Annotated in this window: 110 protein-coding genes, 2 pseudogenes and 1 riboswitch (2 of these 113 running past the window's edge); of the genes and pseudogenes, 46 read left to right on the top strand and 66 right to left on the bottom strand. The window is 63.7% G+C overall.

The genetic code is table 11. From position 1 onward, the window contains the following. From ACZI8R_RS14810 to ACZI8R_RS14795, 4 genes are all read left to right on the top strand, one after another. On the top strand, positions 1-1,291 hold the 3' portion of the coding sequence (locus ACZI8R_RS14810) for a dihydroxyacetone kinase family protein (RefSeq protein WP_463380394.1). It extends 431 nt beyond the left edge of the window; 1,291 of the gene's 1,722 nt are visible here — the last part of the coding sequence; its start codon lies off the left edge, out of view; its stop codon occupies positions 1,289-1,291. Positions 1,292-1,410: 119 nt separating this feature from the next. Then, positions 1,411-2,196: a hypothetical protein gene (locus ACZI8R_RS14805; RefSeq protein ID WP_463380455.1), complete on the top strand. Its 786-nt coding sequence runs from the start codon at positions 1,411-1,413 to the stop codon at positions 2,194-2,196. Positions 2,197-2,221: 25 nt separating this feature from the next. Continuing rightward, positions 2,222-3,340, top strand: a complete 1,119-nt coding sequence (locus ACZI8R_RS14800) for a GIY-YIG nuclease family protein (RefSeq protein ID WP_463380393.1) — start codon at positions 2,222-2,224, stop codon at positions 3,338-3,340. 83 nt (positions 3,341-3,423) lie between these two features. Continuing rightward, positions 3,424-3,783: a hypothetical protein gene (locus ACZI8R_RS14795; protein WP_463380392.1), complete on the top strand. Its 360-nt coding sequence runs from the start codon at positions 3,424-3,426 to the stop codon at positions 3,781-3,783. 3 nt (positions 3,784-3,786) lie between these two features. Here ACZI8R_RS14795 and ACZI8R_RS14790 read toward each other — a convergent pair whose 3' ends face one another. From ACZI8R_RS14790 to ACZI8R_RS14780, 3 genes are all read right to left on the bottom strand, one after another. After that, complete coding sequence (locus ACZI8R_RS14790; protein WP_463380391.1) at positions 3,787-4,629, bottom strand: esterase/lipase family protein; 843 nt, start codon at positions 4,627-4,629, stop codon at positions 3,787-3,789. A gap of 189 nt (positions 4,630-4,818) precedes the next feature. Next, positions 4,819-6,570 (bottom strand): patatin-like phospholipase family protein, encoded by a 1,752-nt coding sequence (locus ACZI8R_RS14785; protein ID WP_463380390.1) that lies wholly within the window; start codon positions 6,568-6,570, stop codon positions 4,819-4,821. Between the two features lie 52 nt (positions 6,571-6,622). Next, positions 6,623-7,294: an NUDIX hydrolase gene (locus ACZI8R_RS14780; protein ID WP_463380389.1), complete on the bottom strand. Its 672-nt coding sequence runs from the start codon at positions 7,292-7,294 to the stop codon at positions 6,623-6,625. 61 nt (positions 7,295-7,355) lie between these two features. Here ACZI8R_RS14780 and ACZI8R_RS14775 point away from each other — a divergent pair. The 5 genes and pseudogenes from ACZI8R_RS14775 to ACZI8R_RS14755 all read left to right on the top strand — a co-directional run. Beyond that, positions 7,356-8,291 (top strand): annotated as a pseudogene (locus ACZI8R_RS14775) (ADP-ribosylglycohydrolase family protein); the annotation flags it as partial. 467 nt (positions 8,292-8,758) lie between these two features. After that, complete coding sequence (locus ACZI8R_RS14770; RefSeq protein WP_463380388.1) at positions 8,759-9,265, top strand: O-acetyl-ADP-ribose deacetylase; 507 nt, start codon at positions 8,759-8,761, stop codon at positions 9,263-9,265. Positions 9,266-9,311: 46 nt separating this feature from the next. Then, the gene (locus tag ACZI8R_RS14765; protein ID WP_463380387.1) at positions 9,312-10,010 is read left to right on the top strand and encodes an alpha/beta hydrolase; all 699 of its coding nucleotides are present in this window, start codon (positions 9,312-9,314) and stop codon (positions 10,008-10,010) included. A gap of 8 nt (positions 10,011-10,018) precedes the next feature. Next, on the top strand, positions 10,019-11,863 hold the full coding sequence (nhaA, locus tag ACZI8R_RS14760; protein WP_463380386.1) for a Na+/H+ antiporter NhaA: 1,845 nt from the start codon (positions 10,019-10,021) through the stop codon (positions 11,861-11,863). Positions 11,864-12,047: 184 nt separating this feature from the next. Then, positions 12,048-12,176 carry a hypothetical protein gene (locus ACZI8R_RS14755; RefSeq protein WP_463380385.1) on the top strand — a complete coding sequence of 43 codons (129 nt, stop codon included), beginning with the start codon at positions 12,048-12,050 and terminating at the stop codon, positions 12,174-12,176. Between the two features lie 77 nt (positions 12,177-12,253). On the opposite strand, the gene ACZI8R_RS14750 is transcribed toward ACZI8R_RS14755, so the two are convergent. The 5 genes from ACZI8R_RS14750 to ACZI8R_RS14730 form a co-directional block, all read right to left on the bottom strand. Continuing rightward, positions 12,254-12,784 carry a pentapeptide repeat-containing protein gene (locus tag ACZI8R_RS14750; protein ID WP_463380384.1) on the bottom strand — a complete coding sequence of 177 codons (531 nt, stop codon included), beginning with the start codon at positions 12,782-12,784 and terminating at the stop codon, positions 12,254-12,256. Between the two features lie 51 nt (positions 12,785-12,835). Next, positions 12,836-13,837 carry an MBL fold metallo-hydrolase gene (locus tag ACZI8R_RS14745; protein WP_463380454.1) on the bottom strand — a complete coding sequence of 334 codons (1,002 nt, stop codon included), beginning with the start codon at positions 13,835-13,837 and terminating at the stop codon, positions 12,836-12,838. 96 nt (positions 13,838-13,933) lie between these two features. Beyond that, a complete protein-coding gene (locus ACZI8R_RS14740) occupies positions 13,934-14,371 on the bottom strand; it encodes a CoA-binding protein (protein ID WP_463380383.1) in 438 nt (145 codons plus the stop codon). Positions 14,372-14,380: 9 nt separating this feature from the next. Further along, a complete protein-coding gene (locus ACZI8R_RS14735) occupies positions 14,381-15,499 on the bottom strand; it encodes an FAD-dependent oxidoreductase (protein WP_463380382.1) in 1,119 nt (372 codons plus the stop codon). Continuing rightward, entirely contained in the window at positions 15,496-16,374 is an 879-nt protein-coding gene (locus ACZI8R_RS14730; RefSeq protein WP_463380381.1) for a DUF1295 domain-containing protein, read from the bottom strand. The genes ACZI8R_RS14735 and ACZI8R_RS14730 overlap by 4 nt, the downstream gene beginning before the upstream one ends. A 149-nt stretch (positions 16,375-16,523) precedes the next feature. On the opposite strand from ACZI8R_RS14730, the gene ACZI8R_RS14725 reads away from it, so the two are divergent. Both ACZI8R_RS14725 and ACZI8R_RS14720 read left to right on the top strand, forming a co-directional pair. Next, positions 16,524-17,180 carry a hypothetical protein gene (locus ACZI8R_RS14725; protein ID WP_463380380.1) on the top strand — a complete coding sequence of 219 codons (657 nt, stop codon included), beginning with the start codon at positions 16,524-16,526 and terminating at the stop codon, positions 17,178-17,180. Then, on the top strand, positions 17,180-17,410 hold the full coding sequence (locus tag ACZI8R_RS14720; RefSeq protein WP_463380379.1) for a helix-turn-helix domain-containing protein: 231 nt from the start codon (positions 17,180-17,182) through the stop codon (positions 17,408-17,410). The genes ACZI8R_RS14725 and ACZI8R_RS14720 overlap by 1 nt, the downstream gene beginning before the upstream one ends. Here the strand turns inward: ACZI8R_RS14720 and ACZI8R_RS14715 are convergent. Next, positions 17,401-18,678 carry an amidohydrolase gene (locus tag ACZI8R_RS14715; protein ID WP_463380378.1) on the bottom strand — a complete coding sequence of 426 codons (1,278 nt, stop codon included), beginning with the start codon at positions 18,676-18,678 and terminating at the stop codon, positions 17,401-17,403. The two genes, ACZI8R_RS14720 and ACZI8R_RS14715, sit on opposite strands and share 10 nt — an antisense overlap. Before the next feature lie 237 nt (positions 18,679-18,915). Between ACZI8R_RS14715 and ACZI8R_RS14710 the strand changes: the two genes are divergently transcribed. Beyond that, positions 18,916-20,274 carry an LLM class flavin-dependent oxidoreductase gene (locus ACZI8R_RS14710; protein WP_463380377.1) on the top strand — a complete coding sequence of 453 codons (1,359 nt, stop codon included), beginning with the start codon at positions 18,916-18,918 and terminating at the stop codon, positions 20,272-20,274. 82 nt (positions 20,275-20,356) lie between these two features. Here ACZI8R_RS14710 and ACZI8R_RS14705 read toward each other — a convergent pair whose 3' ends face one another. From ACZI8R_RS14705 to ACZI8R_RS14685, 5 genes are all read right to left on the bottom strand, one after another. Continuing rightward, positions 20,357-21,919, bottom strand: coding sequence for a GMC family oxidoreductase (locus ACZI8R_RS14705; RefSeq protein WP_463380376.1), 1,563 nt, complete (start codon positions 21,917-21,919; stop codon positions 20,357-20,359). Then, the gene (locus ACZI8R_RS14700) at positions 21,916-23,424 is read right to left on the bottom strand and encodes an aldehyde dehydrogenase family protein (protein ID WP_463380375.1); all 1,509 of its coding nucleotides are present in this window, start codon (positions 23,422-23,424) and stop codon (positions 21,916-21,918) included. The genes ACZI8R_RS14705 and ACZI8R_RS14700 overlap by 4 nt, the downstream gene beginning before the upstream one ends. Beyond that, positions 23,421-25,580, bottom strand: coding sequence for a choline BCCT transporter BetT (gene betT / locus ACZI8R_RS14695; RefSeq protein WP_463380374.1), 2,160 nt, complete (start codon positions 25,578-25,580; stop codon positions 23,421-23,423). The genes ACZI8R_RS14700 and betT overlap by 4 nt, the downstream gene beginning before the upstream one ends. A 621-nt stretch (positions 25,581-26,201) precedes the next feature. Beyond that, entirely contained in the window at positions 26,202-27,266 is a 1,065-nt protein-coding gene (locus tag ACZI8R_RS14690; protein ID WP_463380373.1) for a TY-Chap domain-containing protein, read from the bottom strand. Between the two features lie 94 nt (positions 27,267-27,360). Then, entirely contained in the window at positions 27,361-28,983 is a 1,623-nt protein-coding gene (locus ACZI8R_RS14685; RefSeq protein ID WP_463380372.1) for an alkaline phosphatase D family protein, read from the bottom strand. A 161-nt stretch (positions 28,984-29,144) separates the two neighbouring features. Here ACZI8R_RS14685 and ACZI8R_RS14680 point away from each other — a divergent pair, with 161 nt between their 5' ends. The 4 genes from ACZI8R_RS14680 to ACZI8R_RS14665 are packed head-to-tail and all read left to right on the top strand — an operon-like array spanning position 29,145 to position 31,716. Continuing rightward, positions 29,145-29,600, top strand: coding sequence for a YbaB/EbfC family nucleoid-associated protein (locus tag ACZI8R_RS14680; protein ID WP_463380371.1), 456 nt, complete (start codon positions 29,145-29,147; stop codon positions 29,598-29,600). Further along, on the top strand, positions 29,597-29,950 hold the full coding sequence (locus ACZI8R_RS14675; protein WP_463380370.1) for a type VII secretion target: 354 nt from the start codon (positions 29,597-29,599) through the stop codon (positions 29,948-29,950). The genes ACZI8R_RS14680 and ACZI8R_RS14675 overlap by 4 nt, the downstream gene beginning before the upstream one ends. Further along, on the top strand, positions 29,950-30,792 hold the full coding sequence (locus tag ACZI8R_RS14670; protein WP_463380369.1) for a hypothetical protein: 843 nt from the start codon (positions 29,950-29,952) through the stop codon (positions 30,790-30,792). The genes ACZI8R_RS14675 and ACZI8R_RS14670 overlap by 1 nt, the downstream gene beginning before the upstream one ends. A 12-nt stretch (positions 30,793-30,804) precedes the next feature. After that, positions 30,805-31,716: a hypothetical protein gene (locus ACZI8R_RS14665; protein ID WP_463380368.1), complete on the top strand. Its 912-nt coding sequence runs from the start codon at positions 30,805-30,807 to the stop codon at positions 31,714-31,716. Between the two features lie 50 nt (positions 31,717-31,766). Here the strand turns inward: ACZI8R_RS14665 and ACZI8R_RS14660 are convergent, their stop codons facing one another. Together ACZI8R_RS14660 and ACZI8R_RS14655 are read right to left on the bottom strand one after the other, a co-directional pair. Further along, a complete protein-coding gene (locus ACZI8R_RS14660) occupies positions 31,767-32,297 on the bottom strand; it encodes an MmpS family transport accessory protein (RefSeq protein ID WP_463380367.1) in 531 nt (176 codons plus the stop codon). A 235-nt stretch (positions 32,298-32,532) separates the two neighbouring features. Continuing rightward, positions 32,533-32,886, bottom strand: a complete 354-nt coding sequence (locus ACZI8R_RS14655; RefSeq protein WP_463380366.1) for a TraR/DksA family transcriptional regulator — start codon at positions 32,884-32,886, stop codon at positions 32,533-32,535. A gap of 83 nt (positions 32,887-32,969) precedes the next feature. On the opposite strand from ACZI8R_RS14655, the gene ACZI8R_RS14650 reads away from it, so the two are divergent. From ACZI8R_RS14650 to ACZI8R_RS14630, 5 genes are all read left to right on the top strand, one after another. Continuing rightward, positions 32,970-34,619, top strand: coding sequence for an NERD domain-containing protein (locus ACZI8R_RS14650; RefSeq protein ID WP_463380365.1), 1,650 nt, complete (start codon positions 32,970-32,972; stop codon positions 34,617-34,619). A gap of 529 nt (positions 34,620-35,148) precedes the next feature. After that, positions 35,149-37,728 (top strand): Z1 domain-containing protein, encoded by a 2,580-nt coding sequence (locus ACZI8R_RS14645; protein WP_463380364.1) that lies wholly within the window; start codon positions 35,149-35,151, stop codon positions 37,726-37,728. After that, entirely contained in the window at positions 37,725-38,738 is a 1,014-nt protein-coding gene (locus tag ACZI8R_RS14640) for a PD-(D/E)XK motif protein (RefSeq protein ID WP_463380363.1), read from the top strand. Before ACZI8R_RS14645 ends, ACZI8R_RS14640 begins: the two co-directional genes overlap by 4 nt. 2,167 nt (positions 38,739-40,905) lie before the next feature. Further along, positions 40,906-41,508, top strand: coding sequence for a hypothetical protein (locus ACZI8R_RS14635; RefSeq protein ID WP_463380362.1), 603 nt, complete (start codon positions 40,906-40,908; stop codon positions 41,506-41,508). Then, positions 41,505-42,263, top strand: coding sequence for a DUF6339 family protein (locus ACZI8R_RS14630; protein ID WP_463380361.1), 759 nt, complete (start codon positions 41,505-41,507; stop codon positions 42,261-42,263). Before ACZI8R_RS14635 ends, ACZI8R_RS14630 begins: the two co-directional genes overlap by 4 nt. A 141-nt stretch (positions 42,264-42,404) precedes the next feature. Here the strand turns inward: ACZI8R_RS14630 and ACZI8R_RS14625 are convergent, their stop codons facing one another. Further along, complete coding sequence (locus tag ACZI8R_RS14625) at positions 42,405-43,466, bottom strand: DNA cytosine methyltransferase (RefSeq protein ID WP_463380360.1); 1,062 nt, start codon at positions 43,464-43,466, stop codon at positions 42,405-42,407. A gap of 1,184 nt (positions 43,467-44,650) precedes the next feature. After that, positions 44,651-45,271 carry a hypothetical protein gene (locus ACZI8R_RS14620; protein ID WP_463380359.1) on the bottom strand — a complete coding sequence of 207 codons (621 nt, stop codon included), beginning with the start codon at positions 45,269-45,271 and terminating at the stop codon, positions 44,651-44,653. Positions 45,272-45,387: 116 nt separating this feature from the next. Between ACZI8R_RS14620 and ACZI8R_RS14615 the strand changes: the two genes are divergently transcribed. From ACZI8R_RS14615 to ACZI8R_RS14600, 4 genes are all read left to right on the top strand, one after another. Beyond that, the gene (locus tag ACZI8R_RS14615) at positions 45,388-45,702 is read left to right on the top strand and encodes a type VII secretion target (RefSeq protein WP_463380358.1); all 315 of its coding nucleotides are present in this window, start codon (positions 45,388-45,390) and stop codon (positions 45,700-45,702) included. After that, positions 45,699-46,430 (top strand): hypothetical protein, encoded by a 732-nt coding sequence (locus tag ACZI8R_RS14610; protein WP_463380357.1) that lies wholly within the window; start codon positions 45,699-45,701, stop codon positions 46,428-46,430. The genes ACZI8R_RS14615 and ACZI8R_RS14610 overlap by 4 nt, the downstream gene beginning before the upstream one ends. Position 46,431: 1 nt before the next feature. Next, entirely contained in the window at positions 46,432-46,827 is a 396-nt protein-coding gene (locus ACZI8R_RS14605) for a hypothetical protein (protein ID WP_463380356.1), read from the top strand. A 240-nt stretch (positions 46,828-47,067) separates the two neighbouring features. Beyond that, complete coding sequence (locus ACZI8R_RS14600) at positions 47,068-47,652, top strand: DUF8017 domain-containing protein (RefSeq protein ID WP_463380355.1); 585 nt, start codon at positions 47,068-47,070, stop codon at positions 47,650-47,652. A gap of 92 nt (positions 47,653-47,744) precedes the next feature. Here ACZI8R_RS14600 and ACZI8R_RS14595 read toward each other — a convergent pair whose 3' ends face one another. Both ACZI8R_RS14595 and ACZI8R_RS14590 read right to left on the bottom strand, forming a co-directional pair. Further along, the gene (locus tag ACZI8R_RS14595) at positions 47,745-48,551 is read right to left on the bottom strand and encodes a HugZ family pyridoxamine 5'-phosphate oxidase (protein ID WP_463380354.1); all 807 of its coding nucleotides are present in this window, start codon (positions 48,549-48,551) and stop codon (positions 47,745-47,747) included. A gap of 61 nt (positions 48,552-48,612) precedes the next feature. Continuing rightward, positions 48,613-49,383: a sulfite exporter TauE/SafE family protein gene (locus ACZI8R_RS14590; protein WP_463380353.1), complete on the bottom strand. Its 771-nt coding sequence runs from the start codon at positions 49,381-49,383 to the stop codon at positions 48,613-48,615. A 194-nt stretch (positions 49,384-49,577) separates the two neighbouring features. Here ACZI8R_RS14590 and ACZI8R_RS14585 point away from each other — a divergent pair, with 194 nt between their 5' ends. Next, positions 49,578-50,510 (top strand): phosphodiesterase, encoded by a 933-nt coding sequence (locus tag ACZI8R_RS14585; protein ID WP_463380352.1) that lies wholly within the window; start codon positions 49,578-49,580, stop codon positions 50,508-50,510. 55 nt (positions 50,511-50,565) lie between these two features. Next, positions 50,566-50,850 carry a type II toxin-antitoxin system Phd/YefM family antitoxin gene (locus tag ACZI8R_RS14580; RefSeq protein ID WP_463380351.1) on the top strand — a complete coding sequence of 95 codons (285 nt, stop codon included), beginning with the start codon at positions 50,566-50,568 and terminating at the stop codon, positions 50,848-50,850. 274 nt (positions 50,851-51,124) lie between these two features. On the opposite strand, the gene ACZI8R_RS14575 is transcribed toward ACZI8R_RS14580, so the two are convergent. From ACZI8R_RS14575 to ACZI8R_RS14565, 3 genes are all read right to left on the bottom strand, one after another. Beyond that, on the bottom strand, positions 51,125-51,502 hold the full coding sequence (locus tag ACZI8R_RS14575) for a helix-turn-helix domain-containing protein (protein WP_463380350.1): 378 nt from the start codon (positions 51,500-51,502) through the stop codon (positions 51,125-51,127). Beyond that, positions 51,499-52,950, bottom strand: coding sequence for a stealth family protein (locus ACZI8R_RS14570; protein WP_463380453.1), 1,452 nt, complete (start codon positions 52,948-52,950; stop codon positions 51,499-51,501). Before ACZI8R_RS14570 ends, ACZI8R_RS14575 begins: the two co-directional genes overlap by 4 nt. A gap of 212 nt (positions 52,951-53,162) precedes the next feature. Beyond that, entirely contained in the window at positions 53,163-54,005 is an 843-nt protein-coding gene (locus ACZI8R_RS14565) for a siderophore-interacting protein (RefSeq protein WP_463380349.1), read from the bottom strand. A 157-nt stretch (positions 54,006-54,162) separates the two neighbouring features. On the opposite strand from ACZI8R_RS14565, the gene ACZI8R_RS14560 reads away from it, so the two are divergent. Continuing rightward, positions 54,163-55,191, top strand: coding sequence for a Dyp-type peroxidase (locus ACZI8R_RS14560; protein WP_463380348.1), 1,029 nt, complete (start codon positions 54,163-54,165; stop codon positions 55,189-55,191). Then, a complete protein-coding gene (locus ACZI8R_RS14555; protein ID WP_463380347.1) occupies positions 55,188-56,000 on the top strand; it encodes a family 1 encapsulin nanocompartment shell protein in 813 nt (270 codons plus the stop codon). The genes ACZI8R_RS14560 and ACZI8R_RS14555 overlap by 4 nt, the downstream gene beginning before the upstream one ends. A gap of 1 nt (position 56,001) precedes the next feature. Here the strand turns inward: ACZI8R_RS14555 and ACZI8R_RS14550 are convergent, their stop codons facing one another. From ACZI8R_RS14550 to ACZI8R_RS14540, 3 genes are read right to left on the bottom strand one after another with little or no spacing between them, the layout of a single operon-like run. Next, entirely contained in the window at positions 56,002-57,663 is a 1,662-nt protein-coding gene (locus tag ACZI8R_RS14550; RefSeq protein ID WP_463380346.1) for an alkaline phosphatase D family protein, read from the bottom strand. Positions 57,664-57,666: 3 nt separating this feature from the next. Then, positions 57,667-58,836 carry a low temperature requirement protein A gene (locus ACZI8R_RS14545; RefSeq protein WP_463380345.1) on the bottom strand — a complete coding sequence of 390 codons (1,170 nt, stop codon included), beginning with the start codon at positions 58,834-58,836 and terminating at the stop codon, positions 57,667-57,669. A 21-nt stretch (positions 58,837-58,857) separates the two neighbouring features. After that, positions 58,858-59,610: an SDR family oxidoreductase gene (locus tag ACZI8R_RS14540; RefSeq protein ID WP_463380344.1), complete on the bottom strand. Its 753-nt coding sequence runs from the start codon at positions 59,608-59,610 to the stop codon at positions 58,858-58,860. Between the two features lie 120 nt (positions 59,611-59,730). Here ACZI8R_RS14540 and ACZI8R_RS14535 point away from each other — a divergent pair, with 120 nt between their 5' ends. Next, positions 59,731-60,609, top strand: a complete 879-nt coding sequence (locus tag ACZI8R_RS14535) for a LysR family transcriptional regulator (protein WP_463380343.1) — start codon at positions 59,731-59,733, stop codon at positions 60,607-60,609. A 70-nt stretch (positions 60,610-60,679) separates the two neighbouring features. Here ACZI8R_RS14535 and ACZI8R_RS14530 read toward each other — a convergent pair whose 3' ends face one another. The 5 genes and pseudogenes from ACZI8R_RS14530 to ACZI8R_RS14510 form a co-directional block, all read right to left on the bottom strand. Then, positions 60,680-61,126 (bottom strand): flavodoxin domain-containing protein, encoded by a 447-nt coding sequence (locus ACZI8R_RS14530; RefSeq protein WP_463380342.1) that lies wholly within the window; start codon positions 61,124-61,126, stop codon positions 60,680-60,682. A gap of 53 nt (positions 61,127-61,179) precedes the next feature. After that, a pseudogene (locus ACZI8R_RS14525) lies at positions 61,180-62,454 on the bottom strand (sulfite reductase subunit alpha); the annotation flags it as partial. A gap of 13 nt (positions 62,455-62,467) precedes the next feature. After that, positions 62,468-63,181, bottom strand: coding sequence for a GTP pyrophosphokinase (locus ACZI8R_RS14520; protein WP_463380452.1), 714 nt, complete (start codon positions 63,179-63,181; stop codon positions 62,468-62,470). 137 nt (positions 63,182-63,318) lie between these two features. After that, positions 63,319-64,287 (bottom strand): isopenicillin N synthase family dioxygenase, encoded by a 969-nt coding sequence (locus ACZI8R_RS14515; protein WP_463380341.1) that lies wholly within the window; start codon positions 64,285-64,287, stop codon positions 63,319-63,321. A 38-nt stretch (positions 64,288-64,325) separates the two neighbouring features. Beyond that, entirely contained in the window at positions 64,326-64,676 is a 351-nt protein-coding gene (locus tag ACZI8R_RS14510; protein WP_463380340.1) for a hypothetical protein, read from the bottom strand. Between the two features lie 99 nt (positions 64,677-64,775). Here ACZI8R_RS14510 and ACZI8R_RS14505 point away from each other — a divergent pair, with 99 nt between their 5' ends. Together ACZI8R_RS14505 and ACZI8R_RS14500 are read left to right on the top strand one after the other, a co-directional pair. Then, positions 64,776-65,282: an SRPBCC family protein gene (locus ACZI8R_RS14505; RefSeq protein WP_463380339.1), complete on the top strand. Its 507-nt coding sequence runs from the start codon at positions 64,776-64,778 to the stop codon at positions 65,280-65,282. A gap of 26 nt (positions 65,283-65,308) precedes the next feature. Then, positions 65,309-65,740: a pyridoxamine 5'-phosphate oxidase family protein gene (locus ACZI8R_RS14500; protein ID WP_463380338.1), complete on the top strand. Its 432-nt coding sequence runs from the start codon at positions 65,309-65,311 to the stop codon at positions 65,738-65,740. A 9-nt stretch (positions 65,741-65,749) separates the two neighbouring features. Here ACZI8R_RS14500 and ACZI8R_RS14495 read toward each other — a convergent pair whose 3' ends face one another. Then, positions 65,750-66,130, bottom strand: a complete 381-nt coding sequence (locus ACZI8R_RS14495; RefSeq protein ID WP_463380337.1) for a MerR family transcriptional regulator — start codon at positions 66,128-66,130, stop codon at positions 65,750-65,752. Then, entirely contained in the window at positions 66,127-67,632 is a 1,506-nt protein-coding gene (locus ACZI8R_RS14490) for a SulP family inorganic anion transporter (RefSeq protein ID WP_463380336.1), read from the bottom strand. Before ACZI8R_RS14490 ends, ACZI8R_RS14495 begins: the two co-directional genes overlap by 4 nt. Before the next feature lie 143 nt (positions 67,633-67,775). Here ACZI8R_RS14490 and ACZI8R_RS14485 point away from each other — a divergent pair, with 143 nt between their 5' ends. After that, positions 67,776-68,411 (top strand): restriction endonuclease, encoded by a 636-nt coding sequence (locus ACZI8R_RS14485; protein WP_463380335.1) that lies wholly within the window; start codon positions 67,776-67,778, stop codon positions 68,409-68,411. Position 68,412: 1 nt separating this feature from the next. Here ACZI8R_RS14485 and ACZI8R_RS14480 read toward each other — a convergent pair whose 3' ends face one another. Beyond that, on the bottom strand, positions 68,413-68,874 hold the full coding sequence (locus ACZI8R_RS14480) for a 6,7-dimethyl-8-ribityllumazine synthase (protein WP_463380334.1): 462 nt from the start codon (positions 68,872-68,874) through the stop codon (positions 68,413-68,415). A gap of 23 nt (positions 68,875-68,897) precedes the next feature. Beyond that, a complete protein-coding gene (locus ACZI8R_RS14475; RefSeq protein ID WP_463380333.1) occupies positions 68,898-69,410 on the bottom strand; it encodes an Lrp/AsnC family transcriptional regulator in 513 nt (170 codons plus the stop codon). A gap of 138 nt (positions 69,411-69,548) precedes the next feature. Between ACZI8R_RS14475 and ACZI8R_RS14470 the strand changes: the two genes are divergently transcribed. From ACZI8R_RS14470 to ACZI8R_RS14455, 4 genes are all read left to right on the top strand, one after another. After that, positions 69,549-73,040 carry an indolepyruvate ferredoxin oxidoreductase family protein gene (locus tag ACZI8R_RS14470; RefSeq protein ID WP_463380332.1) on the top strand — a complete coding sequence of 1,164 codons (3,492 nt, stop codon included), beginning with the start codon at positions 69,549-69,551 and terminating at the stop codon, positions 73,038-73,040. 19 nt (positions 73,041-73,059) lie between these two features. Next, positions 73,060-74,133 (top strand): Glu/Leu/Phe/Val family dehydrogenase, encoded by a 1,074-nt coding sequence (locus tag ACZI8R_RS14465; protein WP_463380330.1) that lies wholly within the window; start codon positions 73,060-73,062, stop codon positions 74,131-74,133. Positions 74,134-74,188: 55 nt separating this feature from the next. Further along, positions 74,189-75,307: a 50S ribosomal protein L11 methyltransferase gene (locus ACZI8R_RS14460; RefSeq protein ID WP_463380329.1), complete on the top strand. Its 1,119-nt coding sequence runs from the start codon at positions 74,189-74,191 to the stop codon at positions 75,305-75,307. An 84-nt stretch (positions 75,308-75,391) separates the two neighbouring features. Further along, complete coding sequence (locus ACZI8R_RS14455) at positions 75,392-75,859, top strand: MarR family winged helix-turn-helix transcriptional regulator (RefSeq protein WP_463380328.1); 468 nt, start codon at positions 75,392-75,394, stop codon at positions 75,857-75,859. Here the strand turns inward: ACZI8R_RS14455 and ACZI8R_RS14450 are convergent. The 12 genes from ACZI8R_RS14450 to ACZI8R_RS14395 all read right to left on the bottom strand — a co-directional run bounded on the left by ACZI8R_RS14450 (position 75,856) and on the right by ACZI8R_RS14395 (position 86,811). Beyond that, positions 75,856-76,587, bottom strand: coding sequence for an ESX secretion-associated protein EspG (locus ACZI8R_RS14450; RefSeq protein WP_463380327.1), 732 nt, complete (start codon positions 76,585-76,587; stop codon positions 75,856-75,858). The genes ACZI8R_RS14455 and ACZI8R_RS14450 overlap by 4 nt on opposite strands. Continuing rightward, positions 76,587-77,885, bottom strand: a complete 1,299-nt coding sequence (locus ACZI8R_RS14445) for a hypothetical protein (RefSeq protein WP_463380326.1) — start codon at positions 77,883-77,885, stop codon at positions 76,587-76,589. The genes ACZI8R_RS14450 and ACZI8R_RS14445 overlap by 1 nt, the downstream gene beginning before the upstream one ends. Next, positions 77,882-78,214, bottom strand: a complete 333-nt coding sequence (locus ACZI8R_RS14440) for a hypothetical protein (RefSeq protein WP_463380451.1) — start codon at positions 78,212-78,214, stop codon at positions 77,882-77,884. Before ACZI8R_RS14440 ends, ACZI8R_RS14445 begins: the two co-directional genes overlap by 4 nt. Before the next feature lie 150 nt (positions 78,215-78,364). Further along, positions 78,365-79,711, bottom strand: coding sequence for a T3SS (YopN, CesT) and YbjN peptide-binding chaperone 1 (locus ACZI8R_RS14435; RefSeq protein WP_463380325.1), 1,347 nt, complete (start codon positions 79,709-79,711; stop codon positions 78,365-78,367). Between the two features lie 68 nt (positions 79,712-79,779). Further along, positions 79,780-80,511 carry an ESX secretion-associated protein EspG gene (locus ACZI8R_RS14430; RefSeq protein ID WP_463380324.1) on the bottom strand — a complete coding sequence of 244 codons (732 nt, stop codon included), beginning with the start codon at positions 80,509-80,511 and terminating at the stop codon, positions 79,780-79,782. Between the two features lie 18 nt (positions 80,512-80,529). Beyond that, positions 80,530-81,444: a PPE domain-containing protein gene (locus ACZI8R_RS14425; RefSeq protein ID WP_463380323.1), complete on the bottom strand. Its 915-nt coding sequence runs from the start codon at positions 81,442-81,444 to the stop codon at positions 80,530-80,532. 93 nt (positions 81,445-81,537) lie between these two features. Then, positions 81,538-82,065, bottom strand: coding sequence for a hypothetical protein (locus ACZI8R_RS14420; RefSeq protein WP_463380322.1), 528 nt, complete (start codon positions 82,063-82,065; stop codon positions 81,538-81,540). A gap of 187 nt (positions 82,066-82,252) precedes the next feature. Then, a complete protein-coding gene (locus tag ACZI8R_RS14415) occupies positions 82,253-83,248 on the bottom strand; it encodes an alpha/beta hydrolase (protein ID WP_463380321.1) in 996 nt (331 codons plus the stop codon). A 209-nt stretch (positions 83,249-83,457) separates the two neighbouring features. After that, positions 83,458-84,255: an ABC transporter ATP-binding protein gene (locus ACZI8R_RS14410; RefSeq protein WP_463380320.1), complete on the bottom strand. Its 798-nt coding sequence runs from the start codon at positions 84,253-84,255 to the stop codon at positions 83,458-83,460. After that, on the bottom strand, positions 84,252-85,043 hold the full coding sequence (locus ACZI8R_RS14405) for an ABC transporter permease (RefSeq protein WP_463380450.1): 792 nt from the start codon (positions 85,041-85,043) through the stop codon (positions 84,252-84,254). The genes ACZI8R_RS14410 and ACZI8R_RS14405 overlap by 4 nt, the downstream gene beginning before the upstream one ends. A gap of 29 nt (positions 85,044-85,072) precedes the next feature. Further along, complete coding sequence (locus ACZI8R_RS14400; protein WP_463380449.1) at positions 85,073-86,038, bottom strand: ABC transporter substrate-binding protein; 966 nt, start codon at positions 86,036-86,038, stop codon at positions 85,073-85,075. A 56-nt stretch (positions 86,039-86,094) separates the two neighbouring features. Continuing rightward, on the bottom strand, positions 86,095-86,811 hold the full coding sequence (locus ACZI8R_RS14395; protein ID WP_463380319.1) for a TenA family protein: 717 nt from the start codon (positions 86,809-86,811) through the stop codon (positions 86,095-86,097). Next, a riboswitch (TPP riboswitch) is annotated at positions 86,805-86,900 on the bottom strand. Its footprint overlaps the gene before it by 7 nt. Before the next feature lie 102 nt (positions 86,901-87,002). Between ACZI8R_RS14395 and ACZI8R_RS14390 the strand changes: the two genes are divergently transcribed. Further along, complete coding sequence (locus tag ACZI8R_RS14390; protein WP_463380318.1) at positions 87,003-88,568, top strand: carboxylesterase/lipase family protein; 1,566 nt, start codon at positions 87,003-87,005, stop codon at positions 88,566-88,568. Here ACZI8R_RS14390 and ACZI8R_RS14385 read toward each other — a convergent pair. The 3 genes from ACZI8R_RS14385 to ACZI8R_RS14375 all read right to left on the bottom strand — a co-directional run bounded on the left by ACZI8R_RS14385 (position 88,561) and on the right by ACZI8R_RS14375 (position 92,611). Further along, positions 88,561-89,841 carry an MFS transporter gene (locus tag ACZI8R_RS14385; RefSeq protein WP_463380448.1) on the bottom strand — a complete coding sequence of 427 codons (1,281 nt, stop codon included), beginning with the start codon at positions 89,839-89,841 and terminating at the stop codon, positions 88,561-88,563. The genes ACZI8R_RS14390 and ACZI8R_RS14385 overlap by 8 nt on opposite strands. A gap of 80 nt (positions 89,842-89,921) precedes the next feature. Further along, entirely contained in the window at positions 89,922-91,118 is a 1,197-nt protein-coding gene (locus ACZI8R_RS14380) for a glycoside hydrolase family 183 protein (RefSeq protein ID WP_463380317.1), read from the bottom strand. A gap of 119 nt (positions 91,119-91,237) precedes the next feature. After that, positions 91,238-92,611: an FAD-binding oxidoreductase gene (locus tag ACZI8R_RS14375; RefSeq protein WP_463380316.1), complete on the bottom strand. Its 1,374-nt coding sequence runs from the start codon at positions 92,609-92,611 to the stop codon at positions 91,238-91,240. Positions 92,612-93,117: 506 nt separating this feature from the next. Here ACZI8R_RS14375 and ACZI8R_RS14370 point away from each other — a divergent pair. Beyond that, on the top strand, positions 93,118-93,447 hold the full coding sequence (locus ACZI8R_RS14370; RefSeq protein ID WP_463380315.1) for a hypothetical protein: 330 nt from the start codon (positions 93,118-93,120) through the stop codon (positions 93,445-93,447). 10 nt (positions 93,448-93,457) lie between these two features. On the opposite strand, the gene ACZI8R_RS14365 is transcribed toward ACZI8R_RS14370, so the two are convergent. From ACZI8R_RS14365 to ACZI8R_RS14350, 4 genes are read right to left on the bottom strand one after another with little or no spacing between them, the layout of a single operon-like run. Next, the gene (locus ACZI8R_RS14365; protein ID WP_463380314.1) at positions 93,458-94,129 is read right to left on the bottom strand and encodes a Type 1 glutamine amidotransferase-like domain-containing protein; all 672 of its coding nucleotides are present in this window, start codon (positions 94,127-94,129) and stop codon (positions 93,458-93,460) included. 4 nt (positions 94,130-94,133) lie between these two features. Next, on the bottom strand, positions 94,134-94,943 hold the full coding sequence (locus ACZI8R_RS14360) for a maleylpyruvate isomerase family mycothiol-dependent enzyme (RefSeq protein ID WP_463380313.1): 810 nt from the start codon (positions 94,941-94,943) through the stop codon (positions 94,134-94,136). Continuing rightward, entirely contained in the window at positions 94,940-95,095 is a 156-nt protein-coding gene (locus tag ACZI8R_RS14355) for a hypothetical protein (protein ID WP_463380312.1), read from the bottom strand. The genes ACZI8R_RS14360 and ACZI8R_RS14355 overlap by 4 nt, the downstream gene beginning before the upstream one ends. Beyond that, the gene (locus tag ACZI8R_RS14350) at positions 95,092-95,457 is read right to left on the bottom strand and encodes a DUF488 domain-containing protein (RefSeq protein ID WP_463380311.1); all 366 of its coding nucleotides are present in this window, start codon (positions 95,455-95,457) and stop codon (positions 95,092-95,094) included. Before ACZI8R_RS14350 ends, ACZI8R_RS14355 begins: the two co-directional genes overlap by 4 nt. Positions 95,458-95,720: 263 nt before the next feature. On the opposite strand from ACZI8R_RS14350, the gene ACZI8R_RS14345 reads away from it, so the two are divergent. Genes ACZI8R_RS14345 through ACZI8R_RS14335 form a run of 3 tightly spaced genes read left to right on the top strand, consistent with a single transcriptional unit; the run spans position 95,721 to position 98,610 of the window. Next, positions 95,721-96,839, top strand: a complete 1,119-nt coding sequence (locus ACZI8R_RS14345; protein WP_463380310.1) for a Re/Si-specific NAD(P)(+) transhydrogenase subunit alpha — start codon at positions 95,721-95,723, stop codon at positions 96,837-96,839. Next, a complete protein-coding gene (locus ACZI8R_RS14340) occupies positions 96,839-97,180 on the top strand; it encodes an NAD(P) transhydrogenase subunit alpha part 2 (RefSeq protein WP_463380309.1) in 342 nt (113 codons plus the stop codon). Before ACZI8R_RS14345 ends, ACZI8R_RS14340 begins: the two co-directional genes overlap by 1 nt. After that, a complete protein-coding gene (locus tag ACZI8R_RS14335; protein ID WP_463380308.1) occupies positions 97,180-98,610 on the top strand; it encodes an NAD(P)(+) transhydrogenase (Re/Si-specific) subunit beta in 1,431 nt (476 codons plus the stop codon). Before ACZI8R_RS14340 ends, ACZI8R_RS14335 begins: the two co-directional genes overlap by 1 nt. A gap of 60 nt (positions 98,611-98,670) precedes the next feature. On the opposite strand, the gene ACZI8R_RS14330 is transcribed toward ACZI8R_RS14335, so the two are convergent. The 5 genes from ACZI8R_RS14330 to pdhA are packed head-to-tail and all read right to left on the bottom strand — an operon-like array spanning position 98,671 to position 103,862. Continuing rightward, positions 98,671-99,309, bottom strand: a complete 639-nt coding sequence (locus ACZI8R_RS14330; protein ID WP_463380307.1) for a hypothetical protein — start codon at positions 99,307-99,309, stop codon at positions 98,671-98,673. Positions 99,310-99,341: 32 nt separating this feature from the next. Then, positions 99,342-100,547, bottom strand: a complete 1,206-nt coding sequence (locus ACZI8R_RS14325; protein ID WP_463380306.1) for an MFS transporter — start codon at positions 100,545-100,547, stop codon at positions 99,342-99,344. A gap of 4 nt (positions 100,548-100,551) precedes the next feature. Further along, positions 100,552-101,754 carry a dihydrolipoamide acetyltransferase family protein gene (locus ACZI8R_RS14320; protein ID WP_463380305.1) on the bottom strand — a complete coding sequence of 401 codons (1,203 nt, stop codon included), beginning with the start codon at positions 101,752-101,754 and terminating at the stop codon, positions 100,552-100,554. A 36-nt stretch (positions 101,755-101,790) separates the two neighbouring features. Next, positions 101,791-102,768, bottom strand: a complete 978-nt coding sequence (locus tag ACZI8R_RS14315) for an alpha-ketoacid dehydrogenase subunit beta (protein ID WP_463380304.1) — start codon at positions 102,766-102,768, stop codon at positions 101,791-101,793. Beyond that, a complete protein-coding gene (gene pdhA, locus ACZI8R_RS14310) occupies positions 102,765-103,862 on the bottom strand; it encodes a pyruvate dehydrogenase (acetyl-transferring) E1 component subunit alpha (protein WP_463380303.1) in 1,098 nt (365 codons plus the stop codon). Before pdhA ends, ACZI8R_RS14315 begins: the two co-directional genes overlap by 4 nt. A 163-nt stretch (positions 103,863-104,025) precedes the next feature. Between pdhA and ACZI8R_RS14305 the strand changes: the two genes are divergently transcribed. Further along, positions 104,026-104,583, top strand: a complete 558-nt coding sequence (locus ACZI8R_RS14305; RefSeq protein WP_463380302.1) for an Lrp/AsnC family transcriptional regulator — start codon at positions 104,026-104,028, stop codon at positions 104,581-104,583. On the opposite strand, the gene ACZI8R_RS14300 is transcribed toward ACZI8R_RS14305, so the two are convergent. Next, on the bottom strand, positions 104,518-104,886 hold the full coding sequence (locus tag ACZI8R_RS14300) for a DoxX family protein (protein ID WP_463380301.1): 369 nt from the start codon (positions 104,884-104,886) through the stop codon (positions 104,518-104,520). The genes ACZI8R_RS14305 and ACZI8R_RS14300 overlap by 66 nt on opposite strands. A gap of 119 nt (positions 104,887-105,005) precedes the next feature. Here ACZI8R_RS14300 and ACZI8R_RS14295 point away from each other — a divergent pair, with 119 nt between their 5' ends. Beyond that, positions 105,006-106,037: a phosphotransferase family protein gene (locus tag ACZI8R_RS14295; RefSeq protein ID WP_463380300.1), complete on the top strand. Its 1,032-nt coding sequence runs from the start codon at positions 105,006-105,008 to the stop codon at positions 106,035-106,037. Here ACZI8R_RS14295 and ACZI8R_RS14290 read toward each other — a convergent pair. Continuing rightward, on the bottom strand, positions 106,034-106,501 hold the full coding sequence (locus ACZI8R_RS14290; RefSeq protein WP_463380299.1) for an acyl-CoA thioesterase: 468 nt from the start codon (positions 106,499-106,501) through the stop codon (positions 106,034-106,036). The two genes, ACZI8R_RS14295 and ACZI8R_RS14290, sit on opposite strands and share 4 nt — an antisense overlap. Before the next feature lie 94 nt (positions 106,502-106,595). Between ACZI8R_RS14290 and ACZI8R_RS14285 the strand changes: the two genes are divergently transcribed. Beyond that, positions 106,596-107,423, top strand: coding sequence for a sulfurtransferase (locus ACZI8R_RS14285; RefSeq protein ID WP_463380298.1), 828 nt, complete (start codon positions 106,596-106,598; stop codon positions 107,421-107,423). A gap of 9 nt (positions 107,424-107,432) precedes the next feature. Here the strand turns inward: ACZI8R_RS14285 and ACZI8R_RS14280 are convergent, their stop codons facing one another. The 5 genes from ACZI8R_RS14280 to ACZI8R_RS14260 all read right to left on the bottom strand — a co-directional run bounded on the left by ACZI8R_RS14280 (position 107,433) and on the right by ACZI8R_RS14260 (position 110,910). Beyond that, entirely contained in the window at positions 107,433-108,245 is an 813-nt protein-coding gene (locus ACZI8R_RS14280; RefSeq protein WP_463380297.1) for a shikimate 5-dehydrogenase, read from the bottom strand. Positions 108,246-108,281: 36 nt separating this feature from the next. Further along, positions 108,282-108,662, bottom strand: coding sequence for a DUF5313 family protein (locus ACZI8R_RS14275; RefSeq protein WP_463380296.1), 381 nt, complete (start codon positions 108,660-108,662; stop codon positions 108,282-108,284). Next, the gene (locus ACZI8R_RS14270) at positions 108,659-109,135 is read right to left on the bottom strand and encodes a MarR family winged helix-turn-helix transcriptional regulator (RefSeq protein WP_463380295.1); all 477 of its coding nucleotides are present in this window, start codon (positions 109,133-109,135) and stop codon (positions 108,659-108,661) included. Before ACZI8R_RS14270 ends, ACZI8R_RS14275 begins: the two co-directional genes overlap by 4 nt. A gap of 60 nt (positions 109,136-109,195) precedes the next feature. Further along, the gene (locus tag ACZI8R_RS14265) at positions 109,196-109,915 is read right to left on the bottom strand and encodes an HNH endonuclease family protein (protein WP_463380294.1); all 720 of its coding nucleotides are present in this window, start codon (positions 109,913-109,915) and stop codon (positions 109,196-109,198) included. A gap of 77 nt (positions 109,916-109,992) precedes the next feature. Continuing rightward, the gene (locus ACZI8R_RS14260; protein ID WP_463380293.1) at positions 109,993-110,910 is read right to left on the bottom strand and encodes an NADP-dependent oxidoreductase; all 918 of its coding nucleotides are present in this window, start codon (positions 110,908-110,910) and stop codon (positions 109,993-109,995) included. Between the two features lie 71 nt (positions 110,911-110,981). Between ACZI8R_RS14260 and ACZI8R_RS14255 the strand changes: the two genes are divergently transcribed. Next, positions 110,982-112,762, top strand: partial view of a DEAD/DEAH box helicase gene (locus ACZI8R_RS14255; protein ID WP_463380292.1) — the 5' portion only. 1,045 nt of this gene lie beyond the right edge of the window; 1,781 of the gene's 2,826 nt are visible here — the first part of the coding sequence; it begins with the start codon at positions 110,982-110,984; its stop codon lies off the right edge, out of view.

The raw sequence follows: 112,762 nt of genomic DNA, 5'->3' as shown, positions 1-112,762 counted from the left end.
TGGTCCCGGCCGTCGTGGCACTGCGGCGACCGTCGCCGTCGAGAAGATCTGCGGGGCTGCTGCCGAGAGAGGCGACGATCTGGCTACCGTCGCCGAACTCGGACGGCGAACCGCCCGCAACGCACGCAGCATGGCGGTGGCGCTCCGGGCGTGCACGTTGCCCGGTGCGGACGAACCTTCCTTCGACCTTCCCGACGGGGAGATCGAACTCGGTATCGGTATCCATGGTGAGCGTGGCACCGAGCGGGTCCCGGCGATGCCCGCGTCGGAGTTGGTTCGCCGGTTGATCGATCCTGTGGCGGAGTCACTGGGTATCGAGACCGGTGACCAGTTGATCGTGATCGTCAACGGCCTGGGCGCCACACACCCGTTGTCGCTGAATCTGTTGTTCGCCGAGGCGGCGCAGTATCTGACCGACAAGGGGATTCGCGTCGAACGCAGTCTTGTCGGGAGCTTCGTGACGGCACTCGACATGGACGGAGCCTCCATCACTCTGGTGCGAACCGACGCGGACATGCTGGAACTGTGGGACGCCCCGACCGCCGCGCCGGGGTGGCCCAATGCGCCTGCCCAGGCGTTCGAAAGTGTGCCCGAGAGGATCGAGTTCTCCGCTCCGATCGCGGCGGAAGAGAGTTCCGAGTCCGCACCCGACACCGAAGATGCCCTGGGGCGAGCGGGAGTGGGCCGGTGGCTCGGCGCCTGGGTGGAGAAGGTGCTGTCCGAGGAGCCGCACCTCACCGATCTGGATCGTCGTGCCGGTGACGGCGACTTCGGTACCAACATGGCTGCGGCCCTCGAGCACGTCGACGTCCGCAAGGTCCGCGAGGGGTTCGCGTTTCCCACGGTCTTCGAGACGGTGTCCGATGCGTATCTGGGGCATGCGGGCGGCACTTCGGGTGCCCTGTTCGGTATCTGGTTCCGGCAGTTCTATCTGTCGGCGACCGAGAATCCGGACGGACTGGGGCTGTCTGCCCTGTCCAGCGCGGCTCGCGCCGGTATGGACGCGATCACCGAGGTGGGCGGCGCACGGCCGGGTGACAAGACGATGATCGACGCGATCGCGCCGGCGGTCGACGTGTTGGAAGCCGCCGACCGGCCGCTCGCGGAGGTCCTGCAACAGGCTGCAGAGGCCGCCGCCGCGGGAGCCGAGTCCACCGGCGAGATCATCGCCCGACGTGGTCGCGCCAGCTACGTGGGCGAAGCGTCTCGGGGTGTCGTGGATCCGGGAGCGCTCGTGCTGTCGTGGTTCTTCGCCGAAGCGGCCCAGGCTGCATCGCACGGCCGACCATGAGGTGACCGAATCCTGAGCATTCGACCCCGTATGGTGGGACGACAGGTCGAGTTGTGCCGCTGAACCCGTCGCCACTGCTCCACATCAGCGCTCGGGGCGCCACGACACGAACGGAAACGATGGAAGACACGGCGAGCAGAGGCATCCACGCGTTCATCGCAGACGTCGTTCAGCGAGGTGGAAAGGCCAAACGCCTCACTCATTCGCGTCGAAATCCGGTCCAGGTATGGAACGAAGCCGGCGACAGTTGCGTGGTACGGGTGCGTTCCAAACTGGCCGGCGATTGGCAGGCGCGCAAGCAGGACGAATCGCTCGAAGACGACGACACGGGCTCGCACTACTGGGTGTTCGTCGACCTTGCGGCGTCGCCGGAGGAGTTCTTCGTCATTCCATCCGCAGACGTGGCCGACGACATCCGCGCGGAGGTCGATCTGTGGATGATGGACACCCCCGGTCGCACGCGTACCGGTCACCACGCGATCGGGCTGGCCCGCGTTGCGCATGGGCGTGACCGGTGGGATCTGCTCGGCCTCACCGGTGCGAAAGACCCGAGCCGCTACGCGAATGTGGATGCCGACCGCGCTGCGGCGCACCACGACGACAAACGGTCGGGGGCCGGGCGGAAGGTGTCGAAGCCGGCGCCGGTCGTGGACGAGGTCGTCGACCCAAGGCTGCAGGTGGTTGCCGACTGCGAGGGTTACCGCCTGGTTGCCATGTTCGATCCAAGGTCGTACGGACTCGAGATCATGCGGGGCCCAATGGAGGGCCGCCGATTCCCCGATCCCACTACCGCCGCCAGCGCGGTGGCCAGTCACATCAGCGGTGACGCGGAAGACCGCGACGGATGGGTGTTCTGGGAAATCGACACGCCAGCACGCCTTCCGCTGGGCAAACATGTGGCGTGACGACCTGACCACATAGGGTTCGGTCATGGCTACCGTCTGGACAGTTCCGCTCGACATTCTTCCCCGCTGGCTCGACTCTGCCGAGGTTCAGGCTTTTCTCGCGTCCGACGACCAGCAGGATGCGTCGGCGGATCCGAAGGTACGCCACGCGCAGTTCGCGGCTGTCACGAAGTCGTTGCAGCGCCACGTCGGAGAGACGTACATCTCGGTGCAGGCGGCGTCCACTGCGCTGTTCGACGGAATCGGTGACGGTCTCGGGGTGCCGGTCGGTCTGAAGCTTGCAGCGCTGCGGCTGGTGGTGACTCCGGTCCATCAGACGCGTCCTTCGCCTCAGCCGTTGCCCGACACCGTGACTGCGGAATTGGGCCGGTACGTGTACGCGCTCCTCGATCCGCGGAGCAGGCGCCCGTTCCACGTCGGGGCGGGAACCGGCAACCGAGTGTTCGGTCATGTGTGGGCTGCGCTGGAGGAGAACGAGAAGCGGCAGTTTCTCGACGATCCGGAAGCCGACTCCGCAGAGGTGCGTGAGGCGGTGATCGCCCGCATTCGCGATATCTACGACTCCGGCCACGAGGTGGAGCATTACATTCTCGCTCACAACGTGGAGAACTCCGCAGACGCGGCGGAGTCTGCCACCGGTCGGGTCGACGCGCTGATCGCGGGCCTCGGCCTGTTCGAGAGTGGTGATCATCCGGTCTTGACCAACCTCGTGGGCGCCGACGACAAGAAGGCGGCCCGGATCGAGGATCTGGCACTGCAGTACTCGGCGGAGCGCGTTCCGACCCTCCCGACCCCGTGTCTGCTGCTCGAAGTGAAGCAGGCGGGTGTCCGCGGTGTCGGCCCCGAGGAGATCTACGCTGCGGCGCGCGGAGCTTGGCCGGCCGGCGCAGCGGTGCGCGGCACCGAGAACCTTCCCGTGATCGTGTTCGCGGACAACATCGTTCGCGCCGTATATCGGACTCGTTCGTGGGAGATCGCTTCTCGCACGGCCGACGCGTCACTGTGGAGGTTCGCCGGCGACGTCGATTCCGAGCTCGAGGCGCAGTTCGTGAACAAGCGTGTCACTCCGGACCGAGTGGGCCTGAAACGCTGGCCGTCCCACGGGTGGGCGCCGCACGTCACCCACGCCCGCCCGGGTCGCTGACGGGTTTGTTGCGTTGATTGTTTTACCGCGCTGATTGTGGGTACAGCCGAACGGCGGGGTATCCACATGAAGGCGAGACAGTAATGAAGGTCAACGCAAAACTGGCCGCCGTCGGCGTGATCGCGGCGGCGTTCGGAATGGCTCTACCCGGCGTCGCGTCGGCCGACGCGCTGGACGATCTGACGGTTTCGGTACGCGCTCCCGACAATGTCGCACCGATGCCGCCGGGGTTTCCTCCGTACGGGCCGTCGGGCTGTGACGATTGGGCCGAACCGTACGAGCCGAATGTTCCGGGCTGGGGCGTGGACCCGTACAACCAGTACGACAACTGGTGTGACGGTCCTGAAGACGGCTATCCCCAGCCCGCGATCTACAGCGGCGACGAAGGCGGCGAAGATTCGCCCAACAGCGACTCGGGTGACAACTCGGGCAACGAGCCCTGACGGTCAGTCGAGTTCGGCCGGTACCGGGAAGCACGGTACCGGCCGTGGATGGCTGGGATCGAGCGCATTGAGTACGTGGACCCCGGCGATCGGGTCGTCCACGATATCTTCGTGTTCGACGAGGTCCTCTGGGCAGTGGTCCTGTAAGACAATGTTTTTCGCGTTCGGTGCTTCCAGGATGCCACTCGTGTACGGAACCACCACGGCGTCGTAGATGGTCACGATGTTGGTGTACTCCACATCGTCGGCATACGGACCGTCCGCCGCCAATGCCTCGTACCACGACGAACCGGCGATGAGCTCGGGGCACGACCCACACCCGACCGCGCGCACCACCTGCTCGAAGGTGTCTCGCTGTCCGATGCGATCGGCGGCCTGGACGATCTGTTCGTACGGTGGACGGTGGCTGCCACCCCACATCGGGGCCATCGATATGTACTTGTCCACCTTGGCGTCTCCGCCGAGGGAGCTGACGTACCTGGCGGGCATGAGCGTTCCCTGGGAGTGGCCCACCAGGTCGATTTGTGATGCGCCGGTGGAGGCCAGAACCTCGTCGACGAAGGTCGCGAGCTGGGTCGCGCTCTGCTCCATCGACCCGAGTCCGCCGACAGCGTTCATCGGCCAGGGCAGTCCGGGAAAGTTTCCGTAGGTCAGGGCGAACACGCAATATCCCTCGGCCTTCAGCACAGGCGCGAGTGTCGACCAGTCGTTCTGTCGATTCTGGGCCGTTCCGTGGACCATCACGACGGGGTTGGGGTGCTCGGGAGAGGGCGTGCAGGTCCAGTCGTTGGAGCCGGCCGCGTTCCCGTCCGGGGTGCCGACGAGCGTGACAATGGCTGGTGGCAACGGAACATCGGCAGTGGCCGTGGACCCGACAAGAAAAGCAAAGGCTATGGTAGCGCCGATAATTCCGGCTCGTGACCCGTACGTGCGAAGCGAGGAAAGACGCATCGGCTACCTTTCGGCAATTGTTGTACTTGCCGAGACGGTACCGCCGGAAGATTTACTACCGGGAAGTAACGGGTGTCGATGCGGTTACGTTGTCGTCACAGGGGGTCGAACGGATTCCTTGCGGAGTTTCCTGCGATGGCTGCGCATCGTCGCGATACGTACGCGGTCGCGAGCGCGCCGCAGCACGAGACGCATCGAACGGGCCGGGGGAGTGGGATCACGTTCTTCCACCGGGATGTCGAACTTCTCTGCGCGCGGCGGCCCCGAGCCTTCCCACCAGATCGGTTCGACGAGATGCTCGATCATCGGCAGTGATTCCTCGACGGAATTCTGACCCCAGTGCACGGCACGATCCAGCGCTCGCGGCGAAGGCGCGAGGTTGAGGGCGGAGAGTGTGGGGCGGAAGCGCACGATCCGATCGGCGAACGGCGCATTGCGCACCATCTGGATTCGAACGGCTTGTGTGAAGGGTTGTAGCAGAAGGTGTTTCGGGCCCCACTGCGGGTGGAAACAGTCCCAGGCGTAATAGCAGGCGTTACGGGTTCCGAGTCGTCCGTCCTGAACTCGCCGCCACGCCATCTCGACGGGGACGTTGCCTGCTGCGAAGCCGTCGAACAGTGCCGCGACGTCCTTCTGCTCGAACAGTTCGTCGAGGATGGGCGTCATGTTCGGGTCGCGCGTCTCGTGGTGCAGGACGCCGGGTATGGACGCCGAGAAGCTCGCCGCATCCACGACGTTGAGGCGCGAGGTGAGCTCGTCGGATCCCAGGATGATGGGCTTGACCAGCTGGCGATCGATGAACGCCGACGCCTGCCAAACTCCCAGGCCGACCTGACGGCTGAGTCCGGCTCCAGTCTTGGGTAGAGCGCGCATCCGATTGGCTGCGGTCTCCTGGCTGCGAAGTCGTGCGGGCAGACGGTCGAACGACTGACGGCGAACGCCGGCGACAACGGTCTCGAACGGAATCGACAGATCGCCCAAGGCCATGGGGGAGCCGTCCTCGTTGCGGAAGAGATCGTCGGCGAAGTCGTCGAAGGTGAGCGAGAAGACGCCGCCGAGCCCGTGCTGCCGGTTGCCGAGGCGAGCGGGCCCCAGAATGCCGCCGTAACTGACCGTCTTGGCCCAATCGATGTACTCGTCGACGGGGACGGGAAGGGTGCGCGCGGTGACACTGCCGACGATCGCGCCGATCGAGGTGGTGAGAATGTAGGCGGGCGTGAGGCCCTGATCGATGATCCGCTTCATGCCGCCCAGGTACACGTAGCCGGCGCCACCGCCACCGCCGAGCGAGCAGACCAATGCCTTGTAGCAGACCTCGGAATCGAGTTCGACCAGCGAGAACTCCGATGCGTGGCGGTCGGCCATCCCGCGTCGCTCTTCCTCGAGCGGTTCGACGAGGCCCGGAAGGATGTTCTTCGCGGCGACGAGTCGCTTCTCCAGATTCCGCTCGCCGCGCAGCGGGTCGTGAAGAGCGTCGACCACGCGCCCACGGAACGCCGCGATCTCCGGGCCGACGTCGACGTCCGGTCGTCCACGGGAGCCGTCGGGCCCGGCTGCGCCAGGCTCGAACACCGTGAGCCGCGCGAATCCGATGATGTATCGCAGGCGGCGGTATTCCTCGCGGGTGAGCACGTCGGGATGTGCAAGATCGGCTCTGACCAGTGCGGATTCCATGCGCTGCAGAGCGAGGACGGAGTCCTGATCGGGGAGTTCCGTGACATCCACTTGATCGGGATTGTCGAGTTCTTGTTCGAACTCGGCATCCAGATCCGTGGCTCCGAGGTCGAGATCGTCCTCGAGGAGGTCCTGGGTGTCGTCGTACGGGCGTGCCTTCACGATGCCAGTCTGCCGCACAGGATCACCTGCAATGCGGTGCACGTGACGCCTGTCACCCTGTGAACAAGGCCGCTGCGCTCTTCGGGAATTCGGCCGCGTCACGTCTGCGATACGTTTCCGCAGGTCGTCCGCCTCCGGTGGTCGACATTTCGCCTGTGCTGGCAAGGCCCTCGATCACATGCCTGCGAAACGAGTCCTTCGGTAGTGCACGTGAATAGAGGGTCTCGTAGAGGCGTCGCAGCTCGAGAATGGTGAATGCACTTCCCAGGAGATGATCGGGATCAGGGCTGCGTGCGTAGCGATCCCGCAGGTCGGCGACGGCGAGACGCACCATGTGCCGGTGGTCGAAGGCCAGGTCGGCGACTGCGGGGTCGTTGCAGGGGAGCAGAGTCGCCTTCGCGGGGAGTTCGGTGGCCGGGATCGTTGCACCGTGGGCCATCGACAACACCCAACCGCGGTCGTCCCGGTCGGGATCGTCGAACATGCGTAGCTGGTGAAGTCGGGCTCCGGCGATATCGGCCTTGTCCCGCAATGCTCGGTGGGCGGCATCGGTGAGGGTTTCGCGTGGGTGCAGAAAGGTCCCGGGTAGGGCTCGCGTGTCCCTGTGGGCGACGGTCAAGACTTTCACGGTGCCGTCGTGCACCGTCAGGACCGCGACGTCCACGGCAACCGAGGGTCGCGGGTACTCGGTCAAGTTCTTTCCGTTCGAATCCGTCCATGCCACGCTTGCATATTAGCGCAATCCTGATCTATCGTTTAGCTCATAATTGAGCGAAGGGGAGATCATGAGACTTACGGAGCAGCAGACGGCACGCGCGGCAGGGGTTCTGCTCGGCACGGCTGCGGGGGACGCGCTCGGTGCGGGATACGAGTTCACTCATCCTGCGGCCGACGCGAAGATCGACATGATCGGGGGCGGGCCGTTCGGATTCTCGCCCGGCGAGTGGACGGACGACACGTCGATGGCGGTCGCGATCGCCGAGGTGGCGGCGCAGGGCATCGATCTGCGTTCGGAGAACGGGTTGGACGAGGTGGCCGCCCAGTTTCTGCGCTGGTACGACGGGAACCCCAAGGACATCGGGAATCAGACGCGGGCGGTCTTGTCGGCGCGCAGTACGTCCGGAGCATGGATGCAGGAGCGTGCCCGCAGTATCACCGGACGCAAAGGCGGCAACGGCTCGCTGATGCGGGCCGCGCCGGTGGCGCTCGCGTACCTCGGCGACGAGGCGGGATGCATCGACGCGGCCGTGCAGGTGGGCGCGCTCACTCACGACGACCTGCGGGCAACCCAGGCCTGTGCGATGTGGACGTACGCGATCCGGCATGCCGTACTGCACGGCAACTTCGGGGGAGTGCGCCGCTATCTCGAGGTTGCTCGCGACGATGCCGCCGAGTTCTGGGGTCCCCTGCTCGATCAGGCGGAAACGGGCACACCTGCGGACTTTCCGAACAACGGTTGGGTGGTGCACGCATTGCAGACCGCGTGGTGGGCCATCACCGGTACCGACGACTCCGGCCCGCAACATCTGCAGGACGCCCTCGAAAGAGCAGTGCGGGCCGGCCACGACACAGACACGACGGCGGCGATCGCAGGCGGTCTTCTCGGTGCGCGCTGGGGAGCGTCGGCCGTACCCGCGCGGTGGCGACGCAAACTCCACGGGTGGCCGGGACTGGATGCCTCGGACCTGGTGCGCCTTGCGGTACGGGCCGCGTGGGGCGGACGCGACGACTCGATGGGCTGGCCCTCTGCCGCAGAACTCGACTACTCGCGCTACGACATCGCGCAGTTCGCGCATCACCCGCACGTCTCGGACGTGTTTCTCACCGGAGCGGGCGGACTGCGTCTCGAAGGTGTGGCGTCTGTCGTGAGTCTCTGCCGGGTCGGGCAAAAAGTGCCCAGACCGAACCACGTTCGATTCTGGCTGGCGGACGGTGGTCCGGATCGTAACCAGAACCTGGATTTCGTACTGGAGGACGCTGCGCGGACGATTCTCGAACTCCGCGAGCGGTACGGAAACGTCCTTGTTCACTGCGTGGAGGGGCGCAGTCGCACGCCGGCTGTCGCAGCGCGAATGTCAATCATCCTGGGCGAGAACCCGAACGATGTGCTCGATGCCCTTCCATGGGCAGACCCGGATCCGGCACTGTGGGAAGTGGCCGTCCACCCATGCCGAAGGGAGGCGTCGAAATGATCATCGACGTCGTAGAGGGCGACATCACCCGCATGCGTGTGGACGCCGTCGTGAATGCTGCGAACTCCGCTCTGCTCGGTGGCGGTGGTGTGGACGGTGCGATTCACCGTGCGGGCGGGCCGGACATTCTGGTGGAGTGCAAGACGTTGCGTGCCACGTCGCTGCCGAACGGCCTTGCTGAAGGTGCTGCCGTCGCCACGACGGCCGGACGTCTCCCGGCGCGTTGGGTGATCCATACCGTCGGGCCCAGGTACTCGGCGAGGGAGAATCGTTCGTCGATCCTGCGCTCCGCGTACACCACCAGCTTGACCGTCGCGGATTCGCTCGGCGGGAAGACGGTGGCATTTCCGCTCGTTTCCGGCGGCGCATTCGGGTGGCCGGTCGATATGGCCGTACGTCAGGCCGTCGTCGCGCTGAAGGGCGCGCACACGAGTGTGGACGTCGCGACCCTGGTGGCCTTCGATCGCCATGTCGCTGAACTGATGCGCCGAGAGATCGGCTAGCGACCCCGGGCCCGCGCTACGGTGAACCGGACCGAAGGAGACTCGAGTGGCTACTTTCGTTCTGCTTCCCGGCGCGGGCTCGGATTCGTTCTACTGGCATCGGGTGACTCCGATGCTGTCGAACAACGGGCATGCCGCGGTCACGGTCGATCTGCCGTACGGCGACGAGGACGCCGGCCAGTACGAGTTCGCCGACGTCGTCGTCGAAGCTGCGGCGTGTACGACCCGCCCACTGGTGCTGGTGGCACAGTCGATGTCCGCGTTCACAGCCGCGATCGTGTGCGAGAAGATCTCCGTCGATCTGCTCGTTCTCGTGGCTCCCATGTTGCCCGCGCCCGGCGAGTCGGCCGGGCAGTGGTGGGAGAACACCGGCCAGGAGGCGGCGCAGCGCAACGCAGACCTGGCGGACGGCCGAGATCCCGATGCGCCGATGGATGTGCAGCGGTTGTTCTTCCACGACGTGCCTGCCGACGTCACCGAAGAAGTCTTCGGGCGTCCGGAAGTACCGATGTCCGATAGGTCTTTCGAGACGGTGTGGGATGCGAGCGCGTGGCCTTCGGTGCCCGTCCGTGTTGTTCTCGGACGGTACGACAGGCTCTTTCCGTTCGAATTTCTACGAGAGCTCACGCGGACACGGCTCGCTGTCGAACCGGATGTGGTGGACGCGGGTCACTTGATCGCATTGTCGCGGCCCGAGCAGTTGGCCGCGCTGTTGGAGGAATACGTCACGGATTTGCCGGGTTGATCGAACCGATGACGAACACGGACACCCGCCTGAGTCGAATCGGTCTGCGGATAGCGAATTTTCGAGAAGACTCCGACGACGCGAAGTTGTCGGCAGGCTTTCTGCTCGCGGCGACGGTGGTCGCGCTGGTCTGGGCGAACGTGGGTGATTCGTACGAGTCGTTCTGGCACACCCCGCTCACCGTGACGTTGGGCGAACACTCCATCGCGCTCGACCTGAAGCACTGGGTGAACGACGCGTTGATGACGCTGTTCTTCTTCGTCGTCGGTCTCGAGGTGAAACGTGAACTCACCATCGGTGAACTCACCGACCGGACGCGTGCCGCGGTTCCACTCGTAGCAGCCGTGGCCGGTCTGGCATTGCCCGCACTGATCTTCCTGGCGCTCAACCCGAGTGGCGAGGAAGCGAGTGCGTGGGGAGTGGTGGTGTCCACGGACACCGCGTTCGTTCTCGGCGCGCTGGCGCTCGTGGGGCCTAGGTGTTCGGCACGGCTACGCGTTTTCATCCTCACCCTTGCCGTCGCCGACGACATCGGTGCGCTCGCGATCATCGCCTTCTTCTACACGGACAACCTGCGCATGGGTCCGCTGCTCCTCGGCGGAGTCGGCCTACTGGTGATCCTGCAGTTGCGCAGGCTCGAGGTGTGGCGCGGCGTCGCATACTTCGTCGTGGCTGCGGGGACGTGGCTGGCGTTCTACGAATCCGGGGTTCACCCGACGTTGGCCGGCGTGCTGATCGCGCTCATCCTGCCGGTCTACCCACCCCGCCGTAGTGAGGTGGAACGAGCCGGTGAGCTGACCAGGGCGTTCCGGCAGTCACCCAATTCGGACTATGCGCGGGCCGCGCAGCTGGGGGTGCTGCGCGCGGTGTCGGTGAACGAGCGCCTGTTGCGGCTCTATCAGCCGTACACCGCGTTTCTCGTCGTCCCGATCTTCGCTCTCGCCAACGCCGGGGTGGTGATCAGCGCGGACACTCTCGCCGACGCGGCTACCTCGACCTTGGCGTGGGGCATCGTGCTGGGCCTGGTGGTGGGCAAGCTCGTCGGCATCACCGGAGCGACGGCGCTGTTCGCGAGGGCGCGGCCGGGCAGTCTGCCGCCGGGACTCACTGTTTCGCAGGTTGCCGGCGGTGGGGCGCTTGCCGGTATCGGGTTCACGATTTCCTTGTTCATCGTGGACCTTGCGGTTCCTTCGCCGGATCTCGCCAACGAAGCGCGAGTAGGAGTTATCGTCGCCGCCGTGATCGCGACCGGACTCGGATGGGCCCTGTTTCGCGTGTCCGACCGAATCCACCCTCCCGCCGAGCAGACGGGGACGAGGCTGCTCCGGCCCGTCGACCCGAAACGCGACCACATCCGGGGTCGCGAGGACGCACCGCTGACCCTCGTCGAGTACGGAGACTTCGAGTGCCCGTTCTGCAGTCGGTCCACGGGAAGCATCAGGGACGTGCGAAACCGTTTCGGAGACGACATCCGATACGTGTTCCGCCACCTGCCACTCGACGATGTTCATCCGCATGCCCGTTTCGCCGCCCAGGCGAGTGAGGCGGCGAGCGAACAGGACAGGTTCTGGGAGATGCACGACCATCTGTTCGCGAACAGCGATGCCTTGTCCGAGGACGAAATCTATGGCTACGCTGCGGAGCTGGGTCTGGACATGGATCGATTCGAGGAGACGATGCGCACGGGTTCTCGCAATCACCGAGTGGACGATGACGAACTCGACGCGTTGTCGAGCGACTTCCGTGGAACGCCCACGTTCTATCTCGGCTCGAGTTCATCCGATCTGATTCGGCACGTCGGTCCGTTCGATGCCGCCACCCTGATCGGCCGGCTGGAAGACGCACGCGACTAGGCGTTCGTACTCCCGGATCGAACCGCGACCGAGCTCTTGGTACGGCCGCGACCAACTTTCTGGGAGCCCAGCTACCTGCGCTAACTGTCGGGTACTTCAAGTCGATGAACGTTCAGGCAGCTTTCCCGGCCCGACCGACGGATTGCAGCCATCGATATCGGCAATCGGAGGTACGGACATGGACATGGCACAGCTACTGAATGTCGTCGTTCAGTTGATACAGGTACTCGGACCGCTCCTGGACGGAATGGGCGGCGGAGGCGGCGGAGGCGGCGGCGATATGGGCTCGCTGGGGTCGATGTTCGGCTCCTGACCCCACCCCACCGTGTACGAACGCGACGCCCGTCCAGTCAGACTGGACGGGCGTTCCGTTCGTACACGGTGAGGTGGTTACCGGCTGGGCAGGTGGGCCGGCGCGGGCGTTCCGAGAGGAGCCGGCGGCGGCGGAGACTGTGGGACGGGTGTCTGCATTTCCTGCATCTGCTCGAGCAGTTCCGGTGCGATCTCCTGATGATCGCCGGTGGTGATGTCGAAGTCTCCGACGAGCACGCCGCCCACGTCGAAGCTCGTGCGGTAGAGCACGACGAGGGTGCCGTCGGTGTCGGTGAAGTTGGCGTCGGTGGCGATCGTGTCGCTCATGTCGGAGCTGCGAAGGTTCGCACCGGTGAAATCGGCTGTGGCGACGTTGGTGCCGCGGAAGTCGGCACCTTCGAGGTTCGCGTGCCGGAGGTTTGCGCCTCGGAGGTCGTGATGGCTCAGGTCGGCCCCCGGGCACGTGGTGTGCTCGGTGGGAGTGGGATCGGCGACGATGGTGCAGTCGTTGATTTGCACAGCCGGGTCAGCTGCTGCGACACCGGCGCCGGTCATGCCGAGCGCCGCAATGGACGCTGCCACGAGAACACCCTTGGGCCCCTTCTTCATGCCCACATCATGACCGAAATGCCGCAGTGTCGGAGCCGTTTGGGCAGATAGCTACTCGACGCGCACGAACACCGCAGGGTCCCGATCCGGCACCTGGACGGCCATGTTCCGAGCGACGAGATGTCGCAGGTGGGCGGCCGCCTCGGCCAAGGCCATGTGCTTGCCCAACGGAGAAATGTCGGCCCAGGGCTTGTACCACTTCATACGTTCTGCGACCTGCCAGACGGTGAGTTCGTCCTCGCCGAAGGCCTCGTACAGGTGGTCGAGACGTTCTTCGTGGTGGGCGATGAGTTCGCCCGAGCGCGCGGCGACGTCGTCGATCGGGATCCCGTGCGCGCCGAAGCCTCTCGTGACGTTCATCGACTTCATCAGTCTCTGCGATTCGAGGAATTCTGCGAGGGCGTCGCGTTCTTCCATCGGATACCGGAAGGCGCCGACGTGGGGAGTGGTCTTCTGCAGTACGTGGTCCCCGGTGAACATCACATCCGCTTGCTCGAGCTGGAAGCACACGTGGCCCGGCGTGTGCCCCGGGGTGTGGACCGTCCGAAGTTCGCGGCCACTCAGCGTGATGCGCTGGTCGTCGGTGAGCAGTCGGTCGGGCCGGGAGCGTGCAGTGGTCGGCGGCTCGGGTGCATCTGCCAGCTCGAACGCCGCGACGTCGGTCGACCCCGCGCCTGCGTTGATCAGGTTCTGGCGGTGGAATCGGAGAAACTCGTCATCGCGGGTGGCCGTCATCTGCTCGAACTCGTGGAAGTCGGATTCGTGCATGGCGATCCAGGAGCCGGAGGCCTCGCGCACGCGTCCACACAGGCCGATGTGATCGGGGTGGAAGTGGGTGAGCACCACACCCTCGACTTCCTGGATCGAGTGGCCGATCTCCGCGAGGCCGGCGTTCAGGCCGTTCCAGGCGTTGTCGTCGTCCCAGCCTGCGTCGACGAGGACGAGACCCCTGGGTGATTCCATGGCGTAGACGAGGGTGTGGCCAAGTGGATTGTTCGTGATGGGGACCGGTATCTGGAAGATTCCATCACCTATCGGCGCCGCACCGTTCATCCGATTACCCCATTCGCTCATTTTCTAGAACACGTTCTACACGTCTAATGGTTACTCCGGGCGGGGTGAAATGTCGAGTTTGCGCGCGGCGGGGCGTCAGACCACTTCGCCGCGGGCACGCCACTCGATGGCCGGGCATGTATCCATGACCATCGCGAGGCCGGCGTCTGTGGTGCGCCCGAATGCATCCTCGTCGACGACGCCGAGTTGGAACCAGACTCCCTTTGCGCCGATGGCCACGGCCTGGTCGGCGAACTCGCCGGCGGCATCGGACTGGCGGAATACGTCGACGACGTCGATCGGGAAGGGGACCTCCGCCAGCGAGGAGTACCCCTGCTCGCCGAGGACGGTCGGTGCGCTCGGATGAATCGGGACGATGCGCTTGCCGCGACGCTGCAGCAACTCGGCAATCTCGTAGGCCGTTCGGTCCGGATTTCCCGAAAGCCCGACGACGGCCCAGGTCTTGCAGTCGTCGAGCATGAGGGAGATTGCGTCCAGGTTCTGCCAGTTCTCGTTTCGCTCGCGTGAGTCCATCTCCCGAAGCTACTCCGTTGGGCTTTTGCGCACGCCGCGGTAGATGCCCCTGCGGACGACGACGCGCTGGAGAGCGTCGAGTGACCACGCCGGAAAGCGGAATCGGCGTCCGTTCGGGGCGAAGACCACGAGGCCGTCGCGCCTCGGCCCGAGCACGGAACCCCAGCGGCGTTCGGGTGGTCGGTACGACCGCAGAGGCGTGCCGTTCAGGTGGGCTTTCACGTTGTGCGCGAGGAGTTGGTGGCCCTTGTTGCGGGCGGAAGTGCGCAACCGGTCGGTTGCGGCGACGTCCCCCACGGCGAAGATATCGTCGTGGCCGACGAGGCTCAGGTCGGGATCGACCCGAACGAATCCGTTCTCGTCGAGGATCTCCGCGGGAAGCCAGGTCGTGTTCGGTTCGACCTTCCCGATGGCCCATACGACGACGTCGGCCGTCGTGGACTCCTGGCCCGTGCACCATGCGACGGGTTCGTCCGTGAGGTGCTGCGGCGCACCGCCCGGAGGGAGTGTCGCGCGATGGCCGGGATGGAGTTCGACTCCCAGTTCGGTGAGGGTGGCCTCGACTCGTCGCCGTGTGCGGCCGTGGTGATGGGGAAGTACGTGCGAACCTGGAAAGTAGAGGTGAACATTCTTTTCCGGCCACCGTTCCGCAATCTGTGCAGCGCAACTGGCGGCTGCGGCACCACCTCCGACGATCGCCACCGACCGTGCCCGCGCGATGCTCGAGTGCGTCGAAGCGAGGTCGTCGTCGATATCCGTGTCGCGCTGCACGGCGGGCCGTCGCCAGAACCCGTTGGTCACTCCGGTCGCGATCACCAGGGCGTCGTATGGCTCGTCGGTCCTCGAACCGTCTACGTGTTGGACACCGACGGTGCGTGCGGACATGTCCAGGTCGGTCGTCCGACCGTGCACGATGCGTACGGAGTCCAAACCGCGAAACCTGTTGTACGCGATGCGATAGTCACGCATCCACGAGTCCGGACGGGCCACTCGCATGCCGAGTTCCTGGCCGCTGACGAATACGGGCTTCGTGGTAATACCGACGACGTCGGCGTGCTGTCCGAGAAATACGGCCGAGAGGACGCCGGTGTCACCGAGGCCGGCGACGACGACTCGCGGTCGGCTCACACCGAGGCCTTCTTCGGCGGCCGAGGAACGAATCGCGAGACCCTCCGCACGACGTTCGCGTACTCGGGGCGCCGTTCGAGACTTCGCTGTTCCATCATCGGAATGCTGGCGCCGAGGAGTAGGACCAACATGGTTGCGGCGCCCGCCAACACCCACCAGCTCTGTGGTGCCGCAGCGAGTCCGAAGAGTCCGAACGAGAGCCAGACGCCGAACTCTCCGAAGTAGTTGGGGTGCCTCGACCATGCCCAGAGCCCGCGATCCATCACCTGTCCAGGAGATTTCGTGGCCACGAAGCGATGCATCTGGAGGTCGGCGACGGTCTCGAGAGTCACTGCGCCGAGACCCACGGCGAACGCGACGACGTCGAGTGGGCCGAACGCTTCGCCGCCGCGAGTGGCGACAACGTACACCGGGATCAGGCCCGCGAACACCTGAAGCGTGGGGAACACGTGGACGCCCAGCAGGTCCGCGCCCATCTCGAAGCGTCCCGCGCGCTCCCGGAGGAGTGGGTAGCGCCAGTCTTCGTGATGGAGTCCGGGAAAACTGTAGATCCAGTTGCCGGTGAGGCGAACCGCCCACGTCAGCATCACGACCATCATCAGCCACCACCGTGCACCGTCGGCGTCTTGGCCCGCCGCGATCCACCAGTAGAAGGCGAGTAGTGGGGGTGCGACGCTCCAGTACGCGTCGTAGAAGCTGGAATTACGGTGGATGCGGCTCGCCGCGAAGATGACGGCGGTGGCGATCAAGTCGGCGATCAGTCCGTCCAGCCACAGTTGGCCGGTGTCGGGGCCCCAGATCAGCCATGCGAGGCCTGCGGCGATGGCGATCAGGTAGGCGACAGCAACTCGGCCGAGGGCGGCCCCTTTGTTCATGGAGCGACTGTAGACATTTGCAACGTGTTCTCGTGGCGAGATGGGTGGTGATTCTCGGCCGCTCTTGCGTGGCATATCGATTATCGATACCGTATCGAATATCGATAGCCAATCGATTATCGATATGGCACACCGCGGAGGGATGCGAGATGTTTCGAGCGAAGGAAGAATCCGCCGAGATCGTCGGGACCACGAAGAAGGATCGTCGCGATCTTTCGGCCTCGCTTGCTGTTTTTGCAGTCCTGGCGATAGCAGTGATTGCCAGGTATGTCGTGAACTTGACGGGCCAGCTCGGCGACGGGACGGTGTCGACTCGATTCCGGATGTCCAGCGACGACGCGCAGTGGATCACCGCGCCGAACGGAACATTCGTTCAAGCCGGGCCGGGTATCCCGTTGCAAGTGCCGACGGAATCGCTGTCGCCCGTCACCGTCGGGTTCTTGCGTGCGGGCGATCTGCTCGAATCTGTGGGATACCTTGTGGTGCTCGGACTTCTGGCAGTATTGGTGGTGCGCTTCATACGCGGCGGCATCTTCGAGCTGTGGTCTGCGAAGCTCGTCAACGCGATCGCGATCGCCTCGATCCTGGCGGTGTTCCTGCCGGTGATTCCTCGCCAGCTCGGCGGCAACATGGCCGCTCGCGACCTGGGCTGGATCGGCGCCGACGTACCGAATGCGCACGTGGACACCGAGGTGCTGAACGCGGACTTCTGGCCGATCTACGTCTTCTGCATGGCATTCTCGGCGATGGCCGTGATCATGAAGATCGGTTCGCGGATGGCACGCGACCAGGCGGGGTTGGTCTGATGCCTCCCGAGGCCGATCTGGAGCACGGCGTTCGGTGTCACCTGGATCAGCTTCTGGCTTCGCGCGAGATGACCCTGGCACGACTGTCCGAGCTGGTGGGCGTCAGCGTCGCCAATCTGTCCGTGCTCAAGAACGATCGAGCCAGGGCCGTCCGGTTCTCGACGCTCACCGCCCTGTGCAAAGTGCTCGAGTGCGATGTGGGCGACCTGTTCAGCGTCGACTATTCGTGATCGTTGTTCTCGTGATCTCTGCCCAGCCACGCCAGTGCGGCCACGACGAGGGTCTGAGTGCCGATGTCGAGGGTCGGCTGAACGACCGGAGCGAAGAACGGGGAGTGGTTGGCGGGGATGTCGGAATCCACGGTGCCGGCCTTCTCCGCCTTGCGGTAGATGTCTGCGTCGATACCGCCGATGCACCAGTAGGTGTACGGAACGTTCAGTGCGTTCGGGATGTCACTGAAGTCCTCGCTGGCGCTCACCTTGGTCAGGTCGGTGGAGCTCTCTCCGAAGTAGTCGTCGAACGCCGTGCGGACCGTGGCAGTGGTGGCATCGTCGTTCTCGGTGAGCGGGAAGTGGTCGTACAGCTCGAACTCGGGGTCTTTCGGCGAGCCGGACGCCACACACTCGGCTCTCACGATCCGCTCGATGCCGTCCAGCACCTTTTTGCGAACGCCGTCGTCGTAGGTCCGGGTGTTGAGCAACAGCACGGCATGATCGTCGATGACGTTGCTCTTCGTCCCGGCCTGGACACTGCCGACGGTGACCACGGCGACATCGGTCGGCGCGATCTCGCGGGAGACGAGTGTCTGCAGGCGAAGAACGATCATCGACGCAAGGACCACCGGATCGACTCCGGATTGGGGCATCGACCCGTGGGTGCCGCGGCCGTACGCGGTGATCCGCATACTGTCGGCATTGGCGAAAGAAGGGCCGGGTCGCGTCGCAACCGTTCCGGTGGGCATGGCCATGACATGTTGTCCGAGAGCGACATCCACGTCGCCGACCACTTTTGCGAGGCCGTCGTCCACCATGCCGCGGGCGCCGTCGCCCAGTTCCTCGGCGGGCTGGAACAACGAGACCAGAGTTCCGCTCCATGAGTCCTTGGAGTCGGCGAGCAGTGACGAGGCGCCCAACAGGCACGTGACGTGAACGTCGTGGCCGCAGGCGTGCGCGACGGGAGTCTCGTTGCCGTCGGCGTCCTTCGCCACAGCCCCGCTCGCGTAGGGGAGTTCGGTCTGTTCCTTCACCGGTAGGGCGTCCATGTCCGCGCGCAGCAGGACGCGTGGGCCGTCTCCGTTGCTCAGAATGCCGATCACGCCGGTGCCGCCGACGCCCTCGCGAACGTCGAAGCCGAACGACTTCAGCTTCTCGGCCACTTTGCCCGCCGTCCGAGTCTCCTGGTGAGAGAGCTCCGGGTTGGCGTGCAGATCCTTGTACAGGTCTTCCTGCCAAGACCGAATGTCGTCCAGGCCTGCAGTGACTGCGTTCTGCTTACTCACCGTGTGCTCCCTGTCTGTCGTCGGACGGTCTTTCGCGCTTCTCACGCTATCCCCACCCCGACGAATGTCACACAGGTTCAGCTGACGCGAACCGGTGTGACATTCGTCGGGGTGGGGGTCGGGGGAGGGGGAACTGTGATCACGGCGATTTCAACCAGTGCCCGTGCTCTCGGACTCGATTAGACCTGAGGTCACGACTTCTGACGCCGACTCTTCCGACCTCACCTAAGGACACTGATGTCTCGAGAACTTCACCTCGCGGGCTTCCTCATCGCCTCGCAGGTCACTCACTCGCACGCCGCGTGGCGGCATCCCGCGTCCGAGACCGACTACTTCGGCCCGGACTACTACGCCAGGGTTGCCCGCACCCTGGAGCGCGGCAAGTTCGACTTCTTGTTCTTTGCGGACCTGTTGGCGACACCGGTGCGTTATGGCAACGACATCACCGTTCCGTTGCGGAGCGGAACCCAGGCCTCTGCCACCCTCGACCCGTCGTTGGTGGCGGCGACGTTGGCGAACGTCACCGACAAGCTGGGCCTCGCGATCACCAAGTCCGCCACGTACTTCCATCCGTACGAAGTGGCCAGGATCTTCAGCACACTCGACCACCTCACGAAGGGGCGCGTGGGCTGGAACGTGGTGACCTCGCTCAATCAAGCCGAGGCGCAGAACTTCGGGTTCGACGATCACGTCGGACACGACGAGCGCTACGAGCGGGCGCAAGAGTTCCTGGAGGCCACGTTCAAGTTGTGGGGGAGCTGGGACCGCGACGCGCTGGTGCAGGACAAGGAGTCGGGAATCTTCGCGGACCCGGCCAAGGTGCGCACGGTCGATCACGACGGAAAGTGGTTCAAGACCAGGGGTCCGCTGACGACACCGCATTCGCCGCAGAGTCGGCCGGTCATCTTCCAGGCGGGTTCGTCGCCGGTCGGCCGTGATTTCGCTGCTCGGTGGGCGGAGGCGGTGTTCGAGATCGACCCCACCTCCGAGGGCCGCAAGGCGTACTACGACGATCTCAAGTCGCGGGCATCGAACTTCGGCCGCAATCCCGACCACTTGAAAATCCTGCCGTCGTTCATTCCGTTCGTCGGGGAGACGGAGGCAATCGCCAGGGAGAAGCAGGCATTCCACAACGAACTCGCTGACCCGATCTCCGGCCTCATCACGCTGTCCGTGCACACCGACCACGATTTCTCTCAGTACGACCTCGATTCACCGATCGAGAACGTTCAGGTGCCAGGCACACAGGGACTCGCCGATCTCGCCCGCAGGCTCACGGTCAAGGACAACCTGACCCTGCGTGACATCGGAAAGCTGTACGCGCAGGGAGTGCTGCTGCCGCAGTTCGTCGGGACTCCGTCTCAGATCGCGGACCAGATCGAGGCAGGCTTCACGGGTGGCGAGGCGGACGGTTACATCCTGTCTGCCGCACAAGCGCCGGGGACGTTCGTCGATTTCGTGGACCTGGTTGTTCCGGAACTGCAGCGACGCGGACTCTTCCGAACCGAATACACGGGTGACACCTTGCGAGATCACCTCGGGCTGGACCCCGCGACACTCACTCCGGCGGTGCGATCTGAGGCCGTTCAGGCCTGATTTCGCCACGCATACCTCTGACCAATGTCACACCGGTTCGCGTGAGCTGAACGCGTGTGACATTGGTCAGGGGAGGGGGTGGTCAGGGGCGGTCGGCCTTGATGAACTCGGCGCAGCGTTCGCCGACCATCATGACGGTGATGTTCGGGTTCACCGTGGTGTGTTCCGGGAACACGGAGGCGTCGGCGACGCGCAGTCCCTCGACGCCCTTGACTCGCAGTTGCGGGTCGAGCGGCGACATGTTGTCCGTGGTCGAGCCCATTCGGCAGGTTCCGGCGGGGTGGTAGACGGTGTTGTGGGTGCGGCTGATGTAGTCGGCGAGTTCGTCGTCGCTCTGGATGTCCTTGCCTGGGAACAGTTCTTCGCCCGCCCACTCGGCCATCGCGGGCTGGGACACGATGTCGCGGGCGCGGCGGATGCCGGCGATCATGATGCGCATGTCGTAGCCGTCGGGGTCCGTGAAGTAGCGGGGATCGACGCGCGGCTTGTCGCGGAAGTCCCTCGAGCGCAACATGACAGAACCCCGCGACTTCGCATGGGTGACGTTGGGGGTGAGGCAGAAGACGTTCTCTTCGGTGGGGTATCCCTGCCGCAGCGTGTGCATGTCGAACGGCACGGAGCCGTAGTGCATCATCAGGTCCGGTCGGTCCAGATTCTCGTCGACGGTGTCGAAGATTCCGATCTCCCACCACTGCGTGGACGTCTCGACCATCGGCTTCTTGGCCACCCACGAGATGACGCCTTCGGGGTGATCCTGCAGGTTGGCGCCGACGCCGGGAGAGTCGACGAGTACGCCGATGCCGTGTTCACGCAGGTGCACGGTCGGCCCGATCCCAGAGAGCATCAACAGCTTCGGGGTGTCGATCGCGCCGGTGGAGACGACCACTTCGCCCGTTGCGCGGATCGTCTGCGCGCGGCCGAACTGGTTGTCGACCACCTCGACGCCGACGCACCGCGTGCCGTCGAACACCAGCTTCTTCGCCCGCAGACCGGTCAGCAGAGTGAAGTTCTCGCGATCGGATATCGGGTGGATGTACGACACGGAGGACGAGGAACGAGTTCCGTCGCTACGCCGGTTGATCTGAAAGAAGTTGGCGCCGTTCTTGACCGTCTCACCGTTGTTGAACTTGGTGGTGGGCAGCCCGGCCTCGGCGCAGGCTTCGAGAAGTTTCACTCCGCACTGGTCGGCAGGCGGCACGTTCATCAGGTGGACCGGTCCGCTGTCGCCGTGGTGCGGGGCGTCCGGGCCGGCGTCCTCATTGGTCTCGAGGCGCTTGACGACGGGCCAGACGGTGTCCTTGTTCCAGCCCTCGGCGCCGTGCTCGGACTCCCAGCCGTTCATGTCCTCGGCCGGTGGCCAGAACGCGATACACGAGTTGTGCGACGAGCAGCCACCCATCACCTTCGCGCGGGCATGCCGCAGAAAGGAGTTGCCGTTCTCCTGCGGCTCCACGGGGTAGTCCCAGTCGTAGCCGGACTCGAGCAGTTCCATCCAGCGTTCGAGTTCGAGGACCTCTGGAATTCCGCGGTCGTCGGGGCCGGCCTCGACGAGTGCCACGGTGACCGACGGGTCCTCGGAGAGGCGTGCGGCGCAGGCGGCACCGGCGGACCCGCCGCCGATCACCACGTAGTCGAAGGTGCTCATCGGTTGTCCTCCTGCGTGTCGTTGCTGAACCAGCCGGTGACTGCGGGTGCGATGTTCTGGTAGACGTGCTTGGACTCGCGGTACTCGTCCAGGCCGGTCGGGCCGAGTTCACGGCCCACCCCGGACTGGCCCATCCCGCCCCACTCTGCTTGCGGCAGGTAGGGATGGAAGTCGTTGATCCAGATGGTGCCGTGTCGCAGACGGTTCGCCACCCGCTGGGCCTTGCCGGCATCCTGTGTCCACACCGCGCCGGCCAACCCGTAATTCGTGTCGTTGGCGATCCGAACTGCGTCGTCCTCGTCGGTGAAGGTCTCGATGGTGACGGTGGGGCCGAACGCCTCGTCGACCACGACGGACATGCCCTGGCGCACCTGGTCGAGAATGGTCGGCTTGTAGTAGTAGCCCGCGTCGAGGTCGGTGGAACCCTGTGTTCCGGTGGCGAATTCGCCGCCCGTCCGCAACCGCGCACCCTCGGCGACACCTGCCTTCACGTAGGCATCGACCTTGTCGCGGTGCGCAGCAGAGATCAAGGGGCCGGTCTCTGCGTTGTCGTCGAATGGCCCGCCGATTCGGATCTGCTCGGCGCGGGCGACCAGGGCGTCGGTGAACTTCTCTGCGATGCCGTCCTGCACGACGATTCGTGCACCCGCCGAGCACACCTGGCCGGAGTGGACGAAGGCGCCGTTGAGGGCGTTGTCGACGGCGGCATCGAAGTCGGCGTCGGCGAAGATGACGTTGGGGTTCTTGCCACCCAGTTCGAGGGCGACCTTCTTTACGGTCGCGGCGGCCGCTGCGGCGACCACCTTGCCCGTCACGAGACCGCCGGTGAACGACACGAGGTCGATGTCGGGATGGTCCGACAGCGGCGCCCCGGCGTCCGGGCCCGCGCCGGTGACCAGGTTCGCGACACCTGCAGGCAGCCCGAGTTCGTCGAGCACCTGCATCATCAGGATCGCGGTGTGCGGAGTGAGCTCGGCAGGCTTGAGCACGAACGTGCAACCTGCCGCCAGCGCCGGACCGATCTTCCACGCCGCCTGCAGCAGTGGGTAATTCCAGGGCGTGATCATCCCGCAGACGCCCACGGGTTCGTACTGGATGCGGCTGACGACGGTGTCCATGCCGGCATCGACCACGCGACCGGCTTCCTGTGCGGCAGCACGGCCGAAGTATTCGAAGCAGGAAATGATGTCGTCCATGTCGATCTCGGACTCGACGAGACGCTTACCGGTGTCGAGGGATTCGGCGCGGGCGAACTCGTCCTTACGCTCGCGCAGTCGGTCCGCGACCTTCAGCAACAGGCCGCCGCGGTCGGCTGCCGGAACGGACGACCATCGTCCGTCGTCGAATGCGGCTCGGGCGGCGGCGATGGCGCGTTCGGTGTCGGCGCGGGTGGCCTCGCTGACGGTGTCGACCTTCTTCCCGTCTGCGGGGCATTCGATGTCACGGGTTCCGCCGTTCGCAGCGGCCTGCCAGGTGCCGTCGATGAACAGGGTCTGTGCGGTCATGCTTCCTCTTTCTCGGGATTGCTGCCGTCGGTGTCGGTGGTCATGACGTCCGGGGTCTCGAAATCCTGCGACCAGTCGAGGATGGGTTCGGCGTTCACCGCGGTGGAGTCCGTTCCCTCGCTGCGGTGCAGGAACACGAGGTGGCGTTCGTAGTGGTCGAGGACATTGCTGATGAGCTGTTCCTTGGTGAACCCGAAGACGTCGAAGCCGCTGCTGCCGTCGGCGGAGAACACCTCGAGGCGGAAGAACTTCGCGCTGGGCTGCGCGCCCTGGCCGAAGCTCGGCGTCTGGTGTTCGGTGGGATACACCTGGTAATGGAACGGTCGTTCACCCTCGAACGGGATGTCGAGGTGATAGCTGTGAATGTCGTACGTGTCGACGACCTGCTCGCCTACGGTGGCTTCTCTTCCAGCGCTGCTCAGTTCCTCGGCGACCTCGCGAAGGGCGGGGCCGGCCACGGTGGTCGCGTAGCGCTCCATCGCATGAGCGCCGGGGTAACGCACAGACCGTTCGACACGCTGGCGCCAATGCAGGTTGGTGCCTCCGGATGCGCGATTGGAGAGCGCGGCGGGGATCGATTGACGAAGTGAATCCGCCCAATTCCGTTCTACCTGGAGCGCTTTGAACAGTCCGAGCATGAGGAACACGATGACGACGGCGAATGGCAGGCCCATGATGATGGTGGCGTTCTGCAGGGTGGTGATACCGCCGATCATCAGCATCGCGAGGGTCAGCAGGCCGGTGGCGACGGCCCAGAAGATGCGCACCCAGGTTGCGCCGTCGGATTCGTTGTCGGTCATCTTCGAGCTGAAGTGGGACATGACGAGAGCGCCCGAGTCGGCACTGGTCACGTAGAAGAGCAGTCCGGTGAAGGTGGCGACGACCGCGAGCGCGGGGGCGCCCGGGTACTGCTCGAGGAGTGCGTAGAAGGCGCGTTCGGGGGAGGACACCGCGGTCTCGCCGAATTCGGTGTTGCCGCCCCGGACGATGTCGATGGCGCTGTTACCGAAGATGGAGATCCATACCAGGATGAACAGGAACGGCACGGTCAATGTGCCGAGAACGAACTGTCTGATGGTGCGGCCGCGCGAGATGCGGGCGAGGAACAGTCCGACGAACGGGGCCCACGCGATCCACCAGGCCCAGAAGAACAGGGTCCAGGAGGACAGCCATTCGTCGGGGCGGTCGTAGGCGAAGGTGTTGAGCGTCATCCCGGGGAAGCGGCTGGCGAAGTCGCCCATGTTCTGGACCATGCCGTCCAGCAGGAAGGCGGTAGATCCCGCGATCAGGATGAACAGCATCAACCCGATGGCGAGGATGACGTTGAGTTCGGACAACCGGCGGACGCCCTTGTCCACGCCCGACACTGCCGAGGCCATGGCGATCAGGACCGCGACCGCGATCAGGCCGGCTTGTGCGGCAGTGCCCTCCGAGAGGCCGAACAGGTCGTTCAGCCCCACGTTGAGCTGGGCCACGCCGATGCCGAGGCTGGTGGCGAGTCCGAAGATCGCACCGAGGAGTGCGGCGATGTCGACAGCGTCACCGAGTCGGCCTTCGATCTTCTTGCCGAAGATCGGATACAGCGCGGAGCGGATGCTCAGCGGCAGGTTGTGGCGATAGGCAAAGTAGCCGAGGGCCATGCCCATCAGCGCGTACAGCGCCCATCCGATGATGCCGTAGTGAAACAGCGTCCACACCACGGCTTGTCGGGCCGCTTCGGTGTTGTTGCCGTCGCCGGTGGGTGGTTCCAGGAACTGCGTGACCGGCTCGGCCACAGAGAAGAACATGAGGTCGATACCGATGCCGGCAGCGAAGAGCATTGCTGTCCACGAGAACAACCCGAACACCGGTTTCGAATGGTCCGGTCCGAGCTTCACCTTGCCGACACTCGAAGCTGCTGCCCAGATGACGAAGCCGAGCACGACGGTCACGAGAAGGATGTAGAACCAGCCGAGATCCTTCGCGATCCAGGTCACCACGGAGCCGATCACCTTGTCGGCGCCGTCCTGATCCAGGAAGGCCCACACGATGATCCCGATGATGCCGAGACTCGAACCTATGAAGACCGGCCAGTTCACGGCTACCGAGGGCGGCGCCTTGGTCAGGGGAGTCTGCTCGGGCGTCGCATCGGGTTCTCGGGCGGGGGTCGGTTCCATACGCATCCTCGTGTGATCGGGTGGTTTCGATCGTCAAGCAGATCGACACTATCACCGGAAATGCTGCAAATTTGGATAAGTGCGAACAGCGGAAACGGGCCTGTTTTCGCAGGTGGGGCGCGTGTAGTGCACGTCTGGATGTCGCGTGAACGTTATGAACGCAACACGCCCATATGGGCGTTTTGGCCGAATCTGAAGATTTGTTCGCAACAGTAAGCTAGCGTGATCGACGTTACATCGGGGGTCATGTTGTTATCCACTTCACAGCCAGGAGATTGACATGGGAAGTACGACCATCGTTGACATGATCAAGTTTGTTTTCGACCTGATCGGTCAGAGCGCAACGTTCTTCAGCTGATCCGTCAGCTTTCTAGTCTTCGCCGAGTCGACAGTCCCGACTCGGATCGCACAATCAATCATCAGAGTTCTATTTGACGTGGAGGAATCATGGGAAGTCTCAGCGGCGGTTTGGATGCAATCTCGCAGTTCGTTTCGCTCATCATCGCGGTGATGCCGGGCATCATCACGGGTTCCATCGGAGCCTGATAGTGATCGACTGAACTACGAATAGCGTTGTGGCCACGGACTTTCGGTCCGTGGCCACACGTCTGTTCGTGGGTGCTACTGGTCGGTGTCGAACAGGGTCGGCTCCGAGTTGGTGTCGAACAGCCCGAGTTGCGGTGACTGTGTCGGACGTTTTGTGTTGTCAACCTGCACTCCCGAATCGTCAGTCGCAGAATGGGTTGCATCCACTTCCACGTCTCTGGAACCAGCGAGTACCCCACCGAGACTGTTCGCAAACTCGTCGTTCGCACCGTCGAGAATGAAGAGAAGTATCTCCAGTGCGTTGTAAAGGTGCTGTGGGACGAAGGGGTCTGCAGACAGGTCGCAGGTGGCGTTGAGATGATCACCGACCACGACGGCGCGGAAGTAGGGCCATCGTCCGTTGAGGTCGGCCGCCACCTCGGCGGCCCGGGTCCGGTTGGTGATGTCTCGTACCAGCGGGACGTGGATGTGGAGGTCAGGACGCTGCTCGTCCGACCAGATGAACGCGGTGGTGAATCCGACGGTCATCCACATGTCACCGTCGTCGTCGCGGCCGTAGTGCGCGTCGAAGGTGGCCGTGATGGTCTGTTCGACGAGATCACGGAGATGTTCGACGCCGCGCGGTTCGACCGGCGTCTTCAGATCCATTTCGGACGATGTGTCCGGCTCGGCCGCCGGCGCGGGCATGAGGTCTTCGAACCCGGAGGTGTCGAGGAACGACGGGTGCGGGACGCCCCAGACCTCCCGAAAAGCAGTGACCGCCATGGTCGCCAGCTTGTCTGCCCAGGAGTAGGGAAGATCCACCCAGAATGCCGGTGACCCGTGCCCGGTGTCTTCGTCCGGTCTGCGCGTGGGCCTGTGCCATCCAAGCTCGACAAGGCGGGACTCGTCGTGGTCGGTGAGTGCCAGGGCTTCGGGCAGGTAGTGGTTGGACGGCACTTCGCAGCGCACGAGATCCTCGCTCCCGGCGTAGAACTGGACGCACTGAGGCATGTGTTTGTCGTCGATATCGAACGTGGAATCGATGGTGAGCACCTGGTCGAGCTGCATGGCCGCGACGGTATCGGCCAAACGGGAGGTGAACTCGTTCCAGGATTGCTGGACGCTGTAGTCGTATTCGAACGTGTCTACGCCGGACATCTGTACTCCCAATGGAGATGGTTGCCGGAAACCCCCGAAACCGGCCGCTACTGTTGTCGAACTGAATGTAGCGGCCGGTACCGACAGATTCGGGTTACTTGTCGACGTGGATTTCCGGCTTGCCTGCGGGAACCGTAATGGTGGCCCGCGTGCTCATCGGACGTCCGGGGACGCTGACCTTGTCGGTGATGCGCATCTCGGACTTCCACTCGCCGGGAGTGATGACGTTGCGCACGTAACCACGCTGCTTGTTGCCGAACTTGATGCTCGGGTTGGCGGCCTCGAAGGCCCGTTGTGAATCGTCGACGTCCACGCCGTCCTTAGCGGAGGAGATGGACGTGCCGGCGATCTCGACGCCCACCACAGGGGTCTGCTTCTGGTAGTCCTCGCGAAGCTCGGAGACGACCGTGCGGTGGATGTCGCCGACGATCGAGACGAGGTTGTCGACGCCGCGTTCCTTTGCGCCGCCGAGGATTCGGTGTCGCGACGCCTCGTAGCCGCTCCAGGTGTCCATGCCTACGAGCCGTTCGCCGGTGGTCTCGTTGGGGAGGTCGGTGATCACGGTCTGGTGGGCCAGCACGTTCCACGTCGTGGACGAGGCCTCGAATCCGTCGAGGATCCACTTCTCCTGCTCGTCGCCGGTGATGGTGCGCTTGGGGTCGGCCGTCTGTGCGTCCTGCACGTGCGACTTGTCTCCGTACAGCTGATCGCTGCGGTACTGCCGGGTGTCGAGGACGGAGAAGGTGGCCAGGTTGCCGTACTCGACGCGGCGGTACAGCGGCAGGTCCGGCCCGGTGGGGGTGACGCGGGTGGGGTTGTGCTCCCACCAGGCGCGGAAGGCCTGGGCGCGGCGCTGCAGGAACTTCACCGGATCGTCGTTGTCCTGAGAAATTTGGCCGGCCCAGTTGTTGTCGACCTCGTGGTCGTCCATGGTGACGACCCAGGGGGCCACGAGGTGTGCGGCCTGCAGAGACTTGTCGGACTTGTAGAGCGCGTAGCGCATTCGGTACTGGGGGAGGGTCTCGATCTCCACCAGCATGTCCGAGTTCAGGGGCGACATGTCACGGATGCCGTTGTCGGCGATCTTGCCCTCGTAGATGTAGTCGCCGAGGTGGAAGACCACGTCGAGGTCGTTGGTGGCGAGGTCGTCGTAGGCCGTGTAGTGGCCGTCCCACCACGCCTGGCACGATGCCCACGCGAAAGACAGTGACGGGATTGCGATTCCGGATGCTGGGGTGGTCTTGGTCCGTCCGACTTCGCTTGTGTGGCCCATTGCGTGGAAGCGGTAGAAGTACTCGTGCCAAGGCTCGAGGCCCTTGACGTCCACGTGCACCGAGTGTGCAGCGTCCGCCGTTGCGGTGAACGTCCCGTTCTTTACGACCTTGGTGAACTTCTCGTCCTCCGCGACCTCCCACTTCACCTCGGCAGAAGTCGCGGGCATTCCGCCGTCTGCTGCGTAGAGATCGGGGGTCAAGCGGGTCCAGAGGATCACCGAATCGGATAGCGGATCACCCGATGCGATTCCGAGTGTGAACGGGTACTCGCCGCCGCCACTCAGCGAGCCGGTGCCGGGCTGGGCGATCGCGGCAGCTGATCCCAGAACCGAAGGCGTGGCCGCCATCGCTCCCACCATTGCTGTCCACGTGAGGAATTGGCGACGCGAAGTGCCGGCGCGCAGGGTGATATCAGGAGTGACGGTGATCCGTTGACGAGTCATGGCGGACAGTGGAACGGCTGTACCTGAAATGGTCGCCACGGGAGTGTGGAATCGGGGTGAACCGTTAGTTTCCGTACGTCACGATTGTCCGTTGTGGCCGGTGCTATCGTGTTGGCGCCTCTCGGGGAGGGCTCGAGGCGAGGTGGAGGGGGAGACAGTTCATGCTCGATCAAGACCCGCGGCGTGCAGCGGAGCAGCTCGACGACTGGGCGACCGGCCTGGAAGAGAAGGCACGCAAATATCAAGATCTGCACGCTCAGATGCAGTCGACCAACGTGACACACACATCCCGCGAGGGTCATGTCACCGTGACTGTCGACGGCAACGGTGTGCCGACGGACATTCGACTCGAAGAGAGCTCGCGTGGTGTCGAGCCGGGCAAGCTCTCGGCCGAGGTGATGACGTGCCTGCGTGAGACGCAAGTAGTGCTGCGTGAACGGGTGTCTGCACTCGTGCAAGACACCGTCGGAGACGACGAACCGGGCAAGAACATCGCGGCGCAATATGCGCAGCGGTTCCCGGATATCGACGGTGGGTCTGCCGACGAGGAAGTCAGCGACGACGAGTACTTCGAGAACGGCTCATTTCTCTCTTCGGACGAGGAGCGCGGGCGATGAGCAGTGACGAACTAGCGGTAAAGGTCGACGAAATCCGTTCGCATGCACAGAAGGTGGATGGGTTCGGCAACCGTGTCGGACAAGCTGCGGATGCAGCGGCTCACGTGACGTCACTGGACGATGCCTACGGAATCTTTTGTCAGCCGTTCGGGATGATGCTGCAGGAACCGCAACAGCGTGGGGTTGAGGCAATTCAATCCAGCCTCACCGCCTTGCAGTCGATGAGTGACAAACTTCGACAGAGCGGCGACGCCTACGAAAGCGTCGAGGAGAAGTTCGGTAAGGCGTTGCAGGACATCCTCGAGCAGGTCGGCGCGATGATCGCAGCGCAGACGGGTGGTGGACGCTGATGAGTCTCGATCCGAGCACGTCCAACCCACTGGTGGATTCTGGGACAGATGTCCGCAACAACTACTACCAAGAAGACATCGTCACCCACAGCAACCTTGGTCTCCCCGGCGAGGACGGCACTGGCTACTTCACCGGCATCACCGCTTTCGAGGCAGGGTGGCAGCTGGGCAATGGGATTGAGGAGGGCAATTTCGGTTCTGCCGCCTCGGGGGCACTGGGAGTCGGCATGGACGTTGCCTCAGCGATCGGTGATCCAATTGGATACGTTGCAGGGCAGACCCTCTCGTGGATGTTGGAGCACATCGAGCCCGCACGGGAGGCGTTGGATCGTGTTGCAGGTAACCCTGCGATGGTGAAGTCGTATGCGACGAGCTGGAGAAACGTCGAAACAGAGTTGATGTCGGTGCGCGACGATTTGTCATCTGCAGCAGTATCGGGCACAGCCGATTGGAAGGGAGCGGCTTCGGACGCATACCGAAGCCATGCGTCGGCAATCGCTGACTTGACCGGCGGCGCTGCGGGGGCTGCGCACGGCCTCGCGGTAGTGACGGAAGGTATGTCGGAGATCGTCGGCGGTGTGCGTACTGCGGTGCGTGATCTGCTTACCGGTATCGCGGGGGCGCTGATCAGCTGGACGATCGAACTCACTTGCACAGTTGGAATCGCAGCACCGGTCGTCGTCGCTCAGGCTACGTCGCGCATCGCGCAGGTTGTCCGAACAGTCGGTAAGTTGCTGAAGCAGCTGGCCAAGGAGCTGATGGACGGTACCAACTATCTCGCGTCTTTACGTGACTTGTTCGATGGGTTCGACAAGTCACTGTCCGCGCTACAAGAAGGCTGAGGTCGGCGACTGATGGAGTTCTTTCCCGCCACGCCGCCAGGCATGGACGAGTCGATGCCGTTGCCAGAGCTCGAGTGGGCGTGGAAGCGGGTGCGCAAGCTGCTCGGCATCGCATACCTGTGGTGCCCCGCGCTTGTAGTTGTGCTGTCGGTGGTCGCTGTTGTGCCGACTTGGCCGGGTGGGTTCGAGTGGTGGTCGGTGATGCCAGCCCTAGGTGCTGCAGCGATTGCTATAGCGGCGCAGAGGTGGTTGACGGCTCATAGTCGTCAACCTGGTGGGTGGATCTCCGGGGCGGTCCTGTCCCTGATGCTGGAGTGCGCGGTTGGGGCAATAGGCAGCGTGGCCGTTGTGGGATCGTCGTCCATCGACGGACCTGCGTGGGTCACATCGGCGGCCTTCTTCGCCCCGTGGCCAATGGTGATCGTGGCCGGCGCGACAGCGTTTTCGGCTGTTCGAACGATCCTTCCGGCGAAGACACCCTTGTGGGGCGAAACGGATTTCGACGTCGGCTTCCAAGTGCGCTACCTCGGTAAACCAGCTACTCGGGGCAGCGGACCATATTCAGGACCGAAGGTGCAGATACTCGGTCTGTCGGTATCAGACGTGTCCGTAACTCTGTGGGTCGGTAGTCCCGGATACATGGGAGCGATTACCGCGCCTGACGAGGGTGTCTATCTGACTGTCGAGCTGCGCGAGATACAGCAATGCCAGCCGGTGATGTTGGGCCAGGAGGTTCTGGCGCGGCCGTGGCTGGTACTTCGTTCGGGCACACCGATCTGGGCGCAGCCGGGGGAGGCGGTTCGTTTTCAGACGCGGAACGGGGAAGTTCTGATTCCCGTCGTGAACGCGGGACTGGTCGCGGACCTGATCGGCAGACGTGTTCGCCGTGCGTCTCAACGTGCTCCGACCGAGCACGTGCTGTAGGTAATCAAAGCGACAGAAGGGTCGGCCACATTGCTGTGGCCGACCCTTTGCTACTTCTGCCCTGCGTCTCCGTGGCAGCTTGCGCTGGCGAACGGGCCGCTGGACGTCAGTTCGGTGATGACGTTCCCGTCGACGAGGATGCGGCACGTGATGTCTCCGCCGTTCTCGTCGTTCGTTGCAGTCAGACTGACGGTCTTACCGAGTCCATCGATGGTGACGTCTTTGGCCCAGGGGAGTGCGGCGTCGGATTCCTGTGCGGTGTTGAAATCCCTGCCGGAGTAGATGATCGAGCTTCCTGAGCCCGTCCCCTCGACCTGGTAGGTGACGGTGACCTCGCGCTTCGACTCTTTGTCGACCTCGTTCACCGCGCCGCCGACCAACGCCATGCATCCGCCCATAAGGAGGATGAAAACAAGAATGATGCCGCCCACGATCCACGGCCACTTCTTTTTCTTCTTTGGAGGCTGCTGGTAGTAGCCCTGCGGGGGCTGCCCCTGAGGGTAGGACCCTTGGGGGTAGTTTCCCTGCGGGTAGCCGCCGGACGGGGGTTCCTGCGGCGGGTAGGGCGGCTGGTTCGACATATTGGATCCTTTGTCAGCGAAGAGATTCGATGTCATTGAAACAGGAGTTATCGCTGAGCAATGTCTGATTCGTCGCAATCGGTTGACGTTGTACTGTTCGGATGACAAAGAGCGGCAAAGATGTAGGGGTTTGGTGCTCGACGAGGGGTTACTCGAGCCGGAGGGTGTCGACGGGTACTAGTCCTCGGATGGCAAACGGTGAGTCTGCTGCACCGTCTCGATCCCGTCGCCTCGTCTACTCCGAGCAGTCGATGCACTTGGTTGCTGTTGGTAGCGCGTCGAGACGTTCCTCCGCGATGGGTTTACCGCATTTGGCGCAGATGCCGTACGTGCCCGCGTCAATGCGTGCCTCGGCTGAATCAAGGTCCTCGAGTTCCTGTCGGGCATCCGTCAACAGGGACTGAACCTGCGAGCGTTCGAACGCAATGGTCGAACCTTCGGGGTCGTGTTCGTCGTCATCTGTCGTGAATTCCGAGCCCGCGACGATGGCGTCGAACCGCTCGGCAAGTGAGGTGATTCGTCGCCCGGCGTGATCTCGCGCCTCTGCGATGCGGCGGCGATGTGCGTCAGACGAGTTGCTGTCAGTCATAGTCAATTCAGACTGCCACGGGGTTCCGACGATGAATGGCCGTTCGGTGTAACCAGCGCGGTACTGCGAGCGATGCTGTGAGCATGGCGATCCGCATTCCCGAAAACCCCCGCACGCAGCACCCCAGCGAGAGGACTGTGTGGGATGCGTTGGTTCGTCAACTCGGTGAGAACGACTTGGTAGTGGCGAATCTGCGAGTCACCGATCACAAGAAGGATCACGAAGTCGACTTCTTCGTGGCACTCGAGGGTTACGGCATCGTGTGCCTCGAAGTGAAGGGTGGGGTGATCTCGCACCGCGACGGCAGTTGGTATCAGGCGCAGCGCACCGGCGACAACGTGATCGAGCCTGTGCGGCAGGCGCGCGAGGCGTGCTACGCGATCCGCAAGTTCGTGGAGGACGACCCTCGATGGGACTTGGGTCGATTGCGTTGGGACCACGTGGTGGTGTTTCCGAACTCCGAGATCTCCGACGAGTTTGCAATCCCGGAGTGCCCGCGGTGGAAGGTGATCGACCGCGGCGATATGGATGACCTGGTGCCGCGCTTGAAGCACGTGTTGGCCGGCCAGGAGCTGGATCGTCCCGCTTTGAGCCTCGATGGGATCGACCAGCTGATCGAGGTGCTGAGCGGCCGTGGACTTCCGCAGCGGGATGTAGTGGCGAGGGCGGTCGCGAACGAGGATGCCGCGGATGCGTTGACGGCCCAGCAGGCTGTGATTCTGGATGCGGTGCGGTTGTTGAATCGTGTCGAGGTGCGCGGCGGCGCCGGTAGTGGCAAGACGTTCTTGGCCGTCGAACAGGCTCGGCGGCTGGCGAAGTCGGGGAAACGGGTTGCCCTTATTTGCTATTCGCATGGGTTGGCGTCGTATCTGGAACGTCTCACCGGCGCGTGGAACTACAAGGAGCGCCCGGCGTATGTGGGGGAGTTTCATGCGTTGGGTCAGCAGTGGGGTGCGCCGGTAGGACCCGACGAAAGTGTGCGCACGGCTGAGACGGTGGACTTCTGGGAGCACGACCTACCGCACCTTATGGCGGAGTTGGCGGCCGAACTGCCGATGAACGAGCGATTCGACGCGGTGCTCGTGGACGAGGCGCAGGACTTCGCCGACGGGTGGTGGGAGCCATTGCTGGCCTCGCTGCGGGACGAGGAGACGAGCGGGATCTTCGTGTTCAGCGACGAAGGCCAGCGTGTGTTCGATCGACAGGGCGTCCCGCCGGTGCAGTTGGTCCCGCTGGTGCTCGACCACAACCTGCGCAATACCCGACAGATCGCCGACTCGTTCACGCCGTTGGTGGGGCAGCGGATGCGGTTGTTGGGTGGGGACGGGCCTGACGTTCGCTTTGTGGCGTGCCCATCGGACGAGGCGCTGTCTGCTGCGGACGACCAGGTCGAAGAGTTGATGGGGGAAGGCTGGCGTCCAGAAGACCTCGCCTTACTGGCCACGGGCGGCCGGCATCCGGAGCAGGTGGAGCGTCAAGCGGAGGGGAGTGACGCGTACTGGGACAGCTTCTGGGATACGGAGCAGGTGTTCTACGGGCACGTCCTCGGGTTCAAAGGCCTCGAGCGGCGAGCCGTGGTGCTGGCCGTCAACGAACGTGAGCCGCAGGAGCGTTCGAGAGAGAGGCTGTACGTGGGACTTTCGCGTGCGCGGGACCAACTCGTCGTATGCGGCGATCCCGAGTTCATCCGGCATGTCGGGGGAGCGGAACTGGTGAAGAGGTTGGAGATTTGAATGGCTACCCGCGCTAAGCCACCAACGAGCATTCCCCATCGGGTTGAGTCCCAACTCGAGACCGGACGTGGAGGCTGCCACGAGACGACTCGGTATGTAGAGAAGGGCAGTGTGGCGCCGGTTGCGGCGCTACTTCCGTCAACGTTGCACGCCGCTATCTGCGGCCCGATAAGATCACACCCCACTGCCCTGGTAGTAGTTCCAACGATAGGAACTGCGGCGCAGCCGGTCTTTGCTGACGGTGAGAGTTGGATTGCAGCTCTGCTGATGAGCGACAGTCGCGAGCCAGGACGAATTGTTCCCTGCCAGTCTTCAGTCAAGGCCAAAAACCCGGGTGTCAGATCTTCACCGTATGGAGTAGATGCCAGCGCGTCTGTCGCAGGGATGGGCTTCTCCTCGAACAGGTCACCGAAGTTCCCAGATCAACCGTGCTGCGACTTCGACCATGCCTGTGCTTGAATATCGAACGCGACGCCCATCACACTTTGGGCATGCTAGTCACCGCTGAGCGCGGAGAATTGGGGGGATCGTGACAAAGCTCGATCGACAGTATGAAGTCTTCCTTAATCTGTTGGAGACCAGCACACCCGAGGACGCGGTCAAGCAGCTTGAGCTCATCGGCAGTGACGACAGCCTCATTCAGCAAATTATTGAACGTCACGAAGGTGAAACGATCAAGATCCGAGAAAGGGACGAACCGAAGTCCGTCGTCATCGCTAACCGGGTAAGTTGGTATACGGGGCCTCGACCGAAGGACTACAACTGGCCCGCGCTGGAATCGAAGCTGCGGGGCAGCTGGGGCGCACCATCAGTCGAGGCTCTCGATGGTGCGTCAACTCGGGTCGTGTCGCTACTGAGTCATCCTCGTGAGAAGGCCTTTTCCACTCGAGGGCTAGTAGTCGGCCACGTCCAATCCGGAAAGACCACAAATTTTACAGCGGTTATGGCCAAGGCTGCAGACCGCGGCTACAAACTCTTCATTGTCTTCGCTGGCATCCATAATGGGCTTCGTCGTCAGACGCAGCTCCGACTGATCCAGGATCTCATCGACGCCAACCCGTCGCGGTGGATGCAGCTTACGGAGCCGGACAAGGATTTCACGCCGCCAGCCAACGCTGCCGCGTACTTCGCGAAGAGCAACAGACAGCACGTGCTGTGTGTGGTAAAGAAGAACACTCCGGTTCTGAAGAAGTTTCGTGCCTGGCTGGATTCCGCATCGGAATACCTGGTGCACTGCCCGGCGCTGATAATCGACGATGAGGCCGATCAGGCAACCGTGGCAACGAAGTCGATCAATCCGCTGATACGGGATATTCTTGATCGACTACCGAAGTCCGCCTACGTCGGATACACGGCGACTCCGTTCGCTAACCTCCTGATTGACCCGGCCGCCAAGGATCTGTACCCCGAACATTTTGTGGTGAGCCTCCCTAAGCCGGCCGGGCACTTCGGAACGGAGGTGCTATTCGGCAGAGATTCGCTCGACACTGACGATCCCGATGATATTTTCGACGGATACGACATGATAAGGGAGATCGATGACGACGAGGTCCCACTCGTCCGGCCCCGGTCGCGTGCCGATAAGGACGACTTCGTGCCAGAAATCTCGGGTGCTCTCACGGATGCGATCCGCTACTTCTGGTTGAGCACGGCGGCACGTCGCGCGCGGGGATCTGGCAACAAGCACTCGACGATGTTAATCCACACCAGCGTGAATACAGTGGTACATAATAGTTTTCGCGACCCACTCAGCGATTTGCGCGCCGAGGTTGTCGACCGCATTTCGTGTAATGATTCCGTGCTTCTTACCGAGTTTCGGGCGCTATGGGAGCGGGAGGCAGCACGGGTTCCCGCGGAACAATTCGGCCACACGCCGCTCGCGTTCGACGAAATTCTCCCCTTGCTGCCGGGTGTTCTCGAAGACTGCCGCATCATCATGGACAACGGCAGCAGCAAGGAGCGACTCGACTACGAAGGCGACCCGGTCGTAGCGATCGCAGTCGGCGGAAACACGCTTTCACGGGGGCTTACGCTCGAAGGCTTGTCGGTTAGCTATTTTGTCCGTGCGGTATCTGCTTACGACACCCTGCTGCAGATGGGTCGGTGGTTTGGATACCGCAACGGGTACGAGGACCTTCCCCGTATCTGGATGACCGCCGAACTGCGAGACTGGTTCCGGCACATTGCAACGGTCGAAGCAGAGATGCGGCGCGATATTGATCTGTATCTCGTGGAGGACAAGACGCCTACGTCCTTCGCGGTCCGACTACGCACTCACCCGGCCTTGCGTGTCACCGCAGCAGCGAAGATGCGCGATGCGGTGACCGCATCGGCGTCTTACGGTGGCCTCCGAATCCAGACTCGCTATTTCGATCGCGATAGAGAGTGGCTTGAGGTGAATCAAGTCGCAGCCCGTAACCTTGTAGCGCAGGCGATAACGACCGGGACGAGATGTGAACGTCAGTCCCACGCGGGCCGCTTCCTGTGGCGAGATGTGCCATACGACAGCGTCTTGAGCTTCCTCCGGTCGTACCAGTTCCACGACACCTCGCAGGAATGCGACGGACAGCTCATCCATGACTATATCGAGCGTCGGGTCCGAGATGCGTCGGCTTTACGAACCTGGAATGTTGCTGTAGTCGGGAACCCGAAGGCTTCCGCCGATGCTCGGACCTTCGTGTTTGCGCCTGGCATCAGCGTCATTCCGGTCGTCCGTGCACGCCTCAAGAAGGCATCGAACGATCGCGTAGCCGATATCAAAACCCTGATGAGCCGCAAGGACGCCGCAGTCGATCTGGATGTTTCTGGAATCGAGGGAGAACTATCCGAAGATCGGATCCGGGCCCTTCGTCAGGAGCAGTGCCCCAAGTCCGGTCTGCTTGTTCTGTATCCGATCGACAATTATTCTGCGCCGGGTAGCAAGAGATCCGCTGAGACACGAGTACCGCTCGACGCTGATACCGACGTCATTGGTGTTGGAATCGTGTTTCCCACGCCGACGAGCAACGATAGCTCAGTCAACTGGGAGTACCAGTACGTCAGCGCCGATCTGTCCAACGTCGAAATGGAGGATGAGGACCTGACGGCGTTGGAGGACGACGAGCAGTGAACCCCAACCCATTACATGCTGTCATCAATCAGTTCTGGGCGGAGCTCGAGCAGACCGAGCCCGGTCCTACCCGGTTGCGCACCTCAGAGCTGCCAGTCGTTGCGGCGACTGGGAAGATACTTGCTGCGACCGATCGTGACGGAAACCGGCACCTCCTGGTCCCGATCTCTGCTGACCAACGAGTAAGGCGACAGCAGGAGTCCTCAACCCTCCAGCTCACCGAGCGCCCGCTCGACGATGGTGAAACATATCAACGTTACGCGAACCTCACGTGTACGCGACGGGATCTGTCGGACCAGTTCACCGCGGTATGTGCGGACGTACTCGTTGCGATTGAAGGGATGCCGATTCGTCCGCTGAAGGCTACTTACCTTGCAGTCGACCGGTGGCGGGCACTGTTCGGGACGGGTGGCGGAGTGTTCACTGTCGAACAAGCTGCTGGCTTGTTTGGCGAACTGAAAGTCCTGCAACGGCTACTCGACCACGCACCGTCGGCAGCGAATTGGTGGGCGGGGCCATCTGGGTACCGTCACGACTTCGCGTTTGGGACGGCAGCGATCGAGGTCAAAGCGACAACGACGAGTGAGTCGCGCAGCATTCGTGTGCACGGTCTTGACCAACTTGATGCGCCTGCAGGCGGCGAACTCTCACTCGCGTGGTTGCGGCTGGAGTCGAGCTCGGTGGGGACGAGCATTATTACGCTAGTTAATGAGGTTCGTCGCCTATGCGAGGACGAGTCAGTGCTCGACAGCAAGCTCGCACAATTTGGGTACCCTGTTGATAAGACGGAGCATCTCCAAAATTTCCGATTCTCAGTTTCGGATGAGGAGTGGTTCTGCGTCGACCGGGACTTCCCCCGTTTAACCGCTTCCCAGCTAGTGGATTGCGGGATTGACATCAACGTATCCGAGGTCGGGTACACAATTGAACTACCGCCTCCGGCGCGTGCAATGAATGAAGCCCAGGTAGAGATACAACTTAACCATCTTGCCGAGGAGTTCCCCCAATGAGAATTGGCTGGTATTCACAGCCCTTCCCGCCTGAAGGGGCCAGCACTGCGGAGGGCATCCGGAATCAGCTTGGAAGGCCAGCGTTGGCACCGCTTACTGTACTGGTGCGCGAGTCGGCACAGAACAGTTGGGATGCCCGGACTGGCGGGGGCCCGGTTAGCTATCGCGTCGATCTTCGGCGGCTGGCGGCTGGGCAAGCCCCACACTGGCGTGAATTACTCCTCAAGTCAGCGCCTTCCACGGAGTATCTTCCCCTCCGAGAGTCGTTGATGAGGGCCCCCACACGAATTTTGACGGTCTCGGATCGTGGCACGAGCGGACTCGGGGGCCCTACCCGAGCCGATAACGCCGTCGGCGAAGACTACGACTTCGTGTCCTTTGTTCGGAACATCGGCGAACCTCGGGACAAGAAATTCGGAGGCGGCACATACGGATTCGGCAAGGCGGTCTTTTACTTACTAAGCCGCGCCGGAACTGTCATTATTCATACGCGATGCCGAACGGCGGAAGGGTATGAAACGCGACTGATCGGGTCCACTCTGTGGCATAGCTACTCTGTGCGTGGCGAAGGAAGCAGATATACCGGTCGGCATTGGTGGGGAGACCTCTCGACTGGAGTTGTAGAGCCGCTAATCGGCGCTGAGGCAGAGGGGGTTGCCCGGCGGCTTGGGCTGCAGGGCTTCGATGAGGCCGAGACCGGAACTACGGTGGCGATTCTCGACCCTGATCTAGACGGGCGCGAGCCCACCGACGCGGCCCGGCACATTGCCGATTCCATCGCCTGGCATCTCTGGCCGAAGATGTTGGCGCCAAGCAAAGATTCGCCGCCCCCGATGAAGTTCTCAGTCTCGTGCGACGGCGTGGAGGTTCCCGTTCCGGATCCCTCCACGACGAGCCCGTTGGACCTCTTTGTCGAGGCTTACCAGCTCCTTGAAAGCCCTGATGCGCATGAACTCCGTGTATTGAGCCCGAAGATCTTCCTGGGAAAGCTGGCACTCAAGAGAGACGTAATGATGCCTTTCGACCCTAGTCCGGTTGCTCAGGAATGTGGATTCGACGAAACGGCACACCATGTGTGCCTATTGCGATCGCCCGAACTTGTCGTTAAATACTACCGAGGCCCGAAGATGGCGACCCAGTACGCTTCGTATGCCGGTGTCTTCCGAGCGGATGATGCGGTCGATGATGTGTATGCAATGTCCGAGCCTCCGACCCATGACGATTGGCGGTGGGAGCCTCTTGAGGGTCGAGAAAAGACCGCTGTCCGGGTGACCTTCACCCGGATCAACGAAAGACTGCAGCCGCTTACTGAGATCGCGGGGAGTTCTGGTAAGGCCGATGTTGACGCACCTCTTGGTGCGGCGAGTCGCATGTTCTCATCGCTGGTAACGGGGGCCGCTGGGTTCGGCGGTGCCACTGCTGAGTCCGCTGGTGGTGCGGGCAATAAGGGTCCATCAAATCAGAAAGGTACGAAGTCCGGAGACAACGGATCTGGCGGTAGGGGGGAGAGTCATACTGGAAAGCACCGGGCACATCGGTCCCGAGTGGAGTATGTAGGGGAGCCGCGTTTCAGTACGCATGCTGGTCATCCAGTCGTAGTGCAATCGTTCCGCGTGACCGAGGCTGGCTCTCACAGATTGACAGTAGAGGCCTCGGTGGAAATTCCAGGTGCTAGTGGAAAGGAACCAGACCCGCCCGCTCACGCAGCGCAACCGGTCCCGTTAGGTTGGCAGAGCCCCCAGGGCGAGTTCACAAAGGGCGCTTCTCTATCCCTGGACGGCGGCGATAGTATCTGGGCAGTGGTGGTGCAGCCTGCACCCGACACGGTCACATCAGTGAATGTGTTTGTTGAGCGGAGCGAGGCGGCGACATGAGTCGACGTGCACTTCCATATCGAACCCCGTCCGGCGATGCGGTCACGTCTGACGGCTGGCGGCTCCTAACGCAGGATGGCGGAGTTGTCTTACCTGAATCGATTGATGACTGGGACTACAACACAGACCTCCAGCTTCACCGGGACCTCACTATCGACTTGAAGAGGGTTAGATCTGAGACCGGCCTCCCGCTGGATGCCGCCTTCAACTTGTCGGTTGTTTGGTCCTCCTCCAGTTCAGGTCTTCGGCAATGCGCAGAGCCGATAACTATCCGCGAAGCAGATACTGAGAGCGTGTCACTCGATGCCAAGCTGCGAGGTGCAGACCTCGGAGGCACAGTCGTTGTTCGAACAGTGCTTGTCCTCGCGGAGGCCCGCGAGTTCGGGGACCAATTCTCCCCGCGTATCGCAGGTTCGGTGCTTTGGTCCGACGAGCGTCACGTCCGCCTCCAGGGCGACGCTGCACAATTTCCTATGGCTATCGTCGATTTTTCAGCGACCTCTTTCCCTGTGTCTGCGGCGTGGCACTTACAGGTCGGTTCGAACCTTCACGCTGCGGCCATGGGCACGCTTCTTTTGCTCATCAATGATGCGAACGAGCCAGTCGCAACTGCATTCAAGAACGCGACGAAACCTAGAGCTGTTGACCGGGCAATTATTTCGGCTGCATTTGCTGACGTTGCACGGGTTCTAATCGAACATGCGCTGTGCAACAACGAATTCGACGAAAATGAATTTTATCCAGACGAGAGTCTCGGATCGATGTTTCAAAGCCTGCTGCAAATGCGTTTTCCTGACGTTCCAATCGGAGACCTCCGGGCACGTCGCGCATACAGCCCAAGTCTATTCACCACGGCGCTTCAGGGCGCCGTCGATGCATTCGCGGGTGTCAAATGAGTCAACTGTTCCCTCGGCTCCTCTCCGATGTGGCGAAGGCAACCCACGACGAGTATCGGACGCTGTCGCTCTCTAACTTGACTCGGCGTTCACAGACCCAGCATGACGGAGCCGTCTATGTGGCGACTGGCGGCGGCCGCGTGCGTCAAGCAGACCTTTCTCTGCTTCGTTGCGCAGTCGTGGATGCTGCTGAGCGTTCGGGCTTCCCAGAGTCGCAGCCGCGAGGGTCGCACACAGAGTTCGACGTCGAGGTTGCGACGCTGTTGCACCGGGATTCGGGGATGTTGCCGGCGGAGGCGGCCGCTGGTGACGTCTGGGCCTTTCTCGCGCTGGTCCTCTTGCCGGACGTTGCTTACTGGCGTTATCCGAATCCACCAGGTGATCGCGTCCTCGCGACGGATATGACCCGGCATGTTTTCGGGCGCCTTTGGTGGCGCGCCCACCTGATCTGTCAACCTGAAGAGCAGGATCCGTACCGCGCCATCCGGCTACTCGGTGAGGCTGACTTCGATCAGATTTACGCCCGGCGAACAGCTTTGGGTGGTAGCCCGTACCTAGTAAGGGCGATAGTTTTAGCGTGGGCCGGGCGACCCGACCCTGACAACGGTCGAGAATTGCTTCGCGACTTCCTTAAGCGGCTGCTTCGACTAGCATCCTTTGTCGTCTTCGAGTCGCTGGAGGAGCATGAGCTCGCTTGTTTGCTTGGGAAGACGCTTGCGGAATCGAGTGAAGCCCTGGTGAATCGGGTCCCATGAACGGAAGCGCGCTATAGGTGAGTGGGCAGGTGGCGATCTGCAGATGATAGACGCAGCAGTCGCATACATTGCTGATGCATCAGTCAGGCAAGGGGTTACCTAGCTTGCGGAATCGCTTGAGCCTACGAGTGCTATATCGGTCTACGCCTTGCGCCAACTGGCATCGATGGCGGCGTCGAGTCGCTGACTATCGAGGGTTAGTCCGTTAGCGGCGGCCAGCACGTGGGCGGCGAGTCGAGGAGGAATGGCGTTTCCGATCTGCTGAGCAATGTCCTTTCCGGACCATGGGTAGTCGAAGGGGAATGTCTGTAGGCGGCCTGCTTCACGCAGAGACAGCCGGCTATATTCCTTCTCGTTCAATATCAGACGATTGCGGGTCACCTTTCCCGTAATCGTCGCTGAGGGTTCATCGGATCTGCGAATCCCGCGCTTTTTCGGGTCGCCTCCGCTTCCGTAATTGGATATCACTGTGAAGGCGTCAGTCCGCTTGAGTGACTCGCCCATGTTTGCCCACGGTGCGAGGCCTTTCGTCTCTTCATCACACTCGGATCGAGCGACTCCCTTTCTGTAGGTTCGATGTGTCGGCCTCGGAAGTTCTGCCTCAGTACCCAACCGAGCGATCAGGATTGCTCGCCGACGGGTCTGGGGGACGCCGAATTGTTCGGCACGAAGAATTCCATGAGCGACCGAGTACCCGTACTGTTTCAGAGCTTCTCCAACGGCTTCCCAAACCGGCAAAACCGCTGGAACCTGTTCCAGTACAATCGATTCGTAGGGGCTTCCATCTTTCACAGCCTCTAATGCCCATCGCAACGGCTCAAGTACTAGGCCAGTACGCTCGTCGTCCAACTGGCTCAGTCCCGACCTGACATCTTCCCCGCCAGCCATACGGTTGACGAACGTGAGAACCTGATCCAACGCCCGACGTCCAGCGCCCGCGCCAGCGAGCGTATAAGTTTGACACGGTGGTCCACCAGCAAGGATAGTCGCACTTTTGAAGCGGTACGGGCCGAAATCGCGGACATCTCCTCGCTCGGTGAGGAGTCCGGCGGCGTCCCTTGTAGCACAGGCATTCGGATCGATCTCGACGCCATGCGCCTTCAGTCCCAGCCATGAGGCGGCGACGTCCAACCCTCCCGGACCTGCAAATAGGTCCACGATCTGGATGCTCGTGGTCGATGATTGGGGCAGTCCGGCGGGCATGCTTACAGATGTTAGCCGGCGAGGCCGACAGTTAGTCAATTCGAAGGGAGGCTGACGCGATCTTGAATTGCCGCACGCCGGAGGGAGAGTTCAGTCGACGAACCCGAAGAACTGCACAGACTTCCCCCTATGCTACAACCTGCGGGAACGTCGTTACCTTCTGGGGTGCACCCGCGAAAGTCTGACGAGGCCCGGCGACGGCTTGTCATGGCGGCCATAGGTTTGCGTCCTGACTCGACGATGCCGGGTAAGACGATGCCGGGTAAAGAGGCCCTTGGTCTCTCACTCCACACACACGAGGGCCGGGCCAAGTCGGATGCGGCTGGCCGTGCAGCAGTTTCGTGCCAATCTGATGAGTTGCGTTTTATCGCTGACGTGATGCAGTGGGAAACCGACGCCAGAGTCGGTCGGTGATGCCACAGAGCCAAGACGTGAACGTCGTATACCCGGAGTGGTCGTCCGGGCAGGTGGTGGGCCAACACTGCTCGATTGCCTCTGCCGTGACTAGGTAAGGGGAGCTCGTCAAGTAAAGTTGGCAGATGATTTACGGTGCCATCCCGGCGGCACAAGAACAACGAGATCTCGATATCCGCCCCACCAGACACTCTCCGGTGTGTAGGCGAATGGCATTTGACCTCAGCGCGCTGGTGCAGTCGGCATCGCGCTGCCAGAGTGGTAAGGAATCGGTTGTCGACATCCGTCAGCGTGCCCCACTCATGTTCTCGTGGAGCTACATTCAGCAACGTCGACTTCGTCGACTAACGGGGCCCATTGCTGGCTATATCGCTGTCCGAATCGCGCCCGCCATGCGGGTATGAAGGATCTACGGCATACCGAGACGTGGTTCCAGGTGACATGCGGAGCGGGCCCGTCGCGCCCCGGGCCTCCACATTTCCGGCGGGTTGATGCTGAACACCGACCCACGCCAACATTATGTCGAGTTATCGCGTTCTCCACTGATACCTCGGAGACATCGGAGTAGACAGTGCCGGAGGTGCGATCACGGCAACCAAGCGCATCCGACCCCGTGTGACGCATCGTCGATGCGTGCCCCGCTCGGAGGATGTGGCCAGGCCACATCCTCCGTGAAAGCAGTCGATGGCGAACGCGGCGTAGAAATGTTGCTGGTCACTTCCAGAACGGAGTTTTACAGATCGCTTAGGTTGCAGCTGTGTGGTGCGAATTCAGAGCTCGGCCGAGACCTCGCCGGGCCCCTTTGAACTGGCGCCCAACCGGATTGCCTCACTAGCAAACGTGGGGTGGGGGTTTCGTACGATCAGCTCGGTTCCGTCCTCAGAGGTGATCGCGTGGAAGAGTTCCTTGTAAGTGGACATACTTCGAACGGTAGGGATCGCCAGCAGAATGCCGAGTATGAGGAGAAGAGACCGGGGACCTTCCGGGATCCATTCCATCAACGGCGAGATAGGGCCCGTGATGACGATGACGGTGAGAGCGGCGAGGAGTGCACTTACGAGTCGTCGACCGAGGAGATACCAACCGCACGACCGGCAGGTCTGCCAGTGGGTTTCGGTCCAGATCATGAGCGACCATCTAGCTTGAATACGTTTGAAGTTTGCCATTGGCTGCAACTGATAAAGGATCTTGCGTGCGACCGAAAGGTCATCCCACGGGATATGTGGACGTGATGGAATGTGGGCAGTTCGCGACGTGGCTCCGGCCCGTCCGTGACGAACGCAGACCGACGGTAGAGGGGCGTCGAGGTCTCGCATGTGAGCGTGCCGCCGTTTGCGCCCGTCGGTGACGTCGACATGACGTAGCGGGAAGGCAACGGAGGGTTCGGTCATGGCGTCGATAGTGCGATATAGGTGGTCACCTCGGCAAATCCCGAGGATTGCGACGTCATGAAGGGCGACGGACCAGTAATGGTAGTTTCGTCCGGATCGTGGATGGAGGGGGCGAAATGACTTTGGAAGCAAGTCCAGAAGAGCTGGCGACATTCGCACGTCGGACTGAGAGCCTGTCCGGACAGTGCGTCGGGGCGGCCGATCACGTGGAGAAGTACCTGTCGGTCGGTGCGTCGGAGGTGGGGGCAATTTTTCTACCGGTGATGCAGCAGGTCGAAGACATGCGGGACACTCTGATCGCCAATATCGATTCGATTCGGCGTCTGACCGAGGGCTCTGCGCAGAACCTGGACGATGCTGCGCAGAACTACCGTAATCAGGAAGCAGTGAACGTCGACCAGCTCGGTGCAGTAGGGGGCGGGCTCCCGTGACAGAGCCAAGTTCAGCACTGACGGCGCCTGTCGCCGAGGACCCGATCCCGAATCTCCTCGAGAACGCCTTGGACGGCTCGCTCACTTCTCCGACCTATCTCGTCGGAGAGGCGATGGTGTTTTGCGGGATGGTCGGAACGAACGACCCGTGGGCCTGGATCACCGAACAGTTCGCCGGGGATTGGCAATCAGTCCAAATCGCGGGCAAGTCGCTCGAAGGCTTGGCGAAGTTCAACACAACGATGGCCGAGGAACTGGCTACGGCCACATCGACAGCAATGAAGTCCTGGAAAGGCGACGCCGCCGGCGAGGCCGAACGCTATTTCACCGACTTGAGTGATGTGATCGGGCGTCAGAGCCGCGCCATCCAAAGCATGGCAGGACAACTCCATCAAACGTCGATGGGTCTGTACGAGGCGTCAGAAGCGATCAAAGACCTGATAGGGACTCTGGTCGACTTGTTGATCTCCATTGTTGCTGAGCTGGCGGCCTCAGCCGTTGCCGCGGCAACCGGTTTGGGTGCTCCCGTCGCAGCTGGATTCCTAGCCACAGCCTTACTCACAGCAAAACGGGCATGGGACTTTGTCGGCATGATCCAAACATGGATCGGACGTGCATGGACCGGAGCGCAAAGTGCTGTAGGCCTGATTGCCGGCAACCTCGCGTCGGTCAAGGACGTTCCGTTGCCTAAGCTTCCGACGGCCGCGTATCAGGCGGGAGGAGTCTGACGTGGAACCGGACAAAGACCCTCTGATGGAGGTGCTCCGGGAGGATCCTGCGCTCGCGGCTCAGCTTAGGAAGTCTGTTCAGTTGCTCGCGGACAATGCCCCTGACCCCGCAATGGGTCAGATGCTGCGCGAGGTACTCAGTGGCGATAAGAGCCTGCGCGATGTCGTGACGACGACCGATTTTCCTGAGATGTTCCGTCCCTTTACGGAGGCTGCGGTCGCTGATGCCGCGCAGATGACCGAGGAAGAGAAAGACGAACTGGCGGAGCAGGGGCGCCGCAATATCGATGCGGAGTACGAGGCGGCTCGATCCGCCGAATCGGAACCAGAGACGGATCAGGTTGACGATGACGAGTACTTCCGGAATCGTGGATCGATTCTCAAACCGGGCTGGTAGGCCGAGCCGTCGACTGTCGCGCTGATGAAATTCTTCAGACTGCTCGAGCAGTACGGACTGTTCCGTCCTCTGGCCAAGCTCGCGCTGTGCATCCTGGCGATTCCTTGCATCGGCTATGGCGCCATATGGTTAGGAAGTCTTTCCCCCTATTACGATTCCGAGTCGTCAGCAGGGTTCGTTATGCCTACGATGAGGCCGGATTCCACTCCGTACGTACCACCTCCGCCAGAATTTCCCTCCATGGAGTTCCCACCACCTCTTGTCGACGTAGAGGACGGCCAACCTCAGCCGGTGCCTACCAAGTACGGCCTGACATATGTCGTGCCGTCGAGCGAAGAATGGCGGCCGAGCAACGGCACCATCATGGGTTGGACGGACGAGGACACCGGCACCCGCATCGCGAGCTACGGTGCCGTGAGCGACTACGGCTATGGCTACTGCGAAGAGGAGGGAGACAAGCAGAGCCTGGCGGCGGTCGGAATCACCGGTCGCAACTCGGTCGATGTGGATACAGCGGCCCGGGACGCCATCGCCCAGGCCAAGCAGATCTATGCGACCGACAGGTCGCCGACGGTGAGAGTTCGAGGCCCGTTCGAGGTCGATGTCTCGGGGAGGCCGAGTCTTCGGTACACGGCATTGGTGACCGACGTCCAGCCCGATGGCCAATGTGGTCCGCGGAGCGCTACGTTCGATGTTGTTGCCACGCCGTCGTACTCGAACGCCGAAGTTGCCGTCTTCATGGTCAACAGGGCGACGGGTGTAGAGAACTCACTATCGGACGGCGAAGCTGACGCGATCATTAAATCGCTTCGTAAGACCGACTGACGCGACACTCAACGTCCGATGCTGAGTGGATTCGTTCGACCACGTAGTGGTGCAGAAGGACCGCATCGTCGTTCATCTTGCGGTGGTTGTTGTCATTTCGACTCCTGTGTAGCTCGACGAGTCAGCTCGATTGTTGCCGAACGAAGTTCGTCCGCCGACGCGAGCGGCGACGAATACCCCACCCGAGTCATGGCAGCGCCGCGAGGTGTCGTGACCCGAAGATCCAACCCGTACCGATCAGCGCCATCACACGCGGCAGTGGTGGCGTCGGGGAATCCGCCGAGCTTCTGCGCCATCGACAGCAATGCATCCGCGTGGTCGGCGTTGAGATGTTCGACTGCGCGGCTTGCATGCGGCGACACCGGGTCCGGCATGGCCTCTGCGTATTCCTCCGCGCTTGTCGAGTCCATTCGGCCGTAACCGCCGACCCATCGCACACGCTGCACCCGCAACACCCACAGCGAGAAGTCGCTGAAGTCGATATACACGTGCGCTGCCGGGATGGCAGAGAGGTGCGCCTCCCGTGCGGCGGCAAGCTCGTCACCCTCAGGACGTTCCACGACGCCGGCAAGTGTGATGCGGGCGCTGGCCAGAGGATCGGCGGGCGGATTCGGTGCGACGATTGCGATGCTGGCGCGGGGGTCGGACGCGAGATTGCGGCCGTGCTCGGCCATGCGAGATACGCACAAAACGGGGGAGCCGCCGACAAGGCCGTACGTTACGAACGACGCCCACGGATCACCATCTTTGGTCAGACTTGCGAGAGTGCCGATGTTCGTCGTAGAGGCCACGGTTCGGGCCTCTTCCGCAGCGGACGGCCGTACAGGGTTCGCGATTTCCGTCAAGGGCGGCGGAACTGTCGGGGCGTCGCCAGGATCGCCATGATCTGAGTTGGTCATCCTCAGGACGGTACGTGAGGACGACGGCTCGAGTGGATCAGTTTCTTGTGCCGTAGGCGCCCTATGCAGAGAGGGCGAGGTACGGAGCCAGTGCGAGCAGTACCGCTATGAGCGCGTACTTGAGCGTGCGTGTGGGTAGGGCGTGGGCGATTTTCCAGCCGATGATCACCCCGGCCAGCTCCGGGATGCCGACGATCGCGGCAAGCGGCCAGTTGATTGCGTCGTGTGCGGCGTAACCGACCGTGCCGATGGTGGCGATCACGATCGACTGAACCTGGGCAGCGGCCAGCGATTCGAGCACCGGGACCCCGCACGCGATCAGCAGGGGAACGGTCAGCATCGGTCCGCCGATACCGACGATCCCGCTTGCGACCGCGACGGAGACCCCCAGGCCGGCCACTATCGCCGTGTGCGGATGCCGGCCTCCTGTCTCTCCTCCGGCTTCACGACGGTCGCGGTACCACAACAGGAGGGCCACACCGGCGACGATGACGGCGAGGATGATCCCGAAGACACGCTTGGACACGAGCGTGTTCACGAGGACTCCGACAGGTGTGCCGACCACTGCCGTACCGGCGAGAACCAGAGCGGTATGGCGGGTGTGTGCCTGGCGTAGCTGACCGGACCGCGTATAGGCGAAAGTGCCTGCGATGCCGGTGGCGATATGGGTGACGATCGCCGTCCCGGCAACAGCGGACGCCGACAGGTTCGTGAGAGCGAACAGGCCAATCGTCGGCAGCACACCGCCGGGACCGAGCGCCGTGATACCGATACCGCCGGCCAGACCGAGCACTGCCAACGAGGCGAGTAGCGGCAGCGTTACCGTTTGCATGGGGGCTCCCATCGCAATTGCATCCCACACATCTGTGACCTCCCCCGATGACAACGCCGTCGTGAATCCTATTCGTTCACCTCGATACCGCTGGGCGTGCCCCGCGCGGTCATGTGAGCGCGCTTGGATAGTGTGACAACCAGCGGGAGTTCACACGGGCACCTGTCGTCGGGGCGAGCGGAAGCGAGAAACCGATGAGCGGCGCACAGCCAGCGGATCTGCGGACGGCCGAGTATCCGCGGCCGTCGCATTTCGTGCTGCACATCAGCGATACGCACTTGGTGGACGGTTCTGATCCCCTCTACGGGGCGGTCGACAGTGAGGCCACGTTGCGGCAGATCTTCACCGAGGTGGAGGCGTCGCAGGCACGGCCGAGTGCTCTGGTGTTCACGGGTGATCTCACGGACAAAGGGGAACCGGGCGCCTACGACAAGCTGCGCGGCATCGTCGAGCCGGTGGCCGCCTCACTCGGTGCGCAGGTCATCTGGGCGATGGGAAACCACGACGACCGAGGCGTCTTCAGATCCGCACTGTTGGGGCAGCAGCCGTCGACCGAGCCGATCGATCACGTGTACGACGTCGACGGGCTGCGCATCATCACCCTCGACTCCACGGTTCCCGGTTACCATCACGGCGAACTCCGCGACAGTCAATTGAGTTGGCTCGCTGACGAACTCGCCACCCCCGCACCGCACGGCACCATCCTTGCGTTGCATCATCCGCCGGTGCCGTGCGTGCTCGACCTCGCCGTTCTGGTGGAGTTGCGCGACCAGCACCGGCTTGCCGACGTGCTGCGCGGAACGGATGTCCGGGGCATCCTGGCAGGTCACCTGCACTACTCGACCACCGCAACGTTCGCCGGCATCCCGGTCTCCGTTGCCTCGGCGACCTGCTACACGCAGGATCTCAACGTTCCTGCCGGCGCTCTCCGTGGCCGCGACGGCGCCCAGGGCTTCAACTTGGTCCACGTCTACCCGGACACGATCGTCCACTCCGTAGTCCCCACCGGCACGTATGCCACGGTCGGAGAGTTCGTCAGCCCCGAAGAGACGGAGCGGCGGCTCGCGGACGAAGGGGTCCGTATCGCGGACGCGGGCAACAGCGTCGTTCAGTCGGTGACCATTTAGGACGTATATGTACTGGTATGGCGGACGAAGGACCATCTAGGCTAGAATTCTGTACATGACGACCCTTCCTGTTGCAGACGCCAGGGCACAGCTGTCGAGGCTGGTTGACGAGGCCGAGCACACGCACGAGCGGTTCGAGATCACACGCAACGGCCATAGGGCCGCAGTGCTACTGGGAGTCGACGACTACGACACGTTGCGAGAGACGATCGCGGTGCTGTCGGATACCGATCTGTTGGCGGCACATTTCTCCGGCCGAGCCGAGATCGACAGCGGAGATGGAGTTGATGCCGACGAACTGGCACAGCTGATGCGCGATGCTCGGTCGACCGGCGAGTGACCGAATCCGAGGGGTCATATCGGTTGGTGATGGCCCGTTCGGCAGCGCGGGCGCTGGCAACGTCGTTGCCGGAAAAGGTTGCGACCGCGGTATATGAGTTCGTGACGGGTCCACTCCTGGAAAATCCGCGCAGGGTGGGTGAACGTCTCGAGCCACCACTTGCCCCAGCCTTCAGTGCCCGCCGGGGCGCGTACCGAGTGTTGTATCTGATCAATGATGTGAACCACACAGTGGAGGTAACCGCGATATCGCATCGCGCGGACACCTACCGAGCCTAACTGCGCTTCTGCGCTGCCTGTTCTCGGTACGCCATGACGTCGGAGAGGCGGAAGCGCCGGTGCGTACCGCGCAACTCGATGGGTAGTGCGCCCGAATCTGCCAGCCGCCGTACGTAGGTGTCGGAGACTCCGAGGATCTCCGCGGCGCGGGAAGTGGTCAGTAGTTCCGACACCGCGCCCAGCGTCACGCCCTGACCTTCGCTCAACAGTGCCAACAGTTGTAGTACGGCCTCGCGCACGGTCGGCTCGAGGGCGACATCGACGCCGCCGACAGTGAGGCCGACCGAGGTGTGCGTATCCGCCGAGGCGGTGACAGCTGCCAAGGCGCTCGCGGCCTCGGCGCCGAGTGCGGGAACGACGTGATCGATGCTCATACCGATCGAGTCTCCCAGGGCGCCGCAATTGGGAAATAGTTCTCGAGGAAGCCGGTGACCTTCTCCGTACGCAACTCGAGGTCGATCTCGGGCGCGCTGCCGTCGTTGAGGCAGAAGAAGTCCATCGACCGCTTCGCGAGTAACGAATCCATGTCTCGCAACCCCGATTTCATCGTGGTGTCCACATACTTCACGCGTGCCGACGTCTGAACCACCGCACGCCCACTCATCAGGGCGTAGTAGTGGTAGAGCGAGTTGGTTACCGAGATATTGGAGCTCGCCCGAAACGTACTCGCTGCAGTGGCCGCGAACTCTTCGGGAAACTCCCTCTCCATCTCGGCCATCACGCTCTTGCGCAGCGGTGTTGCGGCATGCTCGAGGTGTCGGGTGGTCATGAGCCCGAACCGGTCCTGTAGCAGCCGCCGGTTGACGCGCGCCGCGTTCTCGAAGCCGCTGCGCTCGTCGTCGTTGTGTCCCAATCCGATTCGTGTGGTCGCCTCGATGAACATGCTGATGCCGCCGGGGGAGAAGAACATCTGCGGGCCCACTGCACGACCGAAGAACATGTCGTCGTTGGAATACAGAAAGTGCTCGCTGAGCCCGGGGATGTGGTGCAGCTGGCATTCGACGGCCTGCGAATTGTGTGTGGGCAGCACCGACGGGTCTGCGAAGAATTCCTCACTGCGCACGAAAGTGACACGGGGATCGTCTGCCAGCCACGCCGGCCGGGGTGAATCGGTGGCCACGAAGATGCGGCGAATCCACGGCGCATACATGTGCACCGACCGGAGTGCATATTTCAGCTCGTCGATCTGCCGGAACCGAGCGTCGGAATCGTCGCCCTCACCCACGACATAGTTCTTCATGCGCTTCGCACGCTGCGCCTGAAACTCTTTCGACGAACCGTCCACCCACGAGAACACCAGGTCGATATCGAAATTGATGTCCGACGCATGGTCGGCAAACATGTTCTCGATGGTCGGCCACACTCGCCCGAACCGCTCGACCGTGCCACGAACCGCCTCTTCCGAGCGCACCACGCGTCGTGTCAGCGAGTTCTCCATCGGCAACACGATCTGCTCGTCGGTAATCGACCACAGCTCGATCTGCACACCAGTCGACGCTCCGTACACGAGTCCGCTCGCCAAATGGACCCTCGGCCGGAACAACCGGAAGATCCGAGCCTTCGACGTGGTCGACAAGACTCCGTCGGCAACCAACACAGCCCGGCCGCGCTTTGCATCCACCGTCTTGGAATAGAACGGCAGGTTCTCGCACGCTGCGACCAGGGCCGCGCGCAGTTCAGTGCGTCGGTCCCAGTTGATCGCGATGACGGGCCGCTCGTCGTTGCCGCGGACCAGCAGAAATTCGATCCCCGCAGAGTCGAGCACGTCACGGATGAAAAGAAGGTCCTCCACCATGGCCTCGTGCGGGGTGACGGTATCCATCGTCAGCGCGAAGCGGCCCTTGGCGCGCACCACATCGGGACGGTCACGCAAACGCAGCTGTGCTGCGGCGGACTCGTGGGCGACGGCACGGTCGGCCTCCTGCTCCGGCGGTACGAAGTAGATGTCATGCGGAGCGGAGGCGTCTGTAATGTCGGTCCCTTCGGTGGTGATCGCGAGTGCGAACAACGTCATTCTAGGTGGTCGAGCCCGAATCAGTCCTCATGGTCTTCGTCGAAGTCGGTGACACCGCGTTTCCAGTATCCGGAGATGTCGCAGTCGTCCTTGGCTATGCCGAGTTCGTTCCGCACGAACTTGCGGATGGGTCGCAGGCTCGTGGCTTCACCGGCAATCCACGCGTAGACGCGCTCGCCTTCGGGCACATCGAGCGAACACACCGCCTTCTCGAGGATGTCCGACGTACCGGGTTCGGCTGCGCCTCTGTGCAGCCACTGCACCTCGACGTTGTCCGGGGGAGTGAGCTCGATCTGCTCCGACGCATCCGTCACCTCGATGAACGCCCAGCCGGAGGCATCTCGCGGCAACCATTCGAGCCACCGGGCGATGGCCGGCAGAGCGGTGATGTCGCCGGCCAGCAGGTAGCGGTCGTAGGCCATCGGCACGATGAGGCCCCCGGGCGGTCCGGCCACGTGAATTCGCGTGCCAGGCTTTGCTGCCTCGGCCCAGCCGGACGCGAAGCCGCCCTTGTGCAGCGCGAAGTCGATGTCGAGCTCCCCTGCGCCCGCATCGAAGCGCCGCACTGTGTACTCGCGTGAAATCGGCATGGGGCGAGGCCATTTCAACGCGAAGTTGTGCTTCTCCGGCAGGCGAACGGTTCCATCTTCGTCAGGAAAGACGAACCGCACGTGTTCGTCTGCTGTGTGGTTCTCGAAGCCTTCCAGCTCGGGACCGCCGAAGGTGAGACGCAGCAGCGCCGAGCCGACCATCTCCTTGCGCAGCACCTCGAGCTGTCGAAACCCGACCGGATACGGCACTTTGGCCCCGGATCGGCTTTCCAGAACCTCGGTGATGCGTTCGATGTGTCGGTCTCTCGACATGCTTCTCCTCACGAACTCCGGTCCTCGACTTGTGTTTGCCTAGCCTAATCATCGGCTGGGGAGGTATTCGGAGGTAGGTATCCGCAGCCCTCCGATGTGGGCGTGGTCCGCTACGGTTGTGACGAACTGTTTGCTCAATCGGAACGGAGTAGGCCGGATGTCGGAGCCCGTACAACCACAGCCTGTGGTCGGTCAGCTCACCCAGGCCGCGCTGTTTCTGGTGCTGACCATCGACGAGGGCGGCGAGGAAACGGTACGAGATCTCCTCGAGGACGTTTCCAGCATCGCGCGCACTGTCGACTTCCGTGCGGTCGGCGTCCATCTGCAGGTCGTCACCGGTATCGGCTCGCAGGCATGGGATCGTCTGTTCTCCGGGCCGCGTCCGGAACATCTGCACGTCCTCGAAGAACTGCACGGCGAGACGCACCACATGCCTTCCACGCCCGGGGATCTGCTCTTTCACGTTCGTGGAGACGAGCAGAGCGTGTGCTTCGAGGTGGGCCGTCAGATCATGAACCAACTGCGTGACGTCACCACGGTGGTCGACGAGGTACACGGGTTCCTCTCGTTCGGCCGCCGAAACCTGCTGGGCTTCATGGACGGAACCGAAAGCCCGTCCGGCGAAGAAGGCGACGACGCCGCTCTGGTGGGGGACGAAGATCCCGACTTCGTCGGCGGCAGTTACGTGGTGGCGCAGAAGTACCGACTCGACCTGGATGCGTGGGGTGACATCTCCACCGAAGAACAGGAACGGGTGATCGGGCGCACCAAGATCGACGACATCGAGATGTCCGACGACGTCAAACCCACCAACTCCCACGTCGCCCTCAACGTCATCGAGGACGAGAACGGCGAGGAACAGGACATCGTCCGCGCCAACATGCCCTTCGGCACGTTCAAGGACGGCGACATGGGCACCTACTTCATCGGTTACGCCTCCGATCCGGCGATAACCGAGAAGATGCTGGAGAATATGTTCATCGGCGATCCGCCCGGAAACCACGATCGCCTGCTCGACTTCTCCACGGCACTCACCGGGGGATTGTTCTTCGCCCCCACCATCGACTTCCTCGACGAACTCCCACCGCCGCCGGCGGCGGACGAGGAGACCGAGGAAGCGCAAGTACCACCGGTCCAGGCCGGCTCCCTGGCAATCGGCAGTCTGAAAAGGAGCGTCCTCCGATGAACAACCTGTTTCGCGAACTCGCGCCCGTCACCGATGCCGCGTGGTCGGAGATCGAGGAGGAGGCCACGCGCACGTTCAAGCGGAACATCGCCGGACGACGCATCGTGGATGTCAACGGCCCCTCCGGTCTCGGTCAGTCCTGCGTCGGTACCGGCCACACCCAGAAGGTCGACCCGCCGAGTGACGGCGTGACCTCCCGTATCCGGCTCACCAAGCCGCTGGTCGAACTGCGGGTGCCGTTCACGCTCAAGCGTGAGGACATCGAAGACGTCGAGCGCGGTTCGCAGGATTCCGACTGGGACCCGGTCAAGGACGCGGCCAACAAGCTGGCGCTTGTCGAAGATCGCGCCATCTTCGAGGGCTACCCGGCCGCTCAGATTGAAGGCATCCGTGCCAACAGCAGCAACGCGCCCATCGAACTTCCGGCAGACGTCCGTGACCTTCCGAACGCGATCAGCAAGGCTCTCTCGGAGCTGCGCCTCGCAGGTGTCGACGGCCCGTACTCCGTGCTGCTCGACGCCGAGACTTACACGGAGGTCAGCGAAACCTCCGACCACGGCTACCCCATCCGCGAACACCTGAAGCGGCTCATCGAAGGTGACATCATCTGGGCGCCTGCCATCGATGGTGCCTTCGTCGTCACCACCCGTGGCGGCGACTTCGATCTGCAACTGGGACAGGATGTCTCGATCGGTTACACCTCTCACACAGCGGACACCGTGGAGCTGTACCTGCAGGAGTCGCTGACGTTCCTCGCCTACACGGGTGAGGCATCCGTGGCGCTGACTCGCCCGAAGAAGCGCAAGTAACTCAGTTCTCGAGGGTGTAGACGTTCTCGACGCCCACCGTGATGCCGGTATGGCCACGGTGGGCGATCGACCACGAGATGTCGAGTTCGCGACCATCTACCGTGACCGTGCCGAGCATGTTGTCGAACCACGGCCCTGCCGTGAGATGCCACGTGAACGGCGGCTTCGGCACCTTCGCTGATCGCGCCAGTGCGCGCCCGACGGTGACCACTGGCTTCTTGGAAGTAAGCGACTGCCCCGCCCGAATCCACCGGGGCAGCGGATTACGGATGGGCGAGCAGACGGCCTGCAGGATCGTGCTTCCGTCGCCATCGCGGTCGACCTGCGCCAGGTAGGAATGGTGCACGTCTCCAGACAGAAACGTCACCGAGCTCGGCGCCTTGCCACGCTTGCCGTCGGCCACCTCCAGGACGACTCCGGCGAGCCGGCGGAACGAGTTCTGGAAGGCCGCCCAGTGTTCGAGATCGACGCCTTGGCGAATCTTCTCACCGATCCGGCCGGCCCGGCGGCCCCACACTCCTTCGGCGACGGCCTCGTTCCAGGCCTCGAACGCGTGTAGTCCCTTCGGCAACAGATACGGCAAGGACGTGCCGATGAACAGATGGTCGACGTCGCCCCGCATCCTGGTGTCAAGCCACTCGGTTTCGTTCTCGTCCAGCATTCGGCGAGTGTCCGGACCGCGTACGCGAGCAGCGCGCGAGTCGATCACGATCAGCCGAGAAGCGCCGAGATCGCGGGAATAGCTCCACCGATAGCTGTCCGGGTGATCGTCGGCGCGGTCGGCGAAGTCGTCGAGCCGCTCGGTGATGTCGTCCTCACCCCGCTCGCGCAGCTCGAGGACGTACCGCCACATCTCGTCCTCGGCCCGATCAGCGGGCGAGAGGTTGCCCAGATGCTGATAGATCCAGTACGACCCGAGCGCGCCGACGATGCGCTCCTTCCACCAGTTGGTGGCCTCCATCTGCAACCGCCACGTGTGTGAGGTGTTCCAGTCGTCGCGCACGTCATGATCGTCGAAGATCATGGCGCTGGGCAGCGTCGCGAGAAGCCAACGGTTCGCGGGATCGCTCCACGACAAGTAGTACAGGTGTGCGTACTCCTCGAAGCCCTGCAGTTCCACGCCCGGTGGCTCGTCCAGGCTGCGCCGCGAGGCGATGAAGTCTTGCATCGCCTCCGATGTTTCGTCCGCGTAGACCTGGTCGCCGAGGAAGAGTACGAAGTCGGGACGGTCGTCGCGTTCGCCCTCCATCATGCGCAGCGCGAACGCACGCAGGACGTCGATGCCGTGCGTCTTGTTCGACTCGTCGTCGTGGGGAACGCTCGTGCGGCACGAGCCGAAAGCGAAGCGCATCCTGCGTGAAGGATCGAGGGTGCGGACGACACTCGCCGGGAAATGTGCGCCCTCGCCGGATTCAGGCGGCCACACCTGTTGGTCGTCGACGTCCAGGGTGTACTCGTACGACGTCCCCGGTTCCAGGCCGTCCATGTCGACCAGTGCGTAGTGATGGTCGTGTGCCGAGAACGTCGCGGCCTGCCAGGCTCGGTCGCCACTGCGGACGGTGACGGTGGACCGGGATGCCACTTCTACCCAGATCACCGCAGACGTCTCGTCGGTATACCGAAGGAGCGGTCCGATGACGAGGCCGGGATCGTGGGAGCCCATGGTTCAGACGGTATACCCCGCACGCGACGTTCGGTCGGCAATCAATTGTGTCGCAAGCAATGCGGCACACGCGACGCCCGCAACCAGTTCGGGAACAGGGGAGAAGGTGCCGGCGAGCACCGCGACTGTCGCAACGGCGAACGGCACCAGCGTGCGGGCCGTCGAATCGTGATGGCGGATGTGGAAGAACCACAACGACGCGAGCAACACCGCCACCGGGACCGTCAATGCCGCACCCGTGACGACACCCGAGCCGTCCGTATGACTGGTCCAGAAGTCGACGCGTGCCGCCAATCCCGCACCGATCGCGGCAGCCGCCGCAAAGATCAGATAGTGCCCGAACCCCCACACGAACGGTGAGCCGGCGCCGCGCTCGAGGGCCTCACCCGCGCTGCGATCGAAGTACAGCCACCACAAGCTGAACACGATGAGCACCCCGCCGATCACCACGTAGGCGACCTGCGCGGCCGGGTGCTCACCGGCCACGGCGTCCTGAATCGCCACCGTGGTGGACAGGATCGTCTCGCCCAACACGATGATGAAGAACAGCGAATACCGTTCGGCCACGTGATGGGGGTGCCAGGGCGTGGCGCCTGCACGCTCCGCCCACACCGGGACGGCGAGTTCGCACACCACCAGCAGCAAGAACACCGGCACCACCGCGGCCGCGGGCACGAAGAAGAACCCGACCCATCCCAACTGCACGATCACGATGCCCGTCGCATATCGGCGCGCAGTGGTGCGCCGTTCCGGGTCGCTCCCCGAGACTCTGAGCCATTGCGCCACCAGCGCGATGCGCATGATCAGATAGCCGGCGATCACCAGCAGCGCATCACCGTCGAAGAATCGGACGACACCCGCGGCCATCACCAGCGAGCCCAGAATCTGCAGGATCGTCAGGAGACGCTGCGGGATGTCGTCGTTGTCGTACGCCGAGCCGAACCAGGTGAAGTTGAGCCACGTCCACCACACAGCGAAGAAGACCATCAGGAAGTGACCGAAGCCTGCCGCTGCATGGCCTTCACTGATCGCGTGGTGCAACGCCGTGGCCGACTGCGCAACGGCCACGACGAAACACAGATCGGTCAGTAGCTCCAACGGCGTGGCGACGCGGTGCGGTTCATCGGGGTCGCGCGCCGCCAACGGGCGCAGTATCGATCGGGCGCTGTTCACGAGATGGGACGCTACCTTTGCTCAGCGTGTGGTGTAGCCACCGTTGGCGAACAACGTCTGACCGGTTGTCCAGCCGCCCTCCGTGACGAGGAACCTCACCAAGGGAGCGATGTCCTCGATCTTGGTGAGGCGTCCGTCCAGCGCCTGCGACTTGTGGAACTCGACCCGCTCGGGCGTCTCCTGCGGGTAGAAGAACGGGGTGTCCATCGGGCCGGGTGCAACGTTGTTCACCGAGATGCGGCGATCGGCGAATTCCTTTGCGGCAGCGCGAGTGAAGTGTTCCACCGGGCTCTTGCCGCCGGCATAGGTCGAGTAGCCGTCGGTGAACGCTGCGAGCAGCGCCGTGACGATGGTGACGATCTTTCCGTCGTCGTTCAGCTGCTTGCCGGCCTCCTTGATGAAGAAGTATGCGGCCTTGGAATTGATGTCGAACATCGAGTCGTACTCGTCTTCGGTGGTGTCGACGATGGGCTTGCGAAGTACCTTGCCCACGGTGTTGACGGCGATATCGACACCGCCGAACGTGTCCTTTGCGGTCCCGAACAGCTTCTCGACGTTCGCGGGCTTCGTGAGGTCGCCCTGCACCGCCACCGCCTGGACGCCGAGGGCCTTCACAGCTTCGACCGTGCGGTCCGCGTCGGCGGCAGAGCTGTCGCTGTTGTAGTGCACCGCCACGTTGGCGCCTTCGAGCGCCAGAGTGGTGCTGATCAACCCGCCCAGGTTCTTTGCTCCTCCCGCGACGATCGCTGATTTTCCTTGGAGTGCTTGTGCCACGAATGCTCCTCGAGTTGTCGGTGTGTGCGCACGGCGTTGCCGTGTTCTCTCGACGTTAGGAGTTGGAATCACGCATGGGAAACACGAAAAAGTGCCTTTACGACAAGTACTGTTTGTGGAGTGGCTGATCGGACGACACCGCTGGACCTTCGCAAGCTGGCCCAGTTCGTGGCAGTGGCGGACCGGATGAACGTCACCAAGGCCGCTGCCGATCTGTTCCTCACCCAGCAGGCGGTGAGCAGTGCCATTCGCCAACTCGAGCGTGATCTCGGGGTGGCGTTGTTCGATCGACGAGGCAGGCAGATCGCCCTCACGTCCGCAGGTCGCGCGTTGCGTGCGGGCGCGGAGCCACTGCTCGCGGCCTCTGCATCTCTGGCGCAGTCGGCGCGCTCAGCGGATTCGAGTGCCTCGGCGCCCTTCGTTGTTGCGCACAGTCCTGCTCTCACTTCGGACGAGGTGTTCGACCTTCTGGCGCCCGTGCGAGCGGCCGGCCGCGACGTCTCCATCACCGTGAGACAGATGTTTCCGGACGAAATGCAGGATGGCCTTCGCGACGGTGCGGTCGACGTCGGCTTGCGGCGAGGAGTGACGACACCGGAAGGGGTGGCCGGAGCGGTGATCGGTTACACCCAGCTGCAGTTGGCGGTGCCGGCGAACCATCGGTTCGCCACACGCGAGGTGGTGCGTATCGACGATCTTGCCGGCGAGACGATCGTGCTGTGGGCGCCGCCAGGATCGTCCTTCTATTCCGACTTCCTCGTATCGATCTGTCGCAGAGCGGGGTTCGAACCGTCCGTGGCGATCAACCGGGTTCAGGGAACGATGCCGACCACGGCGGTCGTCGACTACGCGGCCGTCGCATTCGTGACGTCACGGCCGGGGACGTACCACGACGGGCGGGTGCGGGTGGTTCCGCTCGACGACTCGCCGCAGGCACCCGTTCAGGCATTGTGGTTGCGGCACACGGTTTCCGAGTTACGCCAGGCACTGCTCGGCTGAGGCGCTGCGCGCCCGTGCGCGGCCAGCGAGTCCACGGACTCGTCAACCACTCACAAGCGGCGGAGCCGCCCTAGGCGAGGAACTCCTCGGCGATCTTCTTCGCCCACTCCTGGGCCAGATCTTTCGGACGGACGGTGCTCGAGGCGTCGTGACGCCCGTGCTCACCGACTTGGGTGGCACCGAGCTCGGTGAGCTTCTCGGCCATTATCTCGCCGCCGCGGTTGAACGTCTCGTACACGCTGTCGCCGAGACCGAACATCGCGAAACGCACTCCGGCGAGGTCGGGTTCCTCGTCGCACAGTGCCTCGTAGAACGGCTCGGCACCGGTGGGCAGCTCGCCATCGCCGTAGGTGGAGCACACGACGACGAGCAGATCCTCGGTGTCGAGGTCCTCGGGATCGAACTCCATCATGTCGTAGAGGGACGTGTCACCGTAGGTGCTCAGCGTGTCCACGACATGGTCGGCCACCAACTCGCACGTTCCGGTCTCACTGCCGTACAGCACGACCACGCCCATCGTCTTTCTCCTTCTTCCCTGAACTTCGAATTGTGTTGCGCCGTTGACGAATATCAGTACACGTCGCGCAGGTACCGCTTCTCCCGCTTCAGTTCGGTCACGTAGTCGGTAGCTTCCTCGGCGGTGAGGCCGCCGTGGGTCTCGACGATTTCGTGCAGTGCACGGTCGACGTCGTCGGCCATCTTCGAGGCGTCGCCGCAGACGTAGAAATGGCCGCCCTCCTCGAGCCACCCAAACAGTTCCTTGCCGTTCGCGAGCATCCGCGACTGGACGTAGACCTTGTATTCCTGGTCGCGGGAGAACGCCAGATCCAGGCGAGTGAGGATGCCATCGGCCCGCAGGGCCTCGAGCTCTTCCTCGTAGATGTAGTCCGACGCCCGGTGCTGGTCACCGAAGAACAGCCAGTTGCGTCCCGTCGCACCACGCGCCTTGCGCTCTTGAAGAAAGGCGCGGAACGGTGCCACGCCCGTTCCTGGGCCGACCATGATGATCGGTGCGTCGTCGTTCGCAGGCACTCGGAACGACTTGTTCTTGGAGATGAAGATCCCGCCGAGGTCACCTGCGGCGAGACGGTCCGCAAGATACGTCGAGCACACCCCACGACGATCGCGTCCCGTCGACGTGTAGCGAACGCTCGCGACGGTGAGATGCACGTGATCCGGGTTTGCGAGCGGGCTGGAGGAGATGGAGTAGGTGCGGTGCTGCAGCGGGCGCAGGAGACCCACGAACTCGTCGACGTCGAAGCGCAGTGACGGATCGAGTGCCAGTAGGTCGAGGGCGTCTTTGCCCCACAGCCAGGCGTCGAGTTCGGCCTTGTCGTTGCTCTGGGCCACACGGGTCAGCTCGTCGTGGTCCACGCGCTTCGCGATTTCGTCCACGAATTCGATCGACGGGGTCGAGATCTCGTAGGAGTGCGTCAGCAGGTCGCTCAGGGGTCGTTCCTTGCCGGTGACTGCCGCGTCGGCGTCGAATCCGAGACGTTCGAGGAGTGCGAGGACCACGTCGGAATCGTTGATCGGCATGACGCCGAGCGAGTCGCCGGCCTCGTACTCGAGTCCACTGTCTGCCAGCGCGAACTCGTAGTGCCGAATTTCCTTCGCCGAGTCGGCTCCGGACAATCGGCGGTTCACCGTCAGCTGGGAGCGGTACGGATTCTTCCGGTTCCAGGGCGAACGCTTGTGTGCGGACTTGACGTCACGCTGGACAACTTCGGCCAGTTGACCCTCGGACACTGCGGGCTCCTTTCCGACTATTTCCACAGAGGCAAACAGCGGAAGAATAACGGAAATCCATCAAGAATCGGGACCGTCGTGGTCAATCTCGCAGTCGGTGGGGATGCGATCAGTCGGAATTCCGCTGCTGACGGGTGAGGAGTTCCAAGAGTTCCGATGGCAGGGGTGCAGCGACTTCCTGCTCGACCGGTGTCGGCTCGGCCTTGAGTTTTGCCACTTCGTCGTGCAGACGCTCCATCTTGAGATCGAGCTTGCTCGCGGCTTCGGCGGCATCGGTCAGTTCCGCGAGAAGCGGCGCCGGGATCGCGCGGTCGTACTTGTAGTAGATCTTGTGCTCGAGAGTTGCCCAGAAGTCCATCGCAATCGTGCGGATCTGCACTTCCACGCACACCGACTGTTTGCGGTCGCTCATGAACACCGGCACCTCGACGATGAGATGCAGGCTCTTGTAGCCGTTGGGCTTGGGGTTCTCGATGTAGTCCTTCACCTCGAGAACGGTGATGTCGGACTGGCTGATCAACAGTTCGGCGACCTTGTAGGTGTCGCGGACGAAACCGCAGGTGATGCGAACGCCGGCGATGTCGGTCAGGTTGGCCCGGATGTCGTCGAGCGTGAAGTCGATGCCCCGACGCAGGGACTTGCGCATGATGCTTTCCGGCGACTTCAACCGCGACGAGACGTGCTCGATCGGTGTGTACTGGTGAATGTAGGTGAACTCGTCCTTGAGGATGTTGATCTTGGTCATCAACTCGGAGATACCGAATTGGTACGACATCATGAAGCGGGTGAAGTCACTCCGAACGCGACCGAACTGAAGCCGCATTTCCGGGCTGTCGATGTCCCAGCGCTCGATCTCGGCGCCGAGATCCGTCTCGACTCTGTCGTCGGTGCTCACGTTTACCTTCCTCCGGACGCCTCGATCACGTCCGGGATGTCTCATCACGAGTGTGCCACCGATTCCTACGGGTACCAGCGGGTGAACACGTCGGGGTGGGCCCGAGTACGACTTTTCCACGCGTTCTCGCCGTACGTCTCGAAGAGCGGGTTCGACGGATCTTCCTCGACTCCGCGCGAGTGCGCGGCGAGTTGGGGCGGGAGTTCGATGGTGGGAACCGTGGCATCGAGTGCCGGGTTGAGGAAGTACGGCACGGACAGACGTTCGGGAGTTCCAGGGGCTGTGATCACCCGGTGGCGGGTGGCACGCAGATAGCCGCGGGTCGCGACCTCCAGGAGTTCCCCGATGTTGACGACGAACGCCCCTTCGCGAGGTGGGGCATCGATCCAGGACCCGTCCTCGCCCTCCACTTGCAACCCGGAGGAACCGGGCTCGATCAGCAGCATCGTCAGCACACCCGAATCCTTGTGGGCACCCACACCCTGATCGCCGGTGACGTCCGCACTCGGCCGGGCGGGATAGCGAACCACCTTGATCAGCGTCGCGGGGAGCTGCGCGAACGCGGCATCGAACACCGTCGGATCTGCATGCAGCGAGGCGGCCCACTGTCGAAGCAGTTGCTTTCCCACCTCGGCCAGCGCCGCGTCGTACTCCTCGAGGGTGGCGCGAAACTCGGGCAGATCCGCCGGCCACAGATTGGGGCCCTGCAGGTGCATGTAGCCGGTGGCGCCCGGGACGGGATCGCGCTCCGGGCCGATATCGATCTGCTCGCGCCAGTCGGTCTGCTGGTTGGTCAGTTCGCCGCCGAGTCGGTTGTCGCCGCGAAAGTGTGGGCTGTCGATCATCGCCACCGCGTGCTTCGACTCGTCCGGCAGCGCGAAGAACTGTCGCGCCACGTCGAACACGCGTCTCTGCAGGCTCGCATCGACACCGTGTCCTTCGAGGTAGAAGAACCCGACGTGATGCGTGATCTCGCGCAGTCGCTCACGCCCGGACGGCGAGTCCAAGTCGGTGAAGTCGACTACGGGGAGCATGACTCCACGTTATCCCCGCGCACGCGAATGCGGACGGATCACGTCCAGAGGACGGCAACCAAGGTGTTGAGCACGGCAAGCCCGCCGACGACGTGAACCAGAGTGGGGTTTCCCTCGGCGCGCTTCTGTTTGCCGTTGGTGATCTCGGCGATGGCGACCACTGCCAACGAGACGATCAGCTTGACGGCGATCTTCGCGTGGTCGTACTCCTTGTCGATCACTGCCTCGCCGATGCCCACGAGGATCAGTCCGGTGACGAACTGCGCGCGAGCGCCCCACAGGATGACGGGCGTGATGCTCGGCGCTTTGAGGACCGCCAGCCAACCGCCGACGATCGCTGCCATACCGAGAACGTGTAGTGCTACGACAATGTTGTAGACGGTGTCCATGCCCGACACCGTAGGCAGTCGTTTGGGGAACTGTTTACCCAGGTGACGCTAACTCGGGGGCGGTTGCCAGTAGGCTCGTGAGGATCGAGGAGGTCGTAGATGCCGAGAACCCTGACCGTGTCGGACAGCATCGTCGTGAACGCCGACGCCGCCACGCTGTACGCACAGATCAGTGACCCGACGCAGATGGGCAACTGGAGCCCCGAGAACACGGGCGCGACACTGCCGGACGGGGGCGGTGATGCACACGTCGACATGACCTTCGAAGGACACAACAAGCGCGGTGGGGTCGGTTGGACCACCCGCTGCATCGTCACGGCAGCAGACCCGGGGGAGCGGTTCGCGTTCAAGGTGCGAGCGATCGGCGCGAAGTCCCCGCGCGTTCGCGCCCCGATCGCGTCGTGGGAGTACCGGTTCGAGACGGTGGACGGCGGCACGAAGGTCACCGAAACCTGGACCGACGACCGCAAGGGCTGGCCGGATGTCGCGGCGAACATCTTCGACAAGATCGTCACGCGCGGCAAAGTATTCGCCGACTATCAGCAGAAGAACATCGAAATCACGTTGCGCAATCTGAAGCGAGTAATGGAAAAGCCCCAGGCCTGAGGGCACCCAACAGAGCGGAGCACGTCATGTCGGCCACCAGCATGAGCACGTCCGAGCGCGAGGCTTTTCTGGCAGATCTGCACGTGGGGGTGATCGCCGTCGACCGTGACGGACGCGCGCCACTCGCCGTGCCCATCTGGTACTCCTACGAGCCGGGCGGCGACGTGTGGGTCTGGACCGAGATCGGCACGGTGAAAGAGAAACTCATCCGTGCCAGCGGTCGCTACAGCCTCGTCGCGCAGAACGAAGCCCCGCCGTACAAGTACGTGAGCGTGGAAGGGCCGGCGGTGTTCGAAGAGAACCCGACTGTCGACCAGATCCGCGACCTCGTGCGTCGCTATCTCCCGGAGGACGAAGTCGAGAAGTTCCTTGAACAGTCCTTCAACGACCGGGCCGTCATCATCCGGATGCGGCCGGAACATTGGCTCACCGTCGATTACAGCAAGATCGGATTCTGAACTCGGACCTCAGGCGTGATCAGCAAGTAGCGCGGTCAGTTCCTCGGCATACGCGACCTGCCTGCGCAGCTTGCGGCAGCTCTCTTCTGCGCGGGAGTGGCAATCGGCCACGAATGCCTGTGCGCTCGCCCTGTCATCGTGCGACGTACTCGAAGCCAGCGTCTCGAGCGACCCGAGTAGTTGCCGCATCTCGTCCAAGGTGAATCCGAGCGGCTTCATGCGGCGAATCACCAACAAACGCTGGACGTCGGCTTCCGTGTAGAGACGGAAACCGCCGGGGCTGCGCTCGGACGGGGTCACCAGTCCGACCTCGTCGTAATGTCGCATCGTCTTGATCGACAATTCGGTGCGCTCGGCGACTTCGCCGATCTGCATGTGCCGGACCGTCATTCGGTAACTCCGAGTCGACCGCTGAGGCGTAGATGCCGTTCGGACGACGACGCATCGAGTCCGATGATCTCCACCTGTTTGCCCTTGGCGGCGTACTTGGTGGTGATGGCATCGAGAGTTGCAACGGTGGACGCGTCCCACACGTGAGCACCGGACAGGTCGATCACGACATTCTCCGGGTCCCCGACGTAGTCGAACTGGTAGATCAGATCATTGCTGGAGGCGAAGAAGAGCTCACCCCGAACGGCGTACACCCTGGTGTTCTCGTCGGGGTGGGCGACGTCGACGACCTCGGTGACGTGCGCGACCCGGCGGGCGAACAGCACCATCGCGGTGAGGACGCCGACGATCACGCCATAGGCCAGGTTGTGGGTGGCGACGGTGACTGCGACCGTGGCGGCCATGACCAGAGTTTCGCTTCGAGGCATGCGCCGCAATGTCTTCGGGGCGATCGAGTGCCAATCGAAGGTCCCGACCGACACCATGATCATCACCGCGACGAGTGCTGCCATCGGGATCAGCGCCACGATGTCGCCCAGCCCGACGACGAGGATCAGCAGGAAGGTGCCGGCCAGGAATGTGGAGATGCGGGTACGCGCCCCGGAGACCTTGACGTTGATCATGGTCTGGCCGATCATCGCGCATCCGCCCATGCCGCCGAAGAGTCCGGTGACCAGGTTCGCGACGCCTTGGCCCCAGCTCTCACGCGTCTTGTTCGAGTGCGAATCGGTGATGTCGTCGACCAGTTTTGCGGTCATCAACGATTCGAGCAGCCCGACCAGGGCCATCGCCAACGCGTACGGAGCGATGATCGACAGCGTGTCGAGGGTGAACGGCACGTCCGGGATCATCCAGGACGGCAGGCTCGACGGCAGTTCACCCTCGTCGCCCACGTCGGGAACGTTCAGCGCGAACACCACTGTTGCGGCCGTGAGTAGCGCGATGGACACGAGTGGTGCGGGTATCGCCGTGGTCAGTCTGGGGAGAAACACCATGATCAGAAGCCCGACTGCAACCATCGGATAAACCAACGCGGGCACGTCGATCAGGTGAGGCAACTGCGCCGTGAAGATCAGGATCGCGAGTGCGTTGACGAAGCCGACCATGACGCTGCGTGGGATGAATCGCATCAACTTCGCGACGCCGAGCAGGCTGAGAACGATCTGCAGTACGCCGGCCAGCAAGACCGCGGCAATGAGGTAGTCCATCCCGTACTCACGCGACAGCGGTGCGACCACCAGCGCGATGGCCCCGGTCGCCGCGGAGATCATTGCGGGCCGCCCGCCGACAAGGGCGATGGTGACGGCCATGGTGAACGAGGAGAACAGTCCGACGCGAGGGTCGACCCCCGCGATGATCGAGAACGAGATGGCTTCCGGGATGAGGGCGAGCGCGACGACCATGCCGCCGAGAACCTCGGTCTTCAATCGGCGAGGCGACCGGATCGCGGCCCGTACCGATCCTTCGTCGCGAGTGTTGCGGTCGAGCTGCTGTGTCGTCATCGAGCGAAAATCTACCCTTACGGGAGGGTAGAGAGCCAAGTGGTAGACGGGGGTGTGACTTTGATCGCAGGCTGTTAACCGGTGGGCCTTCGGTCACGATGTACCTTCGAGTGAGGAACACAATCACATCGGGGGAGTCACACGTGACACGGGTACGGACCGCTGCAGAAGCCGAAATCAATGCTGCCGCAAAGATGCGCGATTTCGGATTCGTCGATGCCACTGCGCTTCCCGGTGGTGCGGACGGCGGAATCGACGTGTATTCCAAACGTGCCTACGCGCAGGTGAAGTGGCGCGGGGGAGCTGCCGAGGAATCGGACATCGAGAACCTGTACGGCGCGCGAGGACTCGACCCGCGGCGTGCCCTTCTGTACTTCTCCGGCGCCGAGTACACCGAGGACGCCACTCGGTATGCGGGCGAGGTCGGCATCGCCCTCTTCGTTTTCGACGAGATCGGTGAAGTATCGCCGGTCAACGATCGTGCTCGGACCTTGATGAATTCACGCGTGGAGACGCCGCGACCGGCTCCCTCGCAGACCGCCGTGCGCACTCCGTCGCCGGCGCTGTCCGTCGCGCAATCGGCGTGGGGCGTAGCTCGCGAATTCTGGATGCGGCACTGGCCGCTGATCGGCGCCCTGTTCTTCACGGTGTCGCTACTGGTTGCACCTTTCAGTGCCTGGCCGGTAGCTCTGCGGGTTCTCGTCACCGTGGTCAGCGTGGCGCTGGCACCCGTCTTCTGGGTGATCCACCTGCGCGGCCGTCAGATGTCGTTGCGCTGAGCTACTCCGCCGTCGGCAGGGCGCGCAGCGACTTCAACGTGGCGTCCACGGCCCGTGCGGCCTCGGCGCCCTTCTTCACGAAGTGGTTGGTGAAGTAGTCGACGTGCTCGTCGTGCTCGTGGAAGTAGTGCGGGGTGAGGACCACGGAGAACACGGGCACGTCCGTGTCGAGCTGCACGCGCATGAGGCCGTCGATGACGGCGGTGGCGACGAAGTCGTGTCGGTAGATTCCGCCGTCCACGACGAGGCCCGCAGCGACGACGGCGTCGTAGCGGCCGGTGAGCGCCAGGCGGCGTGCGTGTAGCGGAATCTCGAATGCGCCGGGGACCTCGAAGTAGTCGAGGTCGTCCTTCGCGAATCCCAGACTCACTGCCTGGTCGGTGAATCCTTCGCGTGCGCGGTCGACGATGTTGCGGTGCCACGTGGCCTGGATGAACGCGATCCGTCCCTGACTCTCACTCATGAGACGAAACTAGCGCACCGAACCTATCGCTGTGAACGGGGCAGGGCAGTCGAGCGGCCCCATCCGGCGTCATCGGTGAGGTCCTCGAGAAGGGGTTGAATCCGGTATTGCAGTGGGCTGGTGAGCGCGATCGTGGTGGTCGAATGCGTGACTCCCGGCAGGTTTGCAATCTGCTCGAGCAGAATTTGCAGTTTGGCGTGAGTGGACGTCGCCACTCGGACCAGTAGGTCCTCCCGACCCGTCGTGGCGTGAATCTCGATCACCTCGGGGAGAGCGACGAGACTGGTGCTGACGGCGGAGATCTTGCCCTGCTGAAGCTCGAGTCCGACGAACGCCTGAATCGGGATACCGACGGCCTGGAGATCGAGATTGGGACGGAAACCGGTGAGTAGGCCGTTCGTCTCCATCCGCTTCAATCTCGACTGCACGGTGTTGCGGGCGATGCCGAGAGAACTCGCGATCTCCGCGATGCTCATGCGTGAATCGCGCCCCAGTAATCCGAGTAGCTGGACGTCGAGCTTGTCGATGCTGAGCACTTTGGACACCTTCCGGGAGTGACTGGCGTCACGTTCTGACTGATTCGATTAGTTGATCAGATTTGCGTTGACCAGATCGTATGCCAATACGAGCATTGGGTTCACGAAATGCTCAATCTGGATGATCGGGGAATCGATATGACCCAGCTGGACGACGTACGAGCCGAGGCCGCTTCCTTCGATCTCGCAGATCGGTATCGCGCCGATTCCGGGCCGGTTCTGTTGACCGGTGTGCAGGCCATCGCGCGTCAGCTTGTGGAACAGCACGAACGCGACCACCGGGCCGGCCACAACATCGCCGCCTTCGTCTCCGGGTATCAGGGCAGCCCACTGGCCGGTCTCGATCGCACCATCGCCTCGATCTCCACTCTTTCGAGCGATCACGAGGTTCGTTTCGTTCCCGGCATGAACGAGGAACTGGCCGCGACCTCCGTATGGGGCAGCCAGGTGGATCTGCCGACGGGCGAGCGCACGCACGACGGCGTCACGGGCCACTGGTACGGGAAGGGGCCCGGCATCGACCGGGCATCGGATGCCATTCGGCACGCCACCATGTACGGCGCGCACCCGCGCGGCGGCGTGCTGGCCTGGGTCGGCGACGACCCGAACGCCAAGTCGTCCACCATTCCGTGCGCCAGCGAACGATCGATGGCCGCGATGGGCATGCCCGTGTTCTTCCCTCGAAACGCTGAAGAGGTGATCGCCTTCGGCCTGTACGGCGTGGCGCTGTCACGCCTGTCCGGCTGCTGGTCCGGCATCAAGATCGTCGCCGACGTGGCCGACGGGCTGTGGACGTTGGACCGCAACTTCGCGGACCTCGAGATCACCTCGCCGGAGCTCGAATGGAACGGCAAGCCGTGGTCGTACCGCCAGCGGATCATGGCGTCCCCGCCCGACAGCGTCCTCGCCGAGGCAGACCTCTACGGTCCCAGGTGGGCCATGGTCGAGGCGTTCAACGCGGCCAACGACATCGACCGTATCGAGGTGAACCCGACGGCTGCGTGGCTCGGAATCGTCGCCGTGGGAACCGCATACGACTCGCTGCGGCAGGCACTGCTCGACCTCGGGCTGGGCGACACGGACCTCGAAGATGCCGGCATCCGCATCCTGCGCGTCGGCATGCCGTACCCGCTGGGCGGCGCGAAGGTTCGCGAACTCGCGAGCGGTGTCGAGCAGGTCCTTGTCGTCGAGGAGAAGATGCCGTTCGTCGAGTCACAGCTCAAGGACATTCTGTACGGCGAGCAGGCCGCTCCGGTCGTGCTCGGCAAGAAGAACCAGCAGGGGCGACAGCTGGTTCCCGGCGACGGCGAGCTCACTGCGGCTCGTCTGGCCGGGCCGCTGCGCCGGGTTCTGAAGGATCGTGTGGCGATCACGCCGCCGCCTCCGCCGCGGCTCGAGCTGACGGTGTTGCCCACCTCGCGCACCCCGTACTTCTGCTCCGGCTGCCCGCACAACCGCTCGACTGCGGTTCCGGAAGGATCGATCGCCGGCGGCGGCATCGGTTGCCACACCCTCGTCACCATGTCGGGGCGTGAAGACAGTGCCGTCACCATGCTCACCCAGATGGGCGGCGAAGGCACGCAATGGATCGGCCAGGCCCCGTTCACGGACGTCGGACATATCTTCCAGAACGTCGGCGACGGAACGTACTTCCATTCCGGTCAGCTCGCCGTTCAGGCGTGCATCGCGGCCGGGGTCAACATCACCTACAAGATTCTCTACAACGCTGCCGTAGCGATGACCGGCGCCCAGGACGCCGAAGCGGGGCTCACCGTGCCGGAACTGACACACAAACTCGCGTCCGAGGGCGTGAAGCAGATCATCGTCTGCGCCGAAGAGCCCAAGCGGCACAAGGGAGCCCGCTTCGCCGACGGAACGCTTCTGTGGGATCGGACCCGACTCGACGAGGCGCAGCGCATGCTCCGCGATATCGAGGGCGTGACCGTCCTCATCTTCGACCAGCAGTGTGCAGCGGAAGCGCGGCGCAAGCGCAAGCGCGGCAAGCTGCCTGCTCGCCGGACCCGGGTCGTCATCAACGAAGCCGTGTGCGAGGGCTGCGGTGATTGCGGTGTGAAATCGAACTGCCTGTCGGTGCAACCGGTGGACACCGAGTTCGGCCGCAAGACGAAGATCGATCAGACCAGCTGCAACACCGACTACTCCTGCCTCGAGGGTGACTGCCCGTCCTTCGTGACGGTCGAGCTGCCGGAGGAAGGGGCACCGAAGAGCGAGCACGTGATTCCGACGCCGCCCCAGGTACCCGAGCCGGAGACGGACGTCTGGACCGGTTCCCACAGCCTCTTCATGGCGGGTGTGGGCGGAACCGGAATCGTCACGGTCAACCAGGTGCTCGGCATGGCCGCGCTCCGCGCCGGATTGCACGTGGAGGGGCTGGACCAGACCGGTCTCAGTCAGAAGGCAGGACCGGTCACTTCGCACCTTCGACTGAGTGATTCGAAGGTAGGTGGCAGCGCGCCGTCCAACCGCATCAGTCCGTCCACCGCCGACTGCATTCTGGCGTTCGACCTGCTCACCGCGGCGGATGCCAAGTACGCCAGCTTCGGCAACCGCGAGCGGACCGTCACGGTTGCGTCGACGAGCCGCACACCCACGGGCGACATGGTCTACGACCCGCAGGTTCGGCACCCCGACGAAGAGGAGCTGCTGGAGCGGCTCGACGTCTCGGCCCGTGAGCTGACGGAGATCGACGGACTCGCGGCCGCCAACGCCCTGTTCGGCAGCACGGCCGCAGCCAACTTCCTCCTCGTCGGCGCTGCGTATCAGGCAGGTGGACTACCTGTTCCGGCGCGCTTCATCGAGGAAGCACTCGAGATCAACGGTGTTGCAGTCGAATCGAACAAGGCAGCGTTCAGCTGGGGTCGCGTGGCGGTCGCCGATCGGGACGCGTTCATGCGAGCGACGAACTCTGCGATCGTGGCGCCGAGAAGCGACACCGTGGTGCCCGCGCACCTCTTTACGGGCACTGTCCTGACGGGTGTCACTCGCGAACTCGCCGAACGCCGCGCCGCCAACCTGGTTGCGTACCAGGGTGACCGCATCGCCGCTCAGTACATCTCGCTGGTCGAGCGCGCGTTCGTCGCGGAGCGGGCGGTCACCGAGCGGACCGAATTCAGTGAGGCCGTCGCAGCCGGGCTGCACAAGCTGACGTCCTACAAGGACGAATACGAGGTGGCGCGGATGCTGGTCGATCCCGCCTTCCTCGAAGCGACTGCAGCGGAGGTTCCAGGCGCCGGCAACCTCACGTACAAGTTGCACCCACCGATCCTCAAGGCGATGGGCCGCAAGAAGAAGATCGGGCTGGGTCCGCGCTCGCACGTAGCGATGCGGGCGCTCGCCAAGGGCAGGTTCCTCCGCGGAACACCGTTCGACCCGTTCGGTCACACCAAGATGCGCAAGCTCGAGCGTCAGTTGCTCGAGCACTACCGAACCGTCCTGGTCGGCCTGATCGACACCCTCGGCGTCGACTCGTACGAGTCGGCCACCCGAATCGCGGAGACGCCCGACCTCGTGCGCGGATACGAGGACGTCAAGCTTCGCAACGTCGCGCTCTACCTTCAGCGTCTCACCGAGCTCGGTGTGGACGTAACCCCCATCGATTCTCACCTCTGATCGGAAAGGTCACCCTGCAATGACTCTCGCTATCGAACGTCCGGTCGGAGTATTCGGACGGAACGATCTTCCGGACGATTGGGCGCACGAACAGGTCACGTACTTCCAGGACACGGAGACCGGGCTGCGCGCGATCGTCGCAATCCACGACACCACACTCGGGCCGGCGCTCGGAGGAACCCGCTTCTACCCGTACGACGACGAGGCCGTCGCCCTCACCGACGTGCTGCGGCTCTCTCGCGGTATGACCTACAAGTCCGCGATTGCCGGACTCGACCTCGGTGGCGGCAAGGCAGTCATCCTCGGGGATCCGGCGACGATGAAGACGGAGGCTCTGCTCGAGGCGTATGCACGCTTCGTGCAGACGCTAGGCGGCCGGTACATCACGGCCGGAGACGTGGGCACCAACTCGGACGACCTCGACGTGATGGGCCGAGTGACCGATCACGTCGTCGGCCGGAATGTGGCAGCGGGTGGCTCCGGGGACAGCGCCCCGATGACCGCGATGGGCGTCTTCCAGGCCATGCGGGCCGGCGCCCGAGCAGTCTGGGGAACACCGAGCCTCGCCGGACGCACCGTAGGTGTGGAGGGAGTCGGCAAGGTCGGCTACCAGCTCATCGAGCTGCTTGTCGCGGACGGTGCGTCCGTCGTCGCGAGTGACGTGAACCCGTCTGCACTCGAGCGGGTTGTCCACGATTTCCCCGACGTGCGGGCGGCGGGCACCATCATCGACCGCGACATCGACGTGTACGCACCGTGCGCGATGGGTGCGACGCTCACCGGCGGTTCCGTCGTCGACATCAGGGCGGCACTGATTTGCGGAGCTGCGAACAACCAGCTGGCCCACCCCGCAGTCGAGCGTCAACTCGCGGACCGCGGAATCACCTGGGTGCCCGATTACGTCGCCAACGGCGGCGGAATCATTCAGGTCGCCGGCGAGCGTGGGGCAGCGTCGACGGACGAGGTGCGAGCGCGGGTGGAGAAGATCTTCGATACCACCGTCGAGGTGCTGAACACTGCAAAGCGCGACGGCCTGCTCGCCGGGGCTGCAGCGGATGCGATCGCGGAGGCCCGGATCGGGCTCCGCCTGTGAGCGGTTGACGAGTCCCTGCACTCGTCGGCCGCTCACAGGGGAATAGGCTTGGGTCATGGAGACCGAGCTCGTCCGTTGGAGTGAGGACGACTCCGAGCTATCCGCAGTGTGGCGATCGACGAGTGGGGCACCGCCGCCGAAGTCGATTCGAGTGGCAGACGACTCCATGCGAGCCGACGAGGCTTATCGACTCGCTTGCGAGGGGACGGCTCTCCTGTGGCGGGGCGACTTTCAGAATGCGCGGCAACTGTCCGTGGCCATCGCAGCACGGGTCGATCGGAAGCCACGCAAGGGATCGGACGACCCGTCGACGGCATTTCACCTGCACCGTCAGACCCAGTCGCGGCGTGCGCGCATCCTCGGGATGCTCCTGATCGCCTTTGACGCAGATCAGTCGGTCCCGTTGCGTCGAGCGCCCGATACGCGTCAGGCGATGCTCGATGCGTACGGCCCGACCGATGTGCCCACCGTGTCGTCCCTACGGGACCTGCTCGGCGCGATCGGCGCGTACGAGTGGCGCAAGAAGGGTGTGGAGGTCCCCCAACTGGACGGACGAATTCATCCCGGCTACGGCGTCTTCTCGCCGATCCGCGGTGAGTACGTGGATCTGGTGGCGCAGGCGCCGCTACCGTCCACCGATCTGGCTTTCGACGTCGGCACCGGAACGGGGGTTCTCGCCGCGGTCCTCGCCAAGCGCGGGGTGCGCCGAATAGTCGCGACCGATCTCGATCCGAACGCCCTCGAGTGCGCACGATCGAACATCGAGCGACTCGGCTACTCCGATGTCGTCGCGGTGGAGGAAGCCGACCTCTTTCCTGCCGGCCGCGCGCCGCTGGTCGTGTGCAACCCGCCGTGGATTCCGGCGAAACCGACGTCGCCGATCGAGCGTGCCGTGTACGACCCCGGCAGCTCGATGCTCCGCGGGTTCCTGGGAGGACTGCCCGCGCATCTCGAGTCCGGTGGTGAGGGCTGGCTGATTCTGTCGGATCTGGCCGAACTCCTCGAATTGCGTTCGCGCCCGGAACTGCTGAGATGGATCGAGGAGTCCGGACTCGCGGTCGTCGACCGGCTGGACGTACGGCCGACCCATCGGAAGGCGACCGCACGCACCGACGTCCTGCACGAGGCCCGAAGCCGCGAAACAACGTCACTATGGCGGCTCCGCCGCCTGTGAGTGGCCTGCGAGTCCTTGGACTCGTCAACCGCTCACGGGGGTACCCTATGTGCATAATGCACATCGGTGAAGGAGTGATTGCACGTGGCAGACGCGGACGAACCGCTTGCCGCTCTCGAGTACGAAATGATGCTGCTCTCGCGTCATTCGCTCATGGCACGCCAGCATCGCAAGGGGCAGGTACTCGAGCGATCCGCTTACGTTCTACTCAGCAGGCTGGAGCTCGAATCTCCGATGAGCCTGAAGGAACTGTCGGAGGCGTTGCGTCTCGACATCTCGACCATCAATCGGCAGGTCCGCTCGATGGTCGATCAAACATTGGTCGAAGGCATCATCGACCCGGACGGTGGAGCGGCGCGCAAGTTCGTTGCGACCCCGCGTGGTCTGAAAATGCTGCGAGCGGACAGGGCGATGTCGACGGACGGCCTGGGGCGGGTGGTCGAAGAATGGGACGCGGCCGAGACCGAAAAGTTTCTCCACCTGTTGACGACCTTCAATCGGTCCGTCGAGAACCTGGAAGACAACGAGTGGCCGCGCCCGACTCACCCCTAACACGCGGCAGTCATGCGATGGAGAACTTCCTCGTACAACCTGCCCGGCGAGGCAGGAAACACTGAGACGTAGTCGGTTGCACGGTGTACGTACCGGCCGTCGCCCACGATGTCGATCCAGCTGAACTCGTCCACGAGCGGTTCGGTCAGGCACGCCCGTGGTCCTCGAATACAGATGTAGCCGACGCCGGCCCGGGGCTGCGAGAGCAGTCGTCGAATCTCTACCGCTGGCGAGTCGACCGTGCTCTGCAGAATCGAAGAGCCGGTGCGCGGCCCGATGTCGTCGCGATGCGCCGACAACGGACCGAGTCGCCCCGCCGAACAGGCGGGAAGTTCGCCGACCAGTTCGAGTGCGAGAGCGGCACGGCTGCGTGTGATTCCGTCATCGCTGACGGACACGAGAATGTCCCCGTCTCCATCGGGGATCGATAGCTGCTCCGCCAAGACGGCAACGCCGTTCTTGACGCATCCACGGCGTCTGATGCGGCCGGTCTCGCCGTATCTGCCGTAGACGGACACCGACAGGTCCGGATACCGGAGTGCAGTGATGCAGTCGGCGAGGTTGTCGTCTTTCGAGGCGTTCCACCAGGACTGCAAAGAACGCGTCTCGTTGCCCTGATCTTCCTCGGTGACGGCCGTGGTCCGATAGCGCAGCGGATACGGCATCCGGTCGAGATCGGTTGCCTCCCACAACGTCATGAACTGGGCCGCGGTGAGATGCCAACCCATCAGCTGAGTACCGGCGGCCCGACGGGAGCGATGCGCCCGATCAGTTCGTTGCCGTTGTCGACGTTCACGAGGTAGCTGGGTGTCCTGTGTTCCGTGTCTGGATCACCCCTGCGAGCGCCGCGGCCACCGGCAGCCATCATGTGACTGCCCGCTCCTGCAGCCGTGCGTGGCGCCTGCGTGGACGATGACGTAGTACCCGCCGATACCGAAGCTGCGGAACTGTTGGGTGCCACGGGGATCGGTCTGGATGGCGCGACCGCCTCACCGTGTCTGGAACTGGGTGCACCTACGTCAGACGGGCGGCCACCTGTCCTCCCGACGGAGCCGGCAGCACGGGTTGGTGTGGCGGCAGCAGCGGTCGGCTGAACTGCCGTCGGTGTCGGTCCGTGTTCAGCTGATCGAGGGGAGATGGGCGGTGCGGATTCGGTGTATCCGGTCGCACCGCTACCGAGGGCCGGTGCGGCGGGCGCGCTGTGTACGACGGTGCTGGTGTGGGTGGTGGTTGTCGAGCCGACGACCGGCGCGGCAACCGGTTGTGGGTCGACTGGGATGTCTGGGCCGGCGAGGGTCGTTGTGACGGAAACCGAAGCGGGCGCAGTGCTGCGCACTGCGGGCGCGGGGTGAACTTCGACCGACTGTGGCGGTGCCTCCGGGGTCTGGATCGTCCGGTCGACAGCAGGCGCTGGTGGTGATTCGACGGTTGTCGATACCTGGGACGAGAAGACCTGTGGTGCAGGCAGAAACGGGACGTCGGTGCCTGCTGCGCGGTAAAGCGGCGAGTACAGATTGGTGAGGGCGAGCGCGGCTGCCAGACGGGCATCCTCATTTTCCTCGTACGCAGTCTGCTGCCGGGCGCCGCTGAGCGACATGACTGCCGAAGAATCTGGAGGAGGCACAGCTGCCCGGACGGCGTCGAGGCCGTCGTGAACCTGATGAAGCTTGACGCCGATGACGTTGATGGCTTCTCTGAGCTCTATCCCATGCTCACCCAACCGGTCGACTGCGGAATTCGCGGCCTCGGCTGCCCGACCCTCCCAGTGCGCACGGATGGTCGCTTTCAAGAAGGCCACGCCAAGACCGAAGGGAATCAAGGCCGCGACGTCGTTGTACGTTTCCGCAAGCAGACGGATGCGGGAGCCGTCGATGGACCGGACGGCTTCGTACATTCGGACGTGATCCCAACTGGAGAAGTTCTCGGCCGTCGTCACATACGGGGGATCGGTCTCGCCTCCCAGCCGTTCGGAGACGATGTCTGTGGTCCTCGCCAACCGCAGATTCCTGAGCGACGTCTCGATCATCTGCCGCTCCCCTCGAGAGAGACGAGGACCTGCCGAATGTCACTGTCCGCGGCGGCGTACGAATCACCGCCGTCGGAGAAGGACTCCCTCAACCGAACAACTGCATCCCGGTATTGGCGCAATCGCTCGAGGACGGAGTCCGGGCCACCGGCGCCCTTCGACTGGAACCCGGCCTGAAGTTCGACGGCCGACGGAAAGTCGCCGAATCCCGAGATGGTCGTCAGATCCTCGGCCCTCTTCAGTGCCAGGTCGAGTTGATCGAGCATCCCGTCGCATACGTTCTGACACTTCACCATTGCGTCCGTCTCCAGACGCACCGATTTCGACATTCCCACCCCCGAATAGGACGAACCCCGCGTTGCCAGTGATGTTACGGGCGCCCGCAGACGTCGGCCCCTTCGAGAAGGGCGGGTGTGCACAGACCGAATTCCGACAAAGATCTGTGGACAACTCGGTGTAGGCCTAATGTCCGATGGGGGTCACTGGTCGTCGAAGAGTGTGGGCTCGTTGGGCTGTCTCTCGTTTTGTTGCCCGGGATCGGCGGAGTCACCCTCGCCGGGCAGCACGACCGTGCGCAGGGCCTCGCGGAGAAGATCCATGATCGCCCGCCACGACACGGCTTGCGCTTCGAAAGCGTCCCGCATCGAGAGATCTTCGTCTTCTGCCGCGAGCTTGGACGACTGCTGCAACTGGCTCTGCCACTGGTGGGCGAGGTTGAGCAGCTGCAGAATTCGGTCGCGGTCGTGGCCGCACACCTTTGCGACCACGGAGACATCCAAATTGCCCTCGCCCCGGGGATCGAGGTGAAACAGGGTCAGAAGCTCGGTGGGGATCTTCTCCGAAGTCAGGTCGATCTCCGACGACGACGCACCGGTCTGATCGAAGAAGGGTGTGCCTCCGAACTTCTTGGCGAAGCTGTCGTCCACGGTGCGTAGGAACTCGGAGAACATGTGGCACAGATCGGTGAGATGTTTGGGCACGAAGGGGTTGGCCTGCATCTCGAGGAACGCAGAGAGGCGATCATCGACCAAGACGAACTTGATGCGGGACCACGTCCGATTGAGATCGGCGACCAACTCGGTGGCCCGCGTCCGGTTGGTGATGTTGTCCACCAGCGGGGCGAACAGCTGGACGTCGAGCGAGTCGGCCAACTGGCCGACGAACATGATGGCGTTTCCGACACGCACCGGGATATCGCCGTCGGGGTCGTGCTGCGGCGCGACACCCAGCACCGAGACGAGGGTTCGGGATACGAGTTCCCGCACGTGGGCGGCATCGTTCGGTGTGATTGCCGTGTCGGGAGACAGTTCGGGGACGAGTGCTGCGGCGGCTGTGGTCACTTCGAATGCGGGGACAGCTTCGTTGCCCGACTCCACACTTGCGAGGAACGCCGGGTGAGTCACACCCCACACGTCGCGAAACGCTGCGACCGACATGGCTGCCAATTGGTCCGACCACGACTGCTTCTTGTCGACATAGAAGGACGGCGAACCCTCGTCGTCGTCCACCTCGGGGCCGTGCGTGGGGGGAGACCAGCCGAGCTGAGTGAGGTATTGCTGATCGGTGTCGCTGAGCGCACGAGAAGGGTGGACGAAATGGTTGGAGGGAACCTCGCACCTGACCGTGTCCGTATCCCACACCAGATACTGGATGTACGGCATGGGCCGTTCCGGATCGACCTCTTCGAACCCCGACTCGAGGATGAGCAGATCGTCCTGCTCCATCAGAGCGAGGTGGTCGGCGAGACGGCGCTGGAAGTCGGCCCAGGCGTGATTGACGCTCGTATCCAGGTCGAACCGGCTCACGTCGAACTCTGCGTCGGACACCGCCACACCTCCTTAGTGGAGACACCACGTTAGTGGTCGCCGCCGACAGGAGTGGAATCGGCCGCGTGTCAGCGCGCCTGCCCCGCGGGTAGAACCCCGATCACGCTGTTGAGCACATCGAGTAGGTCCCAGGAGGTGCCCGGTTGCACCGTCACCGTGTCGCTACCGAAGACGATGTACCGGCCGTCCCGGTCGATGTCCCGCCAGGCAGCACCGCCACGGAAGGCGCTCGAGTGCCGTGGACCGTGGACGACTTTCACAACCCCCTCGCCGACGGTCGGGCGGTCCAGCAGGTCGGCGACCGGTCGAAGGATATGTGTGGCCTCGGGCCGTCGTAGGAGGCGCCCGCCCGAAGTGGAATCGGCACCGCGACGAAACTGCGCGCCCCGATATCTACCGGCCTCGGTGACGGGGATCTGTGCGAGCACCTGCCGGGCCACGTCGTAAGGCTCGCAACCGAGCATCACCACGTCACCGCCTGCGCGTGGGCCAGGCCCTGGATGCTGGAGTGCCACGACACCGTGGTGCCGGTTCATCGCGCCCACGATGCGGAGAGGTAGCTCGCCCGTCGAGCCGGACAACTCGATACGGATGTCGGGTTCGGCCAAGAGCAGGAAGGCGGCGGCGAGCACGTCGTGTTCGGGACCACCGAAGGACTCCCGAATGTGGTGCTGTTGCTCCGCGTACTCCTCGGCCGAAGTGAGGACACTGGGAAGGTCGAACGGGAAGGGCGTCCGGTCCTGGCCGGTGCGCGCCCACAGCGCCGAGAACTGTGCACTCGACAGCGCCCAACTACCCACGGGTCGACCTGCTCACCGCTACTGCCCGATGACCGAAGGTGATGCGGGAGGCAGCTTGCCGACCACGGCGCTGCCCTCGTCGACCTCGACGAGGAAGGTGAGCGGTTCGGTGTCGTCGTCTTCGGATTCCTCGGCAGGTGCTCCGGTCGAGGCTTCGGCGGCGCGATGCGCGCCCACCACTTGCCCTGCGTAGTGCGCGGCGCCGCTGCCGAGCGCGCCGGCCATCGCGCCGAGCGCCATCGAACTTCCTGCCATCGATCCACCGGCTCCGGGGGCGGCGGCGACGTTTTCCTGTCCGCTCGGCGCGTCCCGATGTCCCTCCGCGTTCTCGGGAACGCCGGCCGGGTCGACAGGACCTGCATCGCGCCAGGGGATTCCGTGAACTCCGTCCGGTCCCACATCCTGTCCGGACGATGCGAGTACCGATGCGGACGAGGTCGCTGCGGGGGAGTCCTCGAGATCGGGCAGCTGTGCGACAGCATGCTGAACAGCTGGGTGGTAAGTGGATTCGAGCCCGACCTTCGCGGCCTGCTCGGACTCGTGTGCCGCTTCGTCCGAATCCCACATCCACGGCATGGAGCGGATCCACCCCTCGGCCCGGTCGTTGGGCGCCGGAATCATCGATCGCGCAGACTCGGCGCCCGACGCGGCATGCTCGACGGCTGCACCGACATCGGTGAAACTACTGCCGACGTGTTCCGCGGACTGTGCGTATCGATCCACCGATGCACCGGCCGAGTGTGCAGCCTCGCCGGACCAGCCGGCGGTGAGTGCGGCGTTCACGGATTCCCGGAAGGCCGTCACCGACGCGTCGAACTCCGCACCGATACTCTTCCACGCATCGGAAACCGCAGCGGCAGTGGCGGGTTCGACCGAATCCACCGCGCTCTTGATCGCGTGGTGATCCCACGCGATGTGATGAACGTTCTCCATCCCCGACCTTCCATTCCGGACGACTCGTCCCGGAATGGAATCCCCCCAGTCCGGCGGTACGCCACCCTACACAGGCAGTCGACCGGGAGGTGTCTAGCGTCCTGGCCGGGTGGTGATCGGCGGCATCGTGATCGTCGGTGGGGCCGTCGAACCGTCGGTCTCGTCGGCGTCCACAGTGTCTTCGAAGTCCGCGTCGGGCTCGGTGCCCGAAGTGTCTTCCTCGGCGACGGCGGCGGCCTGCTCGTGTTCGAGGGATTCCGGCTCCACCGGATCGGCAGTCACGTCGGGAGTCGGCGTGGGAGTCGTTTCGGCGGGCGCAGGGGACTCCGAGGTTTCGGGAGCAGGCGCCGGGCCTGGTGCGGGGGTAGGAGTCGTGGTCGACGGCTTGGGTGTGGTGGATGCGGCAACCTGCCAAGTCGGTGATGGCGGGACGACGGCCTGCCCGGCCGTATCGGCTAGCGGAACGCTTGCCTGCTGCAATCCCACCTGAATCAGCGGGGGAGCCTCCACGGTCTTGGAGTCCGCACCGAACGCGCCACCCACGGCTCCCACCAGGATCCCCGAGACCACGGAAAACGCCGCGACACCCAGCGCCCCGAGCGCCACAGTCCTGTCTTTCATTCGCTACCCGTCGTCGGCGTTCAAGTCGCGTACACCTTAGGGCGCACTCGGCCCGGATTCACCATCGTTGCGAGTAGGTGTGACGACCGTCGCGTTCACATCGGGTTAGCGGAATGCTTGCCTGCGGTGGACTGACGCAGTGAGCACCGAGGCGGGTACGGCCCACGGCCCCTATCGGACCGTCGAGTTACGCGACGGCCAAGCGTGCCGAGGTGAGTCGACTAACGTACTCGCCGATCTCGGTGATTGCGCGAGACGCTTCAGGAACGAAGCCGGCCGCAGCCTGGAAGACATGCACTTGGCGTTCCCAGATCTGCAGTTCGCAAGGCACACCCGACGCTGCCAGGCGCTCGGCCATGAGTTCCGCATCGGCGAATGTCATTTCCTCGGAGCCGGTCTGGATCAGAGCCGGTGGCATGTCGACGAGTTCGTCGTCCACCGGTGAGATGGACGGCTCGGAGGCGCTGCGAGTGTCGAGTTCCTCGATGAGGGTGGACAGGACCGGGACCGCCTTTCGGGGAAAGACCGCACACTTCGCTGCATTCGGGTGCGCGAGCTTTCGACTCGGGTCGAGGTCGGTCAACGGTGACAGGGCAACGTTCGCAGCAGGCCGCGGCAATCCCTGTCGCATGGCCTCGAGAGTCACGGCGAAGGTGAGGAATCCGCCGGCCGAATCTCCGGCGATCACGATGCGGTCCGGGGTGTACCCGTGGGCGAGGAGCCATCGGTAACCGTCGACTCCGTCGTCGATCGCCGCGCGTACGGGGTCACGCGGAATCATCCGGTAGGCGACGTTGAGGACGCGGGCGTCAGCCGCCACCGCGATTCGGGACACCAACTGGCGGTGCGTGTTGATCCCACAACAGAGAAAGGCTCCGCCGTGCAGGTAGAGAATCGCGCGGTCACCGCTGGAACCGGTCGGCTGGATCCACTCCGCCGGGCAGTGCGCGAGCTCGACGTTTCGGCGCACGGTGCCCCGCATCGGAGGGAGCGAGCGACCGGCCATATCCACCAACTCGGTAGGCCACGGAAGCCCGGGACGCCGCGCCCAGGTGTCCAGGAACGGCTTCACGGTGCGACGCAGCAGCCCGGCGAGCACTTGTGCTTGAGGGGAAGTGCCGGTGAACACCTGGCGAGTGAGGGGAAACGGTGTGGGACACAGCTCGAATGCAGAGGTTGTCATCGCCCTCTCCGTTCTGGTCGTGTTGCCTATGATCGCCACCCAATTCGTTCTACGACAATTACATCGAATCCTGGTCCCCGGACGCTACAACCGGAGACCGATTCGCGTGGTCGTCGTGATGGGAAAGTGATCGTTTTCAACCAAAAGCCGAGGTCGGGCACAACCTGGTTATCGATTCGATACGCCCCGTTGGGGCGATTAGACCGAATTCAGCGTGTGGAAGCGTCCGTTGTGGACTCTTCGTGCAGGTACTCGAGCAGTTCCCGTTCGGCGGAGACGAACTCGGATGACGTCATCACCTCGAGGGTTCGGGGGCGCGGAAGGTCGATCGTGACTTCCTTCCGGACCGCGGCCGGCCGCGAAGACAGCACGATCACCCGGTCCGAGAGGTAGACCGCCTCGCGAATGTCGTGGGTGATCATCAGAACCGTCCATCGGTACCGCTGCCAGACCTGTTGCAGCCAGTTCTGCATCTCGGTGCGGGTCAACGAGTCCAAGGCGCCGAACGGCTCGTCGAGTAGCAGCAGCGGCAACTCCTGGACCACGGTGCGAAGCATCGCTGCGCGTTGGCGCATCCCGCCCGACAGCTGGGACGGCCGTGCGTCCTCGAAGCCCGACAGTCCGAATGTGGGAAAGAGGGCCCGCGCCCGTTCGCGTGCCACTTGGCGTGAGATTCCTCTGACCTCGAGACCCAGAGTGGTGTTGTCCAGAACCGTGCGCCACGGAAACAGCAGATCCTTCTGTGGCATGTACGCACTTTTCGACGGGCCGCGACCGGCGGGCTGGACGGCCTCACTGCCGATCTCGATGGTGCCTCCGTCCGGGGAATCCAAGCCGGCAAGGACGTTGAACAGCGTGCTCTTCCCGCACCCGGACGGTCCGATGATCGACACGAACTCACCCGGCGACGCTGTGAACGAGACGTCGGTCAGCACTGGCCGTGACCCCGAACGTGTCGAGTAGGCCTTCGTCAGGTCGGATACCTGCACGCGCGCACTGTCACTCACTTCCGGCTCCTCTCGTCCCGCGCCCACGGCGCGACCACGCGTTCGAGAGCGAAGGTCAGAAGATAGAGAGTGACGCTGATGACGGCTGTCACGAGGACTGCGGCGAGCACCAGATCGGTGCGGAAGGAGTTCTTCTGCATCGCCATGTAGATACCGAGTCCTTCTGTGGCACCGACGTACTCGGCGAAGACGGCACCCACGACGGCATAGGTGATTCCGATCCGAAGGGCGGTGAAGAAACGGGGGATGGCGGACGGCATTCGCACGTAACGAAACTCCTGCCAACGTGAGGCCCCCATGCTTCGGAGGAGCGCCCCCGCCTCACGATCGGCTGCCGCGAATCCCTCGATCAGGCCGATGGTCATGGGGAAGAAGGTCGCCAAGGCGATCACGAGGATCTTGGGTAGGAGCCCGAATCCGAACCAGATGATCATGAGGGGAGCGATGGCGATGATCGGCAGCGTCTGTGAAATGACGAAGAGAGGCAACAGAGCCCGGCGCAGCCACGGCGAGAAGTCGGCGGTCACCGCGAACGCCCAGGCGCACACCAATGAGACCGCAAACCCGAGCAGCGTCACCTCGAGAGTCGCGGAGGCGTGTACCGCCAGGTTGTCCCGATCCGACCAGCCCTGTTCGAGCACGCGCACCGGTGAGGGCAGCACCTGCGGGCGAATTCCGGAGATCGTGACGTACGCCTGCCACAGGGCTACGAGAGCGAGGCCTGCGACCAACGCGGGCAGGACCGCTCGAACCGGCCACGATCCCGGTTCGAGCGGAGCGTCGTCCATTTCCGTCGTGCGCGTGGTGACTACCGACATCAGGATGCGGGCAGGTAGTCGTTGGTGAAGTACGTGGACCAGTCGGGCTCGGCGTCGAGGGGTGAGCCGTCGGGTCCGGTCAGAAGCCCGTGATCGAACAGGAACTTCGAATATCCGGTCCACTTCTCGAGGGTTTGGGGACCCACTTTTCCGGCCTCGTCACGCATGTAGTCGGACGACAACATGCGTTGACTCTCGTAGACCAGGTCTTCGTCCGTGAACGCGCCCGGATTGGCTGTGATCAGGTCTTTCGCCGCCGCGTCCGGGTGATCGGCCGCGAACTGGTAGCCGCGTTGCAGCGCAGCCACGAACTTGTGGGCCTGTTCGGGATGCGCGTCGAGCCACGGCCGGTTCGCTTCGATGATCAGCGCATATGCATCGGGGAAGCCGTAGTCGGTGTAGTCGAAATACCTCATCGGAGTGCCGCGGTGCTCGGCTTCGACGCCTTCCCAGGCGAAGAACGACACCGTGAAGTCGGCTTCACCCGAGTACACGGCCTCGTACGCGGAGGTGCCGAGCGTGACCGTCTCGAACTCGCCTTTGCCGCCGTCGTTTCTGATGATCTGCCGTAACGTCTCGGCGGCGTCGGCGTCGCCGAACCCCGCGAACACCTTCCCGTCGAGATCGCGCGGGCGGGTGATGTCCGGACGGTCGGCCTTCACCGCGATGCCGGTTGCCCAGTGCTGCAGCGGCGCCATGACGGAGACCGTTTGCGCGCCTGCTGCTTTCGAGAAGGTGGACGAACTCTGGAAGCCGACCCCGAACTCGGCATTTCCCGAGTCGACGAGGGTATCCGGCGAGGTGCTGTTGTACGGCAGTACTTGCACGTCGAGGCCCGCGTCGGCGAAATAGCCCTCTTGCAGGGCGACGTACAGCCCGGTGTGGTTGGTGTTGGGGGTCCAGTCGAGGGCGAAGCGGACGGTGTTCGGCGACTGCTCCGTACCGCAGCCGGCAAGGGCGCCCATCGCAGCGACGGCGACCAGTGCAACAGCGGCAATTCGACGGATCGTCGATGCGGCCCTCACGACGCGGGCCAGGACTGGGGGTGGAGCGGCGCGTCCCAGAACATCAGTTCGTACCGGGCAGCGACCACGAAAGCCTCGAGCATGGCGCCGCGCACCTCATCGGTAGCCGCAGCGGCGGCATCGTCGACCAGTTCACGGGCTTTGGCGACCTCGAGGTGAAACTCCTCTGCGTCGTACGTCGTGACCCACCGCGCGTACGGATGAGAAGGATCGGCCGCGAGTACGTCGTGCGCACGGGCCGCAAGTCGTCGGCCGACGTCGGCGTAGATCCAGAAGCAGGGTAAAGCTGCCGCAGCTGCGACCGCGTAAGGCTCGGTGGCCGCGGTGGCAGTCAGGTAGGAGGTGTACGCGAGGCACGCCGGTGTGGGCTGTGGTTCCACATCGGACTCCGGCAGTGTTCCGCTGGTCAGTAGCTCTCGGTGCAGTGCGGCCTCGACGGTGGCGGACTCCACGGCGGCGCCGGCCCAGAATCCGGTCGCTTCGGGAGTCGGCGCATGGGCGGCAACGAGAGCAAGCGTCTTCGCGTACTGGGTCAGGTACAGGAAATCCTGTTCGATATAGGTGCGGAACACCTCGAGCGGCAGCGTGCCGTCACCGAGACGCCGCAGAAATTCGAGATCGTCGATCCCGGCGCGGACCACTTTCGCCGCATCCCAGAGACGATCGGTGAAACGGGGCGACCCCGCCACCTCCGTATGGACAGACGTATTCACAGCTTCGACATCCCTTCGTCAGCATTACCTGAGCAGGTTCCCGGGTGTGATCTCAGCCCCGCATGTGCGGAGCACCCCGTGTCAGAACGAGGAGACCATAGCAGCCGGCGGCTCGCCAGCGCTCCTGCGAGCCCGAGAGTTGGTAGGTTGGCGAGAAGATTCCTGTACGCCTCGCGTTAGGAGATTCGCACGTGAAGGCAGGCTCGTCGGACGTCACTCATGTGGTGCGCACCCGGGACGGAGACGTTCGCGGCTACGCGGAGCACGCCGCCGAGGGTGCTGTATATGCGTGGAAGGGCATCCCATACGCTGCCGCACCCGTCGGCAGACTGCGTTTCCGGGCGCCGGTTCGCCCGGAGCCGTGGGACGGAGTGCGGGACGGGCGTGAGTTCGGTCCGATGGCGCCACAGGGCCCGAGTACCGCCGTCCCGATCGACGAGGATCTGAAGTACGACGAGGACTGTCTGTCCCTCAACGTGTGGGCTCCCCGGCCGGACGGCAGGAAGCGTCCCGTGATGGTGTGGATCCACGGCGGCGCCTATTGCCTCGGGTCGTCCGCGCAAGCGATCTACGACGGCCGATCGCTCGCCGAACACGGTGATGTCGTGGTCGTGACCATCAACTACCGGGTCGGCGCTCTTGGATTCCTCGATCTGTCGTCGTTCTCGACCGAGGAGGACACCTTCGAGACCAATTGCGGTCTCCGCGACCAGTTGGCAGCGCTCGAGTGGGTTCGCGAGTGCATCGCCGACTTCGGTGGCGATCCAGAGAACGTCACGGCGTTCGGAGAGTCCTCCGGCGCTGGATCTCTGACCACCCTCATGACGTGCCCGAGCGCCGAGGGGCTCTTTCATCGGGTGATCGCGCAGAGTCCACCCGCGACGTCCGTGTACGGCAGTGAACGCGCTGCTACTGTCGCAAAGCGATTTCTCGACATCATCGACCTGACGTCCGACCGCGCGAAAGAGCTCCGAGAACTGCCGATCGAGGAGATCGTGGCGGCGGGGGACACCCTGGTGGACGAGGTCCCGAGCAAGATCCCCGGGACGTTGGCAATGGCACCGGTGGTGGACCGTGACTTTCTGCCGAAGTATCCGGTCGCAGCGTTTCAGAAGGGCCTCTCGCACCGGATACCGTTGATCATCGGGTCGAACAAGGACGAGGCATCGATCTTCAAGTTCATGAAATCGCCGTTGCTGCCGGTGAGTGCCGACGCGGTTCAGGAGATGCTGCGCGCCATCGCCGCCGATCACCCGGAGCTGTCGGCCTCGCGTATCGCCGACATCCTGTCCGCGTACCCCGACCGGGCGAAACCGAGTGGAGCGTTGGCGATGTCGCGCGACGCCGCGTTCCGGATGCCGGCGCTGTGGGTAGCCGACGCCCACAGCCGGCACTCACCGACGTGGATGTATCGCTTCGACCATGCGACACCGATGCTGAAAGCTGCGCGGGTGGGTGCAGGCCACGCAACCGAATTGCCGTACGTGTTCGGCAACTTCGGGACGTTGAACGTCGACCCCACCTTCTGGATCGGTGGACGCAAGACGGCACTCGGGGTGTCCGGGCGCATGCAACGGCGATGGCTCGCCTTCGCCGCACACGAAGTCCCTGCCGCGCTCGACGGGTCGAAACACTGGCCACCCTATGACGAGACGATGCGAAACACGCTGTTGATCGACACCGTGGACACCGTGGTCGAAGATCCGGACGACGTGTTGCGTGCAGCGTGGGGCGATGAGGTGATGGGCTTCAGCTGACGGCTTCGGGATCCGTCAGGTCGTGTTGCCTACCCGGTCGATCGGGCTCCGGGTCGAGTCCACGAAGACTGGTGAACCCGAGGCACGCGATGCCGAGCACTACGACGGGCACCGCCAATGCGAAGAACGTCGGTTGGACGCCGAGACGGTCGAGCATCGGTCCGGCGAAGACGAAGCCGAGTGGCCCGGCCGCGTATGCCGTGGACGTCATGACGCCGACGACTCTGCCACGCATGTGCTCCGGGCTGCGAGTCTGCATGGCGTAGTTGACGATCGGTCCCACCGGCCCGAATACGAAGCCCTGCACGGCTGCGAGCAGGAGTATCACCCACAGTGGTGGAAGGAACGCCATGGCGACCATCGCGGCGCCGAGGATGACGGCGGCGGTGACGAGCACCTTCCGCCGCGAAAGATACGGAGCGGCAGGGCCGTAGGCCAGGGCGCCCGCGACACCACCGATGCTGAGTGCCATCAGGACCGAACCGAGCTGGGCAGGTTGACCCAGATCAGTGAAGTAGACCGGGAAGACGACGCTTTCGACCGGCATGTACAGGGCGACCATGACCATGTCGACGAGTGCCAACGTCCGCAACAATCTGTCGTTCCAGACGAACCGGAGGCCTTCGAGGGTGCCGTGCCACATCGACCGGGGACGGTTCTCCGCAGCCGGTCTGCCCGCGTGCTCGAGGCGAATGAAGGAGACCGCCACGATGGACAGAAGGAACAAGACCGCGGTGGCCCAGAGGGCGTTCGCCGCACCCACGGTGGCGATGAGGACACCACCCACGCCGGGGCCGATCAGATAGGCGACGTTGTAGTTCGCTTCGTACACACTGTTGGTGCGATCGAGGGTCCACTTCGCCGCGCGGGTGGCGGCTGGCAGCATCGATTCGCGGGCCGAGATTCCCGCGGGGTCGAAGAAGGATCCGAGAGCCGCGAGTAGCGCGATCGTCGTCACGGTGAGGCCCGAGGTTGCGGCCACGACCGGGATCGTCGCCACCGAAACGGCGGACAGGATGTCCGACACCATCGAGGTTCGCCGTCGGCCGAACAGATCGACGAACGTTCCCGAGAACAGGCTGGAGAGGAGCAGTGGCAGCGTCGTCGCACCGGCGACGATCGCGGCGTCGGATGCGCGCCCGGTGAGTTCGAGGACGAGCCATGGCAGGGCCACGATCACGATGCCGTTGCCGGTGGCGGAGAAAAGTGTCGCCAGGTTGAGCAACGACAACGGGCCGCGGCGTCTGACCGTGTCCGTGGTGGTCACGGCGATTCCTCCCGGTCGGTGGGATGAAATCGACGCTAGCAGCGGAAACCGGGTCGGCGCGACGGATTATTTCCGCGCAGGATCACTTACAGCGTGGTGCGCATCAACATCACGTTGTAGTCGGACCACGTGGTGGCGAGGAAGTAGAGATCCTGTCCGTTCGACCACGGATGCATGTACGCGCCGTAGACCTCGGGAACCTCTTGACTGCTCACCAGGACGCGCGGCTCACTCCAGCCGCCCTCGAGCTTGTCGGAGGTACGCATGACGATGGAGTTGCCCGCGTCGGTGTACATGGAGACGAACTTGCCGAGGTACTCGTTGTACTGCACCGACAACTCGCTCACCGGCCCGGGAATGACCGGGGTGGCGGCGCGTGGGTCGTGCTTGACCCACTTGTCGCCGCTCCAGTATTCGTACTTCGCGAGGTTGGTGATGTCGGCTTCGGGCACCCGGGAGAGGCGCGCATCTCCGTTGCGGCCGGACGGAGTTCCGAACGCGTAGACGAATCCGTCGTGCTTGATGTACGAACCCATCTGGAAGTTCTCGTTGCCGGTCCCCGGAAGGTTGGGGCGCGCGGTGAGCGGATCGACGTGCCAGTTCTCACCGTTGTCGTTCGACACCGCGATACCGGAAGTGTTGGTCTCCCACTCGCCGGGATGCCCCCAGTCGCGGACCGACATGTAGTTGATGTACTGCGTGGCGCCCGGCCCCGAACCGACCGAGATACCGGTGGTGGGGATGACGGTCTTTTCGACGCCGGCCTGTTTGAGGCTGGGAATGATCTCTTTGGAATGGCCCGGGCGATCGACGGGCGAGTTGTCGATGTTCATGCCGTCGGACAGATTGCCGTCGCCGCTGCGGAGGAGGATGTTGCTGCGCCAGTCGCCGACGAGTCCGCACAACGGGTTGGGGCTGAGTCCCACCGTGTCACCGAAGGCCGTGAGAATCTCGCCGTTTCCGTTGTCCCACATGATTCCCAGGTCGGTGCCCAGCACGCTGAATCGGCCGAGAGTGTCATTGGGGCTTCGGAGTCCGGTGATATGAGAAACCGCTGTGGTGGTGCCTCGCAGCTCCGGGAGGCGACCGTCGCCGCCGTTCAGCCAGGGGATCGGATTCGGTCCGCCCGCAACGCTGCCGTTCGTGACACTGCCGGCACTGCTACCGCCACCGCCCATGCAATCCTGCGCACTTGCGACGGGAGCTGTGAGGACGGAGAACGAACAGGTCGATGCGACCAGGACCGGAAGGGTGAGAAGGGTGATGCCACGAAACCTTTTCACGAGCGGAACCTCTGCTGTAGCGGTGTACGGATTCGCGTCAGGGTACCAACGGTTGGCCACCGAAGTCCGAAGAAGAGGTAACGATCGTTGATCGGCGCGTCACGTGCGTACAGCGGGCCTCAGAGAACTGCGCCGGGATTGAGGATTCCGAGCGGGTCGAGGGCGGTCTTGATCCGCTGCGTCAATTCCATGACGTCCGGGCCGACCTGATCCGGCAGCCAAGCCTTTTTCAGGCGGCCCACACCGTGCTCACCGGTGATGGTTCCACCGAGCCCGATTGCGAGGTCCATGATCTCGCCGAACGCCAGGTGCGCCCGCTCTGCCATGTCGGAGTCCTCGGGGTCGAACACGATCAACGGGTGCGTGTTGCCGTCGCCGGCGTGCGCGATGACGGCAACCATGACCTCGCGGCGGGCCGAGATCTCTGCAATACCGTCCACCAGCGCGGGCAACTTCGGAATCGGAACGCCGACGTCTTCGAGAAGGAGGCTGCCCAGACGTTCCACGGCCGGGATTGCCGCACGCCGGGCCGCTGCGAACGCTTCGCCTTCCTCCTGGTCGTCGGTGGTGAACACTTCGTCCGCACCGTTTTCGGTGCACGCCGCAGAGATCTGGGCGATCTCGTGCGCGGCGACGTCCCCCGGTGCGTCCGAGCGGACGATGAGCATCGCCTCGGCGTCCCGGTCGAGCCCCATTCGCATGGCGTCCTCGACCGCACCGATGGACACGCGGTCCATGAACTCGAGCATCGAAGGTCGGAGCGTGCGTGTGATGGCCAGGACCGCATCGGCGGCGGATTGCACGGAGGAGAACGACGCAACCAGGGTGCATGACGGCGCCTGCTCCGGAATCAGACGCAGAGTCGCCTCCGTGACCACGCCCAGGGTGCCCTCGCTGCCCACGAACAGTTTGGTCAGCGACAGTCCCGCCACGTCTTTGAGACGCGGGCCGCCGAGGCGGACTGCGGTGCCGTCGGCGAGAACGACCCGAAGGGCGAGTACGTAGTCGGTGGTGACGCCGTACTTGACGCAGCACAGGCCACCCGCATTGGTGGCCACGTTGCCGCCGATAGAGCACATCTCGAACGACGACGGGTCGGGCGGATACCACAGGCCGTGTTCGGCGGCAGCCTTCTTGACCTCGACGTTCAACAGTCCGGGTTCGACCACCGCCACCCGCGTGACAGGGTCGATCTCGATGGTGCGCATGAGTTCGGTGCTCAGCACGATGCAGCCGGCGACTGAGGTCGCGCCGCCACTGAGCCCGGAACCGGCTCCGCGGGGGACGACCGGCACCCGATTTTCGGTTGCCCACCCCATCACCGTTCGAACATCCTCGGTGTTTCGGGCACGAACCACGGCGGCGGGTAGCACCGCAGCCGGGTCGCGGGCCCAGTCCTGCCGGTACGACTCCATGATGTCCGGATCGGTCGTCAGTGCCCCGTCGGACAGCGCCTGGCGAAGGGTCGAGAAGTGGTCGGATTGGTCCGTCATCGGCTGCTCCCGAGGTGGTCCGTGTGGGACGCCTCACAGTACAGAGTGGGTCGAGAAGGTGACTTCTGGTCGAATGTCCAGTTGTCGTAGGCGTTGAAAACCTCACTGAAATGTGCTGTCACCAGCAAAATCGACCAAATCAGAACGACCGTTCGGTTTCGGTACGGAGTCTTCTCGATCAGCGTCTCAGATGCTGGGATTTTGCCGAACTTTTTTTCGGCGCACGCGGAGGCGGCCGGGAGTGTCGGCTGTTCGGCCTATACGTGCTGGTGAAGGCGGTGAATTGGGGCCGGCCACAAGGTGAATTCAGGTGTAACGGGAGTCACAATCGCAACTCTGTTACCTGATCGTTTCGGCGGCGCAATTCAAATTGACTCTTCTACCGGTTAGCGTCTCAATCGTCGAACAGAGGCGAGGCGTTACACCGATTTCGAAATTCTCTCGAAGTGTGAGGGGAGTCACCTCGAAGCCCGGTGTTGCGTACCAACCACGGAAGGACCGCACTGATGATTGCTACGACCGGTGATGCCCACAGCTACGTGTCGGCGATGTTCTCGGATGAATTCGTTGACGGCGGCGTCGACTACGACGTGATCGAGCAGATTCATCGTGGTGACTTCGACGAGTGGTTGTTCGCAGTTGCCGGTTCGGGCCTCTTCACCAACTCCGAGGTCGCCACCATGGAACGTGAGTGGCAGCACAGCCCCAAGGCATTCCTCGACGCACTTCTCGCCGAGGCGGACGAGATCACCCGCAAGCGTTGCAACGTCACGTGGGCGGCACTCGATCGTGTCGCGCCCATCGCCGAGCCGGCCCCGGTCGCAGTCTTCGGCTGATCTACTCGAACTACCGTCCGCTGGAGTCGACGACGATCGCCTCGTCGTCCGTCAGGGTTCGGTATGCGAATCCCGCGGCGCGTAGGTCGCTGATCGTGCGATCTGCCTCCGCTTGGCCACCGAGCGCGGCGGTACCTTCCCCTGCATCGTTCTCGCGGCCCGTGCTTCGGTCGGGGAAGTGCGGAACGATAGCGAAATCGACGAAACCCAGTCCATCCCACAATGGTTCGACATCGCACGTGGGACGGACCTCGGCCGGATCGTCACTCGAATCCAGCCCCACCAGCGTAGGCGTCACTACGCAGGCCCCAGCGCTGTATCCGGCGTAGATGAGTGAACCTTCGCGAACTCGGCGCCCGATCACGGTGTCAGCGCCGCTACGAGCCATCTGCGCACGCAGTACGAAGGTGTTGCCCCCGCGAACCCATACGGCGTCGAACGGCGCCAATCGCGCGGCAAGCCCGTCCGGATCTGCGATGTGATCCCGCAGGTCGACTTCCTGTGCCACGTACCCCATTCGCCGAAGCGGCGTGACGTCACTGACGATCGCCGAATCCCGCGCCGCGACCGGCCACGCGTCGGCCGCCGCAGCGATGACGGCTATCGAGCATCGATCGTGAACGAGAGCGCGAAAACGCTCGGGCTCGGTGCCGAACCGGTACGAGGAGAGAAACAGCCTCATCGCGTCAGATGGTGAAGGCGAGGTTGTCCACGATGGTCTTGCCGACTGCCGTGTCGCCTTCCAGTTCGATGTCGGACCGGTGGTCACGGGCGAAGGAGCGCCCACCGGCCAGCCGAGTGAAGAGTCGCGCGTCCATGCGAATCGTGACCGTGGGAGGGGAGGGGAGTTCCGCCACGACGGAAGCGCGCTCGTCGACCGATACGAGCACTTCGCGCGACAGTGGGCCGGACAGCTCGAAGAGCACCCGCGAGCCCGCCGGTGCCTTGGCCTTCTTTCCCACGACGTAGCCGACCGACCCGAGCAGCTCTTCGAACGCGGCCTCGGACCGGAGACCTGTCTCGTCCCTGGTCTTCCCGATGGCATCGTGAATGTCGAGTTCGTGCATCCAGCAATCGAACACGCGAATGCGCATGAAGCGCGAATACGGCGCGGGGCCGACCGGAGTCATCGACTCGGCCTCGAAGTCCTCGTCCGACATCGCGGACAGTTCCGAACGTCGGTGCGCGACGATCTCACGGAAACGAGCGAGTATCGATTCGCCTGATTCACCGCGTAGACCTTCCACCCACTCCTCGTTGAAAGCGCCGATCTCGTTGTGTACGTGGGGAAGCGACCGGACGTCGATGGTCGTGTGCGGGGGAGCTGTCCCGGCCAGCAACGACTCCGTTCCGATGATGTGGGCCGCGACGTCGTGAACAGTCCAGCCGGGCAGAGCCGTGGGGGAGTACCAGTCGTCGGCATCGAGTTCGGACAACACGTGGTCGAGAGCAGTCCACTGCTCGAACAACGCATCGAGAACGGCAGTGCGGTTCATTCCGTCTCCTGAGTTCTGTCGCAACGTGGGCACATCGAGTGTGCGCCATCGGTGAGGAAGGCTCCGCAGTCGGGGCAGACTCGGTCGAGCCAGCACACCGGATCGCCGCCGAGGTCGGCCTCGCGGTCCTCGAACTCCTCGGGTGAACTCACGGGAGCTGCCGGAGGAACTCCGCCAGAACATTGGCGTGACTGTGTTCCACGTCCTTCGTGGCGGTGAGTAGAACGAGTGGGCGCCCGTCGGCCAGGTCCAGAACGCGATCGACCGCGTTCTTCCCGTCCTTGCCCTCGAGCTCCGAAAGGTACTTCTTCTTGAACTCGGAGAACACGGCTGTGTCATGCGCATACCACTGGCGCAGCGTCGGTGATGGAGCAAGATCCTTCGCCCAGTCGTCGTAGTGAAAGGCGTCTTTACGCATCCCGCGCGGCCAGAGGCGATCGACGAAGAGACGCAGTGCATCCTCGTCGGTGGGGTGGTCGTACACGCGCTCGACAGTCACAACTGGTTCACTCATCGCTCCACACCTCCGTTTGTCGTTACCTCAGACTACGTCCGTGCGCTATGTGAGCGGTCTCACATTAGGGTGGGCCGACCTGTGAGAACGCCTGTTCGGACTCGATTCAGACAAAAGCAATATCGGTCATGACGTTCGAATAGGCAGCGAGGTCTGGCTATCATCATCGGAATTCATTTCGAGAGGCGGTTCAAATTCCGCCGGTCGCAGGATGGTCGCCGCTAATCGCGGCAAAACCACCGTCAACCGCAGGAAGTCGAAAAATGGATACATCGGAGAGCGTGGCTCAGCCGCGCCCGACGGTCGGCGTCGTTCGTGAAACGGGCGACGGCGAGCGTCGAGTGGCATTGGTGCCGAAGGTAGTGGCACCGCTGATCGGCAAGGGCTTCGACGTCGTCGTCGAGGCCGGAGCAGGGGTGGACGCACTTATCCCGGACGAGGCATACGTCGAAGCGGGGGCGTCGATCGGCGACCCGTGGTCGGCAGCCGACGTCATCGTGAAGGTGGCGCCGCCGTCGGCACTGGAGGTGTCGAAGTTCAAGTCGGGTCAGACCCTCATCGGTTTCCTCGCACCCAGAAACGAAGACAACCGGATCGCAGATTTGAAATCCGCGGGCGTCGAGGCATTCGCCGTAGAGGCGATTCCTCGTATCTCCCGTGCACAGGTGATGGACGCACTGTCCTCCCAGGCGAACGTGTCCGGATACAAGGCTGTGCTCTTGGCAGCGTCCGAATCGACTCGATTCTTCCCGATGCTCACCACGGCGGCCGGAACGGTCAAGCCGGCGACGGTCCTCGTATTGGGCGTGGGTGTCGCCGGACTGCAGGCACTGGCCACGGCCAAGCGTCTCGGTGGCCGCGCTACCGGCTACGACGTGCGCCCTGAGGTTGCCGATCAGGTGCGGTCCGTGGGTGCCCAGTGGCTCGACCTCGGGATCGACGCAGCCGGTGAAGGCGGGTACGCCCGTGAACTCACCGACGACGAGCGCGCACAGCAGCAGCAGGCGCTCGAAGATGCGATCAAGAGTTTCGACGTCGTCATCACCACGGCTCTCGTGCCCGGCAGGCCTGCGCCCCGCCTCGTGACGGCGGCCGCTGTCGAGGGCATGAAGCCGGGATCTGTCGTCGTCGACCTCGCCGGCGAGACCGGCGGAAACTGCGAGCTCACCGAGCCCGGAAAGACTGTCGTCAAGCACGACGTCACGATCTGCTCGCCGCTCAATCTCCCGGCGACCATGCCCGAGCACGCCTCGGAGCTGTACTCGAAGAACGTGTCCGCACTGTTGGAACTGATGCTGGTGGACGGCAAGTGGGCACCCGACTTCTCGGACGAGGTTCTCGCCGGGTCGTGTGTCACCCGTTCAGTGGAGGGTGAAAGCTGATGTACACCGAATTGCTGGCGAACATCGCCATTCTCGTGCTGTCCGGATTCGTCGGATTCGCAGTGATCTCGAAGGTTCCGAACACGCTGCACACGCCGCTCATGTCCGGCACCAACGCCATTCACGGCATCGTGGTGCTCGGCGCCCTGGTCGTGCTGGGCAAGGTGCAGGATCCGCATTGGGGCCTGCAGATCATCCTGTTCGTCGCTCTCGTGTTCGGAACGATCAACGTGGTGGGCGGTTTCGTGGTCACCGACCGCATGCTCGCCATGTTCAAGTCCAAGCCTGCTGCGCCCGTCGCCGCTGATTCGGCTTCAGATGCGAAGGGTGGCGATCAGTAATGGAATACCTCGTCAACGGTCTCTACATCGTCGCGTTCGCGATGTTCATCTACGGCTTGATGGGTCTGACCGGCCCGAAGACTGCCGTGCGCGGCAACCAGATTGCCGCAGTGGGTATGGCGATCGCCGTCATCGCGACCCTGATCTCCGTGCGTGACGCGGACATGACCAACTGGATTCTGATCGTGGCCGGTCTGGTCGTGGGTGTCGTGCTCGGCGTGCCGCCCGCACTACGCACCAAGATGACGCAGATGCCGCAGCTGGTGGCGCTCTTCAACGGCGTCGGTGGCGGCACGGTCGCGCTGATCGCCTACAGCGAGTTCCTCGATTCGGACGGATTCACTGCGTTCCAGCACGGTGAGCAGCCGACGGTGCACATCGTCATCGCTTCACTGTTCGCGGCGATCATCGGTTCGATCTCCTTCTGGGGCAGCATCATCGCCTTCCTGAAGTTGCAGGAGACCCTGCCCGGTCGACCGATCGGAATCGGAAAGCTGCAGCAGCCGCTCAACGGACTGCTCCTGATCGGTGCCGTCGCACTTGCCGTGATCATCGGTATCAAGGCGATCGACCCCTCCGGCGGAACCAGCCAGTGGTGGATCGTCGGTGTTCTCGTGCTCGCGGGTGTGCTCGGCCTGATGGTCGTACTGCCGATCGGCGGCGCCGATATGCCAGTCGTGATCTCGCTGCTCAACGCGCTGACCGGTCTGTCCGCAGCCGCTGCGGGCCTCGCCTTGAACAACCAGGCGATGATCGTGGCCGGCATGATCGTCGGTGCTTCCGGCTCGATTCTGACCAACCTCATGGCCAAGGCCATGAACCGCTCGATCCCGGCGATCGTGGCGGGCGGATTCGGTGGCGGTGCCGCAGCGGCAGTTGCGGGTGACGGCGAGGCGAAGACCGCGAAGTCCACGTCCGCAGCCGATGCGGCAATCCAGATGGCGTACGCAAACCAGGTGATCGTCGTTCCCGGGTACGGTCTGGCCGTCGCTCAGGCTCAGCACGCAGTCAAGGACATGGCCAAGCTGCTCGAATCGAAGGGTGTCGAGGTCAAGTACGCGATTCACCCGGTCGCAGGTCGTATGCCGGGCCACATGAACGTGCTCCTGGCCGAAGCCGACGTCGAGTACGACGCCATGAAGGAAATGGACGACATCAACGACGAGTTCTCACGCACCGACGTGACTCTCGTCATCGGCGCGAACGATGTCACCAACCCGGCGGCGCGTAACGATCCGTCCTCGCCGATTCACGGGATGCCGATCCTCAACGTGGATCAGTCGAAGGCCGTCATCGTTCTGAAGCGTTCGATGAACTCCGGTTTCGCCGGTATCGAGAACCCGCTGTTCTTCGCGGACACGACATCGATGCTGTTCGGCGATGCGAAGAAGTCGGTCTCCGAGGTCACCGAGGAACTGAAAGCCCTGTAAGCGGCTACGCCGCCTGTGCGCGGTTGACGAGTCTCAGGACTCGTCAACCGCGCACAGTTGTCAGTAGCGGCGTCGTGAGAAGGCGATCGCCGCGGTGTCCGGCCGAAGCTCTTCACGCTTCTTGGCACTCGGGGAATAGAGCATCACCGTCGACGCCACGAGCCACCAGACGGCAACGATTCCGAAGCTTGCCGTGATCCCGGTCAGCGACATCGGGGTGACCATCGTGCTGGCGCCTGCGATACCCAGCACAATTGCGAACCCGAGACCGCGAATCGCGGGGACGTACTGCGGGGCAGCAACCAGCAGAGCCGAACTCAGCACTGCGGCAATGGCAACGAGATGTCCGCTCGGCGAGATCGGCAAGGACGAGTCTCCCGCCCAGGTCTGTATCGAGGCGGACGTGAGGTTCGCGCCGACGCACAACGTCAGCACCGCACCGACCCCGAAGGGAAGCGTGCGGACAATCGCCACCACGGCAATCGCTGTGGTGGCCACGAGCATCGTGGTGACGTCGATGAGGCCGATCGCGGTATCGGCGAGCGGTCTCAATTGTTCGGGGAGGACGACGGGATTACCGCCAGGCTTGACGGTATAGAGCGCAAACAGGGCCACCGCGCCCACCATCGCCAAAGCTATCCGGTGAACGCTGTGACGCAGTCTGGTCTCCATTGCGGTTGTGGAGTCGGTTGCAGTCACGCGTCCTATCATGCATCCAAATCCTGAACGAATTATGAGATGGAACTGTGATCTTCGTCCGAGCGGATCGGGGTTCGGCGAACCGTACCGGCACCGGCCGCCGCGGCGAGAACGCAGACGAGCGGAACGAGCATCGCGACCGTCAGTGGAACGGCGATCGTGACCCAGCCGATGACCGCAGGCCCGGCGAGAAATCCCAGGTAGCCGAGTCCGACGACACGGGACATGTTGGTACCGGACGGTCCACTGCCGAGGTTGCCCGCCGTGGTGAAGATCTGGGGGACGCACCCTGACAATCCGACGCCGAAAAGCGCCCACCCGGCAAGTGTGAGCAAGATCTCGTTCGATGTGATGACCAGAATCAGACCGGTTGCCGCGACGAGCGCCCCGTACCGCACCACGGCAACCGGACCGAGGGCTCCGGCGACTCGGTCGGCGGTGAACCGGCCGAGGGTCATCGTCAACGAGAATGCACCGAACGCGAGCGCGGCGGTGGCGTCGCTCGTGCCCAGATGTTCCTTCATCTGGAGGGTGCTCCAGTCGTTCGCGACACCTTCCGACAGCATGAGAACGAAGGCGAGCGCGCCGAGCGCGAGGACTCGGCCGGAGAATCGTCCGTGGGCCTTCTGAGGATGTTGTCGACGGTGGGAGGGCTCACGGCGGCCGAGGAGTAGACGCCCGAAGACTGCGGTGGTCGCGACTCCCACGACAGCCGAGCATGCAAGCGTCGGCGCCGGGCCGAGGCCCAGTCCGAGAGTTGCGGCGCCGACGACGGAACCGGACACACCGCCGACCGAGAACAGCGCGTGGAAGGCCGACATGATCGGACGCCGGTAGTGCCGCTCCACTTCCACGGCCTGCGTGTTCATCGAGACGTCGAGGCTGCCGTTCGCGAACCCGAACAAGGCGAGTGCGAGCCCGAGGTGCCAGCCCTGGGTCGCGATTCCCGGGCCGACGGCAGTGACCGACAACAGGACGCCCGCTGCGAAGACCAGTCGTCGACTGCCGAACCGATCGGTCAGTGGCCCACTGAGCTGCATGCCCCCGATGGCGCCACACGCGAGGAGCAACAGCAGGGTGCCCAATGTCGAGTGGCTGATACCGATCTTGGACTCGATCGCAGGAATATGCACGACCCACAAGCCGAGCAGAAATCCGTTCACCCAGAAGATGCCGAATACGCCGATGCGTGCCCGCCGACGCAATGCGAGGCCGGGAGCTGTTGTCGTGCCGATCACGTGATCACAATTGGGCGATCATTCGGGCCGGATCCTCGAGCATGCCCCCGACCGCCGTGAGGAAGCGGGAGGCCTGCTCGCCGTCGAGTACGCGGTGATCGAAAGTGAGGGCCAGTGTCGTCAGCTCGCGCACGGCCACCTCTCCTTCATGAATCCAGGGTCGTTTCGATACGGAACCCAAGCATAGGATCGCGGCCTCGCCCGGATTGAGAATGGGGGTGCCGGTGTCGATTCCGAACGGTCCGACATTGGTGATCGAGATGGTTCCTCCGCTCAGGTCGGCGGGGGCCGTTCTCCCGACCCGGGCCGTGGCGACGAGTTCGGCGATCGAGCGGCACAACCCCGCGAGCGTTGCGTCCTGGGCGTTCTTCACGTTGGGAACGACGAGACCACGCTCGGTGGCCGCGGCGATTCCGAGATTGACCGAGCGGTGCTGCCGAACTTCCCCGGTCTCCTCGACCCAGGAAGAGTTGACTTCGGGCATGTCGCGAAGTGCCGTCACCGTGGCTTTCGCCACGAGAGTGAGCGGCGTCAGCGGAAGATCGGTGAAGGTGTCGAGGCGGCGAAGTCTGCTCAGAAGTTCCACGGAGCGGGTCACGTCGACAGTGAGGAACACGGTGGCCTGGGGCGCGGTGAACGCACTGTCGACCATCGCGGCCGCCATCTGCTTCCGTACGCCCTGGGGTCGAGTCGTGGCGCTTCGAGGTTCCTGGGAGCCCTCGATGTCCGCCGCCGTGACTGCGCCGCCGGGGCCGGTGCCGCGCACGGTGGTGAGGTCGATACCGCGGGCGCGTGCGGTCGCTCGGGCGGCGGGCGTGGCATCCGGGCGAACGGAGTCGGCGCTTCGCGGTGAAACTTGCGTCCGCCGGCGTCGGCTCGGGGGATCGGCGCCGGGGCCGTACCCGACGAGAACCTGATGTTCGTCGGGCGCAGCAGGCTCCTCGGCGGCCCCATCGATGGCGGCCGACTCCTCTGCAGCGATACGAATGATGGGCGTGCCCACCGGGACGGTGGTGGACGCTGCCACCAGGATTTCCTGGACAACTCCTGCGTACGGAGACGGAAGCTCGACGAGAGCTTTCGCGGATTCGACCTCTGCGATGACCTGGTTGAGTTCGACGCGATCTCCTACCCGAACCGACCACGAGACGATCTCTGCCTCGGTGAGTCCCTCGCCGAGATCGGGCATTCGGAATTCGTGTGGCACGGAGTTCTCCTTCCCATCCCTCTGCCGGTTCGGGCGTCAGGCGGCGAGGCTGCGGTCGACCGCGTCGAGAAGGCGGTCTGCGTCCGGCAGATGGTGCAGTTCCAGCTTCGCAGGTGGATAGGGGATGTCGAAACCTCCGACGCGGAGGACGGGAGCCTCGAGTTGGTAGAAGCATCGCTCGGATATGCGGGCGGCGATCTCGGCGCCCAATCCGAGGAAGGTCGGGGCTTCGTGGGTGACGACGAGTCGGCCGGTGCGGCGGACGGATTCTTCGATGGTGTCGAAGTCGATGGGGGAGAGCGACCTGAGGTCGATGACCTCGAGCGATCGGCCTTCTCCCTCGGCGATGGCTGCCGCCGAGAGTGCAGTCGCCACCATCGGGCCGTAGGCGACGACGGTGGCGTCGGTGCCGTGTTTGGCGATTCGTGCCTCGTGCAGTGGCAGATCCGGTGGTGCGGACAAGTCCACGTCGGCCTTGTCCCAGTACCGGCGTTTGGGTTCGAAGAACACGACCGGATCGTCGGACGCCACCGATTGCTGGATCATGTGGAACGCGTCGGCAGGGTTGCTGGGACTGACGACCCGGAGGCCGGCAGTGTGCGCGAAATAGGATTCGGGCGATTCCGAATGATGTTCGACAGCGCCGATCCCGCCGCCGAACGGGATGCGAATCGTGAGTGGAGCCCGGACGGCCCCACCCGTTCGATAGTGAATCTTCGCGACCTGGGACACGATCTGGTCGAAAGCCGGATAGACGAATCCGTCGAACTGTATTTCGCACACGGGCCGGTATCCGCGCAGAGCCATTCCGAATGCGGTGCCGATGATCCCGGACTCCGCGAGTGGGGTGTCGATGACGCGGTGGTCGCCGAAGTCCTTCTGCAGGGTGTCCGTGACTCGGAAGACGCCACCGAGTGCCCCCAAGTCCTCGCCCATGACGATCACCTTGCGGTCCCGTTCGAGGCTCAGTCTGAGCCCGGCACCGATTGCCGCGCCGAGTGCCAGTGTGGTCATGAGAGCACCTCCTGCTCGGATTCGAATCCGTCGAGATAGTCCGCGTACTCGGCGCTCTCCGCCGTCACGAGAGGGTGTGGCTCGCTGTAGACGTGTTCGAAAAGCGACGCCGGATCGGGGTCGGGCGCGTCCAGTGTCCCGGCCCGCAGGCGCTGAGCCACCTGGTCCGCGGTGTCGCGAACGTCGGTCTCGAAGTCCGCGCTCCACAGGGCTTCGCGTTCGAGGAGTCGGCGCATCCTCAGAATAGGATCGCGCGCCCGCCACGCTTCGGTCTCTGCTGCCGAGCGATAGCGCGTGGGGTCGTCGGAAGTGGTGTGGGGCCCCATGCGGTAGGTGATCGCCTCGATGAACCCCGGGCCACCACCGTCGCGGGCTCGTCGAGTTGCCTCGCGCGTGACCGCGAGAACGGCGAGGACATCGTTGCCGTCGACGCGTATGGAGGGAAGCCCGTGGCCGGCCGCCCGACCGGCAATGGGTACGGGACTCTGCAGCGACACCGGCTCGCTGATGGCGAACTGATTGTTCTGGCAGAAGAACACGACCGGCGCGTTGAAACTGCGGGCGAACACCATCGCTTCAGCCGTATCGCCCTGGCTCGTGGCTCCGTCGCCGAAATACGAAATGGTGGCGATATCGGCACCGTCCAGATGTGCCCCCATCGCGTATCCCGTGGCGTGGAGACTCTGCGCGCCCACCACGATCGCCGGGTTGGTGACGCCGACACTGTCCGGATCCCAGCCCGACAACGAACAACCGCGCCACATGAGGGTCATCGATGCGGGATCCACACCGCGGCAGTACGCGACGCCCTGCTCGCGGTAGCTGGTGAATGCGTAGTCGCCGGGCTCGAGCGCTCGCGCGGACCCCACCTGTGCGGCCTCCTGGCCAAGGGACGGTGCCCAGAGTCCGAGCTCGCCTTGGCGTTGGAGCGCCGTGGCCTCGGTGTCGATGCGTCTGGTGACGACGAGGTCGCGGTACAGGCTGCGGAGTTCGTCGCCGCCCACATCTGCGACCAGCCGTGCGTAATCGGGGCGGTGTACGCGTCTGCCATCGGGCTGGACGAGTTGGATCGGATACGAGATCTTGTCGATCATCGCCAACACCTCCCTGCGGCGGCGGGACGGCCTCGTGAGCTGTGACGCCGTTAATGTGTCCTACTTCACAGCATCCTCTTCGGAGCGGACTGCGCAAGTGCTGGGTTGGGAATTGGGCAGAATGCACGACCCAAAGTCTTTGAACCCTGGCAGACTGCGAAGAATGAGCAGTCTGGATGCAACCGATGCACGTTTGTTGCTCGCGTTGTCCGAGAGTCCTCGTGCGACTGGTGTGGAGTTGGCTGCCCGTCTGGGTCTGTCACGGAACACGGTGCAGGCGAGACTCGCGCGATGGGAGAGTTCCGGCGCGTTGGGGGTGATGAATCGACGAGTGGACCCGCGTGCGCTCGGCTATCCGTTGTCCGCGTACGTGGCCACCAGGGTCGATCAGCACCGGCTCGACGACGTCGTATCCGATCTTGCCGACATCCCCGAGGTGGTGGAGGTGTCGGGTATGACCGGCCAGACGGACCTTTCGGTCAAGGTGGTGGCGCGGGATGCGGACGACCTGTACCGCCTCGCCGGATTGATCCTGGAAATTCCAGGGGTGGAGCGAACGAACATGGCCCTCGTCATGCGTGAACTCGTCGGCCCGAGGTTGACCCCGCTGCTCGAGCGTCTGGCAGGCCGGGAGTCGGCGCTCACGACCGGGGGATCAGTGCGCGACGAGGAACAGGATCAGGACCAGCGCAGCAAGGGCGGCGAAGACCACAGCGGGTAGGGAGGTTGCGCGCGTATCGGGATTGCCGTAATCGCCGTGCTTGACATGAAACCCGGTCGCCGCGAGACCGAGGAGGAGAAGGCCGGCCGCTGCGACAGCACCGATGGGCCACACGAAGATGCCGATGAGCAGGCCCACGCCACCGGCGATCTCGGCGCCGCCGATCATGCGCACCTGGTTCGCTACGAGACCACGTGACCGGAGTGAACTCCACACGGTGCCCTGCAATCGGATTTTGGGAAGGCTTACCGCCAAGGAAGCGATGGCAAGGACCACAGCGCACACGATGAGAACTACATTCACGTCCGGTCTCCGTTCTCTTCTGGGGCGAACTACCGATGCCACATTATGCGGGTGCCGCGACAAAACCTGGGGTTCGGGATCTGGGCCGCACAGCGTGTCGAACGGTTAGCATCGTCGGCGTGACTGTCGTGGGACTGAACGAAGATGCCGTGACCGCGTGGATAAACGGGCTCGGTGTGGGCGCGATAGCGCCCCTGACCTTCGAGCGGATCGGAAACGGTCAGTCGAATCTGACCTACTCGGTGTCGGATTCGGGTGGCGGGCGTTGGGTCCTGCGTCGGCCTCCGCTCGGACACATCCTCTCCTCGGCTCACGATGTGGTGCGTGAGCACAGGATTCTGTCCGCTCTCCAGGGCTCGGCAGTGCCGGTCCCGAAAATCCTTGCACTCACCGAGGACCCGGAGATCACGGACGCGCCGCTGGTGCTCATGAGTTTCGTGGACGGTGTGGTGATAGACGGAGTCCCTACGGCCGAGAGACTGACCCCCGAGCAGCGTGGCGAGATCGGTCTTGCACTGACCAGGGCGCTCGCGCACATCCACTCCGTGGACCTCGACGACGCTGGTCTCACCGATCTGGCGAGCCGGAAGCCTTTCGCCGCACGTCAGCTCAAGCGCTGGTCCACCCAGTGGGAGCAGTCGAAGACTCGCGAGGTTCCCGAAGTGGACCGGCTCGCAGACGTGTTGCAGCGCAACATTCCCGATCAGCACGAGGTGTCACTCGTGCACGGCGACTTTCATCTGAACAACGTCATCGTCGCCCCCGAGGAGGGGGAGGTACGGGCAGTGGTGGACTGGGAGTTGTGCACGCTGGGGGATCCGCTCGCGGACATCGGCGCGCTCCTTGCGTACTGGCCGCAGCGCGGCGAAGAACACGTTGCCGGGCCGTTCATGGCATCCACTCTCGATGGCTTCCCGAACCGGGCCGAACTGGTCGAGTCCTACGCCCACGAAACAGGTAGAGACGTATCGGACGTGGGATATTGGCACGTTCTCGCCTTGTGGAAGCTGTCGATCATCGCCGAGGGTGTACTCCGTCGAATTCTCGACGACCCACGAAACGAGGCCGAACACGGTGGCCCGACCGCCAAACTTGTCGACGGCATCGTCGCTCGTGCGGTGGCGACTGCCGAAGCCGAAGGTCTTTCCTAGGTCTCGGTCTGTTCCTTGACCACCAGAAGTGTCGCCGCGCTGCGGATCTCGGCGGGGATCGGGACCGGCGCCCGTGTCTTCGCATCGACATACACGTGAACGAACCGGCCGAGTGCGGCGGGCTCGAGAACGCCGTCGTCGTCGCGAAAGATCGCCAGCGCGTACACGATGCTGCGGTTGCCGAGTCGCTCGATGGACAGTCCCACCTGTAGTCGATCGGGAAAAGACAACTCGCTGAGGTACTTGCACGAGGTCTCCGCGACGACGCCGATCGCGGGCAGATCGCGAATGTCGACCCCGGTAGTCGCCATCAGCCAGGCGTTCACGGCAGTGTCGAAGTACGAGTAGTACGTGACGTTGTTGACGTGCCCGTAGTGGTCGTTGTCGTCCCATCGCGTCGGGACCGGCCACAGGGCAGGAAAGTCGGCCGCGGTGGGCAGGGGTTTCGGCTGGATGTCGGTCACGAGTCCGACACTAGCGCCTGGTTTCGGGCGTAGGGGCGGCCCCAGTCGGCGATTCTGCCCGAAGTGGCGACCGCGTTTCTGTCAGGATGGAGTCATGTCGAATCCAGTCGTGATCGATGTCCGTGAACTCGCCGACCTGATCGAATCCGGTACCCCGCCTGTGATCTTGGACGTGCGCTGGGCACTCGGCGATGCGGACGGCGCTCAGCACTATCTGGACGGCCATGTGCCCGGCGCGGTGTTCGTCGACCTCGACACCGAATTGGCCGATCCGCCGTCGCCCGCTCGTGGTCGTCACCCGCTGCCTGCCATCGACCGATTGCAGACGGTGGCGCGGTCATGGGGTATCGGCGATTCGGACACCGTGGTCGTGTACGACGCGACCGGCAACCTGGCGGCTGCCCGTGCCTGGTGGTTGCTTCGGTGGGGAGGGCTCACCGACGTTCGTCTACTCGACGGCGGGGTGTCCAGTTGGACCGAAGCTGGTCGCGAACTTGCGGCCGGGCCTGGCGAGATCCCGATTCCCGGCACGGTCACTCTGTCCGGTGACAGCATGCCGGTGGTCGGCATCGAGGAGGCGGCCTCGTGGCCCGAAAGTGGCACGCTGATCGATGCGCGCGCCGCGGAACGGTTCGCCGGCGATACCGAGCCGATCGATCCGCGTGCGGGGCACATACCCGGCGCCGTGAATCTGCCGACGGCTTCCAACATCGACGACCGCGGACTCTTTCTGTCGAAGGCGGCGTTGTCCGAGCGCTTTCGGGATGTGCGCGAGCCCGTCGCCGTCTACTGCGGCTCCGGTGTCAATGCAGCGCACCAGATTGCGGCGCTCGAGATCGCCGGGGTCGACGCGGCTCTGTTCCCCGGTTCGTGGTCGCAGTGGTCGAATGACGACGAGCGCGAGGTTGCGGCCGGGCGGTGAGCTCGGCGATCACGACCGTGAGAACTCCGAGGCGCGGGTGACCTGCTCGGCGCTCGGGCGAACCCCGGTGTAGAGCGCGAACTGCTCGGCTGCTTGCAATGCGATGACCTGTGCGCCGGTGATGACGGTCTTCCGGTCTGCGGTGGCGCGGCGAACCAGCGGAGTATCCGGGGGCATCGCAACGACGTCGAACACCACCTGAGCGGCCGTGATTGCCGCTTCCGCGAACGGGAGGCGCTCGGAGTCTGCTCCGCCCGTCATTCCGACAGGCGTGGTGTTGATCAACAGTCCACGTGCGTCTTCGCCGAGGTCGGAGGTCCATGTGAATCCGTAGCGCTCGGCCAGAGCTTGCCCGGTCTCGGCGTTGCGAGAGACCACCACGACGTCGCGGAATCCGTGATCTCGCAGTGCTGCGACGACGGCCTTCGCCATGCCGCCGCTGCCTGCTACCGCCACCGACAACGACGTCTGAAGTGCGTTCTCGCGGAGAAGCTGAGCGACCGCCTCGTAGTCGGTGTTGTAGGCGTGCAGTACGCCGTCCTCGTTGACGACGGTGTTGACGGAGTCGATGGCCGACGCCGAATCGTGCATGACGTCGACGAATTCGATGATTCGTTCCTTGAACGGCATGGACACCCCACATCCTCGAATACCGAGCCCACGGATCCCGGCGACTGCGGCGGCCAGATCCGTGGTGGTGAATGCCTTGTAGACGTAGTTCAGCTCGAGCTCGTCGTACAGATAATTGTGAAACCGAGTGCCGATGTTGCTCGGGCGTCCGGAGAGCGAGATGCAGAGTTGAGTGTCCTTGTCGAGCATCATCTCGTCGACTCTAGTTCCTCCTCGAGTGCTCGCGGATCAGCCGTGGGTGTGCAGCTTCTCGTAGGCTGCCCGCTCTGCGTCGTGACGCTTCGCAGCCTTGGGATTCTCGAGGTCGGGTGGAAGGCCGTGACGCTCGAGACGCCTGGAGCGGTTCTGCGCCATGTAGGCGACGCTGTAGAACATCGCGAGAATGACGCCGAGGAGCGTCATCGAGGCATTGAGCCACAGCGGCCCGGGGAACAGGAAGAACACCGCGAAGATGGGTAGGAAGGGGACCATTCCTCGCACGAGGTGACGGGGGACTGCCCAGTCGCCGACGAGGTCGTTGCGAACCCAGTCCTGCATGGAGTCCGGTAACTTTCGGCCGAAGCAATACCCCAGCCACTGCAGGGGGCCGGGCCGTCCACGCTGCTTCATGGGAGTCCCTTCTTCGTGTCGAGTGCGCCGCTTGCGAGGGCGGCTGCGTTGACGCGGGTGAGCACGCGATGGAGTTCTTCGAGCTCGGCCGGATCGACACCGAGAGCCTCGATCACTGCCGGCGGCACCTTCTCGGCCTCGGTGCGCAGAGCCTTTCCCGAGTCGGTGAGCTCCACGACGAGCTGTCTCTCGTCCTGGCGGCTACGGGTGCGGACGAGGAGGCCCGATGCTTCGAGTCGTTTCAGAAGGGGCGAGAGGGTGGGTGAATCAAGTTGCAGCGCTTCACCGATGGCCTTCACGGACATGGGTGACGTTTCCCATAACGCGAGCATCACCAGGTACTGCGGGTGAGTGAGGCCCATGGGCTCGAGGATGGGCCGATAGACGCCGAGCACCGCGCGGTTCGTGACTGCGAGCGCAAAACACACCTGCCTGTCGAGGGCGAGCGGATCGGTCTCTTGGGCGGTGGACATGCCATGATGCTACCAAATAGTTAGTGCACGAACTATTCGTGCAATATTCAATATCGGTGATCACTCGCACGTCCGGGCGATCGTGGTGAATGCATCTGCGTCGGCTCTGGTGATCGGCAGGGCGTACTGCACGGCTACGGTCAGATATTTTCCGGCGTAGAAGCAGTGATATGCGGGATTCGGTGGCAACCACTGAGAGGGAGTGCCGTCGCTCTTGCGGAGGTTGTCGGGGCCGTTGACCGCCAGAAGATTGAACGCGATGTCGTTGGCGAATCTTGCGCGCACATCCCGAGGCCATTGGAACGCACCCATGTCCCAGGCAGCTGCGAGCGGATAGACATGATCGATCTGGACGGCTCTCGCGTTCGACTTGTCGAACGCGAGGGACTCGCCCGAGTACGGATCCGGCAGTATCCCGCTCAGAACGACGCAATCTCCGGTTCCATCGCGGAACGTCGTGGCATGAAGGCTCAGCGCCAACACGTTGTTTCGGGTGTCACACCCGTCCCGCCCACCTTCGGCGTCCTGGTCGTCCGACCACGCCGGACCGTAGACACAGGCCTTGCCGGACGTGCAGGCGCGCTCGTATCCCACCGCGTGTGGCCGCCGATCGACGATGCGAACGGAAGCTAGAAGCGCCTCGATCTCGGTGCGAGTGGGGCTTCCAGGAGCGGGTGCGACCGAGGTGAACTCTCCGAATACGGTGCCGCAGCCGCCGAGGACAGCGGCGGCGAGCATTGTCGCGGCGACCCCCACCACAAGCAGACGACGAACATTCATGCGTCCCCCCCCGGGCGCTGAAAGAACAACCGAACATCGGTTGGCAGGAACAGTAGCCCGCGGCCCCGACAGTCCGGTCAGGTCACTTCGATGACCACTTTCCCTGTGGAATGACCCGACTCGACGAGGGACAGGGCTTCGCCTGCCCTTGTCAGTGGCATCGAGGTTCGAACGTGCGGATCGATATCGCCCGAGGCCACGAGAGCTGCGATCGTCGTGAACACCGCGGTCGTCCGTCTGCGAACCACACCGGAGCCGCCGAGGTCCTGGGCGGACAAGCTGTTTCCGATGCTGATCAACCGCGATGGTTCGGTGACGAGGCCGGAGAGTTCGGCAAGCTCGGCGCCGACCACGTCGAACACGGCGTCGATCTCGATCGGTCGTGCGCCGCGTACGCGAGTGGGCAAATCCGGGCCCGACTCGATCCAGGTCGCACCGAGTGATTCCACCTGCTGCTTCTTGGCGGGTCCGGCTGCGGCGACGACGCGAGCCCCGCTGGCGGTGGCCAACTGGACAGCTGCGAGTCCGACACCTCCTCCGGCGCCGACGACCAGCAAGGTTCCGCCCGCGGGAACGCTCAGCTGCGCCAGTGCGTCGTAGGCGGTCCCGATCGCGACAGGAATCACGGCAGCGTCGGCGAACGACACCGATTCGGGCTTCTCGGCGGTCGACGCCGCATTCGTGACCGTGTACTCGGCATATCCACCGAAGCCGGTCGCCGTCGAGCCGAACACCTGGTCACCCACGGCGAATCCGTCGACTCGCTCGCCGACCGCCGTCACCACGCCCGAGACCTCGCGACCGAGAACGGCGGGAAGCGTCACCGGAATGGTGTCCTTCCTCGTCCCTTCGCGCACCTTCCAGTCGGCGGGGTTCACACCTGCGGCATGAACCGCGATCAGAAGCTGACCTGGACCGGGTTCGGGTGTGGCGACTTCGAGCAGCTGTTGCGTCTCGGGTCCGCCGTATTCGGTGAAGCAGTATGCGACTGGCATGACACCTACTGTGCCACCGGCGTCGACCGTGCTCGATTGGGATGGTCGGGACCACCTGATTGGATGGTCTGATGCTGCACGGTTTGTGGACACCCGGTTCGGGACTGCTGCTGTGGGTGGACGGGCAGGAGTCGCCGGGATCGGGGGCGGGTCAGGAGTCCGACGGTCCGGATAGTTCGGACAACGTCGTGGACCGGGTCCTGCGACGCAAGTTTCGCCACCGGGCGACAGTGCCCATGCCGACCCGGACCGGTGTCGATCCGGTCGAATGGCCGGCGATCGCGTTGGCTCCGTCGGACGCCGCGGATTTTCTCCTCGCGATGCCGCCGCGCGACCCCCGTATCTCGGGGGACCTGGCCTATGTTGCGCACATTGCCAGAGGAATCGAGCGGTGGGCGAGCGCCGGCCGAGTTGTTCCCGGCCTTCGCCGCGCCGACGGTGACTGGTGGCCGCGATGGGAACTGGTGGGCGGTGAACAGCAGCGCGCCTGGCGCACCGAACTGGCGGTGGCGATGCCGGCGGTGCAGCGTCACGACGGGGGACCGCGAGCCGTCCTCGACGACCTGTTGGCCGAGTTGACCGACCCGATCGTGCGCGGCCGTCTCGATGCTCGCGATCCGGACGATTCGATGCTGGCCGCCCTCGTTCGCGGAGACCCGTTCGACGAGGGCACTGCGAAGCTGTCGGGCGATCTGGAGCGATGGCGAGCCAGTTTGAAGGTCGACGAGCCCGAACTCGTTCTGCGGCTGCTCGAGCCGGAAGGCGACGACGAGCCCGACGAGGCGCTGTGGCGCCTGCAGGTCTGTCTGAGGATCGAGGGGGAAGCTCCCGAACCGGTTCCGTTGCACCGCACGGATCGGATGCGCCTGCAGTTGGGGGTCACCAAGCTCACCGAGGCGGTGGCCGCGTATCCGCGGCTCGAGGACGTGCCGAGCGCGCCGGACAGCCTCGACCTGATGCTGCCCACCGCCGTAGTGATAGATCTGGTGACGCACGGCGCGATCGCATTGCAGGAGAAGGGGATTCAGCTACTGTTGCCCCGGGCATGGAAGGCAGCTTCGCCTTCCATGCGTCTGAAGGTCGCTGCTCCGGGTTCGCCGATCTCCGCCGAGGATCGTGCGGTGGGCAAGGATCAACTCCTCGAGTACGAGTGGGAGCTCGCGATCGGCGACGAGGTCCTCACCGCAGACGAGATGGCCCGGCTGGTGAACGCCAAGAGTGGCCTCGTTCGCTTGCGGGGTGAGTGGGTGCGCGCGGACCCGGACGTGTTGTCGCGCGCGGCGAGATACGTGTCCGAACGAGGCGGCGGTGGCGAGCGCGGAATCCTCGAACTGCTGAAGGAATTGATCGACGACGATCTCCGGGATCTGCCGGTCGAGGAGATCGAGGCGTCGGGATGGATTCGTGCCCTGCTGGACGAGAACGTCCGGCCCGAGAGTGTGGGTGTGCCGGACGGGCTGAACGCGACACTGCGGCCGTACCAGCAGCGCGGACTGGACTGGTTGGCGTTCATGAGCGATGCCGGGCTCGGCGCGGTTCTGGCCGACGACATGGGGCTCGGCAAGACGGTTCAGCTACTTGCCCTCCTCGCGCACGAACGTTCGGCGACCCCGACGCTGCTCGTGTGCCCGATGTCGGTGGTCGGCAATTGGCAACGCGAGGCCGCACGCTTCGTGCCGGCGCTGCGGGTACTGGTCCATCACGGGTCCGGGCGTAAAGCCGGCGAAGCGTTCATGCAGGCGGTCGCGGAGAGTGATCTGGTCATCACGACGTATTCCCTTCTCGCCCGCGACCTGGCGCATCTGAAAGAACAAACTTGGCGGCGGATCGTTCTCGACGAGGCTCAGCACGT

The sequence above is a fragment of the Rhodococcus huquni genome (genome assembly GCF_055231055.1).
Note: the sequence above shows the minus strand (reverse complement) of the source record. Positions and strands in the feature narration are given on the sequence as shown.

What these genes read in the sequence shown, in the direction of transcription:
- ACZI8R_RS14805 (WP_463380455.1), top strand. Translation starts at nt 1,411, where the DNA reads ATGGAAGACACGGCGAGCAGAGGCATCCACGCGTTCATCGCAGACGTC.
- ACZI8R_RS14800 (WP_463380393.1), top strand. Translation starts at nt 2,222, where the DNA reads ATGGCTACCGTCTGGACAGTTCCGCTCGACATTCTTCCCCGCTGGCTC.
- ACZI8R_RS14795 (WP_463380392.1), top strand. Translation starts at nt 3,424, where the DNA reads ATGAAGGTCAACGCAAAACTGGCCGCCGTCGGCGTGATCGCGGCGGCG.
- ACZI8R_RS14770 (WP_463380388.1), top strand. Translation starts at nt 8,759, where the DNA reads ATGATCATCGACGTCGTAGAGGGCGACATCACCCGCATGCGTGTGGAC.
- nhaA (WP_463380386.1), top strand. Translation starts at nt 10,019, where the DNA reads ATGACGAACACGGACACCCGCCTGAGTCGAATCGGTCTGCGGATAGCG.
- ACZI8R_RS14755 (WP_463380385.1), top strand. Translation starts at nt 12,048, where the DNA reads ATGGCACAGCTACTGAATGTCGTCGTTCAGTTGATACAGGTACTCGGA.
- ACZI8R_RS14750 (WP_463380384.1), bottom strand. Translation starts at nt 12,784, where the DNA reads ATGAAGAAGGGGCCCAAGGGTGTTCTCGTGGCAGCGTCCATTGCGGCG.
- ACZI8R_RS14745 (WP_463380454.1), bottom strand. Translation starts at nt 13,837, where the DNA reads ATGAACGGTGCGGCGCCGATAGGTGATGGAATCTTCCAGATACCGGTC.
- ACZI8R_RS14740 (WP_463380383.1), bottom strand. Translation starts at nt 14,371, where the DNA reads ATGGACTCACGCGAGCGAAACGAGAACTGGCAGAACCTGGACGCAATC.
- ACZI8R_RS14730 (WP_463380381.1), bottom strand. Translation starts at nt 16,374, where the DNA reads ATGAACAAAGGGGCCGCCCTCGGCCGAGTTGCTGTCGCCTACCTGATC.
- ACZI8R_RS14725 (WP_463380380.1), top strand. Translation starts at nt 16,524, where the DNA reads ATGTTTCGAGCGAAGGAAGAATCCGCCGAGATCGTCGGGACCACGAAG.
- ACZI8R_RS14720 (WP_463380379.1), top strand. Translation starts at nt 17,180, where the DNA reads ATGCCTCCCGAGGCCGATCTGGAGCACGGCGTTCGGTGTCACCTGGAT.
- ACZI8R_RS14710 (WP_463380377.1), top strand. Translation starts at nt 18,916, where the DNA reads ATGTCTCGAGAACTTCACCTCGCGGGCTTCCTCATCGCCTCGCAGGTC.
- ACZI8R_RS14705 (WP_463380376.1), bottom strand. Translation starts at nt 21,919, where the DNA reads ATGAGCACCTTCGACTACGTGGTGATCGGCGGCGGGTCCGCCGGTGCC.
- ACZI8R_RS14700 (WP_463380375.1), bottom strand. Translation starts at nt 23,424, where the DNA reads ATGACCGCACAGACCCTGTTCATCGACGGCACCTGGCAGGCCGCTGCG.
- betT (WP_463380374.1), bottom strand. Translation starts at nt 25,580, where the DNA reads ATGGAACCGACCCCCGCCCGAGAACCCGATGCGACGCCCGAGCAGACT.
- ACZI8R_RS14690 (WP_463380373.1), bottom strand. Translation starts at nt 27,266, where the DNA reads ATGTCCGGCGTAGACACGTTCGAATACGACTACAGCGTCCAGCAATCC.
- ACZI8R_RS14685 (WP_463380372.1), bottom strand. Translation starts at nt 28,983, where the DNA reads ATGACTCGTCAACGGATCACCGTCACTCCTGATATCACCCTGCGCGCC.
- ACZI8R_RS14680 (WP_463380371.1), top strand. Translation starts at nt 29,145, where the DNA reads ATGCTCGATCAAGACCCGCGGCGTGCAGCGGAGCAGCTCGACGACTGG.
- ACZI8R_RS14675 (WP_463380370.1), top strand. Translation starts at nt 29,597, where the DNA reads ATGAGCAGTGACGAACTAGCGGTAAAGGTCGACGAAATCCGTTCGCAT.
- ACZI8R_RS14670 (WP_463380369.1), top strand. Translation starts at nt 29,950, where the DNA reads ATGAGTCTCGATCCGAGCACGTCCAACCCACTGGTGGATTCTGGGACA.
- ACZI8R_RS14665 (WP_463380368.1), top strand. Translation starts at nt 30,805, where the DNA reads ATGGAGTTCTTTCCCGCCACGCCGCCAGGCATGGACGAGTCGATGCCG.
- ACZI8R_RS14660 (WP_463380367.1), bottom strand. Translation starts at nt 32,297, where the DNA reads ATGTCGAACCAGCCGCCCTACCCGCCGCAGGAACCCCCGTCCGGCGGC.
- ACZI8R_RS14655 (WP_463380366.1), bottom strand. Translation starts at nt 32,886, where the DNA reads ATGACTGACAGCAACTCGTCTGACGCACATCGCCGCCGCATCGCAGAG.
- ACZI8R_RS14650 (WP_463380365.1), top strand. Translation starts at nt 32,970, where the DNA reads ATGGCGATCCGCATTCCCGAAAACCCCCGCACGCAGCACCCCAGCGAG.
- ACZI8R_RS14630 (WP_463380361.1), top strand. Translation starts at nt 41,505, where the DNA reads ATGAGTCAACTGTTCCCTCGGCTCCTCTCCGATGTGGCGAAGGCAACC.
- ACZI8R_RS14625 (WP_463380360.1), bottom strand. Translation starts at nt 43,466, where the DNA reads ATGCCCGCCGGACTGCCCCAATCATCGACCACGAGCATCCAGATCGTG.
- ACZI8R_RS14620 (WP_463380359.1), bottom strand. Translation starts at nt 45,271, where the DNA reads ATGACCGAACCCTCCGTTGCCTTCCCGCTACGTCATGTCGACGTCACC.
- ACZI8R_RS14615 (WP_463380358.1), top strand. Translation starts at nt 45,388, where the DNA reads ATGACTTTGGAAGCAAGTCCAGAAGAGCTGGCGACATTCGCACGTCGG.
- ACZI8R_RS14600 (WP_463380355.1), top strand. Translation starts at nt 47,068, where the DNA reads ATGGAGTTCCCACCACCTCTTGTCGACGTAGAGGACGGCCAACCTCAG.
- ACZI8R_RS14595 (WP_463380354.1), bottom strand. Translation starts at nt 48,551, where the DNA reads ATGACCAACTCAGATCATGGCGATCCTGGCGACGCCCCGACAGTTCCG.
- ACZI8R_RS14590 (WP_463380353.1), bottom strand. Translation starts at nt 49,383, where the DNA reads ATGCAAACGGTAACGCTGCCGCTACTCGCCTCGTTGGCAGTGCTCGGT.
- ACZI8R_RS14585 (WP_463380352.1), top strand. Translation starts at nt 49,578, where the DNA reads ATGAGCGGCGCACAGCCAGCGGATCTGCGGACGGCCGAGTATCCGCGG.
- ACZI8R_RS14580 (WP_463380351.1), top strand. Translation starts at nt 50,566, where the DNA reads ATGACGACCCTTCCTGTTGCAGACGCCAGGGCACAGCTGTCGAGGCTG.
- ACZI8R_RS14575 (WP_463380350.1), bottom strand. Translation starts at nt 51,502, where the DNA reads ATGAGCATCGATCACGTCGTTCCCGCACTCGGCGCCGAGGCCGCGAGC.
- ACZI8R_RS14570 (WP_463380453.1), bottom strand. Translation starts at nt 52,950, where the DNA reads ATGGATACCGTCACCCCGCACGAGGCCATGGTGGAGGACCTTCTTTTC.
- ACZI8R_RS14565 (WP_463380349.1), bottom strand. Translation starts at nt 54,005, where the DNA reads ATGTCGAGAGACCGACACATCGAACGCATCACCGAGGTTCTGGAAAGC.
- ACZI8R_RS14560 (WP_463380348.1), top strand. Translation starts at nt 54,163, where the DNA reads ATGTCGGAGCCCGTACAACCACAGCCTGTGGTCGGTCAGCTCACCCAG.
- ACZI8R_RS14555 (WP_463380347.1), top strand. Translation starts at nt 55,188, where the DNA reads ATGAACAACCTGTTTCGCGAACTCGCGCCCGTCACCGATGCCGCGTGG.
- ACZI8R_RS14550 (WP_463380346.1), bottom strand. Translation starts at nt 57,663, where the DNA reads ATGGGCTCCCACGATCCCGGCCTCGTCATCGGACCGCTCCTTCGGTAT.
- ACZI8R_RS14530 (WP_463380342.1), bottom strand. Translation starts at nt 61,126, where the DNA reads ATGGGCGTGGTCGTGCTGTACGGCAGTGAGACCGGAACGTGCGAGTTG.
- ACZI8R_RS14520 (WP_463380452.1), bottom strand. Translation starts at nt 63,181, where the DNA reads ATGCGGCTTCAGTTCGGTCGCGTTCGGAGTGACTTCACCCGCTTCATG.
- ACZI8R_RS14515 (WP_463380341.1), bottom strand. Translation starts at nt 64,287, where the DNA reads ATGCTCCCCGTAGTCGACTTCACCGACTTGGACTCGCCGTCCGGGCGT.
- ACZI8R_RS14510 (WP_463380340.1), bottom strand. Translation starts at nt 64,676, where the DNA reads ATGGACACCGTCTACAACATTGTCGTAGCACTACACGTTCTCGGTATG.
- ACZI8R_RS14505 (WP_463380339.1), top strand. Translation starts at nt 64,776, where the DNA reads ATGCCGAGAACCCTGACCGTGTCGGACAGCATCGTCGTGAACGCCGAC.
- ACZI8R_RS14500 (WP_463380338.1), top strand. Translation starts at nt 65,309, where the DNA reads ATGTCGGCCACCAGCATGAGCACGTCCGAGCGCGAGGCTTTTCTGGCA.
- ACZI8R_RS14495 (WP_463380337.1), bottom strand. Translation starts at nt 66,130, where the DNA reads ATGACGGTCCGGCACATGCAGATCGGCGAAGTCGCCGAGCGCACCGAA.
- ACZI8R_RS14490 (WP_463380336.1), bottom strand. Translation starts at nt 67,632, where the DNA reads ATGACGACACAGCAGCTCGACCGCAACACTCGCGACGAAGGATCGGTA.
- ACZI8R_RS14480 (WP_463380334.1), bottom strand. Translation starts at nt 68,874, where the DNA reads ATGAGTGAGAGTCAGGGACGGATCGCGTTCATCCAGGCCACGTGGCAC.
- ACZI8R_RS14470 (WP_463380332.1), top strand. Translation starts at nt 69,549, where the DNA reads ATGACCCAGCTGGACGACGTACGAGCCGAGGCCGCTTCCTTCGATCTC.
- ACZI8R_RS14465 (WP_463380330.1), top strand. Translation starts at nt 73,060, where the DNA reads ATGACTCTCGCTATCGAACGTCCGGTCGGAGTATTCGGACGGAACGAT.
- ACZI8R_RS14460 (WP_463380329.1), top strand. Translation starts at nt 74,189, where the DNA reads ATGGAGACCGAGCTCGTCCGTTGGAGTGAGGACGACTCCGAGCTATCC.
- ACZI8R_RS14450 (WP_463380327.1), bottom strand. Translation starts at nt 76,587, where the DNA reads ATGGGTTGGCATCTCACCGCGGCCCAGTTCATGACGTTGTGGGAGGCA.
- ACZI8R_RS14445 (WP_463380326.1), bottom strand. Translation starts at nt 77,885, where the DNA reads ATGATCGAGACGTCGCTCAGGAATCTGCGGTTGGCGAGGACCACAGAC.
- ACZI8R_RS14440 (WP_463380451.1), bottom strand. Translation starts at nt 78,214, where the DNA reads ATGTCGAAATCGGTGCGTCTGGAGACGGACGCAATGGTGAAGTGTCAG.
- ACZI8R_RS14425 (WP_463380323.1), bottom strand. Translation starts at nt 81,444, where the DNA reads ATGGAGAACGTTCATCACATCGCGTGGGATCACCACGCGATCAAGAGC.
- ACZI8R_RS14420 (WP_463380322.1), bottom strand. Translation starts at nt 82,065, where the DNA reads ATGAAAGACAGGACTGTGGCGCTCGGGGCGCTGGGTGTCGCGGCGTTT.
- ACZI8R_RS14415 (WP_463380321.1), bottom strand. Translation starts at nt 83,248, where the DNA reads ATGACAACCTCTGCATTCGAGCTGTGTCCCACACCGTTTCCCCTCACT.
- ACZI8R_RS14405 (WP_463380450.1), bottom strand. Translation starts at nt 85,043, where the DNA reads ATGGACGACGCTCCGCTCGAACCGGGATCGTGGCCGGTTCGAGCGGTC.
- ACZI8R_RS14400 (WP_463380449.1), bottom strand. Translation starts at nt 86,038, where the DNA reads ATGGGCGCCCTTGCCGGCTGCGGTACGGAGCAGTCGCCGAACACCGTC.
- ACZI8R_RS14375 (WP_463380316.1), bottom strand. Translation starts at nt 92,611, where the DNA reads ATGACGGACCAATCCGACCACTTCTCGACCCTTCGCCAGGCGCTGTCC.
- ACZI8R_RS14370 (WP_463380315.1), top strand. Translation starts at nt 93,118, where the DNA reads ATGATTGCTACGACCGGTGATGCCCACAGCTACGTGTCGGCGATGTTC.
- ACZI8R_RS14365 (WP_463380314.1), bottom strand. Translation starts at nt 94,129, where the DNA reads ATGAGGCTGTTTCTCTCCTCGTACCGGTTCGGCACCGAGCCCGAGCGT.
- ACZI8R_RS14360 (WP_463380313.1), bottom strand. Translation starts at nt 94,943, where the DNA reads ATGAACCGCACTGCCGTTCTCGATGCGTTGTTCGAGCAGTGGACTGCT.
- ACZI8R_RS14350 (WP_463380311.1), bottom strand. Translation starts at nt 95,457, where the DNA reads ATGAGTGAACCAGTTGTGACTGTCGAGCGCGTGTACGACCACCCCACC.
- ACZI8R_RS14345 (WP_463380310.1), top strand. Translation starts at nt 95,721, where the DNA reads ATGGATACATCGGAGAGCGTGGCTCAGCCGCGCCCGACGGTCGGCGTC.
- ACZI8R_RS14340 (WP_463380309.1), top strand. Translation starts at nt 96,839, where the DNA reads ATGTACACCGAATTGCTGGCGAACATCGCCATTCTCGTGCTGTCCGGA.
- ACZI8R_RS14335 (WP_463380308.1), top strand. Translation starts at nt 97,180, where the DNA reads ATGGAATACCTCGTCAACGGTCTCTACATCGTCGCGTTCGCGATGTTC.
- ACZI8R_RS14315 (WP_463380304.1), bottom strand. Translation starts at nt 102,768, where the DNA reads ATGACCACACTGGCACTCGGCGCGGCAATCGGTGCCGGGCTCAGACTG.
- pdhA (WP_463380303.1), bottom strand. Translation starts at nt 103,862, where the DNA reads ATGATCGACAAGATCTCGTATCCGATCCAACTCGTCCAGCCCGATGGC.
- ACZI8R_RS14305 (WP_463380302.1), top strand. Translation starts at nt 104,026, where the DNA reads ATGAGCAGTCTGGATGCAACCGATGCACGTTTGTTGCTCGCGTTGTCC.
- ACZI8R_RS14285 (WP_463380298.1), top strand. Translation starts at nt 106,596, where the DNA reads ATGTCGAATCCAGTCGTGATCGATGTCCGTGAACTCGCCGACCTGATC.
- ACZI8R_RS14280 (WP_463380297.1), bottom strand. Translation starts at nt 108,245, where the DNA reads ATGATGCTCGACAAGGACACTCAACTCTGCATCTCGCTCTCCGGACGC.
- ACZI8R_RS14275 (WP_463380296.1), bottom strand. Translation starts at nt 108,662, where the DNA reads ATGAAGCAGCGTGGACGGCCCGGCCCCCTGCAGTGGCTGGGGTATTGC.
- ACZI8R_RS14270 (WP_463380295.1), bottom strand. Translation starts at nt 109,135, where the DNA reads ATGTCCACCGCCCAAGAGACCGATCCGCTCGCCCTCGACAGGCAGGTG.
- ACZI8R_RS14265 (WP_463380294.1), bottom strand. Translation starts at nt 109,915, where the DNA reads ATGAATGTTCGTCGTCTGCTTGTGGTGGGGGTCGCCGCGACAATGCTC.
- ACZI8R_RS14260 (WP_463380293.1), bottom strand. Translation starts at nt 110,910, where the DNA reads ATGCCAGTCGCATACTGCTTCACCGAATACGGCGGACCCGAGACGCAA.